The organism is Caballeronia zhejiangensis (assembly GCF_000698575.1).
Lineage (GTDB): Bacteria > Pseudomonadota > Gammaproteobacteria > Burkholderiales > Burkholderiaceae > Caballeronia > Caballeronia zhejiangensis.
Genome location: NZ_JFHD01000022.1, coordinates 1 through 102142, shown reverse-complemented (window position 1 = coordinate 102142; position 102142 = coordinate 1). Strand labels below are relative to the sequence as shown.

The window sequence follows — 102142 nt, the reverse complement described above, 5'->3', positions numbered from 1 at the left end:
GTTTTTGAAACGTTTCTTATCGATTCGACCTACTCGTCTTCCCGACTCAAAGCAAACGGGTCGTGCGGACATCGCACGACCCGTCGACATAAGTCTTGGTGCCGGCTGCAGGACTCGAACCCGCCACCTGATGATTACAAATCAACTGCTCTACCAGATGAGCTAAGCCGGCGAAGCACGGAATTCTACTTCATTTAACGACTTTGAGGTGAGACCTCGCAGGCGATTTCGAATCGTCATCCGCTGCAGTTTGCGCATCCTCTTTCGGCGCGGTGTCTGCGGGTTCCTCGATCTGCCGCGTATCGCGCTCGGCCGATCGCGCGCCCACGGGAGCGCTCGTCAAATCCGAGCCGGAATGCGACTGCTCGACCGGGAACGCCATCCCCTGTCCGTTCTCGCGTGCGTAGATAGCGAGCACGTTCGCGACCTGCACTTCGATCTTGTGTGACTTGCCGGAGAAACGCGCGCTGAACTCGATCCACTCGTTGCCCATCTGCAACTGGCTCGTCGCCTCGAAACTGATGTTCAACACGATCTCGTCGTTGCGGACGAACTGGCGCGGCACGCGCGTAGCCGCATCGACCCGAACGGCGATGTGAGGCGTAAAACCATTGTCCGTGCACCATTCGTACAGTGCGCGCAACAAATACGGCTTGGTGGAAATCTCTTGCATCAACTTTCCTCTGTCGGAATGCGGCCGCGCAACGCGCGCCGCCGCGTCCCAACGCACTCAAACTATCGACGCATCACCTTTTCGGAAGGCGTCAGCGCTTCAATATAGGCCGGACGGCTGAAAATCCGCTCGGCGTACTTCATCAACGGTGCTGCGTTCTTCGACAGTTCGATGCCGTAGTGATCCAGACGCCACAGCAGCGGCGCAATCGCGACGTCGAGCATCGAGAACTCCTCTCCCAGCATGTACTTGTTCTTCAGGAAGATCGGGGCGAGCTGCGTGAGGCGATCGCGGATCGCGCTGCGCGCCTTCTCGTGATTCTTCTCGGCGGCCTTGCCCTTTTCGTTTTCCAGCGTGCCGACGTGAACGAACAGTTCCTTTTCGAAGTTCAGCAGGAACAGGCGTGCGCGGGCGCGCTGCACCGGATCGGCCGGCATGAGTTGCGGATGCGGGAAACGCTCGTCGATATATTCGTTAATGATATTCGACTCGTACAGGATCAGGTCGCGCTCGACGAGGATCGGGACCTGTCCGTAAGGGTTCATCACCGCGATGTCTTCCGGCTTGTTGAACAGGTCAACGTCGCGAATCTCGAAATCCATGCCCTTTTCGAACAACACCAGCCGGCAGCGCTGGGAGAAGGGGCAAGTAGTGCCGGAATACAGAACCATCATGTTTTTAAAGTTCCTTCAGTAAACTCGAAGGGCCGGCCGCGGCGTTTCCTCGCGGAAAACGCCGTCGCGCCGACCCACGCCTTCGAAGGCGCGCTATTTGATATCTTTCCAGTATGCCGCGTTCAGGCGCCACGCGAGGAAGCTCAAGAACGCCAGGAACAGCAAAACCCAGACGCCGAGCCGCTTGCGCGTCTGCTGCGCGGGTTCCGCCATCCACGACATGTACGAAACGAGATCGGCCACAGTTGAATCATAATCCACGGACGACATGGCACCAGGTGTAACCTGAGTGTAACCGACGAATCTTCGTACCTTTTCGCCCGTCTTTTCGTCCGTATCGGTCTCGAATTTCGCGTCCCGGACGCCTTGGAGCGTCCAAAGCACGTGCGGCATGCCGACGTTTTCGTAGACGCGATTATTCCAGCCGGTCGGCCGCGTCGGATCGTGATAGAAACTCCGCAGGTACGTGTAGAGCCAGTCCCTGCCGCGCGCCCGCGCTTCGACGGACAGATCCGGCGGCGACGCACCGAACCACGCTTTCGCATCTTCCGGGCGCATCGCGATCGACATCGTGTTGCCGACCTTGTCCGTAGTAAAGAGCAGATTCTCTCGAATCTGCTTCTCGCTGATGCCGATATCGGTCAGCCGGTTGTACCGCATCAACGTCGCGCTGTGGCAATTCAGGCAGTAGTTTACAAAAACTTGTGCGCCGTGCTGCAAGGACGCGAGATTGTCCGAACTGTCGGGCGCCCGATCGAGCACCGCTTCTTCCTGCGCGAACGCCGGCGGTGCGCAGAACGAGAGCATCGCCGCACCGATCATCGCTATTGTAGAGAGCCATTTTTTCATCGTATTCGTCTCCGGACGTGCGCTCAGTGAGGTTTGTAGTGCACTCGCTCAGGCGGCGTCTTGAATTTGCCGCGCGGCGTCCAGAAAGGCATGCCGAGGAAGAACGCGAAGTAGATCAGCGCGCAGATCTGCGCGATCAGCGTCGCGGCCGGCGATGGCGGTCGCGTGCCCAGGAAGCCGAGCATCAGGAACGCGAACACGAATATCGCGTAGAAGACCTTGTGAAAGAGCGGCCGATAGCGAATCGACTTCACCGGACTGCGGTCCAGCCAGGGCAGGAAGAACAGCGACACGACCGCCGTGCCCATCACGACGACGCCCCAGAACTTCGATTCCGTCAGCGCCATGAAAACCAGCACCACCGCGGCGAGCACCGGCAGGCCGAGCTTCCATTTCCCGCGCGCCTTGACGAGCGCGAGCACGCCGAGCAGCGCGATCACGATCATCAGCACGATCTTGAACGGATCGGTCGTCGCGCGAAGCATCGCGTAGAACGCGGTGAAGTACCACACCGGCGCGATTTCCGGCGGCGTCTGCAACGGATTGGCCGGCACGAAGTTGTTGGCTTCGAGGAAATAGCCGCCCATTTCCGGCGCGAAAAAGATGATCGCCGCGAAGATCAGCAGGAACACGCACACGCCCATGAAGTCGTGCACCGAGTAGTACGGATGAAACGGAATGCCGTCGAGCGGAATGCCGTTCGCGTCCTTCTTCGCCTTGATCTCGACGCCGTCCGGATTATTCGAGCCGACTTCGTGCAGCGCGACGAGGTGCGCGACCACGAGTCCGATCAGCACAAGCGGAATCGCGATGACATGGAACGCGAAGAAGCGGTTCAGCGTGACATCGGAAACGACGTAATCGCCGCGAATCCACAGCGACAGATCCGGACCGATGAACGGAATCGCCGAGAACAGGTTGACGATCACCTGCGCGCCCCAGAACGACATCTGCCCCCACGGCAGCAGATAGCCGAAGAACGCTTCGGCCATGAGGCACAGGAAGATCGCGCAACCGAAGATCCACACGAGTTCGCGCGGCTTGCGATACGACCCGTACATCAGCCCGCGGAACATGTGCAGATACACGACGACGAAGAACATCGACGCGCCCGTCGAATGCATGTAGCGAATGAGCCAGCCCCACGGCACCTCGCGCATGATGTACTCGACCGAGGCGAACGCGAGCGTCGCATCGGGCTTGTAGTTCATCGTGAGGAAAATACCGGTGACGATCTGATTCACCAGCACCAGCAACGCGAGCGAGCCGAAGAAGTACCAGAAGTTGAAGTTCTTCGGCGCGTAATACTCGGATACGTGTTTCTTCCAGGTCGAGGTCAGTGGAAACCGGCGATCGATCCAACCGGTCAGGCCCGTTGTCTCTACTTCCTTGTCTGCGGTCGCCATTTACGCCTCTCCCTTTTCGTCCTTGCCGATCACGAGTTGCGTCGCGGAAGTGAACATGAACGGTGGAATGTCCAGGTTCTGCGGCGCGGGCTTGTTCTTGAAGACGCGGCCGGCCATGTCATAGGTCGAGCCGTGGCACGGGCAAAGGAAGCCGCCCGGCCAGTTATCGGGGAGATTGGGTTGGGGACCCTCGGTGAAACGCGGCGTCGGCGTGCAGCCCAGATGCGTGCACACGGCAACCGCCACGAAAATGTTCTTGTGATCCGCGCGCGAACGATACTCGTTGTTGCAGTACTCCGGCAACGGCATCGAGAATTCCATCTTCGACTTCGGGTCGGCTACTTCGTTGTCGGCCTTCTTGACGTCGGCCAGCATTTCGTCGGTGCGATTCACGATCCACACCGGCTTGCCGCGCCAGGCGACGGTCATCATGTCGCCCGGCTTCAGTCCGCTGATATCGACCTCGACAGGCGCGCCCGCCGCCTTGGCCTTCTCCGATGGAGCAAACGAACCTACAAAGGGAACTACGGTTGCCACTGCTCCGAAACCACCTGCTGCGGTCGTCGCAATCAGCCAGGTACGGCGGCCGCCGTCGACGCGTTTTTCATCCTTGTCTCGCATCACACGCCCCACTTCTGAGTTGGATTTATACCGTCACATCAGTTGTTCCGCCGTTAGTGTGCGCGAATGGAGTTGGCATTTACAAGGGCTGACTAGCAAAAATCACTCGAAGTGATTGATGCTTCAGGGTTTTCCCCACGTTTTTCGCGCAACATCGTGAAGCGTTCATTTAAGGCAACCGCAAGCGCAGATAATCGCGCCCACAGCTTAATCGGTCATTAAACCGGATTATCGATATCGATAAAAAGATGCTCGATATCGAATTGCTCGGACAGATGCGCGCCCACGGCCTGCACGCCATAGCGCTCCGTCGCGTGATGCCCGGCCGCGATGTACGCCACGCCCGATTCCGCCGCGATATGCATGGTTTGCTCCGAGACTTCGCCGCTCAGATACACGTCCGCGCCCGCCGCGATGGCCTCTTCGAAGTAACCTTGTGCGCCGCCCGTGCACCACGCCACGCGGCGCAATTCCTTGTCTGTGTCGCCGAACACGAGCGGCTTCCTGCCGAGCGCGTTCTCGACCATCGCGCTGAAGTGCTCGAGCGGGAGCGGCATGCCGAGCGTCGCGATCCAGCCGAGATCCTGATTCGCGAAGCGCGCGTCCGCGATCAGTCCGAGGCGTGCGCCGATCTGCGCGTTGTTGCCGAGTTCCGGATGCGAGTCGAGCGGAAGATGATAGGCGAAGAGATTGATGTCGTTGGCAATCAGCGTGCGCAATCTTCGATGCTTGCGCCCGGTGATCTGCGGCGCCTCATTGCGCCAGAAGTAGCCGTGATGCACGAGCACCGTGTCCGCGCCCCACTCCAGCGCGGCTTCGAGAAAGGCTTGCGAGGCGGTCACGCCGGTTGCGATCTTCTGCACGCGGCGCGCGCCTTCAACCTGCAGACCGTTCGGGCAATAGTCCTTGAAGCGGCCGATTTCCAGCAGATTGTTCAGATACAATTCGAGTTCGATCCGATCCATGAATTCCTCTATCCCTTCAAATGCTTAGACGCTTCTGGCTATTTTTTGCCCAAGCGGTCACCGTGCTTTTGGCCCTGATGTTCATCATCGCGACCTTGAAGCCGCAGTGGCTTCAACGTCAGGGTCAATTCGGCAAGCAGCTTGCCGAGCCGATCGTCGCGTTGCAGGAAGTGGCGCCGAGCATCGGCTCGCGCCCCGTTCAGTCGTCCTTTTCGGAAGGCGCGCAAAAGGCGATGCCGGCCGTCGTGAACGTGTTCTCCAGCAAGGACGGCAATCTGCCGCCCGACCCGCGCGCGAAAGACCCGCTGTTCCGCTACTTCTTCGGCGACAAGAACAAGCGCAAGAGCGACGAGCCGCCCGCGTCGAATCTCGGCTCCGGTGTCATCGTCAGCTCGGAAGGTTACATTCTAACGAACCAGCATGTCGTCGACGGGGCGGATCAAATCGAAGTCGCGCTCGCCGATGGTCGCACGTCCAGCGCGAAAGTGATCGGCGTCGATCCGGAAACCGACCTCGCCGTGCTGAAGATCAACATGACCAACCTGCCGACCATCACGCTCGGGCGAATGGATCAGACGCGCGTCGGCGATGTCGTGCTCGCGATCGGCAATCCGTTCGGCGTCGGCCAGACGGTCACGATGGGCATCGTCAGCGCGCTCGGGCGCAATCACCTCGGCATCAACACGTTCGAGAACTTCATCCAGACCGACGCCGCCATCAACCCCGGCAATTCGGGCGGTGCGCTGGTCGACGTGAACGGCAACCTGCTGGGCATCAACACGGCGATCTATTCGCGCAGCGGCGGCTCGCTCGGCATCGGCTTCGCGATTCCCGTGTCGACCGCGCGCAGCGTGCTGGAAAGCATCATCACGACGGGCAGCGTGACGCGCGGCTGGATCGGCGTCGAACCGCAGGACGTGACGCCGGAGATCGCCGAATCGTTCGGGCTGGATCAGAAGTCCGGCGCGATTGTCGCGGGCGTGCTGCAGGGCGGCCCGGCGGACAAGGCGGGCATCAAGCCGGGCGATATCCTCGTGTCGATCAACGACGACACGATCACCGACACGACGCGCCTGCTCAACGTCGTCGCGCAGATCAAGCCGGGCACGTCGGTGAAGGTCCATCTGATGCGCAAGAACAAGGAACTGGATCTCAACGTGATGATCGGCAAGCGCCCCGCGCCGCCGCGCGCACCGCAAATGCCGGATGACGATCAAGGCGATCAGGGCGACGAGTAAAACGCGACGTCCGTAAAACGAAAAGGCAGCTTCGATGGCTCGAAGCTGCCTTTTTCTTATCTCGAACACTCGCTCTGGCGCGACAATACGCCGCACTTTACTCCGCCGCCGGCTCCTCGTTCTTGACCTGTTCCTTGCCGACGACGAGCCGCGCCGCGATGATCCCCGCTTCATAAAGAATGACGAGGGGAATCGCGAGAATGAGTTGCGAGAAAACGTCGGGCGGCGTGACGACCGCGGAAATGATGAACGCGCCGACGATCACGTAAGGACGAATCTGCTTGAGCTTTTGAATCGACACGACGCCCATGCGCGCAAGCAGCACGACGACGATCGGCACCTCGAACGTCACGCCGAACGCGATGAACATCGTCAGCACGAAGCTCAGGTAATTGTCGATATCCGTGGTCATCTCCGCGCCGAGCGGCGCGTTGTAGTGCGCCATCACGCGGAAGATGGTCGGGAACACGACGAAGTACGCGAACGCCATGCCGCACAGAAAAAGCGTATAGCTGCTGAAAACGAGCGGCCCGACGAGCTTCTTTTCATGCTGATACAAACCCGGCGCGACGAACGCCCAGACCTGATACAGCACGAAGGGCAGCGCGATCACGAAGGCGACGAGCATCGTGACTTTCATCGGCACGAAGAACGAGCCGGTGACGTCCGTGACGATCATCTTGCCGTCCGCGGGCAGGTTCTGCATCAGCGGACGCGCCAGCAGCTTGAAGATGTCCGGCGCCCAATACACAAGCGCGATGAACACGACGATGACCGATGCGCCCGCGCGGATGATGCGGTCGCGCAATTCGACCAGATGCGAAATGAACGTCTCTTCGACGGGCTCTTCTTTAGTGTGTTGCGGGTCGCTCACGCCGGCCCTCGGTAGAAATCATCGATGAAGGAATCGCGGCACGCTCAGAAGAACTTCGTCTGCCGGCGCAGGGTGGCGGGCGTGTGGCGAGCGACGCGCGCCGCGCCCGATTGAACCCGCGTGCGACGCGAGGTCGTGCGCTTGTACCAGTTGGGAATCGCCGCCTGCTTCACGCGCCAGTTCTTGCGCCGGGTCGACGTCGATGAAGACGTAGCGGCCCAGGGCTTGTCCGACGCGGCGCTGTCCGCTGAATCAGCGCCGCCAGCGATGCTCGGCGCGACCGACGTGCCGTCTTTCCAGGCATCGTTCAGCTCGGATTCGTGGCGCTTCAACGTGTCGTGAATCGTCGATTCGACATTCGACGCCGCGTTTTCGAACTCGGTCCGCATTTTCTTCAGCTCATCGAGTTCCATCTCGCGCGCGACTTCCGATTTGACGTCGTTGATATAGCGCTGCGCGCGCCCGAAGAGCGCCCCCGCCGTACGTGCGACGCCGGGCAGGCGCTCCGGCCCGAGGACCACCAGCGCCACGACGCCGATGACCGCCATTTTGGTCAGACCGAGATCGAGCATTGAACGAAAAGTGGAGAGTTACCGTCGGCAGACGGATCAGCGATAGTCGCCCGAGCGCGACTTGTCTTTCGCCTCGACGTCCACGGCGCCGTTACGCGGCAGTTCGCGCTGATCGGCCGAATTCGCCGGCGTGTCGCCCTCGCGCATGCCTTCCTTGAAGCCCTTCACCGCGCCGCCCAGATCGCCGCCGATATTGCGCAGCTTCTTCGTGCCGAACACGAGCGCTACGATCAGCAGAACGATCAACCAATGCCAAATGCTTAACGAACCCATGAATGAAAACTCTCCGTGATTCCGCCCCGATTTGGGTACCGATGACGGAAGATCGGCCTGGCGGCCCCGGCCGAGGCACGTCGCCTCGGCTCAACTATCGATTTTGCTCGCCCAATATTTCATTGGAAAGGAGAATGCAAACAAAGATTGCAGCATTACCCCATTCGGCGCCACGGGCGCTCGCCGGCCAGCAAATGCGCGTGGATGTGATACACCTCTTGCCCGCCGCCCGGACCGGTATTGATTACCGTTCGAAAGCCGGTGTCGCCTCCCGTGTAGGAGACACCCAGATCTTTCGCCAACCGTCCGACGAGACTCACCATTCTACCAAGTAGCGGACTGTCACTTTCTGTGCAGTGGGAAAGTGTTTCAATATGTTTGCGCGGAATGACCAGCACGTGCACCGGCGCGGCAGGATTGATGTCGTTGAAGGCGACGAACTCATCGTCCTCATAGACCTTCGTGCTCGGCAGTTGCCCGGAAGCGATCTTGCAGAAAATGCAGTTGTCTTGACTCATTGAGTTGCCGGATTTCGTTGACGGATGTGATCAAAACCACGCGCGCGGTTCGATCGGCTTGTTCTCGTAGAGAAACAGCCAGCCTTTGATGATGCGATAAAGCGTCCAGATGCTGACCGCACCGAGAATCAGAAAGCCGATGCCGATCCAGATCGTCGCGAAACCGATCACGTGGCCCAGCACCGCCCACCAGAAGGTGCGGATCTGCCAGGTGAAGTGATCTTCGTACGGCGTGCCCGCCGCATCGCCGCGCTTGATGTAGTTGAGGATGATCGCGACCAGTCCCGTGAGACCGCCGGTCAGCCAATAGACGGCGTACAAGCCGTACAGAACATGCGTGAACGTGCGCATGTTGCGCAGGCGTTCGGGATCGTTCGCGTTCTGAACGACGGGCGGCGGATAGGGTTCATATTGCCGGTTCATTCGTGCCCTCCTTCGCTGATGCCAGACGCTCGTCAGCCGCCGTTCTGCTCACGCTCGCGCGACTTGCGCAGCGCCTTTTCCTCGATTCCCGACAGACCTTCGCGACGTTCCAGTTCCGCGACCACGTCGGCGGGGCTCAGATCGAAATGGGACAGCATGACGAGACAATGAAACCACAGATCGGCGACTTCGCCGACGAGCGCCTTCGGCGCGCCGCCATGACGGGCGTCCTTCGCGGCAAGCACGACTTCCGTCGCTTCCTCGCCGATCTTCTTCAGGACCGCATCGTCGCCCTTGTGAAAGAGTCGGGAAACGTAGGATTGTTCCGGATCGCCGCCCTTGCGACTGTCGATGACCGAGGCGAGGCGCAGCAGCGTGTCCAGCGTATTGGCTTGCGTCATTTGTAGATGCTTTCTGGGTCTTTCAGGACCGGCTCGACGGCGACCCACTCGCCGTTCTCCGCCGTGCCTTCGAATTTCTGGAAAAAACAGGAATGGCGGCCGGTGTGGCACGCGATGCCCGAAACCTGCTCGACCTTGAGCAGCACCACGTCTTCGTCGCAATCGAGGCGCACGTCGTGAACGTGCTGAACGTGGCCCGACTCTTCTCCCTTGAACCACAGGCGCTGCCGCGAGCGCGAGAAATACACCGCGCGCTTCAGTTCGATGGTCTTTGCGAGCGCCTCGCGATTCATCCACGCGAACATGAGCACGTCGTTGGTCGATGCTTCCTGCGCGATCACCGGCACGAGGCCGTTCGCGTCCCACTTGACTTTGTCGAGCCAGATCATCTGATCGCTCACGGTTTCAAGTCCTCACCGAAATGCCGTGATCGGCCATGAAGCGCTTCGCTTCGCCGACGGTGTGCTCGCCGTAGTGGAAGATGCTCGCGGCAAGCACCGCGTCCGCGTGACCTTCGACGATGCCATCCGCCAGATGCTGCAACGATCCGACGCCGCCCGACGCGATCACCGGCACCGGCACCGCGTCCGACACGGCGCGCGTCAACGCGAGATCGAAGCCGGCTTTGGTGCCGTCACGATCCATGCTGGTGAGCAGGATTTCGCCCGCGCCGAATTCGGCCATCTTGCGCGCCCATTCGATCGCGTCGATGCCCGTCGCCTTGCGGCCGCCGTGCGTAAAGACTTCCCAGCGCGGCGTTTCGCCTTCGGCCGACACGCGTTTCGCATCGATCGCGACGACGATGCACTGCGAGCCGTGCTTGTCCGACGCGTCGCGCACGAGTTGCGGATTCGCGACCGCCGACGAATTCATGCTGATCTTGTCCGCGCCCGCGTTGAGCAGACGCCGCACGTCTTCGACCGCGCGCACGCCGCCGCCGACCGTCAGCGGAATGAACACCTGCGACGCCACCGATTCGATGATCGGCAGAATGAGATCGCGTTGATCGGAAGTCGCGGTGATATCGAGGAACGTGAGTTCGTCGGCGCCCTGATCGTCGTAACGCCGCGCGATTTCGACGGGATCGCCCGCGTCGCGCAGTTCGACGAAATTGACGCCCTTCACGACGCGGCCGGCGGTCACGTCGAGACAGGGAATGATGCGTTTTGCGAGAGCCATGTTCTTGCCACTTACGGAGTAAGGGCGGCGCCGCGGCCGCCCGGAGTGCTGCTCAGATGTGCTCGCGCTCGGGCGTATCAGGCGCCGTCGGCCTCGCGCAGCGCGTCGGCGCGGGTCTGGGCGGCCTTGAAATCGAGATCGCCGGAGTAGATCGCGCGGCCGCAGATCACGCCTTCGATGCCTTCGTCCTCGACTTCGCAGAGCGATTCGATGTCCGCGATGCTCGACAGCCCGCCGCTCGCAATCACCGGAATCTTCACCGCCCGCGCGAGACGCACCGTCGCTTCGAGGTTGAGGCCCTGAAGCATGCCGTCGCGACCGATGTCCGTGTAGATGATCGATTCGCAGCCGTAGTCTTCGAACTTGCGGCCGAGATCGACGACCTCGTGACCGGTGAGCTTGCTCCAGCCGTCCGTCGCGACCTTGCCGTCCTTCGCGTCCAGCCCGACGATGATGTGTCCCCCGAACGCGCTGCACGCGTCCTGCAGGAAGCCCGGATTCTTCACCGCCGCCGTGCCGATGATGATGTACGACAGGCCGTCGTCCAGATAGCGCTCGATGGTTTCCAGATCGCGGATGCCGCCGCCCAACTGCACGGGAATCTCGCTGCCGACTTCATCGAGGATCGCGCGGATCGCGTCGCCGTTTCTGGGCTTGCCGGCGAACGCGCCGTTCAGATCGACCAGATGCAATCGCCGTGCGCCGCGATCGACCCAATGTCGGGCCATGGCCGCCGGATCCTCTGAAAAAATGGTCGCCTGGTCCATATCGCCCTGCTTGAGGCGCACGCACTGACCGTCCTTAAGATCGATGGCCGGAATGAGCAGCATAGGTATCGCGTATTTTCTGGGTGAAGTTGATCAAAACGGCGCGCGTGCGGTCTTTCGTGCCTGTGCCGCGGGCCGTCTCGCTAGTGTAGTACAAGTCTTGCAACGGTCATGCGCCCGTAGTAATAGGCGAAAACGCTAGCGGGCACGGTATTTCACGGGTTCCAGTGCACGAAATTGCGATAGAGACGCAATCCTGCGTCCGCGCTCTTTTCGGGGTGGAATTGGGTCGCGAAGATATTGTCGCGCGCAACCGCCGACGTGAACGCGCTGCCGTACACGGTTTCGCCGGATGTGTGAGCCGGATTGTCCGGCACCACGTAGTAGCTGTGGACGAAGTAGAAGAACGCGCCGTCCGCGACGCCGTCCCAGACCGGATGCGCCTGTGTCTGACGCACGCGATTCCAGCCCATTTGCGGCACCTTGAAGCGCGAGCCGTCGTCCTGCAGCAGACCGTCGAGCTGGAAGCGCACGACCTTGCCGGGCAGAAGACCGAGGCCCTTCGTGTCGCCTTCCTCGCTCCAGTCGAAGAGCATCTGCTCGCCGACGCACACGCCGAGCATCGGCTTTTCGCGCGCCGCCTGCATCACCGCTTCCTGCAAACCGGATTCGGCGAGATGCCCCATGCAGTCGCGCATCGCGCCCTGGCCCGGCAGCACGACGCGATCCGCCGCGTGAATGCCTTGCGGCTGATCGACGATCGCCACGTTCGCTTCGGGTGCAGCCTTCTTCAGCGCCTGGTAGACCGAGCGCAGGTTGCCCATTCCGTAATCAACAATCGCAATCGAAGTATTCATTTCAAAGATGGCATCAAGGCCTTCAACCCGTCGACGATGAACTCCACCGCCAATGCGGACAACATCAAACCCATGAGACGCGTGCCGATGTTGATTCCCGTGCGCCCGACGACGCGCGCGATCGGCTCGGCGAGATTCAGCGCGCCGAAGCACAGCCCCGCGATGATCGCGCCCAGCACGACGAGCCCGAAGCGGTCGTACCAGTGTTGCGCATTCGCAGCATAGACGATCACCGTGCTGATCGAGCCGGGACCGGTGAGCAGCGGAATCGCGAGCGGCACGACCGCGATGCTATTGCGCTCCTCGGCTTCCATGCGTTCTTCCGGCGTCGAACGCGCATTGCCGACCTGCGCGTTCAACATGCTGATCGCCATGAGCAGCATGATGATGCCGCCGCCCACTTCGAACGACCCGACCGAAATCCCGAAGAACGCGATGATCTGCTGGCCGAGCAGCGCCGTCACCGCGATCACGCAGAAGACTGAAATCGAAGCGACGCGAATCGTGTTGCGTCTTTCGAGATCGGATTGCTGCGAGGTCAGGCTGAGAAAAAACGGTATCGCGCCGATCGGGTTGATCAGCGCGAGCAATGAGATAAACGACTTGAACAAATCCATCTTTTTTCCGGCGCAGCAACGCGCCGAACCGGTCAGTCGGCTTAGAGACTGCCTTTGGTGGACGGAATCTGCCCCGCCGCGCGCTCGTCGACTTCGCACGCCATGCGCAGCGCGCGGCCGAACGCCTTGAACACGGTTTCGACCTGATGATGCGCGTTGATGCCGCGCAGGTTGTCGATATGCAGCGTCACGCCGGCGTGATTCACGAATCCGCGGAAGAATTCGATGGTCAGATCGACGTCGAACGTGCCGATGCGCGCGCGCGTGAACGGCACATGGAACTCGAGCCCCGGACGCCCCGAAAAATCGATGACGACGCGCGACAGCGCTTCGTCGAGCGGTACGTACGAATGCCCGTAACGGCGAATGCCCTTGCGGTCGCCGATGGCCTTCGCGATGGCCATTCCGAGCGTGATGCCGGTGTCTTCTACCGTATGGTGATCGTCGATATGGAGGTCGCCATGCGCTTCGATGTCGAGATCGATGAGCCCGTGACGGGCAATCTGGTCGAGCATGTGATCGAGGAACGGGACGCCGGTGGCGAGCTTCTGCTTGCCGGTGCCGTCCAGATCGAGCTTCACACGGATCTGCGTTTCGCTGGTGTTGCGAACGACTTCCGCAATACGCATGGTGATTCCTTGAGACTTAATCGAGAGTGGGGAGCTTCTTGAGCGCGGCGACCATTTGCGCGTTTTCTTCGGCAGAGCCGACCGTCAAACGCACGCAGTTAGCCAGCAATGGGTGCATTTTACCCACGTTTTTTACCAAAACCCGCGAAGTCAGAAGGGTTTCGAAAGCAACGGCGGCGTCCGGAACGCGCACGAGCAGGAAATTGCCCGCGCTCGGGAATACCGTCATGCCGGGCAGCGCCGCCACTTCGCGTGCGAGTTTCGTGCGTTGCGCGCGCAGTTCGGCCGCTTGAGCGTCGAGCACGTCGACGTGATCGAGCAGGAAATCGGCCGTGGCCTGCGTCAGCACGTTGATGTTGTACGGCGGGCGCACTTTGTCGAACTGCGTGATCCACGAGGGCCGGCCCGCCATGTAGCCGAGACGGATGCCCGCGAGCCCGAGCTTCGAGACAGTCCGCATCACGACGACGTTGTCGAACTCCGCCGCGCGCGGCATCCAGCTTTTTTCGGCGAACGGCTGATACGCCTCGTCGATCACGACGAGACTCTTCTTCGACGCGGCGATCACGCGTTCGATGTCGGCGTCGTCGTAGAGCGTGCCGGTCGGGTTGTTCGGATACGCCAGATAGACGAGCGCCGGCGCGTGCTCATCGATGGCGGCGACGAGCGCGTCGGCGTCGAGCGTGAAGTCGGCCTTCAGCGGCACACCGATGAACTCGAGATGCGCGAATTTCGCCGACATTTCGTACATCACGAAGCCCGGCACCGGCGCGACGACCTTCGCGCCCGGCTTCGAGCACGCGACCGACATCATGCTGATGAGCTCGTCCGAACCGTTGCCGAGCAGCACGTCGCAGGCGTCGGGCACGTTCATCGTGCGCTTGATCTTGGCGAGCAATTCCGCCGGACGCGGCGCGGGATAACGGTTCAGCGCGACGCCCGCGAGATGCTCGCCCAATGCTTTGGCGAGGTCGACGGGCAGCGTGTAGGGATTTTCCATCGCGTCGAGCTTGATGAGGCCCGTGGCATCGGGCACGGGATAGCTCGTCATCGCGAGGACGTCGGGTCGGATGATGTCTTGTGATGTCGTCATGTTTTCCCGGCGTCTCTCTCGCCGGTTCGGGTGGCGGCTCTCAGGCCGCCTCGTTCATTCGGGCCGGTTTTCGCTTCAGCCGACTTTTTTCATCCGGTATTCGGCGCTCTTCGCGTGCGCCTGCAGGCCTTCGCCGTACGCCAGTTCCGCCGCGATTTCGCCGAGCGTCTGCGCGCCGTCCGCGCTCACTTCGATCACGCTCGAACGCTTCATGAAGTCGTAGACGCCGAGCGGCGACGAGAAGCGCGCGGTGCGCGACGTCGGCAATACGTGGTTCGGGCCCGCGCAGTAATCGCCGAGGCTTTCGCTCGTGTAGCGGCCGAGGAACATCGCGCCTGCGTTGTGAATTTGCGCGGCCCACTGATGCGGATCGAGCGCGGAAATCTCAAGATGCTCCGGCGCGATATCGTTGGCGATCGCGCACGCCTCGGCCATGTCCTTCACCTTGATGAGCGCGCCGCGATCTTCGAGCGAGCGCTGGATGACGTCGCGACGCGGCATCGCCGGCAGCAGCTCGACGATCGCGTCTTCCACGCGCTGGATGAAGTCGTCGTCCGGGCACAGCAGAATGGATTGCGCGAGCTCGTCGTGCTCGGCCTGCGAGAAGAGGTCCATCGCGACCCAGCGCGGATCGGTGGTGGCGTCGCAGATCACGAGAATTTCGGACGGCCCCGCGATCATGTCGATGCCGACCGTACCGAACACGCGCCGCTTCGCCGACGCGACATACGCGTTACCCGGACCGCAAATCTTGTCGACGGCAGGCACGCTTTGCGTGCCGTACGCGAGCGCGGCCACCGCTTGCGCGCCGCCGATCGTGAACACGCGATCCACGCCGCCGAGCAGCGCCGCCGCGAGCACCAGCGGATTTTTCACGCCATCGGGCGTCGGCACGACCATCACGATTTCCTTCACGCCCGCCACGCGCGCCGGAATCGCGTTCATCAGCACGGACGACGGATACGCCGCCTTGCCGCCCGGCACATAGATGCCCGCGCGATCGAGCGGCGTGACCTTCTGGCCGAGCACGGTGCCGTCGGCTTCGGTGTAGTGCCAGCTATGGCTGCCGCATTCGATGCGCTGCTTCTCGTGATAGCCGCGCACGCGCGCCGCCGCCGCTTCGAGCGCCGCGCGGCGCTTCGGTCCGAGCCCTTCGAGCGCGGCTTCCATCTCCGAGAGCGGCAGTTCGAGCGCCGCGACGCTGTCCGCCTTCAGACGATCGAACTTGTTGGTGTATTCGAGCACGGCTTCGTCGCCGCGCGCCTTCACGTCCGCGAGAATCTGCGCGACCGAGCGCTCGATCGCCTCATCCTCGCTCGCTTCGAACGCGAGGACCGCACGCAGCGCCTTCTGGAAACCGTCGGCGCTGGAATCGAGTTTGCGAATCTTGATAGACATGCTGGTTTTCCGTTTTGCTGTTGGCGCGCCGCGTCGTGCGGCCCGCCTAATTTCCCTTGCTGACCGTCGCGCGCTCGAACGCGTCGAGGAACGGCTTGAGCGCCGCGCGCTTCAGCTTCAGCGCCGCCTGATTCACGACGAGGCGCGAGGAAATCTGCATGATCTCTTCGACTTCGACGAGATTGTTCGCCCGCAGCGTGCCGCCCGAGCTGACCAGATCGACGATCGCATCGGCCAGGCCGACGAGCGGCGCGAGTTCCATCGATCCGTACAGCTTGATCAGATCGACGTGCACGCCCTTCGCCGCGAAATGCTGACGCGCGGTCTCCGTGTACTTCGTCGCGACCTTCAGACGCGCGCCCTGGCGCACCGCGCTCGCATAGTCGAACCCGTTCTTCACGGCCACCGACATACGGCAGCGCGCGATATCGAGATCGACCGGCTGATACAGGCCGCTGCCGCCGTGCTCGATCAGCACGTCCTTACCCGCGACGCCGAAATCGGCCGCGCCGTACTCGACGTAAGTCGGCACATCGGTCGCGCGCACGATGATCACGCGCAGATTCGGATTCGTCGTCGGAAGGATCAGTTTGCGCGAGCTTTCCGGATCTTCGGCCACCTGCACGCCCGCGGCGGCGAGCAGCGGCAGCGTCTCCTCGAAGATACGCCCTTTCGACAACGCGAGCGTGAGGGTCGCGCTCGGCTGCACCGACGACGACGTCTGCGGCAGCGAACTCATTGCTCGCTCCCGCTGCCCTTGATGCGGCGCACGTTCGCGCCGACCGCCGTCAGCTTCGATTCCATGCGGTCGTAGCCGCGATCCAGATGGTAGATGCGGTCGATCAGCGTTTCGCCGTCCGCGCACATCGCCGCGATCACGAGACTCGCCGACGCGCGCAGATCGGTCGCCATGACCTTCGCGCCGGACAGCTTCTCGACGCCGGCGATGAGCGCCGTGTTGCCGTCGATGGTGATGCTCGCGCCCAGACGATTCAGCTCCTGAACGTGCATGAAGCGGTTCTCGAAGATCGTCTCGACGACTTGCGACGTGCCCTTCGCGATCGTGTTGAGCGCCATGAACTGCGCCTGCATGTCGGTCGGGAACGCCGGGTATTCGGACGTGCGGATATTCACCGCTTCGGCGCGCTTGCCCATACGCACGCGCATCCAGTCGTCGCCTTCCTCGATCGTCACGCCGGCTTCGCGCAGCTTCGCCGTCACGGCGTCGAGCAGATGCGAGCTCACGCGACGCAGCGTGACGTCGCCGCCCGCGGCCGCGACCGCGCACAGGAACGTGCCCGCTTCAATGCGGTCCGGCACGACGCCGTGCTTCGCGCCGTGCAGCTTGTCGACGCCCTGAATCACGAGACGGTCGGTGCCGATGCCGTCGATCTTCGCGCCCATCTTCACGAGCAGATGCGCGAGGTCGCTCACTTCGGGTTCGCGCGCGGCGTTCTCGATGACCGTCTCGCCGTCGGCCAGCACCGCCGCCATTAGCAGGTTCTCGGTGCCGGTGACGGTGATCATGTCGGTGATGATGCGCGCGCCCTTCAGACGCTTCGCGCGCGCTTCGATGAAGCCGTGCTCGATGTTGATCTCGGCGCCCATCGCCTGCAGGCCCTTGATGTGCTGATCGACCGGACGCGCGCCGATCGCGCAGCCGCCGGGCAGCGACACCTTCGCTTCGCCGAAGCGCGCGACGAGCGGACCGAGCACGAGAATCGACGCGCGCATCGTCTTGACCATTTCGTACGGCGCGACGAGCTTGTCGACCTTCGACGCGTTGAGGTTCACGCGCCCGTCGCCGGACACTTCGGACTGTACGCCCATCTGGCGCAACAGCTTGACCATCGTGCGAACGTCCTGAAGATTCGGCACGTTCGACAGATGGACGTCGTCGGCGGTGAGAAGGCTTGCGCAAAGAATCGGCAGCGCCGCGTTCTTCGCACCCGAAACGGTGATTTCGCCGGAGAGCTTCGCGCCTCCCGTGATGACCAGTTTATCCATGGCTTGTCCTTCGACCGAGCTGCCTGCGGTGCCCTTTTCAGCGCCGCCGTTGTCTTGAATGAATCGCACTCTTTACTGCCTTTGTCTTTCCGGTGATGCCGGTGTTACGTGTGTTGAGTCGTATGACCTGATTTGGCTTCGCCGGGTGGACTCAGGCCGATTTCCACTCGTCGGGGGTCAGGGTCTTCATGCTGAGTGCATGAATCTCCTGTTTCATGCGCTCGCCGAGCGCCGCATAAACCAGTTGATGACGCGCGATCAGCCGCTTGCCGACGAACGCGTCGCTCACGATGGTCGCGAAAAAATGCTGGCCGTCGCCCTCCACTTCCAAATGCTGGCAAGCGAGGCCTTTGGCGATGTAATCCTTCACCTGCTCCGGAGTCGGCAACATGGTGGAAGTCTCCTTGAGAATTAGTGACGCAGCTTGTAGCCGCTCGCGAGCAGTCGCACGGCGATCAACGCCAGCACGGCCAAAAATCCGCCGACGATGCCGAGGCTCATCAACGGATTCACGTCGGACAGGCCGAAGAAGCCATAGCGAAAGCCGTCGATCATGTAGAAAAACGGGTTCAGATGCGACACCGCGCGCCACACGGGCGGCAGCGTATGTGTCGAGTAGAACACGCCTGAAAGAAACGTGAGCGGCATGATGAGGAAGTTCTGGAACGCGGCCAGCTGGTCGAACTTGTCGGCCCAGATGCCCGCGATCAGACCCAGCGTGCCGAGAATGCCCGAACCGAGGATCGCGAACGCAATGATGTAGAGCGGCGCGGAAAACGACATCGGGATGAACCATATCGTCACGACGAACACGCCGAAGCCGACGCACAGGCCGCGCACGACCGACGCCAGCACATACGCAAAGAACATCTCCCAATGCGCGATCGGCGGCAGCAGCACGAACACCAGATTGCCGGTGATCTTCGACTGGATCAGCGACGACGAACTGTTCGCGAACGCGTTCTGCAGCACGCTCATCATCACGAGGCCGGGCACGAGAAAACTCGTATAACCGACGCCGGGATACACCTCGACGCGGCCGGAAAGCGCATGACCGAAGATCGTCAGGTACAGAAGCGCCGTCACGATCGGCGCGAGGACCGTCTGAAACGAAACCTTCCAGAAGCGCAGCAGCTCCTTGTAGAACAACGTCTGGAAGCCGCTCATGAAAGTCCCTCGACCACTTCCGGCTCGTTCATCACCTGCACGAACACGTCTTCCAGATCCGCCTTGCGCACTTCGATTTCATCGAACGTGCAGCCGGCCGCGCGGCATTTCGCGAGAATCGGCTCGACGTCGTCATAGCTCGCGAGACGCAGCAGATGTTGCGCGCCCATCACCGCGTGCGGATCGACTTCGAGCGCGCGCAAGTCCGCCGGCAACGCGCCGTTCGACAGACGCAGATACAGTTGCATGCCTGAAAAGCGCTGCAGCAGCGTGCTCGTGCGTTCGAGGGCGACGACTTCGCCGCGACGAAGCATCGCGAGCCGATGACACAGCGACTCGGCTTCTTCGAGATAGTGCGTCGTCAGGACGATCGTGTGGCCCTCGCGATTCAGGCGCGAGATGAATTTCCAGAGTGTCTGACGCAGTTCGACATCGACGCCGGCGGTGGGCTCGTCGAGCACGATCACCGGCGGCCGATGCACGAGCGCCTGCGCCACGAGCACGCGGCGCTTCATCCCGCCGGAGAGGGCGCGCGTGTTGACGTCGGCTTTCTCGGTGAGATCGAGATTGGCCATGACCTCGTCGATCCAGTCGTCGTTGTTGCGCAAGCCGAAATAGCCCGACTGGATGCGCAACGACTCGCGCACGGTGAAGAACGGATCGAACACCAGTTCCTGCGGCACGACGCCGAGCGCACGGCGCGCGGCCCGGAAGTCGCTGACGACATCGTGGCCACGCACGGAGATCGTGCCGCTATCGGCGCGCGCCAGACCGGCCAGAATGCTGATCAACGTGGTTTTGCCCGCACCGTTGGGGCCGAGCAAGCCGAAGAACTCGCCCTCTTCCACCGTGAGGCTCACGCCTTTGAGCGCCTGGAGATCCTTGTAGCGCTTCCTGACGTTTCGGATTTCTATGGCTGACATGGACAGTGCGCGCGCCTCGTGCGGCCGCGCCTCGATTGTGCGGACTTTCGACTGACGTTCCCTTCCTCAGACAAAAAGGGCCGGGAGCGGCTGCGAAAAAAACGTTTGATTATAGGGCAAAGCCGTTGGAGCCGACTTCGGAGCGATCCTGATTGCGGCGACGCAGCGCCGCCGCTTCTGCGCGGAGTCAGAACAGGATCAATGTCGGAACGAGAGGAGCGTATCGACGCCATAGGCTCGCGCAAGACTGACGAGCCCGGAAGGAAGATTGACGACGCCGAGCGCGGCGCCGCGCGCGGTGGCTGCGCGCTGCCATGCGAGCAGCACGGCGAGCGCGGAAGAATCGAACTGCGTGAGCGGCGCGCAATCGACTTCGGTCGCGCCCGCAGCGATGCGCGACAGACCCGCTTCGAGCGCGGCCTTCGCGCTCTCGTGGGTCAGCGTCGCGGCCGTCTGAAAACGGCCGCCTGTGGCTGGCGTGCTCACGATGCCTTGCCGCTCGCGAGTTGCTCGTTACGCTGCGTCAGGAACTGCAGCAAGCCGCTCACGCCATTGCGCGAAATCTGCTCGTTGAATTGCTGCTGATACGCCTGGATCAGCCACGCGCCGAGCACGTTGATGTCGTACACGCGCCAGCCTTGCGCCGTCTTGTACAGGCGATAGTCGAGCTCGACCGGCGAGCCGTTGTTCATCACGACCGAGCGGACCACGACGTCGGTGTCGTCCGGATTGGCGCGGAACGGCTTGTATTGAACCGTCTGGTCGCGCACTTGCGCGAGCGCGCCGGAATACGTGCGGATCAGGAGCATCTTGAACTGCTCGACGATCTGCTTCTGCTGTTCGGGCGTCGCCGAATTCCAGTTGCGGCCCATCACGAGACGCGTCGTGCGCGTGAAATCCGTGTACGGCAGGATCTTTTGATTGACGAGCTCGGTGATCTTGTTGATGTCGCCCGAGCGGATCTTCGAGTCCGACTTGATTTCGTCGAGGACTTGTTGCGTGACCGTCTTGATCATCGTGTCGGGCGAGCTCGTATCGACGCTTTGCGCCGACGCTGTGCCACAAAACGCGACGAACATCGCGAAGATGGGGAGAAGCAAGAATTTTTTCATCACGGACCCTGCAAAAGTAGATGCTCCGGTTTGAGCGCGCCGCCCGATTCGAGTTCAGGCGACGCGGCATCCAAAGCGTAAGAAATATCGTTAGATATGTTACCGCGCGTTAGCGACAGGCCGCTCAACGCAAGCGGAATGAAGGGAAACCCGGCGGGGCGCGCGGCGGAACATACTGGTTGCCCGGCACGGTGTTGGCGCTACCACTCGCCGGTGCGGGTGCCGCCGCCGTACCCGAAGCCGCCGATGCGGCCGCGGCAGGCGCCGCCGTCGCCGATGCGCCTTCCGTGCCTTCATCGCCGTAATTCGGCAGCGGCGCTTCGCCGTAGTCCGGCATGCTGCCGTCGCCGCCCGAAATCAGATACTGACGACGCTGCAAGTATGCGTTTCGGACGAACGAATACTTGTCGAGCGCGGCATCGGCGAGCACGTCGGTCGCCCCCAGAAGATTCGCGCGCACGTTGACGAGGTTCACGCCATAGAGCGCCCAGCTCACCGAATCCGGGCTCACGTAGGTGAGCGGATTGCCGAAATAGTCGACCACGAGTCCGGCGGAATCTCGCACCGTGCTCGGCCCGAGCAGCGGCAGCACCACGTACGGACCGGACGGCACGCCATAGTGGCCGAGCGTCAGCCCGAAATCGCCGGAATGCTTCGGCAGCCGCGCGATGGTCGCGACGTCGAACAGGCCGCCGACGCCGAACAGCGTGTTGATCGCGACGCGCATGATGTCCGACACGCCGTCCGCAATTTTCAGTTGCGCCAGATTGTTCGCGGCGATGTACACGTCGCCGATATTCGAGAAGAAGTTGGTCACGCTGTTGCGCACCGGCTCCGGTACGAGCCACACGTAACCCTTCGCCACCGGCTTCACCGCGTACTGATCAACAGTGTCGTTGATCGTGAACATCGTCCGGTTATAGCTCTCGAATGGGTCCCCTTTGGTCGGCGTCGTCACCGTCGCGCAACCGGTGAGCGCAACGACGCCCGCCACCATGATTGCGCGCCGCATCCCAATCGCCTGCATGTTCTTCTCCTTATTGAGCGGCGCCCGATGCGGCGCTCGCACCTGCCGCGCCCGCCGCACCCGATGCGCCCATCGCGCTCGCCGCGCCCGGGAAAGCCGGCGCGGGTGCGGGCTCGGGCACAGCCGGCGCCCCCGACGATTTCGAGGCGCCCGAATCCGCCGCCTTGTTGTAGAGGAACTGGCCGATCAGGTTTTCGAGCACCACGGCCGATTGCGTCATCGTGATGGTGTCGCCGTTCTTGAGCATCTGATCGTCGCCGCCCGGCTCGAGGCCGATGTATTGCTCGCCGAGCAAGCCGGAAGTCAGGATCTTCGCGGACGAATCCTTCGGAAACTGATACTGCTTGTCGATATCGATCGTGACCACGGCCTGATACGTGTTCGCATCGAAGCCGATGCTGCCGACGCGCCCGACCGTCACGCCCGCGCTCTTCACGGGCGCGCGCGCCTTCAGTCCGCCGATGTTGTCGAACTTCAGTTTCACCGCGTAGGTTTGCTGGAACGACAGGGAGCTCATGTTGCCCGCCTTCAGCGCGAGAAAGAGCAGCGCCACGAAACCGAGCACCACGAAGAGGCCGACCCAAAAGTCGAGAGCAGTCTTTTTCATCGTCTTCCCAAAGAGAATCTTTTCGCAGATGGCGCGTGACGGTCTGTGCCCTTCACAACGCCTGCGCCTCGTGCGGCGCCTGCGCTTGGTTCATTAGCTGAACATCAGTGCGGTGAGCAGGAAATCGAGCCCGAGCACGGCGAGCGACGCATATACGACCGTTTTCGTCGTCGCGCGCGACACGCCTTCGGGCGTTGGCCGTGCTTCGTAGCCCTGGAACAACGCGATGAACGTCACCGCGAAGCCGAACACGATGCTCTTGATGACGCCGTTCCCGACATCGCGCCACACGTCCACGCCGCCTTGCATCTGCGACCAGAACGCGCCCGGATCGACGCCGATCAGCATCACGCCGACGACGTAGCCGCCGATGATGCCGACCGCGCTGAAAATGGCCGCCAGCACCGGCATGGCGACGATGCCCGCCCACATGCGCGGCGCGACGACCACCTTGAGCGGATCGACCGCCATCATTTCCATTGCGGTGAGTTGCTCGCCGGCTTTCATCAAGCCGATTTCGGCGGTCAGCGACGTGCCCGCGCGCCCCGCGAACAGTAGCGCCGTGACGACCGGCCCGAGCTCGCGCACGAGCGAGAGCGCCACCAGAAGCCCGAGCGCCTGTTCCGAACCGTAGCGGCTCAGCGTGTAATAGCCCTGCAAGCCGAGCACGAAGCCGACGAACAAACCCGACACCGCGATGATGACGAGCGAATAATTGCCGACGAAGTGGATCTGTTTCGTGACGAGGCGCGGGCGGCGCAACAGCGGAAAAAATTCGACCACGAGGCGCAGGAACATGCGCGTTGCGTAGCCTGCGGTGCCGAAACCGTCGAGCACCCAGCGTCCGAGCGCGCTGATCATGCCTGCCCTCCGATGCCGAAATCTGCGGCGAGCGGCGTGCTCGCATAGTGGAACTTGAATGGGCCGTCGGGCGTGCCGTCGATGAACTGGCGCACGGTCGGATCCTGCGATGCGCGCAGTTGCGCCGGCGTGCCTTCGGCGTGAATGCCGCCGTTCGCGATGAAATACACGTAGTCCGCGATCGCGAAGGATTCCGGTACGTCGTGCGTAACGAGAATGGACGTTGCGCCGAGCGCGTCGTTGATCGTGCGGATGAGCTGCGCCGTGATGCCGAGCGAAATGGGATCGAGGCCGGCGAACGGCTCGTCGTACATCATCAACTGGGGATCGAGCGCGATTGCGCGGGCGAGCGCCACGCGGCGCGCCATGCCGCCCGAAATCTCCGACGGCGCGAGATCGCGCGCGCCGCGCAGGCCGACCGCGTTCAGCTTCATCAGCACGAGATCGCGGATCAGCGCTTCCGGAAGGTCCGTGTGTTCGCGCAGCGGGAACGCGACGTTCTCGAACACCGTCTGGTCGGTGAACAACGCGCCGAACTGGAACAGCATGCCCATCTTCCGGCGCAGCGCGTACAGACCGTCGCGCGTCTGGGCGCCGACGTCCTGTCCGTCGAACATGACTTTGCCGCGACTCGCCTTCACGAGACCGCCGACCAGACGCAAGGTCGTGGTTTTGCCGCAGCCTGAGCCGCCCATGACCGCGACCACCTGCCCACGCGTGAATCGCATGTTCAGGTTCGACAGGACGAGCCGGTCGCCGTAGCCGAAGTCGACGTCGCGTAGCTCTAGCAGAGTCTCGGAGAAAGCAGGCACTGGGTAAGAGATTCCGTTGGCGCAAGAGGCCGAATTATAGGGCCTGCGCGCAATCGGTGCTTTGCCTAGGCGTGTATCCCCTTGCTTTTGGGACTTTTCACCGTTGACCTGCGAACATTTTTTGCAGTGACAAAACCGCCGCGGCTGTGTCCGGTGCCTCGGTGACCGCGCGCACGACCGCCGCGCTGCGCACGCCGGTTTCCAGCACGCCCGGCATCGCCTTGGCGTCGATTCCACCAATGGCGACAAGCGGCACCCGGCCCGACAGCAGTTGCACGTAGCGCGACAGGCGCGCCAATCCTTGTGGCTTGGTCGGCATGACTTTCGTCGTGGTCGGGAAGACGGCGCCGAGCGCAAGGTAGCTCGGCTTGAAGTGGAGCGCGCGCAACATCTCGTAATAGCCGTGCGTCGACAGACCGAGCCGCACGCCGGCTTTCGCGATGGCGCTCAGGTCGGCCGTCTGCACGTCTTCCTGTCCGAGGTGCACGCCGTACGCGCCCGCCGCAATCGCCTCGCGCCAATGATCGTTGATGAAAACCTGTGCGTCATGCCGACGTCCCGCCTCGACCGAGCGCGAGATTTCGCGCTGCAAGTCGGCGGCGTCGGCGGTTTTGCGGCGCAGTTGCGTCGTGCGGACGCCGAGACCGAGCACGCGCTCGACCCAGTCGGCGCTCGGCAGCACCGGATACAGGCCGAGCCGATCGGGGCAGGCCGGGAATCCGCCTTCGGGCGCGGCGGGCAGATCGGCGACGCGCGGAAACGTCGCGAATTCGACGGGCCACGCGTCGTCCTTGTTCTCATCGCCCGCGCGCCAGGCGAGCGCGAGCGTCAGCGCGTCGTGCGGCTCGAAGTTGCAGTCGAGGAAAGCGGCGAGCGCGGAAAGCCAATCATCCGACCATTCGCCTTCGAGCGCGAAACGCTCGTCGCCACGACGCAGCGTGACGCGATCGCCATGCGCTTCGAGGATTGCCGCGGCGCCGTTCGCGGCCACATCGTGCGGCTCGTTGAACACGATGATGTCGCTCGCCTGCGGCGATTCCGGCGCGGTCAGGCAGATGCGCCAGCGCGTTTCCGCCGTCGGCCATTCGCCGAGACGCGCGCGAATCCGCTCGGCGACTTCAGTCAGCTCGTCCGCCGGCGGCCAGAACACTTCACGATTCAACAAGCTCATGCCGCGCCTCCGTCCTGATGCCAGAACGGCATGCCGACGACCGGCGTGCTCGCCTGCGCGCTGTCGCGCTCGGCCATGGGGCCCGCGAGGAACGCGGTGCGCCCCGCTTCGACGCCGAGCGCGAACGCGCGCGCCATCTGCGGCGGGAAGGTTGCCTGCGAGACGGCCGTGTTGAGCAGCACGCCATCGAAGCCCCATTCCATCACCTGACACGCATGCGACGGCACGCCGAGACCGGCATCGACGATCAGCGGCACATCCGGCAGACGCTCGCGCAAGGTGCGCAGCCCGTATGGATTCGTCACGCCCTTGCCCGTGCCGATGGGCGCGCCCCACGGCATCAGCGCTTCGCAGCCGGCATCGAGCAAACGCCGGCCGATGACGAGATCTTCCGTGCAGTAAGGCAGCACCTTGAAGCCATCGCGGATCAGCTTGGCCGCCGCTTCGACGAGGCCGATCGGATCGGGCTGCAGCGTGTAGTCGTCGCCGATCAATTCCAGTTTGATCCACGGCGTCTCGAACACCTCGCGCGCCATGTGCGCGGTCGTCAGCACCTCGTCGACGCTCTGGCAGCCCGCCGTGTTCGGCAAAAGCGCGACGCCGTGGCGCTTGAGCACATCGAAGAAGCCGGCTTCCCCGGTCTCCGACTGACGGCGCAGCGCGACCGTGACCATGCCCGGCCGAGCGGCGTCGATGGAGTCGGAAAGCGATTGCAGCGACGGATAACGCGACGTGCCGAGCAGCACGCGGCTCGGAAACGTCTCGCCGTAGAGCGTGAGGACGTCGGCGGTGGAAATGGTCATGGTTCGATCCTTCGGTTCGGAGTTCAGCCGCCCGCGACGGGCGACACGACGTCGAGCTTGTCGCCGGCGACGAGCGTTTTCGTGGCGTGTTCGCCGCGCGCGACGAACTGGCCGTTCAGCGCGACCGCGAACGGCGGTTTCGCGCCGAACGCGGCGAGCGCGTCGGTGACGGTGGTGGCGTCGGGCAAATCGAAGACGCGGTGATTGATGTGGATGTTCATGGTTGTTTCCTGATGACTAGAGCGCTGGCGCAACCGCGAACTCGCCGTGCAGCAGTTCGGGCCAGCGCGCGGCGCTGCGGAAATCGGAGAAGGCCTCGGCATCGGCGATATCGCCGGAAGCGAGCGCGTCGGCGAGACGGCACGCGGCATCCGCGACTTCGGGCGCGATCATGAAGCCGTGCCGGTACAAGCCGTTCACGCGCAAGGTCCGCGCCCCGTCCCAGACGATCGCCGGCCGGTGATCCGGCAAGGTCGGCCGGCAATGCGAGTTCAGTTCGAGGATGCGCGCCTCGCCGAAACCCGGATGCACCGCGAACGCGGCGCTCAGCAGCTCGAGCGCCGAACGTACGCTCACGGGCGACATGTCTTCGCCCTCGACTTCCGTCGCGCCGATCACGTAGAGATCGTTCTCCTTCGGCGCGATGTAGAGCGGATAGCGCGGATGCAAGAGCCGCACCGGCCGCGTCAGCCCGATGCCCGGCGCGTGCACGCGCGCGACCTCGCCGCGAATGCCGCGCAGCGCGGGCCACGCGGGCTTGCCGCCGAGGCCGCGGCAATCGATGATCCAGCGCGCGTCGGGCATCGCATCGACGGCGGTGTTCCAGTGCGTACGCACGCCGCGCTCGGCAAGTCCGGCGGCGAGTGCGCCAAGCGCCTGACGGTTGTCCAGTTGGCCTTCGTTCGGCAGCAGCCAGCCCTGCGCGAAGCGCGTTCCGAGCGCCGGTTCGGCTTGCGCGACTTGCGCGCCCGCGAGCTTGACGAAGCCGCCGTCGAGCAGATCGGCGGGCGAATTGGCCTTGAGACGGCGTTCGAAGAGCGGCGCTTCGGCGCGATCCGCGCCGTGCCAGACGACGAGCGTGCCGTTGCGCTGAAAGAAAACCGGCTCGGGCAATTGCGCGATGAGTTCAGGCCAGCGTTCGAGCGATGCCGCCCCCAGCCCGACGACGACCGGCTCCGCGCTCGCCGCTTCCGCGAGCGGCGCGAGCATGGCGGCGGCGACCCACGCGGCCGACTGCGTGCCGGCGGCGTCGCCGCGTTCGTAAAGCGCGACGTCGTGGCCCGCGCCCGCGAGTTGCCAGGCGACGAGCCGTCCGACGAGCCCGCCGCCGACGACGGCGAAATCCGGCCGGCGCGCGGCGCCCTGATCGATTCTGTTCATCAATTCGATGTCTCCATACGCGTAACGCTGCGCTGCACGATGGAGACGAAAGACGCGATCCCGATCGTGCTGGCGCGGCGCCACATCACGAGGACGAAATCAGCGGGAGAGACCGGCTCGGCAGCGCATGAAGCGCGCCGGGCGCGAAGAAAGGACTGGAAGAGACTGGAGGAATGGCGCGAGGCTCGCGCGGTCTCCGGAAACTTCCCTCGCCGGTATTACCCGGATCGGGTGCAAAGGGTCTCTCTCAGCCTCGCCGCGCTGCCGACCGTTCCGGCCGCCGATGCACGCGAAGCACCCCTGTTTCGTCGAGGGTCATTAAAACATGAAAGGCGAAGGCGCTGCAAACCGGGATTCCCCGCCTTTTATCGTGCGCGGCGGCACTCTGGCACAATGCCGCGAACATGGTTCGCAGGACGATCGCCCGAAATTAAGTGAGCGTTAAGCGAACCCCGGAACAATCTGCGGAGCCGGAAAACGCCGCGCGCGGCCCGGCCGCGGACGTAACAATCGGGCGCCACGAGGCGCATCAGCAGGAAGCTCATGACCAACACCCATACCGAAAGCACGCAGCAGAAGGCCGACGAAGTCTCGGCGTGGAGCCTCATCAAGCCCTACTGGGTGTCGGAGGAGCGCGGCTTCGCGTGGGGCCTTCTCGTCGCGATCATCGCGATCAACATGACCGTTGTGTGGATCAACGTCCGGCTCAACAGCTGGAACGCCGACTTCTACAACGCGCTGCAGAACAAGAACGTCAAGGACTTTCCGCATCTGCTGCTGATCTTCACGGGCCTCGCGTTCGCGTACATCCTGCTCGCGGTGTACGGGCGATATCTGCGGCAGATGCTCGCGTTTCGCTGGCGTCAATGGCTCACCAACCGCTTTCTGGAACAATGGCTCGGTGACAAGGCGTTCTACCGCATCGAGCGCGACCGCCTCGCCGACAACCCCGACCAGCGTATTTCCGACGACCTGCAATCCTTCGCCACCACCACGCTTTCGCTCTCGCTCGATCTGCTTTCGACGCTCGTCACGCTCGTCACTTTCATCACGATTCTCTGGACCATCGCGGGCGCGCTGACCTTCTCGCTCGGCGGCACGCCGATCACGATTCCGGGCTACATGGTCTGGGCCGCCGCGCTCTACGCGATTCTCGGCTCGCTGATCATCCAGAAGGTCGGGCATCCGCTCGTGTCGATCAACTATCAGCAGCAGAAGGTCGAGGCCGATTTCCGTTTCGGCCTGATCCGCGTGCGCGAGAACGCCGAACAGATTGCGTTTTATGACGGCATCGCGACCGAAACGGCGAACGCAAAGACCATCTTCCAGCGCATTCGCGACAACTGGTGGATGATCATGAAGTACACGAAGCGCATGACCTTCGTGCTGTCGTTCTACGGGCAGATCGCGATCATTTTCCCGATCATGGTCGCCGCGCCGCGCTACTTCGCGGGCGCGTTTTCGTTTGGCGTGCTGATGCAGATTTCATCGGCGTTCGGCACGGTCAGCGATTCGTTTTCGTGGTTCATCAACAGTTATTCGACGTTGGTCGAATGGCGCGCGACCGTGAATCGTCTGCGCGAATTCAAGCGCGTGATGCGCTCGACGCATATCCGCGAAGAAACGTCGCCGGCGACGGAGCGCGGCGGCATCAACCTGCACTACACGAGCACGCCGTCGCTCACGACGAACGGGCTCATGCTCGCGCTGCCCAACGGCACGCCGCTTTCGCGCGTGGCGAACGTGTCGATCGAGCCGGGTTCGCGCTGGCTGGTCGTCGGTCCATCGGGCTCGGGCAAGAGCACGTTGATGCGCGCGCTCGCGGGTCTTTGGCCGTTCGGCGACGGCACGATCGACGCGCCCGTCGACGCGAAGATGATGTTCGTCCCGCAGATGAGTTATCTGCCGATCGGCACGTTGCGCGCGGCGCTTTCGTATCCGTCGGCGGGCGGAACGTTCAGCGATGAAGAGTCGCGCGACGCGCTGCGTCTGTGCAATCTCGAGGCGTATGCGGATCGGCTGGAGGAAAGCGCGCATTGGGCGCGGAGTCTGTCGCCGGGCGAGCAGCAACGGCTTGCTGCCGCGCGCGTGCTGTTGCACAAGCCGGACTTCGTGTTCCTCGACGAAGCCACGAGCGCGCTCGACGCCGAGAACGAGCTGCATATCTACAACATGCTGGTCGAGCGGCTTCCGAAGGCGGCGATTGTGAGCGTGGCGCATCGCGAGTCGGTCGCGATGTTCCATGATTACAAGATCGAGATCGAGAGGGCGATGGCGGAGGTTTGACCCGTCCGCGCTCAAAAGCAAAAGGCCACGCAATCGCGTGGCCTTTTTGCATGAAGCGTCGAGCGACGCTTACCGCGGCAACTCGCTCGATCCCATCAGATACGCATCCACCGATCGTGCGCACTGACGTCCTTCGCGAATCGCCCAGACGACCAGCGACTGCCCGCGACGCATATCGCCGGCGGTGAAGACTTTATCGACCGACGTGTAATACGCCTTGTCGCCTTCGGTCGCGGCGCGCACGTTGCCGCGCGCATCCTTCTCGACGCCGAACGCATCCAGCACCGGCGACACCGGCTGCGTGAAGCCCATCGCGAGCAGCACGAGATCGGCCTTCATCTCGAACTCGGAACCCGGCACTTCCTGCATCTTGCCGCCCTTCCACTCGACGCGCACGGCGATCAGCTTCTCGACCTTGCCGTTCTTGCCTTCGAAGCGCTTCGTCGCAACCGACCAGTCGCGCTCGCAACCTTCTTCATGCGACGACGACGTACGCAGCTTGATCGGCCAGTACGGCCACACGAGCGGCTTGTTCTCTTCCTCGGGCGGCTGCGCGAGCAGTTCGAACTGCGTCACGCTCTTCGCGCCATGACGATTCGACGTGCCCACACAATCCGAACCCGTATCGCCGCCGCCGATCACGACGACATGCTTGCCCTTCGCGAGCAGTTGATCCGGCAGCTTGTCGCCCGCGTTGACCTTGTTCTGCTGCGGCAGGAATTCCATCGCGTAGTAGATGCCTTCCAGCTCGCGCCCCGGCACCGGCAGATCGCGCGGCGTTTCCGAGCCGCCCGCGATCACGACCGCGTCGAACTGTTCCTTCAGCTCGTCGGGCGTGATGGTTTCCTTCGCCGTATTCGCGATGTATTCCGGCAGCGCATCCTTGCCGATGAACACGTTCGTGCGGAACGACACGCCTTCCGCCTCCATCTGACGCATGCGGCGATCGATCAGCCACTTCTCCAGCTTGAAATCGGGGATGCCGTAACGCAGCAGACCGCCGATGCGATCGTTCTTCTCGAACACGACGACTTCATGGCCCGCGCGTCCGAGTTGCTGCGCGGCCGCGAGACCCGCGGGCCCCGAACCGACGACGGCGACCTTCTTGCCCGTCTTGTGCTTCGGCGGTTGCGGCACGACCCAGCCTTCGGCGAAAGCCTTGTCGATGATCGCGTGCTCGATCGACTTGATGCCGACCGGATCGTCGTTGATGCCCAATGTGCACGCCGCTTCGCACGGCGCCGGGCAGATGCGGCCCGTGAATTCCGGGAAGTTGTTGGTCGAATGCAGCACGTTGATCGCGCTCTTCCAGTCCTGCTGGAACACGAGATCGTTGAAGTCCGGAATGATGTTGTTGACCGGGCAGCCGTTGTTGCAGAACGGAATGCCGCAGTCCATGCAGCGCGCGCCTTGAACCTTCGCGTCTTCATCGGTCAGCGCGGCGACGAATTCCTTGTAATGCTTGACGCGGGTAAGCGGAGCTTCGTACGCCTCGTGGCGGCGTTCGAACTCGAGAAAACCGGTTGCCTTGCCCATTTCTTTCTCTGTATTTGGTGAGGATCGCGCGCGCTGCCGGAGCGCGCGTCTGTCTGATTGAACGAGGCTTAAGCCGCGACCGCTTCCTTGCCCTTCTTCGCGCCCATTTCGGTGAGCGCGCGACGGTACTCGGTCGGGAACACCTTGACGAACTGACGGCGAGCCGAATCCCAGTTTTCCAGCAGCGACTTCGCGCGCGGCGAGCCGGTGAACTGGAAGTGACGCTCGATCAGCCCCTTGAGCAGCGCTTCGTCGGTCTTGCCGGCGTGCCACAGCGTGCGATCCACCGTGCGCTCCTGTTCGGCCTGCTGCAGCACCGGATCGAGCGCGACCATCGACTTGTTGCACTTGCCGGCGAACGCGCCTTCCGGGTCGTACACGAACGCGATGCCGCCCGACATGCCCGCCGCGAAGTTGCGGCCCGTCTCGCCGAGCACGACCACCGTGCCGCCCGTCATGTATTCGCAGCCGTGATCGCCCGTGCCTTCGACGACCGCCGTCGCACCCGAGTTGCGCACGCAGAAGCGCTCGCCCGCGACGCCGCGGAAATACGATTCGCCTTCGATCGCGCCGTACATCACCGTGTTGCCGCAGATGATGTTTTCCTCGGACTTGCCGCGGAAGTCGTTGGTCGGGCGAATGATGATGCGCCCGCCCGACAGGCCCTTGCCGACGTAGTCGTTGCCGTCGCCGACGAGATCCAGCGTCACGCCCTTCGCGAGGAACGCGCCAAAGCTCTGGCCCGCCGTGCCCTTCAACTGGATGTGAATCGAGTCGTCGGGCAGGCCGTCGTGACCGTGCGTCTTCGCGATGAGGCCGGACAGCATCGCGCCGACCGTGCGATTCACGTTGCGCACCGGCTGGATGAACGACACATGCTCGCCCTTCTCGATCGCCGCCTTCGACTTCTCGATCAGCACGTGATCGAGCGCCTTGTCGAGACCGTGATCCTGCACGTCGACGTGCTTGCGCGCGACGTCTTCGCCCACCGGCACCTGATAGAAGATGCGCGAGAAGTCGAGGCCCTTAGCCTTCCAGTGCTCGATGCCCTTCTTCATGTCGAGCAGATCGACGCGGCCGATCAGGTCGTCGAACTTGCGGATACCGAACTGCGCCATGATTTCGCGCACTTCTTCCGCAACGAAGAAGAAGAAGTTGACGACGTGTTCCGGCTGGCCCGAGAACTTCGCGCGCAGCACCGGGTCCTGCGTCGCGACGCCGACCGGGCACGTGTTCAGATGGCACTTGCGCATCATGATGCAGCCTTCGACGACGAGCGGCGCCGTCGCGAAGCCGAATTCGTCCGCGCCGAGCAGCGCGCCGATCACGACGTCGCGGCCGGTTTTCATCTGACCGTCGGCCTGCACGCGAATGCGCCCGCGCAGACGGTTCAGCACCAGCGTCTGCTGCGTTTCGGCGAGGCCGAGTTCCCACGGCGTGCCAGCGTGCTTGAGCGACGACAGCGGCGATGCGCCCGTGCCACCGTCATGGCCCGCGATCACAACGTGATCCGCCTTCGCCTTCGCAACGCCCGCGGCCACCGTGCCGACACCGACTTCCGACACCAGCTTCACCGAAATGCTCGACGACGAATTCACGTTCTTCAAATCGTGAATGAGTTGCGCGAGGTCTTCGATCGAATAGATGTCGTGGTGCGGCGGCGGCGAAATGAGGCCGACGCCCGGCACCGAATAACGCAGCTTGCCGATGTATTCGGACACCTTGTGGCCCGGCAGCTGACCGCCTTCGCCCGGCTTCGCGCCCTGCGCCATCTTGATCTGGATCTGGTCCGCCGACGACAGATACTCCGCCGTCACGCCGAAACGTCCCGACGCGACCTGCTTGATCTTCGAGCGCAGCGAATCGCCTTCCTTCAGCGGGATGTCGGTGACGACCTCCTTGCCGATGATCGATTGCAGCGTGTCGCCGTTCTTTATCGGAATGCCGCGCAGTTCGTTGCGATAACGCGTTTCGTCCTCGCCGCCTTCGCCCGTGTTCGACTTGCCGCCGATGCGGTTCATCGCGACGGCGAGCGTGGCGTGCGCTTCCGTGCTGATCGAGCCGAGCGACATCGCGCCCGTCGCAAAGCGCTTGACGATTTCCTTCGCCGATTCGACTTCATCGAGCGGAATCGCCTTCGACGGCGACACCTTGAACTCGAACAGACCGCGGAACGTCATGTGACGCTTCGTCTGGTCGTTGATGATGTGGGCGTATTCCTTGTACGTCTGATACGAGTTGCTGCGCGCCGAGTGCTGCAGCTTGGCGATCGCATCCGGCGTCCACATGTGCTCTTCGCCGCGCACGCGATACGCATATTCACCGCCCGCGTCGAGCATGTTCGCGAGGACCGGGTTGTCGCCGAACGCTTCGCGATGCAGATGAATCGCTTCTTCCGCCACTTCGAAGATGCCGATGCCGCCGACCTTCGTCGCCGTGCCCTTGAAATACTTCTCGACGAGTTCCGACGACAGGCCGACGCCTTCGAAAATCTGCGCGCCGGTGTAGGACATGTACGTCGAAATGCCCATCTTCGACATGACCTTCAACAGGCCCTTGCCGACCGCCTTCGTGAAGTTGTAGATGACCTTGTCCGCCGACAGATCGCCCTTCAGGCCTTCGGCCATGTTGGCGAGCGTTTCCAGCGCGAGGTATGGGTGAACGGCTTCCGCGCCGTAGCCCGCGAGCAGCGCGAAGTGATGCGTTTCGCGCGCCGAGCCCGTTTCCACGACGAGACCCGTGCTCGTGCGCAGACCGTGCGCGACGAGATGCGAGTGGATCGCGGACGTGGCGAGCAGCGCCGGGATCGCGACGTTGTCGCGGTCCATCTTGCGATCGGACACGATCAGGATGTTGTAGCCGGAGCGCACGGCATCCACGGCTTCCGCGCACAGCGACGCGATACGCGCCTCGATGCCTTCCTTGCCCCACGCCGCCGGATAGCAGATGTTCAGCTCATACGAGCTGAATTTGCCGCCGGTGTACTTGTCGATCGCGCGGATCTTCGCGATGTCCTTGAAGTCGAGCACGGGCTGCGACACTTCGAGGCGCATCGTCGGGTTGATGTTCGTCGTGTCGAGCAGGTTCGGTTTCGGGCCGATGAACGAGTTGAGCGACATGACGAGGTTTTCGCGGATCGGGTCGATCGGCGGGTTCGTCACCTGCGCGAACAGCTGCTTGAAGTAGTTGTAGAGCGTCTTGTTCTTGTTGGACATGACCGCGAGCGGCGAGTCGTTGCCCATCGAGCCGACGGCCTCTTCGCCCGATTGCGCCATCGGCGCCATCAGGAACTTGAGGTCTTCCTGCGTGTAGCCGAACGCCTGCTGACGGTCCAGCAGTGCGGCGGCTTCGCGGCGCTGCGTTTCGACGTCTTCCGCCTTCGGCTCGATCTCGTCGAGTTTGATGCGAACCGCGTCGATCCAGCTCTTGTACGGCTTCGCGTTGGACAGGTTGTCCTTCAGCTCTTTGTCCTCGATGATGCGGCCCTGCTCCATGTCGATCAGGAACATCTTGCCCGGCTGCAGACGCCACTTCTTGACGATCTTCGACTCGGGAATAGGCAGCACGCCGGATTCCGACGCGAGGATCACGAGATCGTCGTCGGTGACGAGATAGCGCGCCGGACGCAGGCCGTTACGGTCCAACGTCGCGCCGATCTGGCGGCCGTCCGTGAACGCGATGGCGGCGGGGCCGTCCCACGGTTCCATCATCGCGGCGTGGTATTCGTAGAACGCGCGGCGGTTGTCGTCCATCAGCGTGTGCTGTTCCCACGCTTCCGGGATCATCATCATCATTGCGTGGACGAGCGGGTAGCCGGCCATCACGAGCAGTTCGAGACAGTTGTCGAACGAAGCCGTGTCGGACTGGCCCGGATAGATCAGCGGCCAGAGCTTCGGCAGATCGTCGCCGAGCACGTACGACGCGATCGCGCCGGTGCGCGCGTTCAGCCAGTTGACGTTGCCCTTCACGGTGTTGATTTCACCGTTGTGCGCGATCATGCGATACGGGTGCGCGAGTTCCCACGCGGGGAACGTGTTCGTCGAGAAGCGCTGGTGCACGAGCGCGAGCGCCGACACGACGCGCTCGTCCTGCAGATCGCGGTAATACACGCCGACCTGGCCGGCCAGCAGCAGACCCTTGTAGACGACCGTGCGCGACGACATCGACGGCACGAAGTATTCCTTGCCGTGCTTGAGCTTCAACGCCTGGATGCGATGGCTCGCCGTCTTGCGGATGATGTACAGCTTGCGCTCGAGCGCGTCCGTCACGACGATGTCCTTGCCGCGCCCGATGAAGATCTGGCGGATCAGCGGCTCGCTCGCCTTCACGGTCGGCGAAATCGGCATGGTGGAATCGACCGGCACGTCGCGCCAGCCGAGCACGACTTGGCCCTCGGCCTTGACCGTGCGCTCCAGTTCCTGCTCGCACGCGAGACGCGATGCGTGCTCCTTCGGCAGGAAGATCATGCCGACGCCGTATTCGCCAGCAGGCGGCAAGGTCACGCCTTGCTTGGCCATTTCTTCGCGATAGAAGCCGTCCGGCACCTGAATGAGGATGCCGGCGCCGTCGCCCATCAGCGGATCGGCGCCGACCGCGCCGCGGTGATCGAGATTCTCAAGAATCTTGAGACCCTGCTGAATGATCTCGTGGCTCTTTTTTCCCTTGATATGGGCGACGAAACCGACGCCGCACGCGTCGTGTTCGTTCGCAGGGTCGTACATGCCCTGCGCGGCGGGAAGCGAACCGGCTGCCGGCTGCTGATGATCGTTCATGGGGACACCGTCTCTACTGTGAGGGGCCGAATCGACTCGGCCGTTGAACCATTTTCTTGTCGCTTGCGACGGTTTCTTTCAACTTGATGTGTCACGAAGCACGGTCGTGCGCGGCACGCTGCACCGCGGCAATTGCCGGAAATCGAAATATACGCGACGAATCAAAGCGATGGCAAATAAAACTTGATGATCTGACACCGATTATCGATATGGTGCAAATGTGCCCCAACATATTGGGGCCGCATCGCTGACAGTCAAAAAGAAACGGCGAGACTCGGAAAATTCGAGACGCCGTTTCGTTTTTTGCTTCAGGAACGCCCGTGAAGGCCGTTATTGAGTCTGTGGAGTTTCGCGAATCTTGCGCGGACGTCCGCGCGGCAGCGGCGACACCCGGCGGTTGGCAGCATGCGACGCCCATTCCCGATAGGCATCGCTGCCGAGCACCCAGCCTTTAAGTGTCGCTTGCAGGAGACGGTTGGCCTCGCGCTCATCGGGCGGTTGCTCGCACAGTTCCTTGTAGGCGTGCTGGCGTTCGAACGGCGTATTGCCGAGCGACCAGAACAGCGGATGGTCGGTGATGAGGCTATCGAGCGTGAGCCCGATGTGATGACGGAAGCTGGACCATTTGTAGTCCTGCGGCGCCGCGACCAGTTGCGCGCGCACGGGCGCCATTTCTACGACGCGCGTGGCGAGCAGAAAGTATCGTTCGCCCTCGATGACCGTCGCGCGATAGCGGCCTTCCCAGAGCGTGCCGCGTCGCATGTATCGGCGATTGAAGTGCGCCACGTAACGACGTCCCACCGCTTGCATCGCTTTGGGCAGACTGGATTCGTCGCGCGGCGTGACGAGCAGATGTACCGCCTGCGGCATCAGCGCATAGGCGTGGATAGAGAGGTGATGATCACGTGAAGCAGTCCTCAAGCAGTCGATGAAGAGCTCGTAGTCCTGGTCGTCGACGAAGGCGGGTTGCTGGTCGAGACCACGCAGGATGACATGCTGCGGCTGTTCGGGAACGTAGAGTCGTGCAAGCCGTGCCATTCTGGATTTTCCGTTGGTCGCGTTTGTGTTACCCCGTTCGGGGACCTTTTGGAGCCGTTGCGGCAGCGTGGACAAAACACATGCAATTGCCGTGCAACCAGACCCCAAAGCCGCTCTTTGCCCTAGGGAGAATGCTCTACGGCACCGCTATGGTTAATGTGAAATCTTGTGTTCATAATGAGCGTGCTTTTTCGGAGGAGCACAAATTGAAAATAAAACAAGTCATCACGGGGATCGCGGCATTAGCGTGTGTGTCCACCGCGGCACATGCGCAATCTGCTGGATCCTTCTATGCAACAGCAGGCTGGTTTCACTTCGCCCCGCAAGACAGTAGTGGTCCGCTCAAAGAAACAAGTGTAGGCGGATCTCCGGTCAATATCGACGTTCCCGGCACAGGCGCAGGCATTTCGAGCGCCGACACCGCCGGCTTCACGTTGGGCTACTTCGCGACCGACCACATTGCCGCCGAACTCGAAATGGGCGTGCCGCCCACGTTCGATCTCGAAGGCAAGGGCACCTTGTCCCAGTACGGAAAGCTCGGCAGCGCGAAGCAGTGGAGCCCGACGCTGCTATTCAAATACTTCTTCAATGCTCCCACGGCGAAGTTCCGTCCGTTCGTGGGTCTTGGCGTGACGCGCACCTGGTTCACCGACGCCCAGATCACGAATCAGCAATTCGAAGGCTCGGTCCTGCATGGTCCGACCACCGTCGACACGGATAGTTCGTGGGCGCCCGTGTTTAATGTCGGCGCAACCTACAATTTCACGGAGCACTGGTTCGCCGGATTTTCCGTGTCGTTCATTCCGTTGAAGGCCACCGCGAAGTTGAACACGCAGGCTCAAACGCCTGTCGGCACGCTCAACGTTCAATCGCAGGCGAAAATCACGCTGAACCCGATCGTCACATATTTGCGAGTGGGCTATCGATTCTGAAGTGAGACTGCTCACAAGCATGTAACGACGATATAAGCGCCATAAAAAGAGAGATAACGCCGGCATGATTCACATATGCCGGCGTTACTTTTTGCATCGCCCTTGTAAATGTGACCTTCGTAAAAACGGTTTGCTTGCAGTTCTTACGCGCGATCGCGCGCGGAATGTGTTTCGCGGTCGCGCTTACCGAAGCTTTGCGCAACGTCGAAGCATCGGCATCGAATTTGCTGCATGATAAGTTTCCCCGCCACCTCGCGCGGGCTATCCACGACTCATCCATCGACGGAGCGATCTATGAACGCACTGCCTAATACGCGAGACGCCATCGGAGATTCCTGGACCACGACGAGCCGCCGCGCACGACGCATGGCACGGCATGGCCGCGAAGCAGCCGAGGATATCGGCTCCGAACTGCGCACCCTTCTCAGCGAACTCGAAAACACCCTGGCCGAAGGCACGTCGGCCGATGCGGCTGCGCTACGCGCGCAGATCAGCGACCGGCTCGTCAGCGCGCGCGCACGTCTGAACGATACGCACGCGGCGCTTCGCGAGCGCGCGGGCGCAGCGTTCGAAGACGCCGACGCCTTCCTTCACGAAAAGCCCTGGCAAACCATTGCATTGGTTGGCGGGCTGGCGCTGGTTGCGGGCGTGCTGCTCGCTCGCGTTCGCTGACATTTCAACCCTACGACGCCTCCAGAAAATCCGCGCCAATAATGTCGATGCGATCCGTGCAGATCGCATCGACGCCCCATTGCGCAAGCAACCGCGCGCGCGCCGGATCGTTCACCGTGTAGGCGAGAATGCGCAAGCCGGCATCCTTGATCTGCGCGACGAGCGCTTCATCGAGCGTGCGATGGTTCGCGTGCAGCGACACACACGATAACGCTGAAGTTTGCGCGCGCCAGTTCACGGGAACGCGCTCGTAAAGCATCCCTCGCGGAAGATTCGGCGCGACGTCGCGTGCGGCTTCCAGCGCCGCATATGAGAACGACGACATCAGCGGCGCAACTTCAGCGTCTGCCCACAAGTGCGCCGCCTCACGCGCGACGAGCACGCCTGTTTCCACGTCGCGCCCCTGACTCGGCTTGATCTCGATGTTCACCGCAAGCCCATGCTTCACGCATCGCTCGTGCACTTGGGCGAGCGTCGGCATACGCGCGTTTGCGAATTCGGCGCCGAACCAGGTGCCTGCATCGAGCGCGCGCAACTGTGCGTAGGTCATCGCTTTTGCCGCGCCGCGTCCGTTCGACGTTCGATCGACCGCGTCGTCGTGCAGCAGGAAGACGATGTCGTCAGCAGAAAGCTTCGCGTCGAACTCGATCATCTTGTGGCCGAAGCGCGCGCCCACGTCGATTGCTTCGAGCGTGTTCTCCGGCGCGAGTTTGCCGCCGCCGCGATGCGCGACGATCGCGGGATAAGGCCAGGTTCTCATCGCATCGCCTCCTTTAGTTCGCGCGCAGTCGCGTTGCCGGATCGAAAAAATGCAGATGCCGCGCGGGCAACGATACGCTCAACCGCTCGCCACGCTGCGGGCGATGCTCATGCGGCAAGCGCGCTGCGACGTCGTGCTTGCCCCACTTGCCGTGCGCGAGATTGTCCGCGCCAAGCAGTTCAGCCGAATCCACATCGAGCGTGGCGCTTGGCGCGTTCTCGTTGCCGGGCGTCATGTGCTCGGGACGAATGCCCACGATCCACTCGCGCCCGTGCATCGCGCTCGTCACGCCATTCGCGCCCGCGACCGGCAGCTTCGGACCGCCGCCCGCGATCTCGAAAGTCGATCCGTCTTCGGACAGACGTCCTTCGAGCAGATTCATCGCCGGCGATCCGATGAAGCTCGCCACGAATACGGTTGCCGGGCGTTCGTACACTTCGGTCGGCGCGCCGATCTGCTCCGCGTGACCCTTGTTCATCACGATGACGCGCTGCGCGAGCGTCATGGCTTCGATCTGATCGTGCGTAACGTAAAGGCTCGTGGTCGCGAGACGCGCGTGCAGCCGCTGAATTTCGAGGCGCATCTGCACGCGCAGTTTGGCGTCGAGATTCGACAACGGTTCGTCGAACAAGAACACCGCCGGCTCGCGGACAATCGCGCGGCCCATTGCAACGCGCTGCCGCTGACCACCCGACAATTCGCGCGGCTTGCGTTCGAGCAGATGTTCGAGTTCGAGGATACGCGCGGCATTCGCGACGCGCGACTCGATGGTCTTCTTGTCCGCGCCGCCGATCTTCAGCGCGTACGCCATATTCTGCGCGACGCTCATGTGCGGATAAAGTGCGTAGTTCTGAAAAACCATCGCGATGTCGCGATCCTTCGGCTCCAGCTTGTTCACGACCTTGCCGCCGATTTCGATCGCGCCTTCGGACACGCTTTCGAGCCCCGCGACCATGCGCAGCAAGGTCGACTTTCCGCAGCCCGACGGCCCGACCATCACGACGAATTCGCCGTCCTCGATCGCGGCGTCGATGCCGTGCAGTACGTAGTTCGAGCCGTCGTATGTTTTCTTGACGCTTTTTAGATTCAATGCAGCCATGTTTTATTTCTCGGAATCGACGAGTCCGCGCACGAACCAGCGCTGCATCGTCAGGACGACCGCGAGCGGCGGCAGCATCGCGAGCAGCGTCGCGGTCATCACGTAGTGCCATTCGGTCGCTGTGTCGCCGGACGCGATCATGCTCTTGATGCCGACCACCGCCGTCTGCAGCGACACTTCGTTGGTGATGAGAATCGGCCAGAGATATTGATTCCAGCCGTAGATGAACGTGATGACGAAAAGCGCCGCGATGTTGGTCTTCGAAAGCGGCAGCACAACGTCCCAGAAGAAACGCAGCGGCCCCGCGCCGTCGATGCGCGCCGCTTCCATCAGTTCGTCGGGCAGCGTCATGAAGAACTGCCGGAAGAGGAACGTAGCCGTTGCGGAGGCGATCAGCGGCAGCGTCAATCCCGCATACGTGTTCGACAGATGCATCGACGAAACGACTTGCACCGTCGGGAAGATACGCACTTCGACGGGAAGCATCAGCGTGATGAAGATGAGCCAGAACGCGAGGTTCTTCAGCGGAAAGCGGAAGAAGACGATTGCATAGGCGGACACGATCGACACCGCGATCTTGCCGATGGAGATGACCAGCGCCATCACGAGACTGTTCGCCAGCATGCGTCCGAAGGGAGCGGCCGCGTTGCCGCTGCCGTGCGCCCAGATATACGCGATGTTCTCGAACAGATGCGTGCTCGGCACGAGCGAGAGCGGCACGCTGAACACTTCCTTCGAATTCATCGTGGCCGCGCAGAACGCGACGTACACAGGAAACACGATCAGCGCGACGCCGAGCAACAGCACCGCGTGACAGAAGATATCGAAGCCGCGACGGTTTTCGATCATGAGTATTGCACCCTGCATTCGACGAAGCGGAACTGGACCACGGTGAGCACGACGACGATCACCATCAGCACGACCGACTGCGCGCCCGAACTGCCGATGTCGAGTCCCTGGAAGCCTTCCGCGAAGATCTTGTAGATGAGCGTCTTGGTCGATTGCGCGGGACCGCCGCCGGTCGCGGCGTCGATGACGGGGAACGTATCGAAGAACGCGTAGACGAGATTCACGACGAGCAGAAAGAACGACGTCGGCGACAGGAGCGGCAGCGCGATGCCGAAGAAGCGGCGCACGGGACCGGCCCCGTCGATGGCGGCGGCTTCGATCAGCGATTTCGGGATCGCCTGAAGACCCGCATAGAAGAACAGGAAGTTGTAGCTGACCTGCTTCCACACCGACGCGAGCACGACGAGGAACATGGCCTGCGTGCCGTTCAACGCGTGATTCCAGATGACGCCCTGCTTCGCCAGCGCATACGTCACGAGCCCGATGCTCGGATTGAACAGGAACGACCACAGCACGGCGGCGATCGCGGGCGCGACCGCATACGGCCAGATGAGCAGCGTCTGATACGCCTTCGCGCCGCGCGTCACGCGATCGGCGCACGCGGCGAGCAGAAGCGAGATCACGAGGCCCGACACGGTGACGAGCGCGCAGAAGATCATCGTCGTGTTGAACGACGACAGGTAGAGCGGATCGGCGAACAGTTGTTTGAAGTTCTGCAGGCCGACGAACTCGCTCGACGTGCCGAACGCATCCTGGCTTTGCGTGGCCTGCCAGAGGGCTTCGCCCGCGGGCCAGAGAAAGAACAGCGCGGTGATCGCGAGTTGTGGCGCGACGAGCAGATACGGCAAGACGCTCGTATCGAAACGAGAGCGCTTTTCCATGCTTTGATTTCCCGGAAGCGCCCGCGCTTCTACACGCGGGCGCGTGACCTTAATTGCCCGCCTTCTCGAAGCGGCGCAGCAGTTCGTCGCCGCGTTGCACCGACGCGTCCAGCGCCTGTTGCGGCGTCTTCTTCTCGGCCCAAACTTGCTCGAGCTCTTCGTCGACGATCGTGCGGATCTGAGGCATGTTGCCGAGGCGCAGGCCCTTCGTGTACGCGAGCGGCGGCTTGTTCAGCATCTGCTTGATCGCGATGTCCGCGCCGGGATTCTTGTCGTAGAAGCCCTGCTTTTGCGTGAGCTCGTACGCGGCCTGCGTGACCGGCAGATAGCCCGTGTCCTGATGCCACTTCGCCGCCACTTCCGGCGTCGCGAGATACGCGAGGAACTTGGCGACGCCCTTATAGACGGCCGGATCCTTGCCCGCCAGAACCCACAGACTCGCGCCGCCGATGATCGCGTTCTGCGGCGCGCCCTTCACATTCGCGTCGTAAGGCATCATGCCGACGCCGTAATCGAACTTCGCGAATTTCGCGATGGTCGCGCGCGAACCCGACGAATTCGTGATGATCCCGCAATCGCCGCTATAGAACTTCGACACCGGCTCGTCCTTGCGGCCGACATACGTGAACGTGCCTTCCTTCGCCATGTTTTGCAGGAACTGGATGTGCGCGACCTGCAGCGGCTTGTTGAATTCGAGCTTCGCATCGAGGCCGTCGAAGCCGTTGTTCTTCGTCGCGAACGGCGCGGCGTGCCACGCGCTGTAGTTCTCGAGCTGAATCCAGCTCTGCCAGCCCGACGAATATCCGCACGAATAGCCCGCGGCCTTCAGCTTCTTCGCGTCGGCTTCGACATCGGCCCAGGTTTTCGGCGGCTGGTTCGGATCGAGGCCGGCCTTCTTGAACGCGTCCTTGTTGTAGTAGAGAACGGGCGTCGAGCTGTTGAACGGCATCGAGATGAGATGGCCGGTCTTCGCGTCGCTGTAGTAACCGGCGATGGTCGGCACGAACGCCTTTTCGTCGAGCGGCACGCCAGCCTGCTTGAACACGTCGGAGACCGGGATGACGGCCTTTTTCGCCTGCATCATCGTCGCGGTGCCGACTTCGTAGACTTGCAGGATCGCGGGCGCATTGCCGCTGCGATACGCCGCGATGCCCGCTGCGAGCGCCTGGTCATACGTGCCCTTGAACACCGGGACGATCTTGTAATCGCTCTGAGACTTGTTGAAATCGTTGGCGATGTCGTTCACGCGCTCGCCGAGCGCGGCTTCCATCGCGTGCCAGAACTGGATTTCCGTCGCGGCGTGCGCGGCGGTGCTGACGCCGAACGTCAAGGCGGCAGCGGTCGTGACCAGGCGAAACAGGGGCTTGCGGACCATCGATGAGTCTCCGTATAAAACGTTATAAGTTAATTGTTATCGATGACAAACAGTCGTTGATATTCCTTCAATGCGTAACGGTCCGTCATTCCGGCGATGTAATGCGCGATGAGCCGCGCCTGCGAACTGTCGTGGCTCGACGAAGCCGCGTCGTTCGCCGATTCCTCCGTCACCGGTCCGCGCGCCTGATACGCGGGCGGCAAGAGACGCGGATCGTCGGAGAAGGCTTCGAAAAGGCCCGTCACGACGCGCTTCGCCTTGTTGGCCATACGCATCACGCGATAGTGCCGGTACAGGTTCTTGAACAGGAAACGCTTGAGTTGCGCCGCCTGTGCCGCGACTTCATCGCTGTGCGCGACGAGCGTGGGCGCGTTGCGCACGTCGTCGAGCGATTGCGGCGCGACGCGTTGGAGATTGCGGCTCGTCGCCTCGATCAGATCGACGATCAGCGTATTGATGATGCGGCGGATGGTTTCGTGAATGAGCCTGCGCCCTTCGATGTCCGGATACTCCGCGCGCGCCGCGTCGAAATGCGTGTGCCAGAGGCTCACTTCGGAAAGCTGCTCGAGCGTGATGAGGCCGGAGCGCAGGCCGTCGTCGACATCGTGATTGTTGTACGCGATTTCATCGGCGACATTGGCGATCTGCGCTTCGAGCGAAGGCTGCTTGCCCGTGAGAAAGCGCTCGCCGAGATCGCCGAGCTTGCGCGCGTTCTCGCGCGAGCAATGCTTGAGAATGCCTTCGCGCGTCTCGAAGCACAGGTTCAGGCCGTTGAACGCGCCGTAGTGCTCTTCGAGCTGATCGACCACCGCGAGGCTTTGCAGGTTGTGCTCGAAGCCGCCGTGATCGCGCATGCAGTCGTGCAGCGCGTCCTGTCCGGCGTGACCGAACGGCGTATGGCCGAGATCGTGCGCGAGCGAAATGGCTTCGACGAGATCCTCGTTCAGCCGCAGATTGCGCGCGACGGAACGCGCGATCTGCGCGACTTCGAGGCTGTGCGTGAGGCGCGTGCGAAACAGGTCGCCTTCGTGATTGACGAAGACCTGGGTCTTGTATTCGAGCCGCCGAAACGCGGTCGAATGCACGATGCGGTCGCGATCTCGCTGGAACTCGGTGCGCGCCGCCGGGGGCGCTTCGGCGAAACGCCGTCCGCGCGATTGCGACGCGTGCGCGGCGTACGCCGCGAGATGCGCTTCGAGCGCGAGCGTCGACGGCGCGCCCGGCAAAACTTGATGCTCTTCTTCGCTCACCGGCTGCTCCGCATCGTCATGGTTCTGGCCGCCGCTCGCGCGGATCAGACGCTGGCTGCGAGCGTCGCGCGCACGGCCTGATCTGGCGCGCTCGTGATCTCGGTCGCGCCGAAGCGGGTCAGCAAAATGAATTTGATTTCACCGGCTTCGGCCTTTTTGTCGACCTTCATCAGATCGACGTAGCGGTCGTCGCCGAGCTTCGGCGCCGTGACCGGCAGCTTCGCCGCTTCGATCACGCGCACGAGACGCTGGCGCGCGGCTTCGTCGAGCCTGCCGAGGCGCACGGACAAATCCGCCGCCATCACCATGCCGCAACCGACCGCCTCGCCGTGCAGCCATTCGCCGTAGCCGAGACCGGCTTCGATCGCATGACCGAACGTATGGCCGAAATTGAGAATCGCGCGCTGCCCGCCCTCGCGCTCGTCGGATGCCACCACCGACGCCTTGATCTCGCACGAACGCTTCACCGCGTGCGCGAGGGCGTCGTCGTCGCGGCGATTCAGCGCGTCGATATTGCTTTCGATCCAGTCGAAGAATTCGGCGTCCGCGATGGCGGCCGTCTTGATGACTTCCGCGATGCCCGCCGCCAGCTCGCGCTCCGGCAAGGTGTGCAGCGCGCCGATGTCCGCGATTACCGCTTGCGGCTGATAGAACGCGCCGATCATGTTCTTGCCGAGCGGATGATTGATGCCCGTCTTGCCGCCCACCGACGAATCCACTTGCGAGAGCAGCGTGGTCGGCACCTGGATGAACGGCACGCCGCGCATGTACGATGCGGCCGCGAAGCCCGTCATGTCGCCGACGACGCCGCCGCCTAGCGCGATCAGCGTCGTCTTGCGGTCGGCGCGCTCGGTCAAGAGCGCGTCGAAGATCGTGTTGAGCGTTTCCCAGTTCTTGTGCGCTTCGCCGTCCGGAAGCACGACGGTCGTGACTTTCTTGCCGAGCGGCGCGAGAGCCGCGCGCAACTGCTCGCCGTAGAGCGGATCGACGGTCGAGTTCGTGACGATCGCCACGGACGCGCCCTTGATGTGCGGAGCAAAGAGCTCGGTGCGGCCGATCAGCCCTGCACCGATATGAATGGGATAGGCGCGCTCGCCCAGTTCGACGTTGACGGTAATCATGGCGGACATGTGATCTTCAGGCCGGTTTGACGACGCCGGCGACCTCCAGTTGCATCAGGACCATATTGACGAGCGCGTTCACGGTCGGCCGTCCGGTTTCCACGACGAAATGCGCGCATTCGTGGTACAGCGGATCGCGCGCCTGAAAGAGCGCTTCGAGCTTGCCGCGCGGATCTTCGGTCTGCAGCAGCGGGCGATTCTTGTCGCGCCGTGTGCGCTGCCAGAGATCGTGCGGATTGGCGCGCAGATAGATGACGATGCCCCGATTCTTCAGATGTTCGCGATTGTCGGGGCGCAGCACCGCGCCGCCGCCCGTCGCGAGCACGATGCCATCGCGCTGCGACAGCTCGTCGATGACGTTCGCCTCGCGCTGGCGGAAACCCGCTTCGCCCTCGAGTTCCCAGATCACCGGAATGCGGGCGCCCGTGCGCGCCTCGATCTCATGATCCGAATCGATGAAGGAGCGCTGCAGACGGCGCGCAACCGCACGTCCCACGGTGGTTTTACCCGCCCCCATGAGTCCGACGAAAAAAATGTTCGCGTTCGCGTGCCCTTCCTGCAACTCGGTTTCCTTCTAGTTCGATGCAATTTGTTCGTGCGGCAGCTTAAGGGCAAACCGCCCGCTTTGTCGAGTTTCGCGGCCCTCGTGACGGGCCTAGCCGCTCGACGCGATCACATGCGGCGTAATCAAAATGACGAGCTCGCTCTTCGAGCTGCGCCGCGCGTCGTTGCGAAACAGCCAGCCGATCAGCGGCAATTTCGACAGTCCCGGCACGCCGGTCGTGTCTTCGTGTTCGTCATCGGAATAAATGCCGCCGATCGCCACGGTGCCGCCGTTTTCCACTTCCACGCGCGTCTGGATATGCTTGGTATGGATTGCCGGCCCGTTCGCCGTCTGCTCGCCGACACTGTCTTTCGTGATGTCGAGATCGAGAATGACGTGGCCATGCGGCGTGATCTGCGGCTCAACCTCCAGTTTGAGCGTTGCGCGCCGAAACTGCACGCCCGACATGCCATTGCCAACCTTCGCCTGATACGGCACTTCCATGCCCTGCTCGACGATCGACTTCACGCGGTCCGCCGTCACGACGCGCGGCCGCGAAACGATTTGTCCGCGCCCTTGCGCCTCCAGCGCGCTCAGTTGCACGTTGAGCAGCCGGGTGGCCTGCGCGACGAACAACGTGAGCCCGGCCGTCGCCGCGTCGAAACCGTTGATCGGCCCCGCCGACAAATCGTATACCACACCGTCCGCGCCGCCCGCGAACCCGGTCGCCGGATCGTTCTGCGCCGCGATGCCCAGCTTGACGCCGAGATTGCGCGACAGTCCCGCCTCGCCCTCGACGATCTTCGCCTCGATCATCACCTGCGGCGTCGGCTTGTCGATCAGCGCGACGAGTTCGGCGATCTGCCGCACGCGAGCGTCGAGATCGGTGATGAAGAGCAGATTCGTGCGGGCATCGGAGATGGCGGAACCGCGCTTCGACAGCACGCGCTGGCTGCCCGAGCCGGACAGCATCTTGCGCAGCTCTTCCGCGCGCGAATAGCGCAGCACGAACGTACGGCTCGCGAGCGGTTCGAGGTCCGCGGCGCGCGCGTGGGCCTCGAACCGCAGCTTCTCGCGCGCCGCCAGTTCCGCGAGCGGCGCGACCCAAATGACATTGCCGTGCCGCTCCATCGCGAGTCCGTGGACTTCGAGGAACGTGTCGAACGCGCGCCGCCACGGCACGGCGACGAGATTCATCGACACTTGTCCGCGCACCTTTTCGCTCGCGACGATGTTCAGGCCGGTGAAGCGCGCGAATGCGTGCAGCGCGGCGCTCAAGTCGGCGTTTTTCAGATCGAGCGTGATCGGCTTGCCGTCGTCGTCGCTCTGCGATGCGTCGCTCAGACGCTCGAGTTTCGGCAAAGGCACGGGCGGGCCTTCCAGCGCCTCTGCCGTTTCTGTCTTCTCCGTTTCCGCCTGCTCCGCCGCGGGCTTCGCGGGCTGCGCGTCGGACGTCGCGACGATAGGCGGGTCGACAGCCTGCGCGTCGAACGATGCGGGCAGCGGCGGAAGCGGCGGGACGATCGCATCGGCGCTATCGGCGGCAAACGCCGTGTGCGCAGACATCGACAGCGCAGCCGCCATTCCGATGAATCTGCCTGAAAGCTTCGCGAACCGGCTCACGTGCGATCCTCCGCGAAAGTCAGCTTGCGCGACATGCCGTCTTCTCGGGCGAGTTCGATTGCGCGCGGCACGACGCGCCCGAGCCGTTCGTCGCCGATTTTCTGCCCCGGCGCGAAGCTGTCGACGTCGCGGCCGCTTTGCAAAAGCGCCATCGCGCGACCCGTGCGACGAACGTGCCCACCAGCAGCATGTCGCTTCCCTGCGCGGCGGCGTCCGCGCTGCCGAACGGATCGATGACGAACGCGTTGGCGCGCGACACTGCGGCGGGCGCGACCGCCGGCAACGTTTCGAAGATGCGCAATGTCGCTTCGATGGCGAGCGCGTTCGCCTGCCGCTTGATCTGCACGTTCTCGGGAACGACGAGTCGCGGCAGGCCGGCGAGCGCATCGAGAAAGCGCCGTAGCTCCGCGAAGCTGCCGTCCGCGCGCAGCTTGAGCGCGCGCTCAGGAAACGGCTCTCGCTGCTTCGGCGCCCCGCCTTTGACGGCGACAGGCTCGATGTCCGCGACGCGCACGCCGCTCTGGGCGGCCAGATCCGCGACCGCGCGCAACGCGTCGGCGGCGCTCCAGTGCTCCGGATCGAGGCGCCCCGACGACGCGCGCGCTCGCAAGCCGGACAGTTCGTCGGCAATGCGCGCCGCGTCCTGCGCCTTCGCTTGTGCCGCGGCCAACGCGACGCGGCTTTCATCGAGCCGGCTCGCGTCCGACATGCGCCACGCGCGCAGGCCGAACGCAAACACGACGACACTCAACGCGAGCGCGACACACGCGGTCCGTCGCCTCGACCAGTCGTCGAGCGGTTGCAGGATGGAGAGCGCGCCGCGCGAGCGCGTCTTCATGGCGATGTCCATCGGAATCGTGCTCATGGGCGTTCCCCCTGCGTTGCCGCCAAAACCGGACGTGCCTGACGCGACGCCGTTTCATCGCGCGAATGATCCGGCGCATAGCGCACCAGCGCGACGAACTCGAATCGCGCGGCGTGCTCGTCGGAGGCCGTCGATGCAGCGCGCCTGGCAGGCTGCGTCGACGGAATTCCGTTCGCGCGCCGTTTCATTTCGATCACTTCCACCGCCTGCACGCCGCGCAGGCGCTCCAGCCGCTTGAGCCATTGCGACGCTGCCTGCGAATCGGGTGCGAGCGCCGCCAGCTCGACCTCATTCGTTCGCTGCGACACGCGTTGAAGCGCGACGCCGCGTTGAAGAGGCGAGTCGGCGAGCGCTTCGAGCAGCGCGAGGAAACGCTCGCGCGGCAACGCCAACGGCTGCGCGGCCTCACGCGCGCGCCGCCGTTCGCTTTCTGCGCGCACGAGCCGTGCGTGTTCGTCGATCTGCGCGCTCGAAGCACGCAGCGACGTCTCCAGCGCGACACGCCGTTCATCCAGTCGCGCGCGCTCGAACAAGTCGCGGCCAGCGACGGCGCCAACGGCCGCGCAGCCCGCGAGCGTCACCGCGCCGATCAGCGCGAGCCGCTGCCGCCGTAGCTCGCGTCGCTTTCGCGCGCGATAAGGCAACAGATTGAATCCGTCGAGCATGGCAGCGTTCATTGCATCACCTCGCGCAACGCCAGGCCTACCGCAACCGCGAAACGCGGCGAATGCTTGTGCACCGTCTGAATCTCGGCCACCCCGTTGCAATAAGGCGCGGCTTCGAACGGCAATGCCGCGCAGCCGAAAGTCTTGCCGAGCACGGGAAGCGGAAGGCCCGCGTGCGCCATCAACTCGATCTGCCCGCCGACGTAGATGCAATCGAGCGGCGCGTGTTCGCCAGCGAGTTCGTGCAACGCGTCCGAAATGCTCCGATGCTCGGGCGCGGGATACCGGACTTCGTTTTCGACGCCGCGCGAGCCGACGAGCCAGCCGTGCAAGCCGCTGCTTTCCAGCCAGCAGACGAGATAGCGCGCGTCGGCGTCCAGTTCGACGGAACCTGCATGGCGCATCGCGCGCAATGCGGCGGCCGGCTCGCTGTCGATGGCCGATAGCGCGATGCCCGCCTCCGCCGCGGTCTCGACTCGCGCCTCGACGCGTCGCCGCGCCGTCGCCGCTATCGCGACCAGCGCGTCGCCGTCTTCCCGCGTCTGCACGGACCAGTCGACTGCCAGCGCGCCGCGTTCGATGCCCGCCGCGCGCTCGGCTTCGGCGAGTACGGCCGGCTCGAGCAAGCCGCGCGGATCGCCGCCGATCGGGGCTGCGAGCTGCTCGTGGGTGTCGATGAGTCGGGCGAGCGGAACTTGCGTCGTAAGCGTCGCCGACGACGGCAAGCCCATCGCGCAACGCAGCGCACGCCAAGCGCCGCTTTCCGGCAGCCGCCCGAACGCCTCGCGCAACGCCGCGACGATAGGCGCGCGATCGACGAAATCGCCGCCGACCACCGCACCCGACGGCAGCGCCACCGACTCCAGATGCTCGACACACACCGCCGCATTCGCCCTCAACCGCCTGCTCACGATGGCGAGGCGCACCGCGTCCTCGCTCACGTCGATGCCCGCCGCGTAGCGCCGCGTGACCGTCAGCATCGTGCCGCGCAGCATGTTTTCCTTGCTCATGACCGCTCCTTCCATTCGATCGCGCACCGAACCGTTCGGGCGCTTGATGTCGGAAGAATTGTCGCGAGCGCCGATCGCGGCGAACACTCGGCCGAATGGCCAACGCTCGCGTCGGAGGGATGCTTCCGCGCAGGATCGCGCGTATCTTGAAGACAACGGCAGACGCGTGTGCAGGCGCACACGGCGGCAGCGTGCGCCGTGTGCGTCAAGAAAAGTCCGAAACCCGGGCAGCTATAATCGCGTGACTGTTTTTGGTGGTGCTATGCAATCCTCTTCCCCGTCCAACCCGCCGTCCACGCCGCCCGAGAAGCCGAAAAAAGCCAAACGCCCATGGTGGGGGAGGCTCATGCTCGGATTTTTCGTCAGCGTTTTCGCGCTCGTCGTCTGCGCGGGTCTGGTGCTCGGCTACGCGCTCGTCGTTGCGATGCCGAACCTGCCGTCGCTCGAAGCGCTCACCGATTACAAGCCGAAGGTGCCGCTGCGCATCTACACGGCCGATCACGTTCTGATCGGCGAATTCGGCGAAGAGCGCCGCAGTGTCGTGCGCATTCAGGACGTGCCCGATCATCTGAAAAAAGCCGTGCTCGCCATCGAAGACGCGCGCTTTTACGATCACGGCGGCGTCGATCTCACCGGCATTCTGCGCGCGGGCTCGGTCGCCCTGACCAACGGCCACGCGTCGCAAGGCGCGAGCACGATCACGATGCAGGTCGCGCGCAATTTCTTCCTGTCGAGCGAGAAGACCTACACGCGCAAGATTTATGAAATGCTGCTCGCGTACAAGATCGAGCGCGCGTTGACGAAGGATCAGATTCTGGAGGTCTATATGAATCAGATCTATCTCGGGCAGCGCGCGTATGGTTTCGCGAGCGCGGCGCGGGTCTATTTCGGCAAGGATCTGAAGGACGTCTCGCTCGCCGAGGCGGCGATGCTCGCGGGTCTGCCGAAAGCGCCCTCGGCGTACAACCCGGTCGTCAATCCGAAGCGCGCGAAGGTGCGGCAGGAGTACATCCTGCAACGCATGCGGGAGCTGAACTTCATCACGCAGGCTGAGTACGAGCAGGCCGTGCAGCAGCCGCTCGTCGTGAAGGGACAGGGCCGCGAATTCAGTGTGCACGCCGAGTACGTCGCGGAAATGGTGCGTCAGATGCTGTACGCGCAATACCGCGAAGAAGCGTACACGCGCGGCCTGAATGTCGTGACGACGATCGATTCCGCCGACCAGGACGCCGCGTATCGCGCGGTGCGCAAGGGCCTGATGGATTACGAGCACCGGCACGGCTATCGCGGGCCGGAAGGTTACATCGATCTGCCGGCGAACGCGGATGACCGCGAGCAGGCCATCGACGATGCGCTCGCCGAGCATCCCGACAACGGCGAGATCGTCGCGGCGGTCGTGACGTCGGCGAGTCCGAAGGAAGTGAAGGCGAGCTTCATCGACGGCAACACGGCAACCATCAGCGGCAACGATCTGCGTTTCGTGCAGTTCGCGCTCTCGTCGCGCGCGCAGCCGAACTCGCGCATTCGTCCGGGCGCGATCGTGCGTCTCATGAAGGACGACGACGGCGACTGGATCATCACGCAATTGCCGCAAGTCGAAGGCGCGCTCGTGTCGATGGTGCCGCAGGACGGCGCGATCCGTGCGCTCGTCGGCGGCTTCGACTTCAACAAGAACAAGTTCAATCACGTCACGCAGGCATGGCGCCAGCCGGGATCGAGCTTCAAGCCGTTCATCTATTCGGCATCGCTCGAAAAGGGTCTCTCGCCCGCGACGATCATCAACGACGGACCGCTTTTCTTCAGCGCCGCCGAGACGGGCGGCCAGGCGTGGGAGCCGAAGAACTACGGCGGCGGCTTCGACGGCCCGATGACCATGCGCTCCGCGTTGCAGCGCTCGAAGAACATGGTGTCGATCCGCATCCTGAGTCATATCGGCACGAAGTACGCGCAGCAGTACATCACGCGCTTCGGCTTCGATGCGGACCGTCATCCCGCTTATCTGCCGATGGCGCTCGGCGCCGGCCTCGTCACACCGCTGCAAATGGCAGCCGGTTACGCGGTGTTCGCGAACGGTGGATATCGTGTGAATCCGTATCTGATCGCCGATATCACCGATCCGTACGGGCGCGTCGTGTCGCATCCGCAGCCGCTCGTCGCGCAGCAAAGCGCGCCGCTCGCGATCACGCCGCGCAACGCTTTCGTGATGAACAGCCTGTTGCAGAGCGTCGCGCAGCACGGCACGGGCGCGAAGACGAATCAACTGAAGCGCGGCGATCTGGCCGGCAAGACGGGCACGACGAACGATTCGCGCGATGCGTGGTTCGCCGGTTATCAGCGCACGCTCGTGGCGATCGCGTGGATCGGCTATGACAATCCGCGCAGCCTCGGCGACAAGGAAACGGGCGGCGGTCTTGCGCTGCCGGTGTGGATGGATTACATGGGCCGCGCGCTGAAGGGCGTGCCCGAGTACAAGCCGATGATGCCGCCCGATATCACGTCGCTCGGCAACGAGCTGTACTACGACGACATGACGCCGGGCCGCGGCTTCGTCGCAACGATCGGTGTGAGCCAGGCGCCGCCGCAGGAAGGCGTGTCAGGCGTGACTGCGCCCGCGCCCGAGGTTGGCGAGCAGGAAAAGCAGGACATCATGAATCTGTTCAAGGGGCAGTAACCCGGCCCCTGCAAAGCAAAGCGAGCGGACCGAAAGGCCGCTCGTTTTTTTTACGCCTCGATTTATGCCTTGAAGCGGATCGGCTCGCCGGCCTGCTCGCTCGAATATTTGCTCAGCGTCGCGAAGAATTCGCTGTTGTCGCGCGTGTCGCGCCAGGCGCCGTCGACGTATTTGTAGTGGAATCCGCCCGCCTTCGCCGCGAGCCAGATTTCGTGCTTCGGCGGCTGCAAGTTGACGATCACCTTCGTGCGATTCTCGAATTCCAGCGTGAGCACATTGCCGCTGCGCTCGAATTCGATGTCCGCTTCGGCGTTGTCCACCGAGCGCTCGATGGCCGTCAGCGCGGCCTCCGCCAGCGTCAGGTATTCCTGGTCTGTCATGCTAAACTCCATCGATTAAACGTATAGGGACGGTCATGCGAGTCGTTTTCAAGATGAGCGCGATTGTAGCGGCTTTGAGCATCGGCGCCGCGGCAACGCTCTCGCTCGGCGGTTGTGGGCAACGCGGTCCGCTGTATCTGCCAAGAGTGCCGCCGCTGCCGCAACGTCCCAACGACCTCCAGAATACGCCGCCTTCGAACGTCGCTGCGGACAGCGAAACGGCATCGAGACAGCCGCTCTCGCTTTCGCCCGAGACCGATCTCAAAACCAGTCCCAATGGTGCATCGGCGCCGAAAGCCGCGTCGTCCGCTTACTGATCCTCGAGCCTTAACGCCTTCGTGGCGCACTTTCGATTCCACGCATGAGTGATTCCGCATTCCACTACGTCGACGGCGTGTTGCACGTCGAAGGCGTCTCAGCCGCGTCGCTCGCGGACCAGTTCGGCACGCCGCTCTACGTCTATTCGCGCGATGCCCTCACGCGCGCCTATCACGCTTACGCCGATGCCTGCGCCGGCCGCAAGGCAACGGTGCACGTCGCGGTGAAGGCGAACAGCAATCTCGCGGTGCTCAACGTGTTCGCGCGCATGGGCGCGGGCTTCGACATCGTGTCGTCGGGCGAGCTCGCGCGCGTGCTCGCGGCCGGCGGCAAGGCGGAGAACACGGTGTTTTCGGGCGTCGGCAAGACGGTGGCCGAAATGCGCGAGGCGCTCGAAGCGGGCGTCAAGTGCTTCAACGTCGAGTCGATTCCCGAGTTGCACGCGCTCAACGAAGTCGCGAAGTCGCTCGGCAAGAAAGCGCCGGTTTCGCTGCGCGTGAATCCCGACGTCGATGCAAAAACGCATCCGTACATCTCCACCGGCCTCAAGTCGAACAAGTTCGGCGTCGCGTTCAGCGATGCGCGCGCGACGTACGCGCAAGCGCATGCCATGCCGAATCTCGATGTCGTCGGCATCGATTGCCATATCGGCTCGCAGATCACCGAAATCAGCCCGTATCTCGACGCGCTCGACAAGCTGCTCGAACTCGTCGAGCAGATCGAAGCGGACGGCATGAGCATTCGTCACGTCGATGTCGGCGGCGGTCTCGGCATCACCTACGACGACGAAACGCCGCCCGATATCGGCGTGTTCGTGAAGACGCTGCTCGATCACATCGAGAAGCGCGGCCACGGTCAGCGCGAAGTGTATTTCGAGCCGGGGCGCTCGCTCGTCGGCAACGCGGGCGTGCTGCTGACGCGCGTCGAGTTCCTGAAGCCGGGCGAGGAAAAGAACTTCGCCATCGTCGATGCCGCGATGAACGACCTCGCGCGTCCTGCGATGTACGAGGCGTTTCATCGCATCGTGCCGGTCGTGAAGCGCGACGAGAAAGCGCATACATACGATGTCGTCGGTCCGGTATGCGAAAGCGGCGACTGGCTCGGACGCGATCGCGAGCTGTCCATCGCGCCCGGCGATCTGCTCGCGATCTGCTCGGCGGGCGCGTACGGCTTCGTGATGAGCTCAAACTACAACACGCGTCCGCGCGCCGCCGAAATCATGGTCGATGGGGAACGCGCGCGGCTCGTGCGCGAGCGTGAGGAAGTGAAGCAGCTGTTCGCCGGCGAATCGATTCTGCCGGACTGAAGCGCCGCGCTTCGAACGAAAAAGCGATGCCCTGACAAGCATCGCTTTTTTTATGCGCGTCGCGCTTTGAGCCAGGCGATCACGCGCCAGCCGAGCAGCACGATCACGATCGAGCCGTAGATCTTCGGCAGTTCGAGATCGTGTTTGCCCGCCTTCATCCACCAGAAATGCAGGATCGCGAGCGCGGCGATCAGATAGATCGCGCGATGCAAGGTCTGCCAGCGACGGCCGAGCTTGCGCACCATCGCTTTCGGCGATGTGACCGCGAGCGGAATCAGCAGCACGAACGCCGCGAAACCGACCGTGATGAACGGCCGCTTGCCGATGTCCTTCAGCATCGCGGCGACATCGAACCATTTGTCGAACCAGATGTACGTCGTGAAGTGCAGTACGGCGAAGAAGAACGCGAAGAGACCGATCATCCGGCGAAAGCGCGCGAGCGCCGTCACGCCCGTCAGGCGGCGCACGGGCGTGATCGCGAGCGTGATGCACAGATACACGAGCGTCCAGAGGCCGGTCGAGCGCGTGATGAATTCGATCGGATTCGCGCCCAGGCCGCCCGTCGCGCCGAGCAGCACGAGACGTGCGAGCGGAAACAGCATCGCGACGAACACGACGATCTTGACCGGAACGATCCATCGCGGTCCCGTCGCGACGCGCGCGCTTTTGATCTGGGAAGCGGACGACATCGTTCAGAAGTTCTTCTTCAGATCCATGCCGGCATACATCGACGCGACCTGATCGCCGTAGCCGTTGAACATGAGCGTCTTGCGTTTCGGCTGAAAGAAGCCGTCCTCGCCGATGCGCCGCTCCGTCGCCTGACTCCAGCGCGGATGATCGACATTCGGATTCACGTTCGAAAAGAAGCCGTATTCGCTCGGCGCGTAGAGATTCCAGCTCGTTGGCGGCTGTTTCTCGACAAAGCGGATTTTCACCAGCGATTTCGCGCTCTTGAAACCGTACTTCCACGGCACGACGACACGCACCGGCGCGCCGTTCTGGTTCGGCAGCACTTCGCCGTACAAGCCGACGGTCAGCAGCGTGAGCGGATTCATCGCCTCGTCCATGCGCAGACCTTCGGAATACGGCCATTCGAGGATCGGCGTCGAAAGTCCCGGCATCTGCGACGGATCGGCCAGCGTGATGAACTGCACGTACTTCGCGTTGCCCGTCGGCCCGGCGCGCTTGATGAGCTCCGACAACGACACGCCGATCCACGGAATCACCATCGACCAGCCTTCGACGCAGCGCAGCCGGTACACGCGTTCCTCGAGCGGCGCGAGCTTGAGAATGTCGTCGATGTCGTAGACCTTCGGATTCTTGATCGCGCCCTCGACGGACACTTTCCACGGCCGCGGACGCAGCGTGCCGGCGTGGGCGGCGGGATCGTCCTTGTCGGTGCCGAACTCGTAGAAGTTGTTGTAGCTCGTGATGTCCTTGAACGGCGTCGGCTTGTCGAGCGCGACGAACTTCGGGTTGGTCGTCGCGGCCAGCTTCTGGCCTTTGGCGTCGGGCGATGTCAGCGTCGCGTGGGCGAGGCCGCTCGCGCCGGCGAGTCCTGTCGCGGCGAGCGCGCCGAGCGAACGAAGCGTGCGCCGGCGATTCTCGAACACGTCGCGCGGCGTGATTTCGTGACTCGCAATGTCATCGCCGTACAGATTACGGCCTTGTTTGATCCACATGAAGCGTGACTCCTTCCGTTCATTCTTGTACGGAGAAAACAGCAGATTGGATGCCAGTATTCCACCGCAAAACGAAAAAAAACCGCCAGCGCTCGTCACGCATGGCGGTCTTTTTCGATTCGACGCTGCCGATCAGAGCTTGCCGTAACTATGCAAGCCCGAAAGGAACATGTTGACGCCGAGGAACGCGAAGGTCGTGACGATCAGGCCCGTCAGCGCCCACCATGCGGCGGCGGCGCCGCGCAGGCCTTTCATCAGGCGCATGTGCAGCCACGCGGCGTAGTTCAGCCAGACGATCAGCGCCCAGGTTTCCTTCGGATCCCAGCTCCAGTAGCCGCCCCACGCTTCCGCCGCCCACAGCGCGCCGAGGATCGTCGCGATGGTGAAGAACGCGAAGCCGACGGCAATCGACTTGTACATCACGTCGTCGAGCACTTCGAGCGACGGAAGGCGGTCCGCCATGAAACCGCGCTGCTTCGCGAGATACGCGACGGAGACCATCGCCGAGAGCGCGAAGCTGCCATAGCCGATGAAGTTCGCCGGAACGTGGATCTTCATCCACCAGCTTTGCAGCGCGGGGACGAGCGGCTGAATCTGCTGTGCATCGCGCGCGATCGAATACCACATCAGGAAACCGACCGCCGCGCTGATGACGAGCAGCACGAACGCGCCCATCGCGCGCGTCGAGTAATGCTGCTCGTAGTAGAGATAAAACAGCGACGTGATGAGGCAGAACAACACGAAGACTTCGTACAGATTCGAAATCGGAATATGGCCGACGTCCGAGCCGATCATGTAGGACTCGTACCAGCGCACCATCAGGCCGGTGAAGCCCATCAGCACCGCGACCCACGTCATGCGCGAGCCGATCGCGCCGCCCGTCTGCGAGCGCGTCGCAAGGCCGATCCAGTAGAAGAGCGTCGCGAGGATGAAGAGCGCGCTCATCCACAAGATCGCGGACTGGCTCGACAGGAAGTACTTGAGGAAGAAGTTCGTGTCGGCGCGAGCGAGGTCGTGCTGATAGAGCTGGATCGAGAAAAGCGACAACACCGCGATCAACGCGATCAGCAGGCGTACCGGTTTCCAGCGCCAGCCGAGCACGACGAACGTCGGCACGGCGCCGACCAGCACGGCCGTGTCGTACACGTCCATGTACGCGTGATAGCGGTTCAGCGCGAAACCCGCGCCCGCGACCATCGCGAGGGCGAAGAGCCAGTCGATCAGCGTGAGCCTGCGCAGGAACGGACGATCGTCGAACTCGGCGACATCGGGAAGCCCCGATGCCGGACGTTCCGTCTTGGCGGAGGCGTGGGAGGAAGTCTGTGTGAGGTCCATGATCTTACCGTGTTGAAACTTCCGAGTTCGGGGTCTCGGTTTGCGAATGCCGGTGCGCGTTTTGCGCCGGGGACGGATCGGCCGGTACTTCCGGCTTCACGCCGAGCGCCGCTGCGATCTGCGCGCGCGTACGCACGAACTCTTTCTCGAAATCGAACGTGCGGCGGGCGGTGGACATCGCCATCAGCACGCTCGCGCCGCCCTGGCCCGTATCTTTGAGCCAGAACCAGAGCCGGCGTTCGCGCACGTAAAACATCGCGAAAATGCCGACGACCAGCAGAAGGCTGCCAAGATACACCAGATTTTTACCCGGCGCGCGCGTCAACTGGAATACCGAAGCTTGCACTTGCCTGAAGTTGTCCAGTTGCAGAAAGACCGGCGAACCGTACAGAAAGCTGTCGGAAAGCGCGTTGATGGACGATTGCACGAACGCGGCGTTCTTATCGTCCACTTTAGCCGCGGGCTGGCCGTTTTGCTCTCGGGAAATCTGCCATACGTCCCACATCGCGCCTTCGAGCATCCTCATCAGCAGGCCGGCGGCTTTCTCCTGCTCGCCCTTCGGCACCGATTTGTCGATAAACATCGCGATGCTCTGGAAACCGCCAATCATCTGCGGATTCGTCGTCGCCTTGCCGGTTTCATCGGCGCCTGCGAAAAGATTCAGCACGCGGACGGCGCTTTCCTCCAGATGTTTCTGCAGTTCACCGTTTTCCTGCGGCACCGAACGCAACGCGAAACGATGCGCGGCTTCGGCGCGCGTCGCCGGCGTCGCGAGCGCGGCGCGCAGGTCCATCCACTGTTTGACGGTGCCCTGATCGTCGGCGGGAATGCGCAGATAGCGGAACGGATCGTTCGGGCTCAGGCGCATGCCCGCGAGGAACATACGCTGGCCGCTCACGTCCACGGGCACCATGTAGTTGCTGTATTCGCGCGCCTGGCCGTCCGTGCCGCGCACCTTGTATTGCACCGACGGGCCGATATTGCGCAGATCCGTCGGTCTCGACGTTTTGGCGCCTGAGCCGAGGCGCTCGTCGAATGCATCGCGCAGCGTTTCCTTCTTGCCGACGCCGCGCGCGTCGGGCGCGCCGCTGCCGTCGGTCATGTTCTCGACGTTGATCGCGCGGAAATCCGTGAACTCGACCGTCTCGCCCTGCGCGCCCGCGAACTGCGCGCCGATGGGCGCCGTGCCGCCGATCGTCCCGCTGAACGGCGCGGTCTTCGCGCTGCCGCCGGTCATCGGCCAGGCGGTCATTTCGAGTTTCGAGCCGCCGTCCTGAAAGCTCGATTGATAGATCGAAATGCCGTCATACGTGAACGGCTTGTTCACTTCGATGCGCGCCGGAATGCGCTTGCCTGTCTTGTGATCGATGACGACGATATCGCTCGCGAAGAGCTTCGGCATGCCGGTCGAGTAGTAATCGACGATGAACTTATTGAGCTGAATCGAGAACGGCAGGTCCTGAATGATCGAGCCGTCTTGCTGATTCAGTATCGCCGTGCCGACGAACTGCCCTTCGGGCACCCATGCGTAGCCGCGGAAAGTCGGATTCGACGTTGAAAGACGATGCTCGCGCGGAATGTCGTTGATGACGGCGTTGCTGTTGATCGGCGTCTTGTTGAACATCCACATCTGCAGCTTGATGGGCAGATTGCTGTCCAGCAGACCGCCGATACAGATCACGACGATCGCCAGATGCGCCGAGATATAGCCGATCTTGGTCATCGCGCCGCGCTTGGCGGTGATGAGCGTCGCGCCGTTGTCGGTCTCGCGCGTCTTGAAGCGGTAGCCCATCTTCGCGGACAGGCGTTCGAGCGTCGCGGCGGTCTGCGCGCGATCGGCCGTGACCGTGAACTCGCCCTTGTGATGGAACGCGCGCAGCCCGCCTTCGTGCACGCGATCCTTCCAGCTCTTGATGTCCGCGATCATCTTCGGGCTGTTTCGGATCACGCACAGCGACACCGAGATCACGAGGAAAATCAGGATCAGCATGAACCACCATGCGCTGTACACGGTGTAGATGCTCAAGCCACGGAAGATGTCCGCCCAGAACGGGCCGAACTGATTGACGTAGTTGGGATACGGATCGTCCTGCGTAAGCACCGTGCCGATGATGCTCGCGATCGCCAGAATGACCAGCAATGCGATGGCGAAGCGCATCGAACTGACGAGTTCGACGAAATGCCTGATGGCCCGACGGCTCGACTTCGACTGCAAACCCGATGTGGTGACGCTCATTCAAACTCCGGCTGGACAGCAAAAAAGGGTGGAGACGCTGGCGGTCTTTGTCGACCGACGTCCCACCCTTTTCTTGTTTTCGCGCCGGTCTTCTCGGATAGTCCGGGACCGGCTTCGTAGTATGGGCGATTCTCCGTCTCTGCATGGAGAACCGCTGGACGCTGACTGCTATGCGTTCAATGCAAACCGGCGATGTAGTCGGCGACCGCCTTCATCTCCGCTTCGTTCAGGCGCGAGGAAATCTGGTGCATCGGCTCGCTGTTGTTGCGTTGTCCCGATGCGAAGGCGTTCAACTGCGCCACTGTGTAATCGCCCCACTGCCACGACAGCCGCGGATACTGCACCGGAATGCCCATGCCCGTCGCGCCGTGGCACGCCGCACACGCCGGCACGCCCTTGTCCGCGATGCCGCCGCGGTAGATCTTCTGGCCCAACGCGACGTCGTTCTTGTCGCGCGCGTAATTGGGCTTTGCCTTCTGCGACGCGAAGTACGCCGCGACGTTCACCATGTCCTGATCCGATAGCGCGCCCGCGATGCCCGCCATGATCGGATTGTTGCGCGCCGGTGCCTTTGCACCCGGCTGCGTCTTGTAATCCTTCAACTGCTTGACGATGTACTCGGCGTGCTGCCCCGCGAGCCGCGGAAATGCCGCGCCGGCGCTGTTGCCGTCTGCCGCGTGACACGCCGCGCACACCTGAGTCGCGATAGCCTGGCCTCGCGTCACATCCGGCTTGGCCGGTTGCGCGGGCTCCGCCGCACTCACTGACGTCGATACCGCCAGACCACTCAAACCTGCACCGAAAGCCGCCGCTGCCCGAATCACCACCAGAGACCTGTACAGTCGGTTCATTCGCGTACCCTGTTTTTCGTCTTGTGAGAATGTGAGGTTCTGCAAAAAACGACGGCGACCGATCATCGCCGCAAGATACCCGAACTCGCTGAACGAAGAGGCCCAAAAGTACGCCTCTGAAAACTGTCTCGCTCCTTGTGGGTGCCGCCTGCGGCTTGGGTCTTGCGTGCCCGCTGATCTTTAAAAATCCGTCGTATTGTACAATAACCCGCTATACGCAAAGACGCCAGTCGGGGCATGCCCAGTATTTGCCGGGTTCTCAAGGCTTCGGTTTTCGCAGCGCTTTCGATTGGACCCGCCCATGTCATTCCTGCTTCATCAATCCCGCTTCTTCACGACCGTCAACCATCTGCGCGATCTGCCGCCGACGCCGCAACCCGAAATCGCATTTGCGGGGCGCTCGAACGCGGGTAAATCGACGGCGATCAATATCCTCTGCAATCAGAAGCGGCTTGCTTTCGCGAGTAAAACGCCGGGGCGCACGCAGCATATCAATTACTTCTCCGTCGGTCCGGAAGCCGCGCCGGTCGGCTATCTCGTCGACCTTCCCGGATACGGTTACGCCGAAGTGCCGGGCGCCGCGAAGGAACATTGGCAGCGGCTGCTTTCGACGTACCTGCAAAGCCGCGCGCAACTGTGCGGCATGATCCTGATGATGGATTCGCGCCGGCCGCTCACCGACCTCGATCGCATCATGATCGACTGGTTCGCGCCGACCGGAAAACCGATTCACGCGCTGCTCACCAAATGCGACAAATTGACGCGACAGGAGATGACGAACGCCCTGCGTGCGACCAAGAAATCCTTCGCCGAATATAAAGACGCGGGCTATCGCGGCGAACTTACGGCGCAGCTCTTTTCGGCGCTCAAACGGACGGGCATCGACGAGGCTCACGAACAGATCGAAAGCTGGCTGATACCGGAAGAAGCCGGCGAAAACGCGTCAGAAGACGCAGCCGAGTGAGCGCGGCGCGTGCGCGCCGGCATAAAAAAACCCGCCGCATAACGGCGGGTTAATAGCCTAATCGAATAACGACAGGCACCCGCTCAGGGAGGAGAAGCGGGGAGTCCGGCGGCAAGCGCCTCGCTCGATCGGTATGATATACCATTGTCTCAAAGCGGTTTCAGACGCAGCCAAGTGCTTGTTCGGCAAGGGTTTAGGCGTCTCGGAACACGTTTTCGACCTCCCCTGAAGACCACCCAAATTCGAGTCGAAATATGAGCTTCTATCCTCACCATCGCCCGCGCCGGATGCGCCGCGATGACTTCTCGCGCCGTCTGATGCGCGAAAACATCCTCACGACGAACGACCTCATCTATCCCGTGTTCATCGTCGAAGGTACGAATGTGCGGCAGGCCGTGCCGTCGATGCCCGGCGTCGAGCGCACGTCCGTCGATTTGCTGATGAAAGTCGCCGAGCAATGCGTCGAACTTGGCGTGCCGGTGCTGTCGCTGTTCCCGGCGATCGAACCGTCGATCAAGACGCCCGATGGCCGCGAAGCCACGAATCCGGACGGTCTCATTCCGCGCGCCGTGCGCGAGCTGAAGAAGAACTTCCCGATGCTCGGCGTGCTGACCGACGTCGCGCTCGATCCGTACACGAGCCACGGCCAGGACGGCGTGCTCGACGAAGAAGGCTACGTGAAGAACGACGAAACGAGCGAAATTCTCGTCGAGCAGGCGCGCACCCAAGCTGAAGCGGGCGTGGATATCGTCGCGCCGTCGGACATGATGGACGGGCGCATCGGCGCGATCCGCGAGATGCTCGAAAGCGAAAGCCACATCCACACGCGCATCATGGCGTATGCGGCGAAGTACGCGTCGGCATTCTACGGCCCGTTCCGTGACGCCGTCGGTTCCGCAGCGAATCTCGGCAAGAGCAACAAGATGACGTATCAGATGGACCCGGCCAACTCCGACGAAGCGATGCGCGAAGTGCGCATGGACATCGAGGAAGGCGCGGACATGGTGATGGTCAAGCCGGGCATGCCGTACCTCGACATCGTGCGGCGCGTGAAGGACGAGTTCCGCTTCCCGACGTACGCGTATCAGGTGAGCGGCGAGTACGCGATGATCAAGGCGGCCGCGCAGAACGGCTGGATCGATCACGACAAGGTCATGATGGAAGCGCTGCTCGCGTTCAAGCGCGCGGGCGCGGACGGCGTGCTGACGTACTTCGCGCTGGATGCGGCGCGGATCATTCGCGCTTCCGTGTAAGCGCCAAAAGGGCGATGCGAGTGCATCGCCCTTTTTTTATCCGTTCAGTTTATCGAGACTCTTCAGAAACGTATCCGCCGATTCATACCCGACCACGCGCGCGACTTCGTTGCCCTGCGCATCGAAGAAGATGATTCCCGGCGGCCCGAAAAGCTTGAAGCGCTTGAGGAGAATTTGATCGTTCGTGTTGTTGGCGGTCACGTCCGCGCGCAGAAGATTCAGTTGCGCGAGGCGCGCTTGCACACGGGCGTCGGAGAAAGTCAGCTTCTCCATTTCCTTGCACGACACGCACCAGTCCGCGTAGAAATCGAGCATCGCGGGACGCGCCGCCGCTTTGACCGCCGAGTCCAGTTCCGCCGATGAACGCACCGGCGCGAAGATCAGGCCCTGCGATCGCGCATTCGCCGACGGCTCGCTGCGGGAAGCCAGCACGGCGAGCGGGCGCAGCGGATCTGTCGAACCCGCCGCCAATCCGACGAGCAGCGTCGCCGCCCAGATCGCGAATGCCGCTCCGAGCCCGCGCCCGAGCCGCTTCCACACACCGACAGGCGCCGCCGCGCCCGACGAGAACAATCCGAGCGATGCCGCCGCGATCAGCAGCCATAGCGCCGCGAGCAGCATCTGCGCAACGCCGCCGATGACCGGCCAGACGATCCACAGCGCGGCCGCGAGCAGCACGACGCCGAAGAAGACCTTCACGCCGTCCATCCACGCACCGGCGCGCGGCAGAACCGAACCCGCGCCGAGCCCGATGACGAGCAGCGGCACGCCCAGTCCGATGCCCATTGCGAAGAGCGCGGCGCCGCCGAGCGCAGCGTTGCCGGTGTGCGCGATGAACGCGAGCACCGCGAAAAGTGGCGCAGTCATGCACGCGCCGACCACGAGCGCGGACAGCGCGCCCATCGCCGCGACTGCCGCGAACTTGCCGCCGCTGCGCTTCTGCGATGCTTCGTTGACGCCCGCTTGCCAGCGCGCGGGCAGCGCGATATCGACGCCCGAGATCAACGCGATGGCGAACGCCGCGAGCAGCAGGCCGAACGCGCCGAGCACCCACGGGTTCTGCAGCCACGCGCCGAGGCTTTGTCCGATCAACGCGGCAGCGACGCCGAGCGCGGTATAGACGAGCGCCATGCCGATCACGTACGAAACCGACAATGCGAATCCGCGCGAACGCGTCACACGCGCGCCTTCGCCGACGATGATCGCGGACAGAATCGGGATCATCGGATACGAGCATGGCAGGAGGCTCAGTACCATGCCGGCAAGGAAATAGAGTCCGACGACTGTGAAGAATCCGCCGCCCTCGAGCATCGATTGCGCGTAGTCGGCGCTGGTCGCGCGCTCGAACCAAGTGTCGCCGGTGTTTGCGCTCGTCGTCGCGGTCGGTGCCGCGCCCGCGGGCTGGAGCGCGTCGCCGCGCACACGATAGGCCTTCTCCATCGGCGGATAGCAGATGCCGCCATCCGCGCAACCCTGCGACGTCACCGCGAGCTCGAACGGCCCGTTCGCTTTCGTCACCGGAATACGGATGATCAGTTCGCCGCGATACGTCTCGACGTCCTTGTTGAACGTCTGATCGAAATGAACTTTGCCCGCCGGAAGTTGCGCCGCGCCGATGGTCGCGTCGCCGCTCTTCACCGCGAACGCGAAACGCTCACGGTACATGTAGTAGCCGTCGGCGATCTTGTAGCGCACGTCCACTTCGCCCGGCTTTTCGGATGCGCTGAATTTGAACGCGACGTCGGGCTCGAGGAAATCGTCGGCTGCGCGCGCGGCGCCCGACAGCAGCGCGAACGCCGCCAGGAAGAGAAACGCGCCGAAAAGTCGCCGCGTGACAAGGCGAGAAAACTCAAACATGAAGAGGACGCTGCGTTTCTGCGTTGACCCACTGGCCGTATCCCGGCGATGCATCGACCTGCCAGACGAGGATTTCGGGCGTTTCATATGGATGTCGAGCCTCGACGAAGCGCTGCAATTCTGCGCTGCGCGCGACGCTCGTCTTGAACAACAACTGCACTTCCTGCGACGACTCCAGCACGCCCTTCCAGTGATATTGCGACGACACGGCGCCGAGATTCGTCACGCACGCCGCGAGCCGCGCGTCCAGCGCCGCTTGCGCGAGCGCATCGGCTGCGGCGGCGTCGGGCAGCGTGGACAGCATCAAAACGACGGGGACGTTCACTCGGCGTGCTCCGAGAGGTTAATTGCGTATCGTAGCATCGGCGGCTGACACTCACTTTTACGCCTCGGCGCGCTGAAATGTCGCAGCCAGAAAGCAAAAAGGCCAAGCTCTAAGCCTGGCCTTTCTGGTAACAACCGAAAACGGGATTTATTCCGCTTCTTGCACTTCTTCCGTCTCTTCGACTTCCGGGCGATCCATCAGTTGGACCAGCGCCATCGGGGCGTTATCGCCGACGCGGAAACCGAACTTCAGGATGCTCAGGTAGCCGCCCGGGCGGTTCGCGTAGCGCGGGCCGAGCACGTCGAACAGCTTCGCGACGGAATCACGATCGCGCAGGCGGTTGAACGCCAGACGACGGTTCGCGAGCGACGGCTTCTTGCCCAGCGTGATGAGGGGCTCGACGACCTTGCGCAGTTCCTTGGCCTTCGGCAGCGTCGTCTTGATGACTTCGTGCTCGATCAGCGAGTTCGACATATTGCGGAGCATTGCCAGACGATGGCTGCTCGTGCGGTTCAGTTTCCGCAGACCATGCTTATGACGCATTTCAGTTCCTTTAACGAGTTTTGATCCAGCTCTTCTATTGCACCCTAATTTGCGTGCACGGGCCGGTCAGGTAAAAGCAAGACGCGGATTTTAAAGCAAAATCCGCGTCTTTGCCAAGTTACGCGACTGTGTTTGGTATTACTTGTCCAACCCGGCCGGCGGCCAGTTTTCGAGCTTCATACCAAGCGTCAGACCGCGCGACGCCAGCACTTCCTTGATTTCGTTCAGCGACTTGCGGCCGAGGTTCGGCGTCTTCAGCAGCTCGTTTTCCGTGCGCTGGATCAGGTCGCCGATGTAGTAGATGTTCTCGGCCTTCAGGCAGTTCGCCGAGCGAACCGTGAGTTCAAGATCGTCCACCGGACGCAGCAAGATCGGGTCGATCTGCGGTGCGCGCGACGGTGCTTCTGCTGCCGCTTCCGTGCCTTCCAGTGCGGCGAACACCGACAACTGATCGACCAGAATGCGAGCCGACTGGCGGATCGCTTCTTCCGGCGAAATCACGCCGTTGGTCTCGATGTTCATCACGAGCTTGTCGAGGTCGGTGCGCTGTTCGACACGTGCGCTTTCGACGGCGTAGCTCACGCGGCGAACCGGCGAGAACGACGCGTCCAGCACGATGCGGCCGATGATCTTGGCCGACTCTTCGCCATAGCGACGCACGTTGCCCGGCACGTAGCCGCGGCCCTTTTCGATCTTGATCTGAACGTCGAGCTTGCCGCCCTTCGACAGGTGAGCGATCACGTGTTCCGGATTGATGACCTCGCAGTCGTGCGCGAGTTCGATATCGCCGGCCGTGACAACGCCTTCGCCTTCCTTGCGCAGCGTCACCGTGACTTCGTCCCGGTTGTGCAGCTTGAAGACGACACCCTTCAGGTTCAACAGCAGGTTGACCACATCCTCTTGCACACCATCGAGCGTCGAGTATTCGTGCACGACGCCTGCGATCGTCACTTCGGTCGGCGCGTAGCCGATCATCGACGACAGCAGCACGCGCCGAAGCGCGTTACCCAAGGTGTGGCCATAGCCGCGTTCGAACGGCTCCATAACCACTTTCGCATGGTTCTCACCAAGCGATTCAACTGCAATGATCTTGGGCTTCAACAAACTGGTTTGCATAGGTTTTCCTTTTCAATACCCTCGGCTCGTTACACCGATAAGGCTGACCGGTGACAACCTGAAAATAAACAGCCGAGGCCACCTCTTGCCACGAGCAATCAGGCTCCCCGGCTGTCCATCCATTACCGCCGCGATTAACGCGAATACAATTCGACGATCAGGCTTTCGTTGATGTCGCCGGCGATGTCGCTACGCTCGGGCATCGACTTGAACGTGCCTTCGAACTTCTTCTCGTCGACCGACACCCAGCTCGGCATGCCGCCTTGCTGCGCCAGCGAGAGAGCTTCGACGATACGAGCCTGCTTGCGCGACTGCTCGCGCACGGACACGACGTCGCCCGACTTCACTTGCAGCGACGGGATGTTCGCGACTTGGCCGTTCACCATGATCGCCTTGTGGCTCACGAGCTGACGTGCTTCAGCGCGCGTCGAGCCGAAGCCCATGCGATACACGACGTTGTCGAGACGCGACTCGAGCAATTGCAGCAGGTTTTCGCCCGTCGGGCCCTTGCGGCGGTCGGCTTCAGCGAAGTAGCGGCGGAACTGACGCTCCAGCACACCGTAGATACGCTTCACTTTCTGCTTTTCGCGCAACTGGGTACCGTAGTCGGACGTACGCGCGCCCGAGGTGCGGCCGTGCTGGCCGGGCTTGCTGTCGAGCTTGCACTTGTCGGCGAGGGAGCGGCGTGCGCTCTTCAGGAACAGATCAGTGCCTTCACGGCGGGACAGCTTTGCTTTGGGACCGGTATAGCGTGCCACGTTGCATCCTTAAATATTGATCACGCAAACTTCCGTTGAACTTCAGTCTGCGCTAGTCCGAACCCTTTGGGCCGAACGGTGGGCTTAGTCAAAACTTACTAACGCACGAAACCCGCCGATACTCGCGCATCGACAGGCAACATGCGGTTGCGTCGACGTATTAGATACGACGGCGCTTCGGCGGACGGCAGCCGTTGTGCGGGACCGGCGTCACGTCGGAGATCGCGGTGATCTTGATGCCAAGACCATGCAACGCGCGCACCGCCGATTCGCGGCCAGGACCGGGGCCCTTGATCCGCACTTCGAGGTTCTTCACGCCGTATTCCATTGCCACGCGACCAGCCGATTCGGCTGCGACCTGAGCTGCGAAGGGCGTCGACTTACGCGAGCCCTTGAAGCCCTGACCACCCGAGGTCGCCCATGCCAGCGCGTTACCTTGACGGTCGGTGATCGTGATAATGGTGTTGTTGAACGACGCGTGAACGTGAACCACGCCCTCGGCGACGTTCTTCTTGACCTTCTTGCGAACGCGTTGCGCCGCGGAGTTGTTCGAAGCCTTAGCCATTACGTTTTCCTGTAACTGTCAGTTCCGCTTACTTCTTCAGCGATTGCGCTGCACGACGCGGACCCTTGCGCGTACGGGCATTCGTGCGCGTACGCTGGCCACGCAGGGGCAGGCCCTTGCGGTGGCGCATGCCGCGGTAGCAACCCAAGTCCATCAGGCGCTTGATGTTCATCGTCACTTCACGGCGCAGGTCGCCTTCGACGATGAACTTGCCCACTTCGTCACGCAGCTTTTCGAGGTCTGCGTCGGTAAGGTCTTTGACCTTCTTCGAAAATTCCACGCCAGCAGCGGTGCAGATGCCACGCGAACGCGTGCGGCCGATGCCGAAGATTGCCGTCAGGCCGATCTCGGTATGCTGGTGATTCGGGATGTTAACCCCTGCGATACGAGCCATTGTTTTTCCTCAAACAAAAAGCGCAAGCAAAAGCGCGGCGTTCAGCCTTGACGCTGTTTGTGGCGCGGATCAGAGCTGCAAATCACGCGCACAACGCCCTTGCGCTTGATGATCTTGCAATTGCGGCAAATGCGCTTAACCGATGCCATCACTTTCATGATATTACCCTTTTTTCAAATCACTTCGCCCGGAACACGATCCGTGCACGAGACAGATCGTAAGGCGTCAATTCAACCGTAACCTTGTCGCCCGGCAGGATGCGGATGTAGTGCATCCGCATCTTTCCGGAAATATGTCCCAGGACGACATGGCCATTTTCCAATTTCACCCGGAAAGTAGCGTTGGGAAGGTTTTCGATGACCTCACCCTGCATCTGGATAACATCGTCTTTGGCCATAGTCCTTATTAACGCATCGGGACGTTGCCACCCTTGAAGTTTGCCTTCTTGAGCAGCGATTCATATTGTTGCGACATAACGTACGACTGCACCTGAGCCATGAAGTCCATCGTGACGACGACAATGATCAGCAGCGACGTTCCACCAAAATAAAACGGCACGTTCCAGCGCAACACCAGAAACTCAGGCAGCAGGCACACGAATAGGATGTAGATCGCACCAGCCAGCGTAAGACGCGTGAGGATGCGGTCGATATATCGTGCAGTCTGATCGCCCGGACGGATACCCGGAACGAAAGCACCGCTCTTCTTCAAGTTGTCGGCGGTCTCCCGGCTGTTGAACACCAATGCGGTGTAGAAGAAGCAGAAGAAGACGATCGCCAACGCATACAGCAGCACGTACACCGGTTGACCGGGCTTCAGCGCCTCGGCCACGTTGTGCAGCGTGTTCGCGAACCAGTTGGTGCGCGTACCCGAACTGAACCAGTTCAGGATGGTTGCCGGGAAGAGGATGATCGACGACGCGAAGATCGGCGGAATCACACCCGACATGTTCAACTTCAGCGGCAGATGAGACGACTGTCCGCCGTAAATCTTGTTACCGACCTGGCGCTTCGCATAGTTCACGAGGATCTTGCGCTGACCGCGTTCGATGAACACGACCAGATACGTGACCGCCGCGATCAAGACCACGATGATGATCGCCGAGATGATGCTCATCGAACCGGTGCGAACCAGTTCGAACAGACCACCGATCGCGTTCGGGAAACCCGCTGCGATACCACCGAAGATGATGATCGAGATGCCGTTGCCGAGACCACGCTCCGTGATCTGCTCACCGAGCCACATCAGGAACATCGTGCCCGTCACGAGCGTGACGACCGTCGTCAGCCGGAACACCATGCCGGGGTCCAGCACCAGAGCCGGCTGGTTTTCCAGCGCGACCGCGATACCGAACGCCTGGAAGGTCGCCAGAACCACCGTGAAGATACGCGTGTACTGCGTGATCTTACGTTGTCCCGCCTGCCCTTCCTTCTTCAGCGCCTCCATCTGCGGCGACACGATCGACAGCAACTGCATGATGATCGACGCCGAAATGTAGGGCATGATGCCCAGCGCAAAGATCGTGAACCGCGACAGTGCGCCACCCGAGAACATGTTGAACATGCCAAGGATGCCGCCCGACTGGCTCTGGAACAGCTTCGCCAGTTGATCCGGATCGATGCCGGGCACCGGAATATGCGCCCCAATGCGGTAGACGATCAGCGCAAGCAGCAGGAACACTGCACGCCGGCGCAGATCGCCGAATTTCGCCGCGCTTCGACCGGTTTTTGCGAGACTCGGGCTGTTAGCCAAGTACCTTCTCCGATGCTAGTGCTAGTAACGGCGAAAGCGCGTTACTCGGCGAAAGAGCCGCCAGCGGCTTCGATTGCCTCACGGGCGCCCTTCGTTGCCGTCAGGCCCTTCACCGTGACCTTGCGCGTGATCTCGCCGGTCTTGATGATCTTCGCGCTCTTGATGAGCTCGCCGACCAGACCCGCTTGCTTCAACGCCAACAGATCGATTTCGTCGACCGGCAGCTTCTCGAGATCAGCCAGGCGCACTTCACCGACGAATTCCTTCGTCAGCGAGGTGAAGCCGCGCTTCGGCAGACGACGCTGCAGAGGCATCTGACCGCCTTCGAAGCCGACCTTGTGAAAGCCGCCCGAACGCGATTTCTGACCCTTGTGGCCGCGGCCAGCGGTCTTGCCGAGGCCCGAACCGATACCGCGACCGACGCGACGCTTAGCGTGCTTCGCGCCTTCCGCCGGCTTCAGGTTATTCAATTCCATGTTCAACTCCTTGGATCCGTAGGTCGCGCTTAGGCGATGACCTTAACGAGGTACGAGACCTTGTTGATCATCCCGCGCACTGCCGGCGTGTCCTGCAGCTCGGAAACCGAGTTCAGGCGACGCAGGCCGAGGCCACGCACCGTTGCGCGGTGCGATTCGCGGGTCCCGATCAGGCTCTTGACGAGCTGAACCTTGACAGTTTTTTCAGACATGGTGACCACCTTAGCCCAGAATGTCTTCGACGGACTTACCACGCTTCGCAGCGATGTCTGCCGGGGTCGACTGCTTGCGCAGGCCGTCCAGCGTCGCACGAACGAGGTTGTACGGGTTCGTCGAACCGTGGCTCTTGGCCACAACGTTTTGAACGCCCATCACGTCGAACACTGCGCGCATCGGGCCGCCAGCGATCACGCCGGTACCGTCCTTCGCCGGAGCGAGGAGAACCGCCGATGCGCCGTGCTTGCCGTGCACTTCGTGTTGCAGCGTGCCGTTCTTCAGGGGCACCTTGAACATGTTGCGGCGGGCCTGCTCCATTGCCTTTTGAACGGCAACCGGAACTTCCTTGGCCTTGCCCTTGCCCATGCCGATTCGGCCGTCACCGTCGCCAACCACGGTCAGTGCGGCGAAGCCGAGAATACGGCCACCCTTCACGACCTTGGTCACGCGGTTGACCGAAATCATCTTTTCGCGCAGGCCGTCGTCGCGTTCGTCAGCCTGAACTTTCGCTTGCATCTTTGCCATGACGAATTCTTCCCTTAGAACTTGAGCCCGGCTTCACGCGCCGCATCAGCCAGCGCCTTCACGCGGCCGTGGTAGCGGAAACCCGAGCGGTCAAAGGCGACGGATTCGATGCCGGCAGCCTTGGCCTTTTCGGCGATACGCTTGCCGATCAAGGTCGCGGCGTTGACGTTGCCGCCCTTGCCCGACTTGTCGGCCAGTTCAGCGCGCACTTCAGCTTCCAGCGTCGAGGCGCTTGCCACGACCTTCGTGCCGCATGCCGAGAACACTTGCGCGTAGATATGCGTATTCGTGCGATGCACGGCCAGACGCGGAACCTGCAGCTCAGCGATCTTGATACGCGTCTGACGAGCGCGGCGCAGGCGAGATTGAGTCTTATCCATGATTGCGCACCCTTACTTCTTCTTCGTTTCTTTGAGGATCACGACCTCGTCGGAATAGCGCACGCCCTTGCCCTTGTACGGCTCGGGCGGACGATAGCCGCGCACTTCTGCTGCGGTCTGTCCGACTTTCTGCTTGTCGATCCCCTTGATCACGATTTCGGTCTGCGACGGGGTTTCAGCCTTGACGCCTTCCGGCATCTGGTGCACCACGGGGTGCGAGAAACCCAGCGACAGGTTCAGCTTGTCGCCTTGCGCTTGCGCACGATAACCGACGCCAACCAGCGTCAGCTTGCGCTCGAAACCCTTGGTGACGCCTTGCACCATGTTCGCCAGGAGGGCGCGCATCGTGCCGGACATCGCGTTCGCTTCGCGGCTTTCATCCGTCGGAGCCAGCTTCAACGTGCCGTCTTCGTTCGTCACGGCAACCAGCTTGTTGACCGGTTGCGAGATCGTGCCGAGCGGACCCTTCACGGTGATGACGTCGCTCTTGATGGCCACTTCCGCGCCTTGCAGCGCGATCGGGCTTTTACCTACTCGAGACATGTTTCTTCTCCTTAGGCGTTAAGCGACGTAGCAGATGACTTCGCCACCGACGCCGTTCTGGCGCGCCTTGCGGTCGGTCATCACACCCTTCGGCGTCGACACGATTGCAACGCCCAGGCCGTTCATCACGGTCGGGATGTCATTGCGACCGCGGTACACGCGCAGACCGGGCTTCGATACGCGCTCGAGGCGCTCGATAACCGGACGGCCAGCGTAGTACTTCAACGCGATGTTCAATTCCGTCTTCGCACCTTCCGACTTGACTGCGAAGTCGTCGATATAACCTTCGTCCTTCAAAACCTGCGCAATCGCAACCTTGACTTTCGACGAGGGCATAGTCACCGAAACCTTCTCGACCATCTGCGCATTGCGGATGCGAGTCAGCATATCGGCGATAGGATCACTCATGCTCATTTATGTTTCTCCTATTACCAGCTCGCCTTGGTCAGGCCAGGGATTTCGCCGCGGAAAGCGATTTCACGAATCTTGCCGCGTGCGAGTCCGAACTTGCGGAACGTGCCACGCGGACGACCCGTGATCGCGCAGCGGTTACGCTTGCGAGTGGGGTTCGAGTTACGCGGCAGTTGTTGCAGTGCCAGACGCGCGAGGTAACGCTCTTCGTCCGACTTGCTTGCGTCGTCGATCACAGCCTTCAGCTCAGCACGCTTCGGAGCGTACTTGGCTGCCAGGCGCGCGCGCTTCTTTTCACGTTCGATCAGTGCCAGTTTAGCCACGGTAACCTCAGTTTCTGAACGGGAACTTGAAGCCGGCGAGCAATGCCTTTGCTTCTTCGTCGGTCTTCGCGGTGGTCGTGATGCTGATGTTCAGCCCACGCAGCGCGTCGATCTTGTCGTAGTCGATTTCGGGGAAAATGATTTGCTCTTTCACACCGATGTTGTAGTTACCACGGCCGTCGAACGCCTTGCCCGACACACCGCGGAAGTCGCGCACGCGAGGCAGCGCAACCGTCACGAAACGGTCCAGGAATTCGTACATGGCATTGCCACGCAGGGTAACCATCGTGCCAATCGGGTAGCCTTCGCGGATCTTGAAACCAGCGATTGCCTTGCGCGACTTGGTGATGACGGGCTTTTGGCCCGCGATCTTCGTGAGGTCACCAACGGCGTGCTCAAGCACCTTCTTGTCAGCGACGGCTTCGCCAAGCCCCATATTCAGGGTGATCTTGGTGAGGCGCGGCACTTCCATAATCGACTTGTAGCCGAACTTTTCAACCAGTTCCGGCACAACCTTTTCTTTGTAAATCTCTTGCAGACGAGCCATTTTTTAACTCCGCGTCAGGCGTTAAGCGTGGCGCCGGTCGACTTCAAGAAGCGAACCTTCTTGCCGTCTTCGACCTTGATGCCCACACGCGATGCCTTGCCATTCGCGTCGACCAATGCGACGTTCGAAATATGCAGCGGCATCGTTTTGGCTTCCACACCGCCCGTCGTACCCTTCATCGGGTTCGGCTTCACGTGCTTCTTGACGAGGTTGATGCCCTCGACGGTGACACGGTCGTCCGCAACGGCCAGCACGGTGCCGCGCTTGCCCTTGTCCTTGCCGGTGGTGACGATGACTTCGTCACCCTTGCGAATCTTGTTCATCGCGACTCCTTACAGCACTTCCGGAGCGAGCGAAACGATCTTCATGAATCGTTCGCTACGCAGTTCACGCGTAACCGGCCCGAAAATACGCGTGCCGATCGGCTCGAGCTTCGTGTTCAGCAGAACGGCGGCATTGCCGTCGAACTTGATGAGCGAGCCATCCTGGCGACGCACGCCCTTGGCCGTACGAACGACCACGGCGTTGTAGATTTCGCCCTTTTTCACGCGTCCGCGCGGCGTCGCTTCCTTGACGGTCACCTTGATGATGTCGCCAATGCTTGCGTAACGACGCTTCGAGCCGCCGAGCACCTTGATGCACATGACTTCACGCGCACCCGTGTTGTCGGCCACTTCAAGCCGAGTTTCGGTCTGGATCATGGTTTATCTTTCCCAACTTAATCCGATTGCACCACCATGGCACAGCCGGTCAGTCTTGGTCCCGTCAGCCAAATGGCTGCTTGGGTTAGAACAGGCAGCAACGGCAGACGAAACCCGCCATCGCAATCCGGTGAATCTGTCGACTCAGGCTAGCGCCCGAACCGGCTTCCCCCACCAATTTCGCCCGCGACGGGGCTCCCACAAAGAGGGAAGACCGAGATTATAACAAATAATCCCGGTCTTGCAAGCGAAACTTACTGCGATACAACTACTTACAGCATCGCGGCACTACAACTTCAGCTTTAGATCACGCGAGCCGCTTCAACCAGCTTCGACACAACCCAAGCCTTCGTCTTCGAAATCGGACGAGTTTCCTGGATTTCGACGAGATCGCCTTCGTTGTACGTGTTCGCGTCGTCATGCGCGTGGTACTTCTTCGAACGCACGACGTACTTGCCGTAGATCGGATGCTTCACGCGGTGCTCGACCAGCACGGTGACCGTCTTGTCCATCTTGTTGCTGACGACCTTGCCGACCAGCGTCCGCTTGAGCGAGGTTTTTACGCTATCGTTCATTTCTGGTTCGCCTTCTCGGTCATGACGGTACGCACGCGTGCGATGTCGCGACGGACCTTCTTCAGCTGGCTCGTGTTCGTGAGCTGCTGGGTCGCGAGCTGCATACGCAAGCCAAATTGCGCCTTGAGCAGATCCGACAGCTCCTTGTTGAGCGCGGCCTGGTCTTTTTGGCGAAGTTCAGTTGCCTTCATCATTTACTCCTTAGGCGCCGAGCTGACGGACCACGAAGTTCGTCTTGAGCGGCAGCTTGGCTGCCGCCAGACGGAACGCTTCGCGCGCCAGTTCTTCGGAGACACCGTCCATTTCGTACAGCATCTTGCCCGGTTGAATTTCAGCGACGTAGTACTCAGGGTTACCCTTACCGTTACCCATACGCACTTCGGCCGGCTTTTGCGAAATCGGCTTGTCCGGGAAGATACGGATCCAGATCCGGCCGCCACGCTTGATGTGACGCGTCATTGCACGACGCGCCGCTTCGATTTGACGCGCGGTCAAACGGCCGCGACCGATAGCCTTCAGACCGTATTCACCGAACGACACCGCGTTGCCGCGCGTCGCCTTACCGGTGTTACGACCTTTCTGCTCTTTGCGATACTTTCTGCGTTTCGGTTGCAGCATCGTTATTCTCCAGTCTTCGCGTCACCGCCAGCGCGACGGGGTGCGCCACGACGCGCGCCGCCCGGAGCGCCTTCACCGTCACGGCGCGGACGGCGATCGCCACCCGGACGTGCGTTGCGGCGCGGACGCTTTTCTTCCGCCACTTCTTCCACGACCGGCGCTTCGTTGCGGCCCAGGGTATCGCCCTTGTAGACCCACACCTTCACGCCGATGATGCCGTACGTGGTCTTCGCTTCGGACGTCGCGTAGTCGATATCCGCACGCAGCGTATGGAGGGGCACGCGACCTTCGCGATACCACTCGGTACGAGCGATTTCGATACCGTTCAGACGACCCGCGCTCATGATCTTGATGCCTTGTGCACCAAGACGCATCGCGTTTTGCATCGCGCGCTTCATCGCACGGCGGAACATGATCCGGCGCTCGAGCTGCTGCGTGATGGAATCGGCGATCAGTTGCGCGTCCGTTTCCGGCTTGCGAATCTCTTCGATGTTGACGTGAACCGGAACGCCCATGCGCTTCTGCAGTTCAGCCTTCAGCGATTCGATGTCCTCGCCCTTCTTGCCGATGACAACGCCCGGACGCGAGCTGTAAATCGTGATGCGCGCGTTCTTCGCCGGACGCTCGATGACGACGCGACCAACCGAAGCGTTCTTCAGCTTCTTCTTCAGGTATTCACGAACACCGATGTCTTCCTGCAACATCGCCGCGAAATTGTTGTTGTTCGCATACCAGCGCGAAGCCCAATTGCGGCTGACGGCCAAACGGAAGCCAGTCGGATGAATTTTCTGTCCCATCGTTGGCTCCTTAATTCCCGACCGTCACAGTGATGTGACAGGATTGCTTCTCGATGCGGTTACCACGACCCTTTGCGCGTGCGGTGAAACGCTTCAGCGAAGCAGCCTTGTCGACGTAGATGCTCGTGATCTTGAGCTCGTCGATGTCGGCGCCTTCGTTGTGTTCCGCATTCGCGATCGCAGACAGCACGACCTTCTTGACGATACCCGCCGCCTTCTTCGGCGAGAACGTCAGGACGTTCAGCGCCTTGTCGACCGGCAAACCACGAATCTGGTCAGCCACAAGGCGCGTTTTCTGCGCCGAGATGCGGGCACCGCGATGAATTGCTTTCACTTCCATCTTGATTGCCCCTTATTTCTTGGCCTTCTTGTCGGCCGCGTGACCCTTGAACGTACGGGTCAGTGCGAACTCGCCAAGCTTGTGGCCGACCATGTTTTCCGTGACGTACACCGGAACGTGTTGGCGACCGTTGTGAACAGCGATCGTCAGACCGATGAAGTCCGGCAGAATCGTCGAACGACGCGACCAGGTCTTGATCGGCTTCTTGTCACGCGTCGATGCAGCCGCCTCAACCTTCTTCAGCAAATGAGCGTCGCAGAACGGACCTTTTTTAGCAGAACGTGTCATTGCCTACTCCTTAACGCTTGTGACGGCGCTGGACGATCATCGTCGTCGTGCGCTTGTTGCTGCGGGTGCGATAACCCTTCGTCGGCGTGCCCCACGGGCTCACCGGATCGCGACCTGCAGCCGTCTTACCTTCACCACCGCCGTGCGGGTGATCGACCGGGTTCATTGCAACACCACGCACCGTCGGACGGATACCGCGCCAGCGGTTCGCACCGGCCTTACCGATTTGACGGAGGCTGTGCTCTTCGTTGCCGACTTCACCGATCGTTGCGCGGCACTCGACGTGCACGCGGCGGATTTCGCCCGAACGCAGACGCACTTGAGCGTAGACGCCTTCGCGCGCCAGCAGCATTGCCGACGTACCAGCCGAACGCGCGATCTGCGCGCCCTTGCCCGGCAGCATTTCGATGCAGTGGATCGTGGTACCGACCGGGATATTGCGGATCGGCAGAGCGTTTCCTGCGCGGATCGGCGCTTCCGAACCGGACATCAGTTGCGCGCCGACCGCCACGCCCTTCGGCGCGATGATGTAGCGACGCTCGCCGTCTGCGTACAGAACCAGCGCGATGTTCGCGCTACGGTTCGGGTCGTACTCGAGACGTTCGACCTTCGCCGGAATGCCATCCTTGTTGCGACGGAAATCGACGATACGGTAGTGCTGCTTGTGACCACCACCTTGGTGACGCGTGGTGATACGGCCGTTGTTGTTACGGCCCGCCGACTTGGATTGCGTGTCGAGCAGCGCTGCGTGCGGCTTGCCCTTGTGCAGATCCTTGTTGACGATCTTGACCATCGCGCGGCGACCCGGCGAGGTCGGCTTAACTTTCACGATTGCCATGATTACTTGGCCTCCGCTTCAAAGTTGATTTCCTGGCCGGGCTTCAGGCAGACGTACGCCTTCTTCACGTCCTTGCGCTTGCCGTTGAAGCGGCCAAAGCGCTTTGCCTTGCCCTTCGTGACGAGCACGTTGACGGAATTGACTTCGACCTTGAACAGCAGCTCGACAGCAGCCTTGACTTCCTGCTTCGTGGCGTCCGGCGCGACTTCGAACACGACTTGTTCGTTCTTGTCGGCAACCAGCGTCGCCTTTTCGGAGATCACCGGCGCGAGCAGAACTTGCATCAAACGATGATCGTTTTTGCGAATCTCGCTCATGACAGCAACTCCTCGATCTGAGCGACCGCAGCCTTCGTGATCAGAACCTTCTTGAAGTAGATCAGCGAGAGCGGGTCGGCGTAACGCGGCTCGACAACCGCCACGTGGGCCAGGTTGCGCGACGCGAGGTACAGGTTTTCGTCGACCGTATCGGTGATGACCAACACGGAGTCGAGACCCATTGCCTTGAATTTTTCGGCCAGCAGCTTGGTCTTCGGGGCTTCGAGCACGAAGTCTTCGACCACGGCGATACGGCCTTCGCGAGCCAACTGCGAGAAAATCGAGCGGAGACCCGCGCGATGCATCTTCTTGTTGACCTTGTGCGAGAAGTTTTCTTCCGGCGAATTCGGGAAGATGCGACCACCGCCGCGCCACAACGGGCTCGACGACATACCGGCACGAGCGCGGCCCGTACCTTTCTGACGCCACGGCTTCTTGGTGGTGTGCTTGACCTGCTCGCGGTCCTTCTGCGCGCGGTTGCCGCTACGTGCGTTCGCCTGATAAGCGACGACGACCTGGTGAATCAGGGCTTCGTTGTAATCGCGACCGAACACGACGTCCGATGCGTTCACGCCAGCGCCTTCCTGACCATTGGCATTCAGGAGCTTAAGTTCCATTATTTCGCTCCTTTCACAGCACGCGTCTTGACGGCCGGGATCACGAAGACCTTGCCACCCTTCGCACCCGGAACAGCACCGCGGACGAGCAGCAGATTGCGCTCAGCGTCGATGCGGGCGATTTCGAGATTCTGGACCGTGACGGTCTCGTCACCGAGGTGACCGGTCATGCGCTTGCCCGGGAACACGCGGCCCGGATCCTGCGCCATACCGATCGAACCCGGAACGTTGTGCGAACGCGAGTTACCGTGCGATGCGCGGCCCGAAGCGAAGTTGTAGCGCTTGATCGTACCGGCGTAGCCCTTACCGATCGACGTGCCTTGCACGTCAACTTTCTGGCCGACTTCGAAAATATCCGTACCGACGACGGCACCATTCGACAGTTCACCTGCCTTGGCCGCATCGATATGGAATTCCTTGAGGATTTCACCGGCTTGAACGCCGGCTTTGGCGAGGTGGCCCGCCAACGGCTTCGTCACGCGCGATGCGCGACGAGTACCGAATGCAACCTGAACGGCGGTATAACCATCCGTTTCAACGGTCTTGATCTGCGTCACGCGGTTGTCCGACACGTCCAGCACGGTGACGGGGATCGAATCCCCCTCAGGCGTGAAGATACGGGTCATGCCAACCTTGCGACCTACGAGTCCAAGGCTCATCGTTTTCTCCATTCCCAACTGCGATTGGTCGGGGCTGATTTACAAATGCCGGCTTCGTTACGAGAAACTGGGTCGGCTATTCTTGCACCACTTTCTTGCGCCTTTGCATGCGCATAGGCGCGAAAAGCCTTGGAGTATAACAAGGCTTTTCGAATCCTGCAAGCAATCAAAGACTTAGCTCCGTCTGGCACGCCAGCGGAGCTTTTGGACTTACTGCAGCTTGATTTCGACGTCGACGCCTGCCGGCAGGTCGAGCTTCATCAGCGCGTCGACGGTCTTGTCCGTCGGATCGACGATGTCCATCAGGCGCTGGTGGGTACGGATTTCGAGCTGGTCGCGCGACGTCTTGTTGACATGCGGCGAACGCAGGATGTCAAAACGCTGAATACGCGTCGGCAGCGGCACCGGGCCACGAACGATCGCGCCAGTCCGCTTCGCCGTGTCGACGATCTCGGCTGCCGATTGATCGATCAGGCGATAGTCGAAAGCCTTCAGACGAATGCGGATTTTCTGGTTCTGCATGACGATTCCTTGAAAAGAGCGAGGCGGTATTGCACCGCACATTGGCAAAAGAGCGTGGGACCGAGCGCTCGCGGAGAGCGAACGCCCGGTCCCGGTCGATACTGCTACTGCTTTACTTCGAGTTCAATCGAGCAAGCCCGATATCTTACTCGATAATCTTCGCCACGACACCGGCGCCGACGGTACGGCCGCCTTCGCGGATTGCGAAGCGCAGACCTTCTTCCATGGCGATCGGAGCGATCAGCTTGACCGTGATCGACACGTTGTCGCCCGGCATCACCATTTCCTTGTCCTTCGGCAGCTCGATCGAGCCCGTCACGTCCGTCGTACGGAAGTAGAACTGCGGACGGTAGTTGTTGAAGAACGGCGTGTGACGGCCGCCTTCGTCCTTGCTCAGCACGTACACTTCAGCCGTGAAGTGCGTGTGCGGCGTGATCGAACCCGGCTTGGCCAGAACCTGGCCGCGCTCCACGTCTTCACGCTTCGTGCCGCGCAGCAGGATACCGACGTTGTCGCCTGCCTGACCTTGGTCGAGCAGCTTGCGGAACATTTCCACGCCCGTGCAGGTCGTCTTCACCGTCGGCTTGATACCGACGATTTCGATTTCCTCGCCGACCTTGACGATGCCGCGCTCGACGCGACCCGTCACCACCGTGCCGCGACCCGAGATCGAGAACACGTCTTCCACCGGCATCAGGAACGCGCCGTCAACTGCACGCTCCGGCGTCGGGATGTACGAATCCAGCGCGTCGGCCAGGTTCATGATCGCCACTTCGCCCAGCTCGCCCTTGTCGCCTTCCAGCGCCAGCTTGGCCGAACCCTTGATGATCGGGGTGTCGTCGCCCGGGAAGTCGTACTTCGACAGCAGTTCGCGCACTTCCATTTCGACGAGCTCGAGCAGCTCGGCGTCGTCCACCATGTCGCACTTGTTCAGGAACACGATGATGTACGGCACGCCAACCTGACGGGCCAGCAGGATGTGCTCACGCGTTTGCGGCATCGGGCCATCAGCAGCCGAACACACCAGGATTGCGCCGTCCATCTGCGCGGCGCCCGTGATCATGTTCTTCACGTAGTCGGCGTGGCCCGGGCAGTCGACGTGTGCGTAGTGGCGGTTAGCCGTTTCGTACTCGACGTGCGCGGTGTTGATGGTAATACCGCGCGCCTTTTCTTCCGGCGCTGCGTCGATCTGGTCGTACGCCTTCGCTTCGCCGCCGAACTTCTGCGTGAGAACCGTCGTGATCGCTGCCGTCAGCGTGGTCTTGCCGTGGTCAACGTGACCGATCGTGCCCACGTTCACGTGCGGCTTGGTCCGCTCGAATTTACCTTTTGCCATGATTACCTTCGTTCAAAAGTTTGGTTATCGGTTTAAAGCTTGTGGCTTGCGCCGAATTACTTGCGGGAATTACTTACCCTTGGCGTTGATGATCGCGTCGGCGACGTTACGCGGAGCTTCAGCATAGTGCTTGAATTCCATCGTGTACGTTGCACGGCCTTGCGTCAGCGAACGCAGCGAGGTCGAGTAGCCGAACATTTCCGACAGCGGCACTTCGGCGCGGACGATCTTGCCGCCGCCAACCATGTCTTCCATGCCCTGGACGATACCGCGACGGCCCGACAAATCGCCCATCACGTTGCCCATGTAGTCTTCAGGCGTTTCGACTTCCACAGCCATCATCGGTTCGAGGATGACCGGGCTTGCCTTGCGCATTGCTTCCTTGAAGGCCATCGAACCGGCCATGCGGAACGCGTTTTCGTTCGAGTCGACGTCGTGGTACGAACCGAACGTCAGGTGAACCTTCACGTCCACAACCGGGAAGCCAGCCAGCACGCCCGACTTCAGCGTTTCCTGGATGCCCTTGTCCACTGCCGGGATGTATTCGCGCGGAATCACACCGCCCTTGATCTCGTCCAGGAACTCGTAGCCCTTGCCCTGCTCGTTCGGCTCGAGCGTGATGACCGCGTGACCGTACTGGCCGCGACCACCCGACTGCTTGACGAACTTGCCGTCGACGTCTGCCGCCGTCGTGCGGATCGTTTCGCGGTATGCAACCTGCGGCTTGCCGACGGTCGCTTCCACGTTGAATTCGCGCTTCATGCGGTCGACCAGAATTTCGAGGTGGAGCTCGCCCATGCCCGAAATGATGGTCTGGCCCGATTCTTCGTCCGTCTGGACGCGGAACGACGGGTCTTCCTGCGCGAGACGGTTCAGCGCCAGGCCCATCTTTTCCTGGTCAGCCTTCGTCTTCGGCTCGACTGCCTGCGAAATCACCGGTTCCGGGAAAATCATGCGTTCCAGAACGATCGGGTGCTGCGGATCGCACAGCGTGTCGCCCGTGGTCGCTTCCTTCAGGCCGACGGCCGCGGCGATGTCGCCCGCGCGAACCTCCTTGATTTCTTCGCGCTGGTTCGCGTGCATCTGCAGAATACGGCCCAGACGTTCCTTCTTGTCCTTGGTCGCGTTCAGCACAGTGTCACCCGAATTCACGACGCCCGAGTACACGCGGAAGAAGATCAGCTGACCGACGAACGGGTCCGTCATGATCTTGAACGCCAGCGACGAGAACTTCTCGTCGTCGGCTGCGCGACGCTCGGCCTTTTCACCGCTTTCGAGTTCGCCCGTAACCGGGGGAATGTCGACCGGCGACGGCAGGAAGTCGATCACGGCGTCGAGCATGCGCTGCACGCCCTTGTTCTTGAACGCGGTGCCGCACAGCATCGGCTGGATTTCGCACGCGATGGTCCGGTCGCGGATCGCCTTGACGATCTCCGCTTCGCTCAGCTCTTCGCCGCCGAGGTACTTTTCCATCAGCTCTTCGCTGGCTTCCGCAGCCGACTCGATCATCTTCTCGCGCCACTCGTTGCACGTGTCAACGAGTTCGGCCGGGATGTCGACGTAGTCGAACTTCGTGCCTTGCGATGCTTCGTCCCAAATGATCGCTTTCATCTTCAGGAGGTCGACGACGCCCTTGAAGTTTTCTTCAGCGCCGATCGGCACGACGACGGGAACCGGGTTCGCCTTCAGGCGGTTCTTCAGTTGGTCATAGACCTTGAAGAAGTTCGCGCCGGTACGGTCCATCTTGTTGACGAACGCGAGACGGGGAACCTTGTACTTGTTCGCCTGGCGCCACACGGTTTCCGACTGCGGCTGCACGCCGCCCACTGCGCAGTAGACCATGCACGCGCCGTCGAGAACGCGCATCGAGCGTTCCACTTCGATCGTGAAGTCGACGTGTCCCGGCGTGTCGATGATGTTGATGCGGTGCTCGGGGTAGTTGCCGCCCATGCCCTTCCAGAAGGCCGTGGTAGCAGCCGACGTGATGGTGATGCCGCGCTCCTGCTCCTGCTCCATCCAGTCCATCGTTGCTGCGCCGTCGTGAACTTCACCGATCTTGTGGTTCACGCCCGTGTAGAACAGGATGCGCTCGGTCGTCGTCGTCTTGCCGGCGTCGATGTGAGCGCTAATACCGATATTGCGGTAGCGCTCGATAGGTGTCTTGCGAGCCACTTTGGATCCTTTTTCGGTCGACGCGCCGGCGAAATACCGGCCGCGTCCTAACACAAACGGGCGAGGCGCCAAAACTAGCGCACCCGCCCTGATTTTCCGTTTGCCCGGTGAGCGGGAGCTTAGAAACGGAAGTGCGAGAATGCCTTGTTGGCTTCTGCCATGCGGTGAACTTCGTCGCGCTTCTTCATTGCGCCACCACGGCCTTCAGCCGCTTCCTGCAGTTCACCTGCGAGACGCAGGGCCATCGACTTTTCGCTGCGCTTCTTCGCGGCTTCACGCAACCAACGCATCGCCAATGCCATACGACGCGAGGGACGCACTTCGACCGGAACCTGATAGTTCGCACCACCAACGCGACGGCTCTTCACTTCGACCACCGGCTTCACGTTGTTGAGCGCAACCGTGAACACTTCCAGCGGGTCCTTGCCACCCTTGGTCTGGATCTGTTCAAAAGCGCCGTACACGATACGCTCGGCAACCGACTTCTTGCCGGAGAGCATCAGCACGTTCATGAACTTGGCTACATCTACGTTGCCGAACTTCGGATCCGGCAACACTTCCCGCTTGGGGACTTCGCGACGACGCGGCATGATTCTTCCTTTACTTTTTCAGTTGGAGCGATTCCCCGCTCCGCGGCCACCAACTAACCCGATCCATCTATTCGACTAAACCAGCTTGGCCGGGTGACCACTTACTCGATAGCACCGGCACTTCCGGCACCACCGCCTTTACCGCCTTGCGGCGACCTTGATTCGTTACTTCCGACCGGCGACTTACTTGCCAGCCTTAGCGCGCTTCGCACCGTACTTCGAGCGAGCTTGCTTACGGTCCTTGACGCCCTGGGTATCCAGCGAGCCGCGAACCATGTGGTAACGCACACCCGGCAAGTCCTTCACACGGCCGCCGCGGATCAGCACTACCGAGTGCTCTTGCAGGTTGTGGCCTTCACCGCCGATGTACGAAATGACTTCAAAGCCGTTGGTCAGGCGAACCTTGGCGACCTTACGGAGTGCCGAGTTCGGCTTCTTCGGCGTCGTCGTGTACACGCGGGTGCACACGCCGCGACGCTGCGGGCAGTCCTGCAGGGCCGGCGACTTGCTCTTCGTCGTTTCCGACGCGCGGCCTTTGCGAACCAGTTGATTGATGGTTGGCATTGTCTAATCCTAAAAATGAACAAAATCCACGCAATTCGATCGGGCAAAGCGAAAAGAATTGCGTGTTTAGCGATCTCGCCGACGATTCCCGCGCTTCGCATCCGGCACTAGGCCAGATCCGAAGACGGACCAATGACGAGAACCAAGCATGATATTCTGAAAATCGCAATCGGGTCAATACGTTGCGACGATTTCGATGGATTTTCGAGCGACGAATCTCAATCCGAACCGACGACGTCGAGCAGTTCGTCGCCGAAACGCTCCAGTTTGCGCACGCCGATGCCGGGAATATGGCGCAAGTCGTCGATCGTATCGGGGTCGCTGCGCGCGATTTCGGCGAGCGTCGCGTCGTGGAAGATGACGTAGGCGGGCACGCCGTCGCTCTTTGCGGTTTCCGCGCGCCAGGTCCGCAAGCGCTCCCAGCGCGACTTCTCGCGCGGTGACATGCCAGCGGTCGGATCCGCGCGTTCGCCCGTGCGGCTCGACGACTGCCGCGCGCGCGTCGGCTTCACGTATTTGCGCAGCGTGACGCGCTCTTCGCCCTTGAGTACTGGCTTGCTGGCATCCGTCAGAACGAGCGCGCCGAAGCCGTCGTGATCGACTGCGAGATAGCCGAACGCCACCAATTGCCGGAACACTGCGCGCCACTCGGGCTCGGACAGCGCCGCGCCGACGCCAAACGTCGAAATTTTCTCGTGGCCGCGTTGCAGGACCTTTTCGCTGCGCGTGCCGCGCAGAATGTCGATCAGGTGCCCGGCACCGAAATGGAATCCACTCGCCCGCTGTGCGCGATACACGCACGACAGCGCCATCTGCGCCTCGCGAGTGGCATCGAAGGACGCGGGCGGCTCGATGCACGTATCGCAATTGCCGCACGGCGTGCTCGTCTCGCCGAAGTACGCGAGCAAACGCACGCGGCGGCACGTGGCCGCCTCGCAAAGTCCAAGCAGTGCATCGAGCTTGCCGGTCTGCACCCGCTTGTGGGCGTCGTCGGCGTCGGATTCGTCGATCATCTTCCGCTGCTGCACGACGTCGCCCAATCCGTAAGCCATCCACGCGTTCGCCGGCAAGCCGTCGCGGCCCGCGCGTCCGGTTTCCTGGTAGTAGCCCTCGACGCTCTTCGGCAAGTCCAGATGCGCGACGAAGCGCACGTCCGGCTTGTCGATGCCCATGCCGAACGCGATGGTCGCGCACATGACGATGCCTTCCTCGCGCTGGAACATCTCCTGATGCTTCTGGCGCGTCTCGAACTCCATGCCCGCGTGATACGGCAACGCGCGGATGCCCTGGCCCTTCAGCCAGTCTGCGGTTTCCTCGACTTTGCGGCGCGACAGACAATAGACGACGCCCGCATCGGTGGTGCCGTCCTTGTTCGTATGCTCCGCGCGGATGAAATCGAGCAGCTGCGAGCGCGCATTGTCCTTCTCGACGATCCGATAACGAATGTTCGGCCGATCGAAGCTCGAAACGAAGATGCGCGCGTCGTCGAGCGCGAGGCGATGCACGATTTCGTCGCGCGTGATCGCATCGGCGGTCGCGGTGAGCGCGATGCGCGGCACATCGGGAAACCGCTCATGCAGCACGGAAAGCTGAATGTATTCAGGGCGGAAATCGTGCCCCCATTGCGAAACGCAATGTGCCTCGTCGATCGCGAAAAGACCGACCGGCGCGCTGTCGAGGAGATCGAGAAAACGCGGTGTCATCAGGCGTTCAGGCGCGACATACAGCAAGTCGATCTCGCCGTTGCGCAGGGCGCGCTCGGTCGCGGCTGCTTCGGCGCCGGACAACGTGGAATTGAGATACGCGGCGCGCACGCCCACCTCGGTCAGCGCGGCGACCTGATCCTGCATCAACGCGATGAGAGGCGACACGACGATGCCCGCCCCGAAACCCGCCTCGCGCCGTACCAGCGACGGTATCTGATAGCACAGCGACTTGCCGCCGCCGGTGGGCATCAGCACGAGGGAATCGCCGCCGTTCGCGACATGCTCGACGATCTCCGCCTGTTGTCCGCGAAATGCGGGATAGCCGAAGATTTCGTTGAGTATTTCGAGCGACCGGGACATGTGGAAAAGCGCGCACTGCGACGTGGGAGATAACGAATTCTACCAACGCATTAGCGCGTGAAACCGGCGTTAGCCATTCGGACGATGCCGGCAGCGAAACGTGCAGACGAAAAAAAAACCGCCCAGCCGAAGCTGAGCGGTTCATCGATGCTACTAGCGAGAGACGCTTACTCGTTGGTGTGCGGCTGCTGCTCCGCCGCCGGCGTTTCCGGCGTGCCGAAGTCGAAAGCCTCTTCGGCCGCGATCTGGTCGAAACGCTCGCGATCCGACGATTCCTTCGCCTTGCGCGCCTTGTGGAACGCGAGACCCGTACCGGCCGGAATCAGACGGCCGACGATCACGTTTTCCTTCAGGCCACGCAGATCGTCGCGCTTGCCCATGATCGCCGCTTCGGTCAGCACGCGGGTCGTTTCCTGGAACGACGCCGCCGAGATGAACGAATCGGTCGACAGCGATGCCTTCGTGATACCGAGCAGCACGTTGTCGTACGTCGCCGGACGCTTGTCTTCCGCGATCATCTTGTCGTTCTCGTCGAGCATGTCCGAACGCTCGACTTGTTCGCCAGGAATGAAACGCGTATCGCCGTTGTCGACGATCTGCACGCGGCGCAGCATCTGACGCACGATCACTTCGATGTGCTTGTCGTTGATCTTCACGCCCTGCAGACGGTACACGTCCTGCACTTCGTCCACGATGTAGCGCGACAACGCCTCGATACCCTGCAGACGCAGGATGTCGTGCGGATCGGCAGGACCGTCGACGATCATTTCGCCCTTGTTGACGACCTGACCGTCGTGCACCAGCACCTGCTTTTCCTTCGCGATCAGGAACTCGTGCTGATTGCCCTCGAGGTCCGTGATGACGAGACGCTGCTTGCCCTTCGTGTCCTTGCCGAACGACGTCGTGCCCGTGACTTCCGCCAGAATGCCGGCGTCCTTCGGCGAGCGCGCTTCGAACAGTTCGGCCACGCGCGGCAGACCACCGGTAATGTCACGCGTCTTCTGCGCTTCAACCGGGATACGCGCCAGCACTTCACCGACCTGCACCTGCTGACCATCCTTCACGGTGATCAGTGCGCCGACCTGGAAGCCGATCTGCACCGAATGCTCGGTGTTCGGGATCTTCACTTCCTCGCCGTTCGCGTCGAGCAGCTTCACCTGCGGACGCACGCTCTTGCCAGCCTGCGAGCCACGGCGCTTCGCGTCGATCACGACCAGGGTCGAAAGACCGGTCACGTCGTCGATCTGCTTCGCGACCGTCACGCCTTCCTCGACGTTCTCGAACTTCACCGTACCGCCCCACTCGGTGATGATCGGACGCGTCAGCGGATCCCATTGAGCCAGTTGCGTACCGGCCTTGATCGCAGCGCCGTCGAGTTGCAGCAGCGTTGCGCCGTACGGAATCTTGTGACGCTCACGCTCGCGACCGAAGTCGTCCGCGATGATCGCCTCGCCGGAACGCGAAATGACGACCTGCTCGCCCTTCGCGTTGGTGACGTAACGCATCGTGGCCGTGAAGCGCAGCGTACCGTTGCTCTTCGCTTCCACCGTCGAAGCCACCGCCGCACGCGATGCCGCACCACCGATGTGGAACGTACGCATCGTCAGCTGCGTGCCCGGCTCGCCGATCGACTGAGCAGCGATCACACCGACTGCCTCACCGACGTTCACGCGCGAACCGCGGCCCAGGTCGCGGCCGTAGCACGCGGCGCACAGGCCATAACGCGTCTCGCAGGTGAGCGGCGTGCGCACGCGCACTTCGTCGATGCCGAGGCGCTCGATTTCCTCCACCGCATCTTCGTCGAGCAGATCGCCCGAAGCGTAGATCGTTTCCTGCGTTTCCGGATTGACGACGTCCGCCACCGCGACGCGACCGAGAATACGGTCACGCAGCGCTTCGACGACTTCACCGCCTTCCACCAACGCCTTCATCGCCACGCCGTTCGACGTGCCGCAATCGTCTTCGACGACGACCAGATCCTGCGTCACGTCGACGAGACGACGCGTCAGGTAACCCGAGTTCGCGGTCTTCAACGCCGTGTCCGCCAGACCCTTACGAGCGCCGTGCGTCGAGATGAAGTACTGCAACACGTTCAGGCCTTCGCGGAAGTTCGCGGTAATCGGCGTCTCGATGATCGAGCCGTCCGGCTTCGCCATCAGGCCGCGCATACCGGCGAGCTGACGAATCTGCACCGCGGAACCACGCGCGCCCGAGTCGGCCATCATGTAGATGGAGTTGAACGACTCCTGCTTCGTTTCGTTGCCGTCGCGATCGACCACCGGCTCCGTTGCGAGCTGCTCCATCATCGCCTTGCCGACCGCTTCCGACGTTGCCGACCAGATGTCGACCACGTTGTTGTAGCGCTCCTGCGCGGTGACGAGACCCGACATGTACTGACGGTCGTATTCCTTCACCTTCTTCGCGGCGTCGCCGACGATGGTTTCCTTCTGCGGCGGCACGAGCATGTCGTCGACGCAAATCGAGATACCGGCGCGCGTTGCGAGACGGAAGCCCATTTGCATCAGCTGGTCGGCGAAGATCACCGTTTCGCGCAGACCGCACTTGCGGAACGCCGTGTTGATCAGCTGCGAAATCTGCTTCTTCTTCAGCGGCTTGTTCAGCACCGTGAACGGCAGGCCCGGCGGCAGAATCTCCGACAGGATCGAACGGCCGACGGTCGTCGCGTACAGCGAGATCTTCGGCACGAACTTCGGCGCACCTTCACTCTGGTCTTCGTTCGCCACCATTTCGGTGATACGCACGTTGACGCGCGATGCCAGTTCGACTTCCTTGTTCTCGTACGCGCGGATCACTTCCGACACGCCCGTGAACGTCATGCCTTCGCCCTTGCCGTTGATCGCTTCGCGCGACGCGTAGTACAGGCCCAGCACGATATCCTGCGACGGCACGATCGACGGATCGCCGTTGGCCGGGAACAGGACGTTGTTCGACGCCAGCATCAGCGTGCGCGCTTCCATCTGCGCTTCGAGCGACAGCGGAACGTGCACGGCCATCTGATCGCCGTCGAAGTCGGCGTTGAACGCCGCGCAAACGAGCGGATGCAGCTGGATCGCCTTACCTTCGATCAGCACCGGCTCGAAAGCCTGAATGCCGAGACGGTGAAGAGTAGGCGCGCGGTTCAGCATCACCGGATGCTCGCGAATGACTTCTTCGAGAATGTCCCACACGACCGGCGTCTGGTTCTCGACTTCCTTCTTCGCGGCCTTGATGGTCGTCGCGACGCCCATCACTTCCAGCTTGTTGAAGATGAACGGCTTGAACAGTTCGAGCGCCATCAGCTTCGGCAGACCGCACTGATGCAGCTTGAGCGTCGGGCCGACCACGATCACCGAACGGCCCGAATAGTCCACACGCTTACCGAGCAGGTTCTGACGGAAACGACCGCCCTTACCCTTGATCATGTCAGCGAGCGACTTCAGCGGACGCTTGTTCGCGCCGGTCATCGCCTTGCCGCGACGGCCGTTGTCGAGCAGCGAATCGACGGCTTCCTGCAGCATCCGCTTTTCGTTGCGGACGATGATTTCAGGCGCCTTCAGTTCGAGCAGACGCTTCAACCGGTTGTTACGGTTGATGACGCGGCGATACAGGTCGTTCAGGTCCGACGTCGCGAAACGGCCGCCGTCCAGCGGCACGAGCGGACGCAGTTCCGGCGGCAGCACCGGCAGCACGTCGAGCACCATCCAGTCAGGCTTGATGCCCGAACGCTGGAAAGCCTCGAGCACTTTCAGGCGCTTCGCGTACTTCTTGATCTTCGCTTCGGAACCGGTGTTCTTCAGTTCCGTGCGCAGCGTCTCGACCTGTTCGTCGATGTTGATCGCGCGCAGCAGTTCGCGCACGCCTTCCGCGCCCATTTCGGCACGGAACTCGTCACCGTACTCTTCGACCTTGTTGTAGTAATCCTCTTCGGTCATGATCTGCCGCGCTTTCAGCGGCGTCATGCCCGGATCGATCACCACGTATGCTTCGAAGTACAGCACGCGCTCGATGTCGCGCAGCGTCATGTCGAGCACCATGCCCAGACGCGACGGCAGCGACTTCAGGAACCAGATGTGCGCGACCGGCGAGGCCAGTTCGATGTGGCCCATCCGTTCGCGGCGCACCTTGGCCAGCGTCACTTCGACGCCGCACTTCTCGCAGATCACGCCGCGATGCTTCAGGCGCTTGTACTTGCCGCACAGGCATTCGTAGTCCTTGATCGGACCAAAAATCTTCGCGCAGAACAGACCATCCCGCTCCGGCTTGAACGTGCGGTAATTGATGGTCTCCGGCTTCTTCACTTCGCCGAACGACCAAGAACGAATCTTGTCGGGCGACGCGAGGCCGATCTTGATCGCATCAAAAACTTCTTCTTGTTGGACTTGCTTGAATAGATCGAGCAGAGCTTTCATTGCTTTCTCTCCGTAGTCCGATTAGTTGCGGTCCAGATCGATATCAATACCGAGCGAGCGGATTTCCTTCACCAACACGTTGAAGGATTCCGGCATGCCCGCGTCGATGACGTGATCGCCCTTGACGAGGTTCTCATAAACCTTCGTCCGGCCCGTCACGTCGTCCGACTTGACCGTCAGCATTTCTTGCAGCACATACGACGCGCCATACGCCTCGAGTGCCCACACTTCCATCTCACCGAAGCGCTGACCACCGAACTGCGCCTTACCACCCAGCGGCTGCTGCGTGACGAGCGAGTACGGACCGGTCGAACGTGCGTGCATCTTGTCGTCGACCAAGTGGTGCAGCTTCAGGTAGTGCATGTAGCCGACCGTGACCGTGCGCTCGAATGCTTCGCCGGTGCGGCCGTCGTACAGCGTGACCTGGTTCTTCGACGGCGTCATGCCGAGATTCGTGGCGATGTCGTCCGGGAACGCCAGATCGAGCGCACGCGTCATTTCGTGTTCCGTCGCGCCGTCGAACACCGGCGTCGCGAACGGCACACCTTCGCGCAGGTTCTTAGCGAGTTCGAGGATCTCGTCGTCGGAGAACTTGTCCAGCTCTTCCTGACGGCCCGACTCGTTATAGATCTGCGTGAGGAACTGACGCATTTCTTCGATCTTCGCCTGACGCTGCATCATCTCGCCGATGCGCCAGCCGAGACCCTTCGCGGCCCAGCCGAGGTGCACTTCGAGAATCTGACCCACGTTCATCCGCGACGGCACGCCGAGCGGGTTCAGCACGACGTCGGCCGGACGGCCATCGGCCATGTACGGCATGTCTTCGATCGGCACGATCTTCGACACGACACCCTTGTTACCGTGACGACCCGCCATCTTGTCGCCAGGCTGCAGGCGACGCTTCACGGCGAGATACACCTTGACCATCTTCAGCACGCCCGGCGGCAGTTCGTCGCCTTGCGTGAGCTTCTTGCGCTTCTCTTCGAACGCGAGATCGAACTGGTGACGCTTCTGCTCGATCGAGTCCTTGATCGCTTCCAGCTGTGCCGCGGCTTCTTCGTCCGCGAGGCGGATGTCGAACCAGTGGTAGTGATCGAGATCTTCGAGGTACGCGAGGTCGATCTTCGTGCCCTTCGCGAGCTTCTTCGGACCGCCATTCGCGACCTTGCCGTTCAGCATGCGGGCGAGACGCGAGAACGCGTCGCCTTCCACGATGCGCAGCTGGTCGTTCAAATCGAGGCGATAACGCTTCAGTTCGTCGTCGATGATCTGTTGCGCGCGCTTGTCACGCGTGATGCCTTCGCGCGTGAACACTTGCACGTCGATGACCGTACCGCTCATGCCCGAGGGCACGCGCAGCGACGTATCCTTCACGTCCGATGCCTTCTCGCCGAAGATCGCGCGCAGCAGCTTTTCTTCCGGCGTCAGTTGGGTTTCGCCCTTCGGCGTGACCTTGCCGACCAGCACGTCGCCCGCCTCGACTTCCGCGCCGATGTACACGATGCCCGACTCATCGAGACGGCCAAGCTGCACTTCCGCGAGGTTCGAGATATCGCGCGTGATTTCTTCCGGTCCGAGCTTCGTGTCGCGCGCAACGACATTCAGTTCTTCGATGTGGATCGACGTATAGCGATCGTCCGCAACGACCTTCTCCGAGATCAGAATCGAGTCTTCGAAGTTGTAGCCGTTCCACGGCATGAACGCGACCAGCATGTTCTGGCCGAGCGCGAGCTCGCCCAAATCCGTCGATGCACCGTCAGCCAGCACGTCGCCGCGCGCAACCTTGTCGCCGACCTTCGCGATCGGACGCTGGTTGATGTTCGTGTTCTGGTTCGAACGCGTGTACTTGATCAGGTTGTAGATGTCCACGCCGACGTCGCCGGCGACGGCTTCATCGTCGTTCACGCGAATCACGATACGGCCCGCGTCGACGTAATCCACCACGCCACCGCGCAGCGCCTGAACCGTCGTGCCCGAGTCGACCGCGACCGTGCGCTCGATGCCCGTACCGACGACCGGCTTTTCCGGACGCAGGCAAGGCACGGCCTGACGCTGCATGTTCGAACCCATCAACGCGCGGTTCGCGTCGTCGTGCTCGAGGAACGGGATCAGCGATGCAGCCACCGACACGATCTGCGACGGCGCGACGTCCATGTACTGGATGCGGTCCGGCGTGACCATCAGCGTTTCGCCCGCTTCACGCGACGACACGAGTTCGTCGGTCAGCGTGCCGTCTTCGCTCACGGCGGCATTCGCCTGCGCGATCACGTAGCGGCCTTCTTCGATCGCCGACAGATAGTCGATCTGATCCGTCACCTTGCTGTCCACGACCTTGCGGTACGGCGTTTCGAGGAATCCGTACTCGTTGAGGTGCGCGTACAGAGCGAGCGAGTTGATCAGACCGATGTTCGGACCTTCCGGCGTTTCGATCGGGCACACACGGCCATAGTGCGTCGGATGCACGTCGCGGACTTCGAAGCCCGCGCGCTCGCGCGTCAGACCGCCCGGGCCCAGTGCGGAAACGCGACGCTTGTGCGTGATTTCCGACAGCGGGTTGGTCTGGTCCATGAACTGCGAGAGCTGCGACGAACCGAAGAACTCGCGAATCGCCGACGAAATCGGCTTCGAGTTGATCAGGTCGTGCGGCATCAGGTTTTCGCTTTCGGCCTGGCCGAGGCGTTCCTTCACAGCCCGTTCGACGCGCACGAGACCCGCGCGGAACTGGTTCTCCGCGAGCTCGCCGACGCAACGCACGCGACGATTGCCGAGGTGGTCGATATCGTCCACTTCGCCCTTGCCGTTACGCAGCTCGACGAGGATCTTGATGGTCGCGAGGATGTCGTCGTCCTGCAGCGTCATCGGTCCGATGATTTCGTCACGGCCGACGCGGCGGTTGAACTTCATGCGGCCGACCTTCGACAGGTCGTACGCGTCTTCGCTGTAGAACAGACGGTTGAACAGCGCCTCGACCGCTTCTTCGGTCGGCGGCTCGCCCGGGCGCATCATGCGGTAGATCGCGATGCGCGCGGCCATCTTGTCGGCAGTTTCGTCGATACGCAGCGTCGACGAAATGTACGGACCCTGATCCAGATCGTTCGTGTAGAGCGTCTGGATGTCCTTGACCTTCGCTTCGCGCAGCTTCTCGAGAACCGTTTCCGTGATTTCTTCGTTGGCGTTCGCGATCACTTCGCCCGTTTCAGGGTCAATCACGTTCTTCGCCAGCACGCGGCCGAGCAGGTATTCCTCCGGCACCGAGATGAACTTCGTCTTGGCGTTTTCGAGGTCGCGAATGTGCTTCGCGTTGATCCGCTTGTCCTTCGTGACGATGACGTTGCCATCGCGATCCTGGATGTCGAAGCGCGCGACTTCGCCGCGCAGACGCTCAGGCACGAATTCCATTTGCGCGCCTTCGCTCATCAGCGCGAAGTTGTCGAACACGAAGAAGTTCGCGAGGATCTGCTCCGGCGACATGCCGATAGCCTTCAGCAGGATCGTGACCGGCATCTTGCGGCGACGGTCGACGCGGAAGTACAGCACGTCCTTCGGATCGAATTCGAAGTCGAGCCACGAGCCACGATAGGGAATGATACGAGCCGAGAACAGCAGCTTGCCGGAGCTGTGCGTCTTGCCCTTGTCGTGCTCGAAGAAGACACCAGGCGAACGGTGGAGCTGCGACACGATCACGCGCTCGGTACCGTTGATGACGAAGGAACCCGTCGGCGTCATGAGCGGAATTTCGCCCATGTACACTTCCTGCTCCTTCACTTCCTTGACGACCGGCTTGCTCGGCGATTCCTTGTCGAGCAGAACCAGGCGCACTTTCGCGCGCAGCGCCGAGCAGTACGTCAGACCGCGCTGCTGGCATTCCTTGATGTTGAACGCGGGCGGCGACAGCATGTAGCTGACGAACTCGAGACGCGCGAAACCGTTGTGCGAGACGATCGGGAAAACAGAGCTGAACGCAGCCTGCAAGCCTTCGGACTTGCGCTGCGAGGAAGACGTGTCCGCTTGCAGAAACGTCTGGAATGATTCAAGCTGGGTCGCCAGCAAAAAGGGAACTTGGTGAACGATGGGGCGCTTCGCGAAACTCTTGCGAATACGCTTCTTCTCGGTGAAGGAATATTGCATACGATCTCCGAATCACGGCGGGCGTTACCGAGGCGGGATACCTCGATGCCACAGCCCGGTGTTCACCGACTGAGACCCGCGCAACTGTCCGGGGAGGGCGCGCGAATCTAGAAGCTTGGTGGTTGGCCGCTACCAACCGCTGGCTGACGGCAGCGGATGCCTGTGTTTCCCGCTACCCGACCAAACTTGCCTTCTGCAGTCGCTTCAGAAGACAAAGAGAACAATCGGAAAATTCTGCGGCTCCGACCGTTATCTTTGGCTTCTGTGGAGACATTTATGCTTGCTGACCAGCATACAAACTGCGTCCCCACAAAGCACAAAAAGGCCGGCGGTGAAAAACCGCCAGCCTTCGCATAGCGCAATGAAACTTACTTGATTTCAGCCTTCGCGCCAGCGTCTTCCAGCTTCTTCTTGGCTTCTTCAGCAGCAGCCTTGGGCACCGCTTCCTTGATGGGCTTCGGTGCGCCGTCAACCAGATCCTTCGCTTCCTTCAGGCCGAGACCCGTCAGTTCACGAACAGCCTTAATGACGGAAACCTTGTTCGCGCCTGCTTCGAGCAGGTTCACGGTGAACTCCGTCTGCTCTTCAGCAGCAGCAGCGGCGCCACCGGCACCTGCGGGGCCAGCAACTGCGACAGCAGCAGCCGACACGCCAAACTTCTCTTCGAACGCCTTGACCAGCTCGTTCAGTTCCAGCACCGACATCGAGCCAACGGCTTCGAGGATGTCTTCTTTTGCGATTGCCATGTGAAATACTCCTAGATTGAATTCGGATCGAGCTAGCGATCTAGCTTTGCCTAACTTAAGCGACTAGCGCCCAAGCGCGGTCGTTACGCAGCTTCGCCCTGCTTCTTTTCAGCCAGCGCGGCCAGAGCGCGCGCAAAGCCGGAAACAGGTGCCTGCATGACGAACAGCAACTTGGAGAGCAGTTCTTCGCGGCTCGGGATGTTGGCCAGCGCTTGCACGCCTGCCTTGTCCATCACGTTGCCTTCGTAGGAACCAGCCTTGATGATCAACTTGTCATTGCTCTTGCCGAAGTCGTTGACGACCTTTGCAGCGGCAATGGCATCTTCCGAGATGCCGTAGATCAGAGGACCGGTCATCTGCTCAGCCAGCGGAGCGAACGGCGTACCTTCGACGGCGCGACGCGCCAGCGTGTTCTTCAACACGCGCAGATACACCTGTTGCTCACGCGCTTTCGCGCGCAGCTTGGTCAGATCGCCAACCGTGATCCCACGATACTCAGCGAGCACCATCGTCTGAGCCTTCGCGACTTGCGCGGCGACTTCAGCGACGACTGCCTGCTTATCTTCTTTGTTCAGTGGCACGGTTAAACCTCCAGATTCGATGCACTCGGGCGAACTACCCTCATGCACCACGTTCAACAACGGCGTCCGACTGTTAGGAGTATTTCGATCGATTGGTGAGACGTCTCACGACGCTCGATAACCGATTTCAACCACTGCAAAACTGTTTCGGGTTCGCCATCTGCGTTGGCTTGAATTAAGGCAATGCCTGCCTGCTGCACCGCCACCAACGGTCTTTGACAACCGGTTGCTCAATCGAAACTGCAATCTTGCAACCGCCCAAAGCCCATATGAAGCGCGGTCATCTGACCGCGCTCGAAATTCTTACTGTTGCGCCAGCGTGGCTTGATCCACGCGAACGCCGACACCCATCGTGCTCGACACCGCGATCTTGCGCAGGTACACGCCCTTGCTGGTCGCCGGCTTCGCCTTTTGCAGCGCTTCGATCAGCGCCGACAGGTTCTGACGCAGCGATGCCGGCTCGAACGATGCGCGACCGATCGTGCCGTGGATGATACCGGCCTTGTCGACGCGGAACTGAACCTGACCCGCCTTCGCGTTCTTGACCGCTTGAGCGACGTCCGGCGTAACCGTACCGACCTTCGGGTTCGGCATCAGACCACGCGGACCGAGGATCTGACCCAGCGTACCGACGACACGCATCGTGTCCGGCGAAGCGATCACGACGTCGAAATTCAGATTGCCGGCCTTGACTTGCTCGGCCAGGTCTTCCATGCCGACCACGTCTGCGCCAGCTGCGCGAGCCTGTTCAGCCTTGTCGCCTTGCGCGAACACTGCGACGCGAACCGACTTGCCGGTACCAGCCGGCAGAACCACGGAGCCGCGAACCACCTGATCCGACTTCTTCGCGTCGATGCCGAGCTGCACTGCAACGTCGATCGACTCGTCGAACTTGGCGCTCGCGCATTCCTTCACGAGAGCCAGCGCGTCGTCGATCGCGTACAGCTTCTGACGATCAACCTTGTTCGCAAATGCCTGAAGGCGCTTAGAAAGCTTAGCCATTTACACGCCCTCCACAGTGATGCCCATCGAACGCGCGCTGCCGGCGATCGTACGCACGGCTGCATCCAGATCAGCTGCCGTAAGATCCGGCATCTTGGTCTTCGCGATTTCTTCCGCTTGAGCGCGGGTGATGTTGCCGACCTTGTCGGTGTGCGGCTTGCTCGAACCCTTCTGCACTGCGGCCGCCTTCTTGATCAGAACGGTAGCCGGCGGCGTCTTCATGATGAAGGTGAAGCTCTTGTCCGCGAATGCCGTAATGACGACCGGCACCGGCAGACCCGGCTCCATACCCTGAGTCTGCGCGTTGAACGCCTTGCAGAACTCCATGATGTTCAGGCCACGCTGGCCCAGTGCCGGACCGACCGGCGGCGACGGGTTGGCTTTACCTGCAGGAATCTGCAGCTTGATAAAGCCGATGATTTTCTTTGCCATGTTGAAAACCTCTGCTGAACGCGTGAGCGTTCGGTGAGTGATAGCGCGCGTTCGACGTTGCCGACTACTGACGCTCCTCAACGGCCATGACGCGGACCGTAAGCGCGAATCGCGCGATGGCCCGAAAGCCACGCGCGATGTATTCGATTAAAGCTTCTCGACCTGACCGAACTCGAGTTCGACCGGCGTCGAACGCCCGAAAATCGTGACAGAAACACGCACTCGGGACTTTTCGTAATTCACTTCTTCGACGTTGCCATTGAAGTCGGTGAACGGACCTTCCTTCACGCGGACCATCTCGCCGACTTCGAAGAGCGTCTTCGGCCGCGGCTTCTCGACGCCTTCCTGCATCTGCGACATGATCTTTTCGACTTCACGTGGCGAGATGGGACTCGGGCGATTGCGCGCACCACCAACGAAACCGGTTACTTTGGCCGTGTTCTTGACCAGATGCCACGTTTCGTCCGTCATTTCCATTTCGACCAGGACGTAACCCGGGAAGAAACGACGCTCGGTGACCGATTTGTGGCCGCCCTTTACTTCAACAACTTCTTCGGTCGGGACAAGAATCTGACCGAATTGATTTTGCATGCCTGCGCGCTCGATGCGCTCCTGAAGCGCACGTTGCACGCTCTTCTCCATGCCGGAGTAGGCGTGCACCACATACCAACGCTTTCCACTCGGGGATGTCGGAGTATCGCTCATATCATTTCCAACCCAGAATCGCCGAGAAAATCACCCATTCGATCGACTTATCGCTAAGCCAAAGGAAGATGGCCATGATCAGAACAAACGCGAAGACCACCAGGGTCGTTTGCGTGGCCTCTTTGCGAGTCGGCCAGACAACCTTGCGGACTTCCTTGTACGAGTCTTTGGCAAAAGCGATGAAACCCTTGCCCGGCGCAGAGAGCAGACCGACTGCGACACCCGCGATGACACCAACAGCAAGCGCTGCGCCGCGGACGTACCATTCTTGGCCCGAGAGCCAGAAGAATCCAACGAACCCGGCCAAGACCAACAATACGCCCGCCACCAACATCAACTTGTCGCCGGAAGTATTTACAGTTTCGACGGAAGGATTCGCCATAACACCTTAAACAGCGCCACTTGGCGCGAGAATTTTGGCAGGGGCAGAGGGAATCGAACCCCCAACCTTCGGTTTTGGAGACCGACGCTCTGCCAGTTGAGCTATACCCCTAAACCATTTGGGGTCGACGGACATTGCCGACCCCGAAACCACTAACTACCGAGAAGATTTCTGGCTCTTACTCGATAATCTTCGCCACGACACCGGCGCCGACGGTACGGCCGCCTTCGCGGATTGCGAAGCGCAGACCTTCTTCCATGGCGATCGGAGCGATCAGCTTGACCGTGATCGACACGTTGTCGCCCGGCATCACCATTTCCTTGTCCTTCGGCAGCTCGATTGAGCCCGTCACGTCCGTCGTACGGAAGTAAAACTGCGGACGGTAGTTGTTGAAGAACGGCGTGTGACGGCCGCCTTCGTCCTTGCTCAGCACGTACACTTCAGCCGTAAAGTGCGTGTGCGGCGTGATCGAACCCGGCTTGGCCAGAACCTGGCCGCGCTCCACGTCTTCACGCTTCGTGCCGCGCAGCAGGATACCGACGTTGTCGCCTGCCTGACCTTGGTCGAGCAGCTTGCGGAACATTTCCACGCCCGTGCAGGTCGTCTTCACCGTCGGCTTGATACCGACGATCTCGATTTCCTCGCCGACCTTGACGATGCCGCGCTCGACGCGACCCGTCACCACCGTGCCGCGACCCGAGATCGAGAACACGTCTTCCACCGGCATCAGGAACGCGCCGTCAACTGCACGCTCCGGCGTCGGGATGTACGAATCCAGCGCGTCGGCCAGGTTCATGATCGCCACTTCGCCCAGCTCGCCCTTGTCGCCTTCCAGCGCCAGCTTGGCCGAACCCTTGATGATCGGGGTGTCGTCGCCCGGGAAGTCGTACTTCGACAGCAGTTCGCGCACTTCCATTTCGACGAGCTCGAGCAGCTCGGCGTCGTCCACCATGTCGCACTTGTTCAGGAACACGATGATGTACGGCACGCCAACCTGACGGGCCAGCAGGATGTGCTCACGCGTTTGCGGCATCGGGCCGTCAGCAGCCGAACACACCAGGATTGCGCCGTCCATCTGCGCGGCGCCCGTGATCATGTTCTTCACGTAGTCGGCGTGGCCCGGGCAGTCGACGTGTGCGTAGTGGCGGTTAGCCGTTTCGTACTCGACGTGCGCGGTGTTGATGGTAATACCGCGTGCCTTTTCTTCCGGCGCTGCGTCGATCTGGTCGTACGCCTTCGCTTCGCCGCCGAACTTCTGCGTGAGAACCGTCGTGATCGCTGCCGTCAGCGTGGTCTTGCCGTGGTCAACGTGACCGATCGTGCCCACGTTCACGTGCGGCTTGGTCCGCTCGAATTTACCTTTGGCCATTTTCGACTCCTAACAGGATTTTCGCACCTTGCGCCGCGCGCAACTTACTAGACTGATACAGCTGGTGCCCATGGGCAGGATCGAACTGCCGACCTCTCCCTTACCAAGGGAGTGCTCTACCACTGAGCCACATGGGCACTACAAATCGACACTGGAGCGGGTGAAGGGAATCGAACCCTCGTCGTAAGCTTGGAAGGCTTCTGCTCTACCATTGAGCTACACCCGCGAGGGTTGGATTCCCTTACCGCTTGAATTCTGGTGGAGGAGGTTGGATTCGAACCAACGTAGGCGTAAGCCAACAGATTTACAGTCTGCCCCCTTTAGCCACTCGGGCACCCCTCCGCAGAGAACTATCGATTATGGGGTAACAACACGCCGTTGTCAAGCGTTTCTTACGACCCGAAAAATTCGAGGCTCTCACTTATAGGTGAGACGAAAAACGCAAAAAGCCCCAACTCGTTGGAGTTGGGGCTTTCGCTTGCTTTC

110 protein-coding genes, 5 tRNA genes and 1 riboswitch are annotated in these 102142 nt (G+C 61.9%); of the genes, 9 read left to right on the top strand and 106 right to left on the bottom strand.

Annotated features, from left to right (window positions below; translation table 11 throughout):
• Positions 1–96: 96 nt before the first annotated feature.
• The 7 genes from BG60_RS24295 to BG60_RS24265 form a co-directional block, all read right to left on the bottom strand.
• Positions 97–172 (bottom strand) — tRNA-Thr (locus BG60_RS24295).
• Between the two features lie 18 nt (positions 173–190).
• The gene (locus BG60_RS24290) at positions 191–673 is read right to left on the bottom strand and encodes a ClpXP protease specificity-enhancing factor (protein ID WP_008344157.1); all 483 of its coding nucleotides are present in this window, start codon (positions 671–673) and stop codon (positions 191–193) included.
• Between the two features lie 62 nt (positions 674–735).
• Complete coding sequence (locus BG60_RS24285) at positions 736–1347, bottom strand: glutathione S-transferase N-terminal domain-containing protein (protein WP_008344155.1); 612 nt, start codon at positions 1345–1347, stop codon at positions 736–738.
• A gap of 93 nt (positions 1348–1440) precedes the next feature.
• Positions 1441–2196, bottom strand: a complete 756-nt coding sequence (locus BG60_RS24280; protein ID WP_008344153.1) for a cytochrome c1 — start codon at positions 2194–2196, stop codon at positions 1441–1443.
• A 23-nt stretch (positions 2197–2219) separates the two neighbouring features.
• Positions 2220–3602 (bottom strand): cytochrome b, encoded by a 1383-nt coding sequence (locus tag BG60_RS24275; protein WP_008344152.1) that lies wholly within the window; start codon positions 3600–3602, stop codon positions 2220–2222.
• On the bottom strand, positions 3603–4223 hold the full coding sequence (gene petA, locus BG60_RS24270) for a ubiquinol-cytochrome c reductase iron-sulfur subunit (RefSeq protein ID WP_008344151.1): 621 nt from the start codon (positions 4221–4223) through the stop codon (positions 3603–3605).
• 218 nt (positions 4224–4441) lie between these two features.
• Positions 4442–5188: a Nif3-like dinuclear metal center hexameric protein gene (locus BG60_RS24265; RefSeq protein WP_008344150.1), complete on the bottom strand. Its 747-nt coding sequence runs from the start codon at positions 5186–5188 to the stop codon at positions 4442–4444.
• A gap of 20 nt (positions 5189–5208) precedes the next feature.
• Between BG60_RS24265 and BG60_RS24260 the strand changes: the two genes are divergently transcribed.
• Positions 5209–6426 carry a S1C family serine protease gene (locus tag BG60_RS24260; protein ID WP_008344149.1) on the top strand — a complete coding sequence of 406 codons (1218 nt, stop codon included), beginning with the start codon at positions 5209–5211 and terminating at the stop codon, positions 6424–6426.
• A 97-nt stretch (positions 6427–6523) separates the two neighbouring features.
• Here BG60_RS24260 and tatC read toward each other — a convergent pair whose 3' ends face one another.
• The 29 genes from tatC to BG60_RS24115 form a co-directional block, all read right to left on the bottom strand.
• Positions 6524–7300 (bottom strand): twin-arginine translocase subunit TatC, encoded by a 777-nt coding sequence (gene tatC / locus BG60_RS24255; protein WP_008344148.1) that lies wholly within the window; start codon positions 7298–7300, stop codon positions 6524–6526.
• A gap of 44 nt (positions 7301–7344) precedes the next feature.
• Positions 7345–7872: a Sec-independent protein translocase protein TatB gene (tatB, locus tag BG60_RS24250; protein ID WP_008344147.1), complete on the bottom strand. Its 528-nt coding sequence runs from the start codon at positions 7870–7872 to the stop codon at positions 7345–7347.
• A 36-nt stretch (positions 7873–7908) separates the two neighbouring features.
• On the bottom strand, positions 7909–8145 hold the full coding sequence (gene tatA, locus BG60_RS24245) for a Sec-independent protein translocase subunit TatA (RefSeq protein WP_008344146.1): 237 nt from the start codon (positions 8143–8145) through the stop codon (positions 7909–7911).
• A 155-nt stretch (positions 8146–8300) separates the two neighbouring features.
• On the bottom strand, positions 8301–8663 hold the full coding sequence (locus BG60_RS24240; protein ID WP_008344145.1) for a histidine triad nucleotide-binding protein: 363 nt from the start codon (positions 8661–8663) through the stop codon (positions 8301–8303).
• Between the two features lie 30 nt (positions 8664–8693).
• Entirely contained in the window at positions 8694–9086 is a 393-nt protein-coding gene (locus BG60_RS24235; protein WP_008344144.1) for a DUF4870 family protein, read from the bottom strand.
• Positions 9087–9118: 32 nt separating this feature from the next.
• The gene (locus BG60_RS24230; protein ID WP_008344143.1) at positions 9119–9487 is read right to left on the bottom strand and encodes a phosphoribosyl-ATP diphosphatase; all 369 of its coding nucleotides are present in this window, start codon (positions 9485–9487) and stop codon (positions 9119–9121) included.
• Entirely contained in the window at positions 9484–9876 is a 393-nt protein-coding gene (gene hisI, locus BG60_RS24225) for a phosphoribosyl-AMP cyclohydrolase (protein WP_174447750.1), read from the bottom strand. Before hisI ends, BG60_RS24230 begins: the two co-directional genes overlap by 4 nt.
• 16 nt (positions 9877–9892) lie before the next feature.
• A complete protein-coding gene (hisF, locus tag BG60_RS24220) occupies positions 9893–10666 on the bottom strand; it encodes an imidazole glycerol phosphate synthase subunit HisF (protein ID WP_008344141.1) in 774 nt (257 codons plus the stop codon).
• A 77-nt stretch (positions 10667–10743) separates the two neighbouring features.
• Positions 10744–11496, bottom strand: coding sequence for a 1-(5-phosphoribosyl)-5-[(5-phosphoribosylamino)methylideneamino]imidazole-4-carboxamide isomerase (hisA, locus tag BG60_RS24215; protein WP_008344140.1), 753 nt, complete (start codon positions 11494–11496; stop codon positions 10744–10746).
• Positions 11497–11648: 152 nt separating this feature from the next.
• Entirely contained in the window at positions 11649–12290 is a 642-nt protein-coding gene (gene hisH / locus BG60_RS24210; protein WP_008344139.1) for an imidazole glycerol phosphate synthase subunit HisH, read from the bottom strand.
• The gene (locus BG60_RS24205; RefSeq protein WP_008344137.1) at positions 12287–12907 is read right to left on the bottom strand and encodes a YchE family NAAT transporter; all 621 of its coding nucleotides are present in this window, start codon (positions 12905–12907) and stop codon (positions 12287–12289) included. The genes hisH and BG60_RS24205 overlap by 4 nt, the downstream gene beginning before the upstream one ends.
• A gap of 41 nt (positions 12908–12948) precedes the next feature.
• Positions 12949–13536 (bottom strand): imidazoleglycerol-phosphate dehydratase HisB, encoded by a 588-nt coding sequence (gene hisB, locus BG60_RS24200; protein ID WP_008344136.1) that lies wholly within the window; start codon positions 13534–13536, stop codon positions 12949–12951.
• Between the two features lie 16 nt (positions 13537–13552).
• The gene (hisC, locus tag BG60_RS24195; protein WP_034473126.1) at positions 13553–14629 is read right to left on the bottom strand and encodes a histidinol-phosphate transaminase; all 1077 of its coding nucleotides are present in this window, start codon (positions 14627–14629) and stop codon (positions 13553–13555) included.
• 75 nt (positions 14630–14704) lie between these two features.
• The gene (gene hisD / locus BG60_RS24190) at positions 14705–16027 is read right to left on the bottom strand and encodes a histidinol dehydrogenase (RefSeq protein ID WP_034473125.1); all 1323 of its coding nucleotides are present in this window, start codon (positions 16025–16027) and stop codon (positions 14705–14707) included.
• 46 nt (positions 16028–16073) lie between these two features.
• Positions 16074–16766 (bottom strand): ATP phosphoribosyltransferase, encoded by a 693-nt coding sequence (gene hisG, locus BG60_RS24185; RefSeq protein WP_034473124.1) that lies wholly within the window; start codon positions 16764–16766, stop codon positions 16074–16076.
• A complete protein-coding gene (murA, locus tag BG60_RS24180; protein WP_034473131.1) occupies positions 16763–18034 on the bottom strand; it encodes a UDP-N-acetylglucosamine 1-carboxyvinyltransferase in 1272 nt (423 codons plus the stop codon). Before murA ends, hisG begins: the two co-directional genes overlap by 4 nt.
• Positions 18035–18185: 151 nt before the next feature.
• On the bottom strand, positions 18186–18425 hold the full coding sequence (locus BG60_RS24175) for a BolA family protein (protein WP_008344127.1): 240 nt from the start codon (positions 18423–18425) through the stop codon (positions 18186–18188).
• A gap of 20 nt (positions 18426–18445) precedes the next feature.
• The gene (locus BG60_RS24170) at positions 18446–19201 is read right to left on the bottom strand and encodes an ABC transporter permease (RefSeq protein ID WP_008344126.1); all 756 of its coding nucleotides are present in this window, start codon (positions 19199–19201) and stop codon (positions 18446–18448) included.
• Positions 19198–20124, bottom strand: coding sequence for an ABC transporter ATP-binding protein (locus BG60_RS24165; protein ID WP_008344124.1), 927 nt, complete (start codon positions 20122–20124; stop codon positions 19198–19200). Before BG60_RS24165 ends, BG60_RS24170 begins: the two co-directional genes overlap by 4 nt.
• Before the next feature lie 198 nt (positions 20125–20322).
• The gene (locus tag BG60_RS24160; RefSeq protein WP_081851876.1) at positions 20323–20610 is read right to left on the bottom strand and encodes an STAS domain-containing protein; all 288 of its coding nucleotides are present in this window, start codon (positions 20608–20610) and stop codon (positions 20323–20325) included.
• On the bottom strand, positions 20607–21236 hold the full coding sequence (locus BG60_RS24155) for an MlaC/ttg2D family ABC transporter substrate-binding protein (protein ID WP_008344118.1): 630 nt from the start codon (positions 21234–21236) through the stop codon (positions 20607–20609). Before BG60_RS24155 ends, BG60_RS24160 begins: the two co-directional genes overlap by 4 nt.
• Before the next feature lie 124 nt (positions 21237–21360).
• On the bottom strand, positions 21361–22263 hold the full coding sequence (locus tag BG60_RS24150; RefSeq protein WP_008344117.1) for an MlaA family lipoprotein: 903 nt from the start codon (positions 22261–22263) through the stop codon (positions 21361–21363).
• A 10-nt stretch (positions 22264–22273) separates the two neighbouring features.
• Positions 22274–22870: an outer membrane lipid asymmetry maintenance protein MlaD gene (gene mlaD / locus BG60_RS24145; RefSeq protein ID WP_008344116.1), complete on the bottom strand. Its 597-nt coding sequence runs from the start codon at positions 22868–22870 to the stop codon at positions 22274–22276.
• 93 nt (positions 22871–22963) lie between these two features.
• The gene (gene mlaE / locus BG60_RS24140) at positions 22964–23731 is read right to left on the bottom strand and encodes a lipid asymmetry maintenance ABC transporter permease subunit MlaE (RefSeq protein ID WP_008344114.1); all 768 of its coding nucleotides are present in this window, start codon (positions 23729–23731) and stop codon (positions 22964–22966) included.
• Entirely contained in the window at positions 23728–24543 is an 816-nt protein-coding gene (locus BG60_RS24135) for an ABC transporter ATP-binding protein (protein ID WP_008344112.1), read from the bottom strand. The genes mlaE and BG60_RS24135 overlap by 4 nt, the downstream gene beginning before the upstream one ends.
• Before the next feature lie 97 nt (positions 24544–24640).
• Positions 24641–25714 (bottom strand): thiamine phosphate synthase, encoded by a 1074-nt coding sequence (gene thiE / locus BG60_RS36660; protein WP_063936113.1) that lies wholly within the window; start codon positions 25712–25714, stop codon positions 24641–24643.
• On the bottom strand, positions 25711–26517 hold the full coding sequence (locus BG60_RS24125; RefSeq protein WP_008344109.1) for a thiazole synthase: 807 nt from the start codon (positions 26515–26517) through the stop codon (positions 25711–25713). Before BG60_RS24125 ends, thiE begins: the two co-directional genes overlap by 4 nt.
• Positions 26518–26540: 23 nt before the next feature.
• Positions 26541–26738, bottom strand: a complete 198-nt coding sequence (gene thiS / locus BG60_RS24120; protein WP_034473122.1) for a sulfur carrier protein ThiS — start codon at positions 26736–26738, stop codon at positions 26541–26543.
• A gap of 16 nt (positions 26739–26754) precedes the next feature.
• Positions 26755–27897, bottom strand: a complete 1143-nt coding sequence (locus BG60_RS24115) for an FAD-dependent oxidoreductase (RefSeq protein ID WP_034473129.1) — start codon at positions 27895–27897, stop codon at positions 26755–26757.
• A gap of 187 nt (positions 27898–28084) precedes the next feature.
• Positions 28085–28209: riboswitch (TPP riboswitch) on the bottom strand.
• A gap of 231 nt (positions 28210–28440) precedes the next feature.
• On the opposite strand from BG60_RS24115, the gene BG60_RS24110 reads away from it, so the two are divergent.
• Positions 28441–30183: an ABC transporter ATP-binding protein/permease gene (locus tag BG60_RS24110; RefSeq protein ID WP_008344104.1), complete on the top strand. Its 1743-nt coding sequence runs from the start codon at positions 28441–28443 to the stop codon at positions 30181–30183.
• A 69-nt stretch (positions 30184–30252) separates the two neighbouring features.
• Here BG60_RS24110 and BG60_RS24105 read toward each other — a convergent pair whose 3' ends face one another.
• From BG60_RS24105 to BG60_RS24095, 3 genes are all read right to left on the bottom strand, one after another.
• Positions 30253–31719, bottom strand: coding sequence for a glutamate synthase subunit beta (locus BG60_RS24105; protein ID WP_008344103.1), 1467 nt, complete (start codon positions 31717–31719; stop codon positions 30253–30255).
• Between the two features lie 68 nt (positions 31720–31787).
• Positions 31788–36491, bottom strand: coding sequence for a glutamate synthase-related protein (locus BG60_RS24100; RefSeq protein ID WP_008344102.1), 4704 nt, complete (start codon positions 36489–36491; stop codon positions 31788–31790).
• Positions 36492–36821: 330 nt separating this feature from the next.
• Positions 36822–37529: a transposase gene (locus BG60_RS24095; RefSeq protein ID WP_008344100.1), complete on the bottom strand. Its 708-nt coding sequence runs from the start codon at positions 37527–37529 to the stop codon at positions 36822–36824.
• A 206-nt stretch (positions 37530–37735) separates the two neighbouring features.
• Between BG60_RS24095 and BG60_RS24090 the strand changes: the two genes are divergently transcribed.
• Together BG60_RS24090 and BG60_RS24085 are read left to right on the top strand one after the other, a co-directional pair.
• A complete protein-coding gene (locus BG60_RS24090; RefSeq protein WP_034473121.1) occupies positions 37736–38461 on the top strand; it encodes an OmpW/AlkL family protein in 726 nt (241 codons plus the stop codon).
• Between the two features lie 294 nt (positions 38462–38755).
• A complete protein-coding gene (locus tag BG60_RS24085; RefSeq protein WP_033536968.1) occupies positions 38756–39133 on the top strand; it encodes an ElaB/YgaM/YqjD family protein in 378 nt (125 codons plus the stop codon).
• A 10-nt stretch (positions 39134–39143) separates the two neighbouring features.
• Here the strand turns inward: BG60_RS24085 and ugpQ are convergent, their stop codons facing one another.
• The 12 genes from ugpQ to pilM form a co-directional block, all read right to left on the bottom strand.
• Complete coding sequence (gene ugpQ, locus BG60_RS24080) at positions 39144–39893, bottom strand: glycerophosphodiester phosphodiesterase (protein WP_008344094.1); 750 nt, start codon at positions 39891–39893, stop codon at positions 39144–39146.
• 13 nt (positions 39894–39906) lie between these two features.
• Positions 39907–40992 carry a sn-glycerol-3-phosphate import ATP-binding protein UgpC gene (locus BG60_RS24075; RefSeq protein ID WP_008344091.1) on the bottom strand — a complete coding sequence of 362 codons (1086 nt, stop codon included), beginning with the start codon at positions 40990–40992 and terminating at the stop codon, positions 39907–39909.
• A 3-nt stretch (positions 40993–40995) separates the two neighbouring features.
• On the bottom strand, positions 40996–41841 hold the full coding sequence (gene ugpE, locus BG60_RS24070) for a sn-glycerol-3-phosphate ABC transporter permease UgpE (RefSeq protein WP_008344090.1): 846 nt from the start codon (positions 41839–41841) through the stop codon (positions 40996–40998).
• Complete coding sequence (gene ugpA, locus BG60_RS24065; RefSeq protein ID WP_034473120.1) at positions 41838–42722, bottom strand: sn-glycerol-3-phosphate ABC transporter permease UgpA; 885 nt, start codon at positions 42720–42722, stop codon at positions 41838–41840. Before ugpA ends, ugpE begins: the two co-directional genes overlap by 4 nt.
• A 49-nt stretch (positions 42723–42771) precedes the next feature.
• Positions 42772–44097 carry a sn-glycerol-3-phosphate ABC transporter substrate-binding protein UgpB gene (gene ugpB / locus BG60_RS24060; RefSeq protein WP_034473119.1) on the bottom strand — a complete coding sequence of 442 codons (1326 nt, stop codon included), beginning with the start codon at positions 44095–44097 and terminating at the stop codon, positions 42772–42774.
• A gap of 29 nt (positions 44098–44126) precedes the next feature.
• On the bottom strand, positions 44127–45347 hold the full coding sequence (locus BG60_RS24055) for a deoxyguanosinetriphosphate triphosphohydrolase (RefSeq protein WP_034473118.1): 1221 nt from the start codon (positions 45345–45347) through the stop codon (positions 44127–44129).
• A 44-nt stretch (positions 45348–45391) separates the two neighbouring features.
• Complete coding sequence (aroB, locus tag BG60_RS24050; RefSeq protein WP_034473117.1) at positions 45392–46468, bottom strand: 3-dehydroquinate synthase; 1077 nt, start codon at positions 46466–46468, stop codon at positions 45392–45394.
• Between the two features lie 16 nt (positions 46469–46484).
• Positions 46485–47030: a shikimate kinase gene (locus BG60_RS24045; RefSeq protein WP_008344080.1), complete on the bottom strand. Its 546-nt coding sequence runs from the start codon at positions 47028–47030 to the stop codon at positions 46485–46487.
• A 93-nt stretch (positions 47031–47123) separates the two neighbouring features.
• Complete coding sequence (locus BG60_RS24040; protein ID WP_241484882.1) at positions 47124–48578, bottom strand: type IV pilus secretin PilQ; 1455 nt, start codon at positions 48576–48578, stop codon at positions 47124–47126.
• A 76-nt stretch (positions 48579–48654) separates the two neighbouring features.
• The gene (gene pilO, locus BG60_RS24035) at positions 48655–49500 is read right to left on the bottom strand and encodes a type 4a pilus biogenesis protein PilO (RefSeq protein WP_241484881.1); all 846 of its coding nucleotides are present in this window, start codon (positions 49498–49500) and stop codon (positions 48655–48657) included.
• Complete coding sequence (locus tag BG60_RS24030; RefSeq protein ID WP_033536969.1) at positions 49497–50177, bottom strand: fimbrial assembly family protein; 681 nt, start codon at positions 50175–50177, stop codon at positions 49497–49499. Before BG60_RS24030 ends, pilO begins: the two co-directional genes overlap by 4 nt.
• Complete coding sequence (gene pilM, locus BG60_RS24025; protein ID WP_034473128.1) at positions 50174–51175, bottom strand: type IV pilus biogenesis protein PilM; 1002 nt, start codon at positions 51173–51175, stop codon at positions 50174–50176. Before pilM ends, BG60_RS24030 begins: the two co-directional genes overlap by 4 nt.
• Positions 51176–51437: 262 nt before the next feature.
• Here pilM and BG60_RS24020 point away from each other — a divergent pair, with 262 nt between their 5' ends.
• Positions 51438–53846, top strand: coding sequence for a penicillin-binding protein 1A (locus tag BG60_RS24020; RefSeq protein ID WP_034473115.1), 2409 nt, complete (start codon positions 51438–51440; stop codon positions 53844–53846).
• Positions 53847–53908: 62 nt separating this feature from the next.
• Here BG60_RS24020 and cyaY read toward each other — a convergent pair whose 3' ends face one another.
• Complete coding sequence (gene cyaY, locus BG60_RS24015) at positions 53909–54226, bottom strand: iron donor protein CyaY (protein ID WP_008344070.1); 318 nt, start codon at positions 54224–54226, stop codon at positions 53909–53911.
• Between the two features lie 35 nt (positions 54227–54261).
• Here cyaY and lptM point away from each other — a divergent pair, with 35 nt between their 5' ends.
• Positions 54262–54543 (top strand): LPS translocon maturation chaperone LptM, encoded by a 282-nt coding sequence (gene lptM, locus BG60_RS24010; RefSeq protein ID WP_034473113.1) that lies wholly within the window; start codon positions 54262–54264, stop codon positions 54541–54543.
• 44 nt (positions 54544–54587) lie between these two features.
• Entirely contained in the window at positions 54588–55850 is a 1263-nt protein-coding gene (lysA, locus tag BG60_RS24005; protein WP_008344066.1) for a diaminopimelate decarboxylase, read from the top strand.
• Between the two features lie 50 nt (positions 55851–55900).
• Here lysA and msrQ read toward each other — a convergent pair whose 3' ends face one another.
• The 5 genes from msrQ to BG60_RS23980 form a co-directional block, all read right to left on the bottom strand.
• On the bottom strand, positions 55901–56539 hold the full coding sequence (msrQ, locus tag BG60_RS24000) for a protein-methionine-sulfoxide reductase heme-binding subunit MsrQ (RefSeq protein ID WP_008344065.1): 639 nt from the start codon (positions 56537–56539) through the stop codon (positions 55901–55903).
• A gap of 3 nt (positions 56540–56542) precedes the next feature.
• The gene (msrP, locus tag BG60_RS23995) at positions 56543–57532 is read right to left on the bottom strand and encodes a protein-methionine-sulfoxide reductase catalytic subunit MsrP (protein WP_008344063.1); all 990 of its coding nucleotides are present in this window, start codon (positions 57530–57532) and stop codon (positions 56543–56545) included.
• A 132-nt stretch (positions 57533–57664) separates the two neighbouring features.
• On the bottom strand, positions 57665–58867 hold the full coding sequence (gene ccsB / locus BG60_RS23990) for a c-type cytochrome biogenesis protein CcsB (RefSeq protein ID WP_008344060.1): 1203 nt from the start codon (positions 58865–58867) through the stop codon (positions 57665–57667).
• 4 nt (positions 58868–58871) lie between these two features.
• Positions 58872–61103 carry a cytochrome c biogenesis protein ResB gene (locus BG60_RS23985; RefSeq protein WP_034473112.1) on the bottom strand — a complete coding sequence of 744 codons (2232 nt, stop codon included), beginning with the start codon at positions 61101–61103 and terminating at the stop codon, positions 58872–58874.
• Positions 61104–61279: 176 nt separating this feature from the next.
• Positions 61280–61954 carry a c-type cytochrome gene (locus BG60_RS23980; protein WP_033536975.1) on the bottom strand — a complete coding sequence of 225 codons (675 nt, stop codon included), beginning with the start codon at positions 61952–61954 and terminating at the stop codon, positions 61280–61282.
• Positions 61955–62255: 301 nt separating this feature from the next.
• Between BG60_RS23980 and yihA the strand changes: the two genes are divergently transcribed.
• Together yihA and hemB are read left to right on the top strand one after the other, a co-directional pair.
• On the top strand, positions 62256–62918 hold the full coding sequence (gene yihA / locus BG60_RS23975; RefSeq protein ID WP_008344055.1) for a ribosome biogenesis GTP-binding protein YihA/YsxC: 663 nt from the start codon (positions 62256–62258) through the stop codon (positions 62916–62918).
• Between the two features lie 254 nt (positions 62919–63172).
• Positions 63173–64171: a porphobilinogen synthase gene (hemB, locus tag BG60_RS23970; RefSeq protein WP_008344053.1), complete on the top strand. Its 999-nt coding sequence runs from the start codon at positions 63173–63175 to the stop codon at positions 64169–64171.
• 36 nt (positions 64172–64207) lie between these two features.
• Here hemB and dsbD read toward each other — a convergent pair whose 3' ends face one another.
• The 49 genes from dsbD to BG60_RS23725 all read right to left on the bottom strand — a co-directional run bounded on the left by dsbD (position 64208) and on the right by BG60_RS23725 (position 101998).
• A complete protein-coding gene (dsbD, locus tag BG60_RS23965) occupies positions 64208–66028 on the bottom strand; it encodes a protein-disulfide reductase DsbD (RefSeq protein ID WP_008344051.1) in 1821 nt (606 codons plus the stop codon).
• On the bottom strand, positions 66021–66353 hold the full coding sequence (cutA, locus tag BG60_RS23960; RefSeq protein ID WP_008344049.1) for a divalent-cation tolerance protein CutA: 333 nt from the start codon (positions 66351–66353) through the stop codon (positions 66021–66023). The genes dsbD and cutA overlap by 8 nt, the downstream gene beginning before the upstream one ends.
• 147 nt (positions 66354–66500) lie before the next feature.
• Positions 66501–66896, bottom strand: coding sequence for a 50S ribosomal protein L17 (gene rplQ / locus BG60_RS23955; RefSeq protein ID WP_008344047.1), 396 nt, complete (start codon positions 66894–66896; stop codon positions 66501–66503).
• A gap of 138 nt (positions 66897–67034) precedes the next feature.
• Entirely contained in the window at positions 67035–68012 is a 978-nt protein-coding gene (locus BG60_RS23950) for a DNA-directed RNA polymerase subunit alpha (protein WP_008344045.1), read from the bottom strand.
• A gap of 134 nt (positions 68013–68146) precedes the next feature.
• The gene (rpsD, locus tag BG60_RS23945) at positions 68147–68770 is read right to left on the bottom strand and encodes a 30S ribosomal protein S4 (RefSeq protein ID WP_008344042.1); all 624 of its coding nucleotides are present in this window, start codon (positions 68768–68770) and stop codon (positions 68147–68149) included.
• A 160-nt stretch (positions 68771–68930) separates the two neighbouring features.
• A complete protein-coding gene (rpsK, locus tag BG60_RS23940) occupies positions 68931–69335 on the bottom strand; it encodes a 30S ribosomal protein S11 (protein ID WP_006052224.1) in 405 nt (134 codons plus the stop codon).
• A gap of 28 nt (positions 69336–69363) precedes the next feature.
• Positions 69364–69729 carry a 30S ribosomal protein S13 gene (gene rpsM / locus BG60_RS23935; RefSeq protein ID WP_008344037.1) on the bottom strand — a complete coding sequence of 122 codons (366 nt, stop codon included), beginning with the start codon at positions 69727–69729 and terminating at the stop codon, positions 69364–69366.
• Between the two features lie 41 nt (positions 69730–69770).
• Positions 69771–69887, bottom strand: coding sequence for a 50S ribosomal protein L36 (gene rpmJ / locus BG60_RS23930; protein WP_004199844.1), 117 nt, complete (start codon positions 69885–69887; stop codon positions 69771–69773).
• Positions 69888–69907: 20 nt separating this feature from the next.
• Entirely contained in the window at positions 69908–70126 is a 219-nt protein-coding gene (infA, locus tag BG60_RS23925) for a translation initiation factor IF-1 (protein WP_004521905.1), read from the bottom strand.
• A gap of 8 nt (positions 70127–70134) precedes the next feature.
• Positions 70135–71481, bottom strand: coding sequence for a preprotein translocase subunit SecY (gene secY, locus BG60_RS23920; RefSeq protein ID WP_034473111.1), 1347 nt, complete (start codon positions 71479–71481; stop codon positions 70135–70137).
• Positions 71482–71522: 41 nt separating this feature from the next.
• On the bottom strand, positions 71523–71957 hold the full coding sequence (gene rplO, locus BG60_RS23915) for a 50S ribosomal protein L15 (protein WP_008343934.1): 435 nt from the start codon (positions 71955–71957) through the stop codon (positions 71523–71525).
• Positions 71958–71986: 29 nt separating this feature from the next.
• A complete protein-coding gene (gene rpmD, locus BG60_RS23910; RefSeq protein WP_006400644.1) occupies positions 71987–72169 on the bottom strand; it encodes a 50S ribosomal protein L30 in 183 nt (60 codons plus the stop codon).
• A gap of 10 nt (positions 72170–72179) precedes the next feature.
• Positions 72180–72698 carry a 30S ribosomal protein S5 gene (rpsE, locus tag BG60_RS23905; protein WP_008343875.1) on the bottom strand — a complete coding sequence of 173 codons (519 nt, stop codon included), beginning with the start codon at positions 72696–72698 and terminating at the stop codon, positions 72180–72182.
• A gap of 14 nt (positions 72699–72712) precedes the next feature.
• A complete protein-coding gene (gene rplR / locus BG60_RS23900) occupies positions 72713–73078 on the bottom strand; it encodes a 50S ribosomal protein L18 (protein WP_008343872.1) in 366 nt (121 codons plus the stop codon).
• A gap of 12 nt (positions 73079–73090) precedes the next feature.
• Positions 73091–73621 (bottom strand): 50S ribosomal protein L6, encoded by a 531-nt coding sequence (rplF, locus tag BG60_RS23895; protein WP_008343868.1) that lies wholly within the window; start codon positions 73619–73621, stop codon positions 73091–73093.
• An 18-nt stretch (positions 73622–73639) separates the two neighbouring features.
• Positions 73640–74035 (bottom strand): 30S ribosomal protein S8, encoded by a 396-nt coding sequence (rpsH, locus tag BG60_RS23890; RefSeq protein WP_008343866.1) that lies wholly within the window; start codon positions 74033–74035, stop codon positions 73640–73642.
• 14 nt (positions 74036–74049) lie between these two features.
• A complete protein-coding gene (gene rpsN, locus BG60_RS23885) occupies positions 74050–74355 on the bottom strand; it encodes a 30S ribosomal protein S14 (protein WP_008343864.1) in 306 nt (101 codons plus the stop codon).
• Between the two features lie 7 nt (positions 74356–74362).
• A complete protein-coding gene (gene rplE / locus BG60_RS23880) occupies positions 74363–74902 on the bottom strand; it encodes a 50S ribosomal protein L5 (RefSeq protein WP_008343862.1) in 540 nt (179 codons plus the stop codon).
• A 14-nt stretch (positions 74903–74916) separates the two neighbouring features.
• Positions 74917–75225, bottom strand: a complete 309-nt coding sequence (gene rplX / locus BG60_RS23875) for a 50S ribosomal protein L24 (RefSeq protein ID WP_008343860.1) — start codon at positions 75223–75225, stop codon at positions 74917–74919.
• 9 nt (positions 75226–75234) lie between these two features.
• On the bottom strand, positions 75235–75603 hold the full coding sequence (gene rplN, locus BG60_RS23870) for a 50S ribosomal protein L14 (RefSeq protein WP_006998478.1): 369 nt from the start codon (positions 75601–75603) through the stop codon (positions 75235–75237).
• Positions 75604–75905: 302 nt separating this feature from the next.
• Complete coding sequence (gene rpsQ / locus BG60_RS23865) at positions 75906–76178, bottom strand: 30S ribosomal protein S17 (RefSeq protein WP_008343854.1); 273 nt, start codon at positions 76176–76178, stop codon at positions 75906–75908.
• Positions 76175–76369 carry a 50S ribosomal protein L29 gene (gene rpmC, locus BG60_RS23860; RefSeq protein WP_008343853.1) on the bottom strand — a complete coding sequence of 65 codons (195 nt, stop codon included), beginning with the start codon at positions 76367–76369 and terminating at the stop codon, positions 76175–76177. The genes rpsQ and rpmC overlap by 4 nt, the downstream gene beginning before the upstream one ends.
• Positions 76370–76379: 10 nt before the next feature.
• Positions 76380–76796 (bottom strand): 50S ribosomal protein L16, encoded by a 417-nt coding sequence (rplP, locus tag BG60_RS23855; protein ID WP_008343852.1) that lies wholly within the window; start codon positions 76794–76796, stop codon positions 76380–76382.
• 2 nt (positions 76797–76798) lie between these two features.
• Complete coding sequence (gene rpsC / locus BG60_RS23850) at positions 76799–77593, bottom strand: 30S ribosomal protein S3 (protein ID WP_008343851.1); 795 nt, start codon at positions 77591–77593, stop codon at positions 76799–76801.
• Between the two features lie 10 nt (positions 77594–77603).
• Positions 77604–77933, bottom strand: coding sequence for a 50S ribosomal protein L22 (gene rplV / locus BG60_RS23845; RefSeq protein WP_007730533.1), 330 nt, complete (start codon positions 77931–77933; stop codon positions 77604–77606).
• A 12-nt stretch (positions 77934–77945) separates the two neighbouring features.
• Positions 77946–78221: a 30S ribosomal protein S19 gene (rpsS, locus tag BG60_RS23840; protein WP_008343850.1), complete on the bottom strand. Its 276-nt coding sequence runs from the start codon at positions 78219–78221 to the stop codon at positions 77946–77948.
• Positions 78222–78231: 10 nt separating this feature from the next.
• On the bottom strand, positions 78232–79059 hold the full coding sequence (gene rplB / locus BG60_RS23835; protein ID WP_008343849.1) for a 50S ribosomal protein L2: 828 nt from the start codon (positions 79057–79059) through the stop codon (positions 78232–78234).
• 2 nt (positions 79060–79061) lie between these two features.
• Positions 79062–79376, bottom strand: a complete 315-nt coding sequence (gene rplW / locus BG60_RS23830) for a 50S ribosomal protein L23 (RefSeq protein ID WP_008343846.1) — start codon at positions 79374–79376, stop codon at positions 79062–79064.
• Complete coding sequence (gene rplD, locus BG60_RS23825; protein WP_008343845.1) at positions 79373–79993, bottom strand: 50S ribosomal protein L4; 621 nt, start codon at positions 79991–79993, stop codon at positions 79373–79375. The genes rplW and rplD overlap by 4 nt, the downstream gene beginning before the upstream one ends.
• Positions 79993–80652, bottom strand: a complete 660-nt coding sequence (gene rplC, locus BG60_RS23820) for a 50S ribosomal protein L3 (protein WP_034473127.1) — start codon at positions 80650–80652, stop codon at positions 79993–79995. Before rplC ends, rplD begins: the two co-directional genes overlap by 1 nt.
• A 210-nt stretch (positions 80653–80862) precedes the next feature.
• Positions 80863–81174 carry a 30S ribosomal protein S10 gene (gene rpsJ / locus BG60_RS23815; protein WP_006998489.1) on the bottom strand — a complete coding sequence of 104 codons (312 nt, stop codon included), beginning with the start codon at positions 81172–81174 and terminating at the stop codon, positions 80863–80865.
• 145 nt (positions 81175–81319) lie between these two features.
• Positions 81320–82510 (bottom strand): elongation factor Tu, encoded by a 1191-nt coding sequence (tuf, locus tag BG60_RS23810; RefSeq protein WP_008343820.1) that lies wholly within the window; start codon positions 82508–82510, stop codon positions 81320–81322.
• Positions 82511–82579: 69 nt separating this feature from the next.
• Positions 82580–84682, bottom strand: coding sequence for an elongation factor G (gene fusA / locus BG60_RS23805; protein ID WP_008343818.1), 2103 nt, complete (start codon positions 84680–84682; stop codon positions 82580–82582).
• Positions 84683–84801: 119 nt separating this feature from the next.
• Positions 84802–85272, bottom strand: coding sequence for a 30S ribosomal protein S7 (gene rpsG / locus BG60_RS23800; RefSeq protein WP_008343817.1), 471 nt, complete (start codon positions 85270–85272; stop codon positions 84802–84804).
• A gap of 183 nt (positions 85273–85455) precedes the next feature.
• A complete protein-coding gene (gene rpsL / locus BG60_RS23795) occupies positions 85456–85836 on the bottom strand; it encodes a 30S ribosomal protein S12 (protein ID WP_006998493.1) in 381 nt (126 codons plus the stop codon).
• A 218-nt stretch (positions 85837–86054) separates the two neighbouring features.
• Positions 86055–87902, bottom strand: a complete 1848-nt coding sequence (gene recQ, locus BG60_RS23790; protein ID WP_008343806.1) for a DNA helicase RecQ — start codon at positions 87900–87902, stop codon at positions 86055–86057.
• A 167-nt stretch (positions 87903–88069) separates the two neighbouring features.
• Positions 88070–92311 carry a DNA-directed RNA polymerase subunit beta' gene (gene rpoC, locus BG60_RS23785; protein ID WP_008343805.1) on the bottom strand — a complete coding sequence of 1414 codons (4242 nt, stop codon included), beginning with the start codon at positions 92309–92311 and terminating at the stop codon, positions 88070–88072.
• 21 nt (positions 92312–92332) lie between these two features.
• Positions 92333–96439, bottom strand: coding sequence for a DNA-directed RNA polymerase subunit beta (gene rpoB, locus BG60_RS23780; protein ID WP_008343804.1), 4107 nt, complete (start codon positions 96437–96439; stop codon positions 92333–92335).
• 368 nt (positions 96440–96807) lie between these two features.
• Positions 96808–97185, bottom strand: coding sequence for a 50S ribosomal protein L7/L12 (rplL, locus tag BG60_RS23775; RefSeq protein ID WP_008343803.1), 378 nt, complete (start codon positions 97183–97185; stop codon positions 96808–96810).
• A gap of 83 nt (positions 97186–97268) precedes the next feature.
• Positions 97269–97766, bottom strand: a complete 498-nt coding sequence (gene rplJ, locus BG60_RS23770) for a 50S ribosomal protein L10 (RefSeq protein WP_034473109.1) — start codon at positions 97764–97766, stop codon at positions 97269–97271.
• Positions 97767–98069: 303 nt separating this feature from the next.
• Entirely contained in the window at positions 98070–98768 is a 699-nt protein-coding gene (rplA, locus tag BG60_RS23765) for a 50S ribosomal protein L1 (protein ID WP_008343797.1), read from the bottom strand.
• Entirely contained in the window at positions 98769–99200 is a 432-nt protein-coding gene (gene rplK, locus BG60_RS23760) for a 50S ribosomal protein L11 (RefSeq protein WP_008343796.1), read from the bottom strand.
• 147 nt (positions 99201–99347) lie between these two features.
• The gene (gene nusG, locus BG60_RS23755; RefSeq protein WP_008343792.1) at positions 99348–99905 is read right to left on the bottom strand and encodes a transcription termination/antitermination protein NusG; all 558 of its coding nucleotides are present in this window, start codon (positions 99903–99905) and stop codon (positions 99348–99350) included.
• Between the two features lies 1 nt (position 99906).
• Positions 99907–100287, bottom strand: a complete 381-nt coding sequence (gene secE / locus BG60_RS23750) for a preprotein translocase subunit SecE (protein WP_008343790.1) — start codon at positions 100285–100287, stop codon at positions 99907–99909.
• Positions 100288–100322: 35 nt separating this feature from the next.
• Positions 100323–100398 (bottom strand) — tRNA-Trp (locus BG60_RS23745).
• 67 nt (positions 100399–100465) lie between these two features.
• Entirely contained in the window at positions 100466–101656 is a 1191-nt protein-coding gene (gene tuf, locus BG60_RS23740) for an elongation factor Tu (RefSeq protein ID WP_008343820.1), read from the bottom strand.
• A gap of 62 nt (positions 101657–101718) precedes the next feature.
• A tRNA-Thr gene (locus BG60_RS23735) sits at positions 101719–101793 on the bottom strand.
• 15 nt (positions 101794–101808) lie between these two features.
• Positions 101809–101882, bottom strand: a tRNA-Gly gene (locus tag BG60_RS23730).
• A gap of 30 nt (positions 101883–101912) precedes the next feature.
• Positions 101913–101998: transfer RNA gene (locus tag BG60_RS23725), tRNA-Tyr, on the bottom strand.
• Between the last annotated feature and the right edge of the window lie 144 nt (positions 101999–102142).

Coding starts and splice junctions, on each gene's coding strand:
- hisD (WP_034473125.1), bottom strand. CDS start 16,027: ATGTCTATCAAGATTCGCAAACTCGATTCCAGCGCCGACGGTTTCCAG.
- BG60_RS24030 (WP_033536969.1), bottom strand. CDS start 50,177: ATGAACGCTGCCATGCTCGACGGATTCAATCTGTTGCCTTATCGCGCG.
- BG60_RS24170 (WP_008344126.1), bottom strand. CDS start 19,201: ATGAGCGGCTTCCAGACGTTGTTCTACAAGGAGCTGCTGCGCTTCTGG.
- BG60_RS24230 (WP_008344143.1), bottom strand. CDS start 9,487: ATGACGCAAGCCAATACGCTGGACACGCTGCTGCGCCTCGCCTCGGTC.
- tatA (WP_008344146.1), bottom strand. CDS start 8,145: ATGGGTTCGTTAAGCATTTGGCATTGGTTGATCGTTCTGCTGATCGTA.
- recQ (WP_008343806.1), bottom strand. CDS start 87,902: ATGTCCCGGTCGCTCGAAATACTCAACGAAATCTTCGGCTATCCCGCA.
- hisB (WP_008344136.1), bottom strand. CDS start 13,536: ATGCGTATTGCGGAAGTCGTTCGCAACACCAGCGAAACGCAGATCCGT.
- ugpE (WP_008344090.1), bottom strand. CDS start 41,841: ATGATCGAAAACCGTCGCGGCTTCGATATCTTCTGTCACGCGGTGCTG.
- lysA (WP_008344066.1), top strand. CDS start 54,588: ATGAGTGATTCCGCATTCCACTACGTCGACGGCGTGTTGCACGTCGAA.
- ccsB (WP_008344060.1), bottom strand. CDS start 58,867: ATGGACCTCACACAGACTTCCTCCCACGCCTCCGCCAAGACGGAACGT.
- BG60_RS24275 (WP_008344152.1), bottom strand. CDS start 3,602: ATGGCGACCGCAGACAAGGAAGTAGAGACAACGGGCCTGACCGGTTGG.
- BG60_RS24095 (WP_008344100.1), bottom strand. CDS start 37,529: ATGGCACGGCTTGCACGACTCTACGTTCCCGAACAGCCGCAGCATGTC.
- rplE (WP_008343862.1), bottom strand. CDS start 74,902: ATGGCTCGTCTGCAAGAGATTTACAAAGAAAAGGTTGTGCCGGAACTG.
- BG60_RS24125 (WP_008344109.1), bottom strand. CDS start 26,517: ATGACCATTTCCACCGCCGACGTCCTCACGCTCTACGGCGAGACGTTT.
- BG60_RS24040 (WP_241484882.1), bottom strand. CDS start 48,578: ATGTCTGCGCACACGGCGTTTGCCGCCGATAGCGCCGATGCGATCGTC.
- BG60_RS24280 (WP_008344153.1), bottom strand. CDS start 2,196: ATGAAAAAATGGCTCTCTACAATAGCGATGATCGGTGCGGCGATGCTC.
- hisI (WP_174447750.1), bottom strand. CDS start 9,876: ATGATCTGGCTCGACAAAGTCAAGTGGGACGCGAACGGCCTCGTGCCG.
- BG60_RS24165 (WP_008344124.1), bottom strand. CDS start 20,124: ATGTCAGCCATAGAAATCCGAAACGTCAGGAAGCGCTACAAGGATCTC.
- BG60_RS24075 (WP_008344091.1), bottom strand. CDS start 40,992: ATGGCTGCATTGAATCTAAAAAGCGTCAAGAAAACATACGACGGCTCG.
- thiE (WP_063936113.1), bottom strand. CDS start 25,714: ATGAGCTTGTTGAATCGTGAAGTGTTCTGGCCGCCGGCGGACGAGCTG.
- rplD (WP_008343845.1), bottom strand. CDS start 79,993: ATGGAACTTAAGCTCCTGAATGCCAATGGTCAGGAAGGCGCTGGCGTG.
- rpmJ (WP_004199844.1), bottom strand. CDS start 69,887: ATGAAAGTGATGGCATCGGTTAAGCGCATTTGCCGCAATTGCAAGATC.
- rplK (WP_008343796.1), bottom strand. CDS start 99,200: ATGGCAAAGAAAATCATCGGCTTTATCAAGCTGCAGATTCCTGCAGGT.
- BG60_RS24020 (WP_034473115.1), top strand. CDS start 51,438: ATGCAATCCTCTTCCCCGTCCAACCCGCCGTCCACGCCGCCCGAGAAG.
- rplL (WP_008343803.1), bottom strand. CDS start 97,185: ATGGCAATCGCAAAAGAAGACATCCTCGAAGCCGTTGGCTCGATGTCG.
- rplR (WP_008343872.1), bottom strand. CDS start 73,078: ATGGATAAGACTCAATCTCGCCTGCGCCGCGCTCGTCAGACGCGTATC.
- rpsK (WP_006052224.1), bottom strand. CDS start 69,335: ATGGCTAAGGCTTCGAACAACTCCGCGGCGCAACGCGTTCGCAAGAAG.
- tatB (WP_008344147.1), bottom strand. CDS start 7,872: ATGCTCGATCTCGGTCTGACCAAAATGGCGGTCATCGGCGTCGTGGCG.
- rpsS (WP_008343850.1), bottom strand. CDS start 78,221: ATGACACGTTCTGCTAAAAAAGGTCCGTTCTGCGACGCTCATTTGCTG.
- BG60_RS24175 (WP_008344127.1), bottom strand. CDS start 18,425: ATGTTGCCGACTCCGGAGCAGGTGAAGGATTACATCGCCAAAGGCCTC.
- rpoC (WP_008343805.1), bottom strand. CDS start 92,311: ATGAAAGCTCTGCTCGATCTATTCAAGCAAGTCCAACAAGAAGAAGTT.
- nusG (WP_008343792.1), bottom strand. CDS start 99,905: ATGAGCGATACTCCGACATCCCCGAGTGGAAAGCGTTGGTATGTGGTG.
- BG60_RS24205 (WP_008344137.1), bottom strand. CDS start 12,907: ATGGATTTGTTCAAGTCGTTTATCTCATTGCTCGCGCTGATCAACCCG.
- rpsM (WP_008344037.1), bottom strand. CDS start 69,729: ATGGCTCGTATCGCAGGGGTTAACATCCCGAATCACCAGCATACCGAG.
- rplO (WP_008343934.1), bottom strand. CDS start 71,957: ATGGAATTGAATAACCTGAAGCCGGCGGAAGGCGCGAAGCACGCTAAG.
- tuf (WP_008343820.1), bottom strand. CDS start 82,510: ATGGCAAAAGGTAAATTCGAGCGGACCAAGCCGCACGTGAACGTGGGC.
- BG60_RS24240 (WP_008344145.1), bottom strand. CDS start 8,663: ATGAGTCAAGACAACTGCATTTTCTGCAAGATCGCTTCCGGGCAACTG.
- rplB (WP_008343849.1), bottom strand. CDS start 79,059: ATGGCAATCGTGAAAGTTAAGCCGACCTCGCCGGGTCGCCGCGCGATG.
- rplX (WP_008343860.1), bottom strand. CDS start 75,225: ATGAACAAGATTCGCAAGGGTGACGAAGTCATCGTCACCACCGGCAAG.
- BG60_RS24110 (WP_008344104.1), top strand. CDS start 28,441: ATGACCAACACCCATACCGAAAGCACGCAGCAGAAGGCCGACGAAGTC.
- rpsL (WP_006998493.1), bottom strand. CDS start 85,836: ATGCCAACCATCAATCAACTGGTTCGCAAAGGCCGCGCGTCGGAAACG.
- thiS (WP_034473122.1), bottom strand. CDS start 26,738: ATGAACATCCACATCAATCACCGCGTCTTCGATTTGCCCGACGCCACC.
- ugpB (WP_034473119.1), bottom strand. CDS start 44,097: ATGGTCCGCAAGCCCCTGTTTCGCCTGGTCACGACCGCTGCCGCCTTG.
- BG60_RS24100 (WP_008344102.1), bottom strand. CDS start 36,491: ATGAACGATCATCAGCAGCCGGCAGCCGGTTCGCTTCCCGCCGCGCAG.
- lptM (WP_034473113.1), top strand. CDS start 54,262: ATGCGAGTCGTTTTCAAGATGAGCGCGATTGTAGCGGCTTTGAGCATC.
- BG60_RS24155 (WP_008344118.1), bottom strand. CDS start 21,236: ATGAAAAAATTCTTGCTTCTCCCCATCTTCGCGATGTTCGTCGCGTTT.
- BG60_RS24115 (WP_034473129.1), bottom strand. CDS start 27,897: ATGAACAGAATCGATCAGGGCGCCGCGCGCCGGCCGGATTTCGCCGTC.
- pilO (WP_241484881.1), bottom strand. CDS start 49,500: ATGAGCACGATTCCGATGGACATCGCCATGAAGACGCGCTCGCGCGGC.
- petA (WP_008344151.1), bottom strand. CDS start 4,223: ATGCGAGACAAGGATGAAAAACGCGTCGACGGCGGCCGCCGTACCTGG.
- ugpQ (WP_008344094.1), bottom strand. CDS start 39,893: ATGAGAACCTGGCCTTATCCCGCGATCGTCGCGCATCGCGGCGGCGGC.
- rplP (WP_008343852.1), bottom strand. CDS start 76,796: ATGCTGCAACCGAAACGCAGAAAGTATCGCAAAGAGCAGAAAGGTCGT.
- BG60_RS24105 (WP_008344103.1), bottom strand. CDS start 31,719: ATGGGCAAGGCAACCGGTTTTCTCGAGTTCGAACGCCGCCACGAGGCG.
- BG60_RS24235 (WP_008344144.1), bottom strand. CDS start 9,086: ATGAACCGGCAATATGAACCCTATCCGCCGCCCGTCGTTCAGAACGCG.
- rpsC (WP_008343851.1), bottom strand. CDS start 77,593: ATGGGACAGAAAATTCATCCGACTGGCTTCCGTTTGGCCGTCAGCCGC.
- tuf (WP_008343820.1), bottom strand. CDS start 101,656: ATGGCCAAAGGTAAATTCGAGCGGACCAAGCCGCACGTGAACGTGGGC.
- rplW (WP_008343846.1), bottom strand. CDS start 79,376: ATGAGCGAGATTCGCAAAAACGATCATCGTTTGATGCAAGTTCTGCTC.
- BG60_RS23980 (WP_033536975.1), bottom strand. CDS start 61,954: ATGAACCGACTGTACAGGTCTCTGGTGGTGATTCGGGCAGCGGCGGCT.
- BG60_RS23950 (WP_008344045.1), bottom strand. CDS start 68,012: ATGCAAACCAGTTTGTTGAAGCCCAAGATCATTGCAGTTGAATCGCTT.
- murA (WP_034473131.1), bottom strand. CDS start 18,034: ATGGATAAACTGGTCATCACGGGAGGCGCGAAGCTCTCCGGCGAAATC.
- hisG (WP_034473124.1), bottom strand. CDS start 16,766: ATGAGTTCGCTGCCGCAGACGTCGTCGTCGGTGCAGCCGAGCGCGACC.
- rpsJ (WP_006998489.1), bottom strand. CDS start 81,174: ATGCAGAACCAGAAAATCCGCATTCGTCTGAAGGCTTTCGACTATCGC.
- msrQ (WP_008344065.1), bottom strand. CDS start 56,539: ATGTCGTCCGCTTCCCAGATCAAAAGCGCGCGCGTCGCGACGGGACCG.
- BG60_RS23985 (WP_034473112.1), bottom strand. CDS start 61,103: ATGAGCGTCACCACATCGGGTTTGCAGTCGAAGTCGAGCCGTCGGGCC.
- rplA (WP_008343797.1), bottom strand. CDS start 98,768: ATGGCTAAGCTTTCTAAGCGCCTTCAGGCATTTGCGAACAAGGTTGAT.
- hisC (WP_034473126.1), bottom strand. CDS start 14,629: ATGACGACATCACAAGACATCATCCGACCCGACGTCCTCGCGATGACG.
- rplC (WP_034473127.1), bottom strand. CDS start 80,652: ATGAGCCTTGGACTCGTAGGTCGCAAGGTTGGCATGACCCGTATCTTC.
- rplN (WP_006998478.1), bottom strand. CDS start 75,603: ATGATCCAGACCGAAACTCGGCTTGAAGTGGCCGACAACACGGGTGCG.
- BG60_RS24085 (WP_033536968.1), top strand. CDS start 38,756: ATGAACGCACTGCCTAATACGCGAGACGCCATCGGAGATTCCTGGACC.
- aroB (WP_034473117.1), bottom strand. CDS start 46,468: ATGATTACCGTCAACGTCGAACTGGGCGAGCGCGCCTATCCCATTCAT.
- rpmD (WP_006400644.1), bottom strand. CDS start 72,169: ATGTCTGAAAAAACTGTCAAGGTTCAGCTCGTCAAGAGCCTGATCGGG.
- rplV (WP_007730533.1), bottom strand. CDS start 77,933: ATGGAAGTGAAAGCAATTCATCGCGGTGCCCGCATCTCGGCGCAGAAA.
- hemB (WP_008344053.1), top strand. CDS start 63,173: ATGAGCTTCTATCCTCACCATCGCCCGCGCCGGATGCGCCGCGATGAC.
- ugpA (WP_034473120.1), bottom strand. CDS start 42,722: ATGGAAAAGCGCTCTCGTTTCGATACGAGCGTCTTGCCGTATCTGCTC.
- rplQ (WP_008344047.1), bottom strand. CDS start 66,896: ATGCGTCATAAGCATGGTCTGCGGAAACTGAACCGCACGAGCAGCCAT.
- rpmC (WP_008343853.1), bottom strand. CDS start 76,369: ATGAAGGCAACTGAACTTCGCCAAAAAGACCAGGCCGCGCTCAACAAG.
- hisA (WP_008344140.1), bottom strand. CDS start 11,496: ATGCTGCTCATTCCGGCCATCGATCTTAAGGACGGTCAGTGCGTGCGC.
- rpsG (WP_008343817.1), bottom strand. CDS start 85,272: ATGCCGCGTCGTCGCGAAGTCCCCAAGCGGGAAGTGTTGCCGGATCCG.
- rplF (WP_008343868.1), bottom strand. CDS start 73,621: ATGTCTCGAGTAGGTAAAAGCCCGATCGCGCTGCAAGGCGCGGAAGTG.
- BG60_RS24265 (WP_008344150.1), bottom strand. CDS start 5,188: ATGGATCGGATCGAACTCGAATTGTATCTGAACAATCTGCTGGAAATC.
- secE (WP_008343790.1), bottom strand. CDS start 100,287: ATGGCGAATCCTTCCGTCGAAACTGTAAATACTTCCGGCGACAAGTTG.
- infA (WP_004521905.1), bottom strand. CDS start 70,126: ATGGCCAAAGACGATGTTATCCAGATGCAGGGTGAGGTCATCGAAAAC.
- mlaE (WP_008344114.1), bottom strand. CDS start 23,731: ATGATCAGCGCGCTCGGACGCTGGGTGCTCGACGGTTTCGGCACCGCA.
- pilM (WP_034473128.1), bottom strand. CDS start 51,175: ATGAGCAAGGAAAACATGCTGCGCGGCACGATGCTGACGGTCACGCGG.
- cyaY (WP_008344070.1), bottom strand. CDS start 54,226: ATGACAGACCAGGAATACCTGACGCTGGCGGAGGCCGCGCTGACGGCC.
- msrP (WP_008344063.1), bottom strand. CDS start 57,532: ATGTGGATCAAACAAGGCCGTAATCTGTACGGCGATGACATTGCGAGT.
- BG60_RS24285 (WP_008344155.1), bottom strand. CDS start 1,347: ATGATGGTTCTGTATTCCGGCACTACTTGCCCCTTCTCCCAGCGCTGC.
- mlaD (WP_008344116.1), bottom strand. CDS start 22,870: ATGAAAAAGACTGCTCTCGACTTTTGGGTCGGCCTCTTCGTGGTGCTC.
- rpsE (WP_008343875.1), bottom strand. CDS start 72,698: ATGGCAAAGATGCAAGCGAAAGTTCAGGCTGACGAACGCGACGACGGC.
- BG60_RS24150 (WP_008344117.1), bottom strand. CDS start 22,263: ATGCAGGCGATTGGGATGCGGCGCGCAATCATGGTGGCGGGCGTCGTT.
- rpsQ (WP_008343854.1), bottom strand. CDS start 76,178: ATGAACGATAGCGTAAAAACCTCGCTCAAGCGGACGCTGGTCGGCAAG.
- rpsH (WP_008343866.1), bottom strand. CDS start 74,035: ATGAGCATGAGTGATCCTATCGCCGATATGCTGACTCGCATCCGCAAT.
- rpoB (WP_008343804.1), bottom strand. CDS start 96,439: ATGCAATATTCCTTCACCGAGAAGAAGCGTATTCGCAAGAGTTTCGCG.
- dsbD (WP_008344051.1), bottom strand. CDS start 66,028: ATGTTTGAGTTTTCTCGCCTTGTCACGCGGCGACTTTTCGGCGCGTTT.
- yihA (WP_008344055.1), top strand. CDS start 62,256: ATGTCATTCCTGCTTCATCAATCCCGCTTCTTCACGACCGTCAACCAT.
- hisH (WP_008344139.1), bottom strand. CDS start 12,290: ATGAATACTTCGATTGCGATTGTTGATTACGGAATGGGCAACCTGCGC.
- BG60_RS24260 (WP_008344149.1), top strand. CDS start 5,209: ATGCTTAGACGCTTCTGGCTATTTTTTGCCCAAGCGGTCACCGTGCTT.
- BG60_RS24290 (WP_008344157.1), bottom strand. CDS start 673: ATGCAAGAGATTTCCACCAAGCCGTATTTGTTGCGCGCACTGTACGAA.
- hisF (WP_008344141.1), bottom strand. CDS start 10,666: ATGGCTCTCGCAAAACGCATCATTCCCTGTCTCGACGTGACCGCCGGC.